105 protein-coding genes, 1 tRNA gene and 1 riboswitch (1 of these 107 only partly in view) are annotated in these 111,490 nt (G+C 68.2%); of the genes, 56 read left to right on the top strand and 50 right to left on the bottom strand.

Annotated features, from left to right (window positions below):
- The 5 genes from VAPA_RS23965 to VAPA_RS23945 form a co-directional block, all read left to right on the top strand.
- Positions 1–637, top strand: the final stretch of a protein-coding gene (locus VAPA_RS23965) for a leucine-rich repeat-containing protein kinase family protein (protein ID WP_021012599.1). 674 nt of this gene lie to the left of the window's left edge; only the last 637 of its 1,311 coding nucleotides appear in the window; the start codon falls outside the window, past its left edge; its stop codon occupies positions 635–637.
- Positions 634–1,545: a pseudouridine synthase gene (locus tag VAPA_RS23960; RefSeq protein ID WP_021012598.1), complete on the top strand. Its 912-nt coding sequence runs from the start codon at positions 634–636 to the stop codon at positions 1,543–1,545. The genes VAPA_RS23965 and VAPA_RS23960 overlap by 4 nt, the downstream gene beginning before the upstream one ends.
- Before the next feature lie 81 nt (positions 1,546–1,626).
- Positions 1,627–2,397, top strand: coding sequence for an SDR family oxidoreductase (locus VAPA_RS23955; protein ID WP_021012597.1), 771 nt, complete (start codon positions 1,627–1,629; stop codon positions 2,395–2,397).
- Positions 2,398–2,496: 99 nt separating this feature from the next.
- Entirely contained in the window at positions 2,497–3,189 is a 693-nt protein-coding gene (locus VAPA_RS23950; RefSeq protein ID WP_021012596.1) for an HAD family hydrolase, read from the top strand.
- Positions 3,190–3,286: 97 nt separating this feature from the next.
- The gene (locus VAPA_RS23945; RefSeq protein ID WP_021012595.1) at positions 3,287–3,613 is read left to right on the top strand and encodes a thioredoxin family protein; all 327 of its coding nucleotides are present in this window, start codon (positions 3,287–3,289) and stop codon (positions 3,611–3,613) included.
- Between the two features lie 31 nt (positions 3,614–3,644).
- Here the strand turns inward: VAPA_RS23945 and VAPA_RS23940 are convergent, their stop codons facing one another.
- A complete protein-coding gene (locus tag VAPA_RS23940) occupies positions 3,645–4,673 on the bottom strand; it encodes an AraC family transcriptional regulator (protein WP_021012594.1) in 1,029 nt (342 codons plus the stop codon).
- A 139-nt stretch (positions 4,674–4,812) separates the two neighbouring features.
- On the opposite strand from VAPA_RS23940, the gene VAPA_RS23935 reads away from it, so the two are divergent.
- The 6 genes from VAPA_RS23935 (at position 4,813) to VAPA_RS23910 (ending at position 13,041) form a co-directional block, all read left to right on the top strand.
- The gene (locus VAPA_RS23935) at positions 4,813–5,985 is read left to right on the top strand and encodes an isovaleryl-CoA dehydrogenase (RefSeq protein ID WP_021012593.1); all 1,173 of its coding nucleotides are present in this window, start codon (positions 4,813–4,815) and stop codon (positions 5,983–5,985) included.
- A gap of 159 nt (positions 5,986–6,144) precedes the next feature.
- Entirely contained in the window at positions 6,145–7,815 is a 1,671-nt protein-coding gene (locus VAPA_RS23930; protein ID WP_021012592.1) for an AMP-binding protein, read from the top strand.
- Positions 7,812–9,443, top strand: coding sequence for a carboxyl transferase domain-containing protein (locus tag VAPA_RS23925; protein WP_021012591.1), 1,632 nt, complete (start codon positions 7,812–7,814; stop codon positions 9,441–9,443). The genes VAPA_RS23930 and VAPA_RS23925 overlap by 4 nt, the downstream gene beginning before the upstream one ends.
- Positions 9,444–9,575: 132 nt before the next feature.
- Positions 9,576–10,364: an enoyl-CoA hydratase/isomerase family protein gene (locus tag VAPA_RS23920; protein WP_021012590.1), complete on the top strand. Its 789-nt coding sequence runs from the start codon at positions 9,576–9,578 to the stop codon at positions 10,362–10,364.
- 9 nt (positions 10,365–10,373) lie between these two features.
- A complete protein-coding gene (locus VAPA_RS23915) occupies positions 10,374–11,045 on the top strand; it encodes a DUF4126 domain-containing protein (protein WP_021012589.1) in 672 nt (223 codons plus the stop codon).
- A complete protein-coding gene (locus VAPA_RS23910; RefSeq protein WP_021012588.1) occupies positions 11,038–13,041 on the top strand; it encodes an acetyl-CoA carboxylase biotin carboxylase subunit in 2,004 nt (667 codons plus the stop codon). The genes VAPA_RS23915 and VAPA_RS23910 overlap by 8 nt, the downstream gene beginning before the upstream one ends.
- Here VAPA_RS23910 and VAPA_RS23905 read toward each other — a convergent pair.
- Positions 13,038–13,352 carry an EthD family reductase gene (locus VAPA_RS23905; protein WP_021012587.1) on the bottom strand — a complete coding sequence of 105 codons (315 nt, stop codon included), beginning with the start codon at positions 13,350–13,352 and terminating at the stop codon, positions 13,038–13,040. The two genes, VAPA_RS23910 and VAPA_RS23905, sit on opposite strands and share 4 nt — an antisense overlap.
- 115 nt (positions 13,353–13,467) lie before the next feature.
- Between VAPA_RS23905 and VAPA_RS23900 the strand changes: the two genes are divergently transcribed.
- From VAPA_RS23900 to VAPA_RS34925, 13 genes are all read left to right on the top strand, one after another.
- Positions 13,468–14,388 carry a 2-hydroxyacid dehydrogenase gene (locus VAPA_RS23900; protein WP_021012586.1) on the top strand — a complete coding sequence of 307 codons (921 nt, stop codon included), beginning with the start codon at positions 13,468–13,470 and terminating at the stop codon, positions 14,386–14,388.
- A 179-nt stretch (positions 14,389–14,567) separates the two neighbouring features.
- Positions 14,568–15,305, top strand: coding sequence for an IclR family transcriptional regulator (locus VAPA_RS23895; RefSeq protein ID WP_021012585.1), 738 nt, complete (start codon positions 14,568–14,570; stop codon positions 15,303–15,305).
- A gap of 5 nt (positions 15,306–15,310) precedes the next feature.
- The gene (locus VAPA_RS23890; protein WP_021012584.1) at positions 15,311–15,694 is read left to right on the top strand and encodes a cupin domain-containing protein; all 384 of its coding nucleotides are present in this window, start codon (positions 15,311–15,313) and stop codon (positions 15,692–15,694) included.
- A 26-nt stretch (positions 15,695–15,720) separates the two neighbouring features.
- The gene (locus VAPA_RS23885) at positions 15,721–16,731 is read left to right on the top strand and encodes a Bug family tripartite tricarboxylate transporter substrate binding protein (protein ID WP_021012583.1); all 1,011 of its coding nucleotides are present in this window, start codon (positions 15,721–15,723) and stop codon (positions 16,729–16,731) included.
- Positions 16,728–17,954, top strand: a complete 1,227-nt coding sequence (locus VAPA_RS23880) for a CaiB/BaiF CoA transferase family protein (RefSeq protein WP_021012582.1) — start codon at positions 16,728–16,730, stop codon at positions 17,952–17,954. The genes VAPA_RS23885 and VAPA_RS23880 overlap by 4 nt, the downstream gene beginning before the upstream one ends.
- On the top strand, positions 17,951–19,120 hold the full coding sequence (locus tag VAPA_RS23875) for an acyl-CoA dehydrogenase family protein (RefSeq protein ID WP_021012581.1): 1,170 nt from the start codon (positions 17,951–17,953) through the stop codon (positions 19,118–19,120). The genes VAPA_RS23880 and VAPA_RS23875 overlap by 4 nt, the downstream gene beginning before the upstream one ends.
- An 11-nt stretch (positions 19,121–19,131) precedes the next feature.
- A complete protein-coding gene (locus tag VAPA_RS23870; RefSeq protein WP_041946227.1) occupies positions 19,132–19,434 on the top strand; it encodes an acylphosphatase in 303 nt (100 codons plus the stop codon).
- A 135-nt stretch (positions 19,435–19,569) separates the two neighbouring features.
- Positions 19,570–20,490 carry a hydroxymethylglutaryl-CoA lyase gene (locus VAPA_RS23865; RefSeq protein WP_021012579.1) on the top strand — a complete coding sequence of 307 codons (921 nt, stop codon included), beginning with the start codon at positions 19,570–19,572 and terminating at the stop codon, positions 20,488–20,490.
- Positions 20,491–20,521: 31 nt separating this feature from the next.
- Positions 20,522–21,010, top strand: coding sequence for a YbaK/EbsC family protein (locus VAPA_RS23860; protein ID WP_021012578.1), 489 nt, complete (start codon positions 20,522–20,524; stop codon positions 21,008–21,010).
- Between the two features lie 4 nt (positions 21,011–21,014).
- Positions 21,015–21,281 carry a DUF1289 domain-containing protein gene (locus VAPA_RS23855; protein ID WP_021012577.1) on the top strand — a complete coding sequence of 89 codons (267 nt, stop codon included), beginning with the start codon at positions 21,015–21,017 and terminating at the stop codon, positions 21,279–21,281.
- Positions 21,278–21,922 (top strand): 2-hydroxychromene-2-carboxylate isomerase, encoded by a 645-nt coding sequence (locus VAPA_RS23850; protein WP_021012576.1) that lies wholly within the window; start codon positions 21,278–21,280, stop codon positions 21,920–21,922. Before VAPA_RS23855 ends, VAPA_RS23850 begins: the two co-directional genes overlap by 4 nt.
- 166 nt (positions 21,923–22,088) lie before the next feature.
- Complete coding sequence (locus VAPA_RS23845) at positions 22,089–23,783, top strand: MFS transporter (RefSeq protein ID WP_021012575.1); 1,695 nt, start codon at positions 22,089–22,091, stop codon at positions 23,781–23,783.
- Between the two features lie 120 nt (positions 23,784–23,903).
- Positions 23,904–24,050 carry a hypothetical protein gene (locus tag VAPA_RS34925; protein ID WP_021012574.1) on the top strand — a complete coding sequence of 49 codons (147 nt, stop codon included), beginning with the start codon at positions 23,904–23,906 and terminating at the stop codon, positions 24,048–24,050.
- Between the two features lie 18 nt (positions 24,051–24,068).
- Here VAPA_RS34925 and VAPA_RS23840 read toward each other — a convergent pair whose 3' ends face one another.
- The gene (locus VAPA_RS23840) at positions 24,069–25,184 is read right to left on the bottom strand and encodes an ABC transporter substrate-binding protein (protein ID WP_021012573.1); all 1,116 of its coding nucleotides are present in this window, start codon (positions 25,182–25,184) and stop codon (positions 24,069–24,071) included.
- 148 nt (positions 25,185–25,332) lie between these two features.
- The gene (locus tag VAPA_RS23835) at positions 25,333–26,439 is read right to left on the bottom strand and encodes an ABC transporter substrate-binding protein (RefSeq protein ID WP_021012572.1); all 1,107 of its coding nucleotides are present in this window, start codon (positions 26,437–26,439) and stop codon (positions 25,333–25,335) included.
- A 171-nt stretch (positions 26,440–26,610) separates the two neighbouring features.
- Between VAPA_RS23835 and uvrA the strand changes: the two genes are divergently transcribed.
- Complete coding sequence (gene uvrA, locus VAPA_RS23830; RefSeq protein ID WP_021012571.1) at positions 26,611–32,364, top strand: excinuclease ABC subunit UvrA; 5,754 nt, start codon at positions 26,611–26,613, stop codon at positions 32,362–32,364.
- Between the two features lie 39 nt (positions 32,365–32,403).
- Here the strand turns inward: uvrA and VAPA_RS23825 are convergent, their stop codons facing one another.
- Genes VAPA_RS23825 through gabT form a run of 7 tightly spaced genes read right to left on the bottom strand, consistent with a single transcriptional unit; the run spans position 32,404 to position 40,497 of the window.
- Positions 32,404–33,882: an NAD-dependent succinate-semialdehyde dehydrogenase gene (locus VAPA_RS23825; protein WP_021012570.1), complete on the bottom strand. Its 1,479-nt coding sequence runs from the start codon at positions 33,880–33,882 to the stop codon at positions 32,404–32,406.
- Positions 33,883–33,920: 38 nt separating this feature from the next.
- On the bottom strand, positions 33,921–34,877 hold the full coding sequence (speB, locus tag VAPA_RS23820) for an agmatinase (protein WP_021012569.1): 957 nt from the start codon (positions 34,875–34,877) through the stop codon (positions 33,921–33,923).
- Positions 34,878–34,888: 11 nt separating this feature from the next.
- The gene (locus VAPA_RS23815; protein ID WP_021012568.1) at positions 34,889–35,707 is read right to left on the bottom strand and encodes an ABC transporter permease; all 819 of its coding nucleotides are present in this window, start codon (positions 35,705–35,707) and stop codon (positions 34,889–34,891) included.
- Positions 35,708–35,729: 22 nt separating this feature from the next.
- Positions 35,730–36,986 (bottom strand): ABC transporter permease, encoded by a 1,257-nt coding sequence (locus VAPA_RS23810; protein WP_041946226.1) that lies wholly within the window; start codon positions 36,984–36,986, stop codon positions 35,730–35,732.
- Positions 36,987–37,005: 19 nt separating this feature from the next.
- Positions 37,006–38,034 carry an ABC transporter substrate-binding protein gene (locus VAPA_RS23805; protein ID WP_021012566.1) on the bottom strand — a complete coding sequence of 343 codons (1,029 nt, stop codon included), beginning with the start codon at positions 38,032–38,034 and terminating at the stop codon, positions 37,006–37,008.
- Between the two features lie 52 nt (positions 38,035–38,086).
- A complete protein-coding gene (locus VAPA_RS23800) occupies positions 38,087–39,181 on the bottom strand; it encodes an ABC transporter ATP-binding protein (RefSeq protein ID WP_021012565.1) in 1,095 nt (364 codons plus the stop codon).
- A 23-nt stretch (positions 39,182–39,204) separates the two neighbouring features.
- Positions 39,205–40,497 (bottom strand): 4-aminobutyrate--2-oxoglutarate transaminase, encoded by a 1,293-nt coding sequence (gabT, locus tag VAPA_RS23795; protein WP_021012564.1) that lies wholly within the window; start codon positions 40,495–40,497, stop codon positions 39,205–39,207.
- 163 nt (positions 40,498–40,660) lie between these two features.
- On the opposite strand from gabT, the gene VAPA_RS23790 reads away from it, so the two are divergent.
- The 4 genes from VAPA_RS23790 (at position 40,661) to VAPA_RS23775 (ending at position 45,414) form a co-directional block, all read left to right on the top strand.
- Positions 40,661–42,070, top strand: coding sequence for an aminotransferase-like domain-containing protein (locus VAPA_RS23790; protein ID WP_021012563.1), 1,410 nt, complete (start codon positions 40,661–40,663; stop codon positions 42,068–42,070).
- A 160-nt stretch (positions 42,071–42,230) separates the two neighbouring features.
- A complete protein-coding gene (locus VAPA_RS23785) occupies positions 42,231–43,280 on the top strand; it encodes an ornithine cyclodeaminase (RefSeq protein ID WP_021012562.1) in 1,050 nt (349 codons plus the stop codon).
- An 8-nt stretch (positions 43,281–43,288) separates the two neighbouring features.
- A complete protein-coding gene (locus VAPA_RS23780; RefSeq protein ID WP_196232526.1) occupies positions 43,289–44,338 on the top strand; it encodes a histone deacetylase family protein in 1,050 nt (349 codons plus the stop codon).
- Positions 44,339–44,439: 101 nt separating this feature from the next.
- Complete coding sequence (locus VAPA_RS23775) at positions 44,440–45,414, top strand: tripartite tricarboxylate transporter substrate binding protein (RefSeq protein ID WP_021012560.1); 975 nt, start codon at positions 44,440–44,442, stop codon at positions 45,412–45,414.
- A 31-nt stretch (positions 45,415–45,445) separates the two neighbouring features.
- On the opposite strand, the gene VAPA_RS23770 is transcribed toward VAPA_RS23775, so the two are convergent.
- Positions 45,446–46,282 (bottom strand): HAD-IIB family hydrolase, encoded by an 837-nt coding sequence (locus tag VAPA_RS23770; RefSeq protein WP_021012559.1) that lies wholly within the window; start codon positions 46,280–46,282, stop codon positions 45,446–45,448.
- Positions 46,283–46,379: 97 nt separating this feature from the next.
- Here VAPA_RS23770 and VAPA_RS23765 point away from each other — a divergent pair, with 97 nt between their 5' ends.
- The 3 genes from VAPA_RS23765 (at position 46,380) to VAPA_RS23755 (ending at position 49,162) form a co-directional block, all read left to right on the top strand.
- Positions 46,380–47,375, top strand: a complete 996-nt coding sequence (locus VAPA_RS23765) for an ABC transporter ATP-binding protein (protein ID WP_021012558.1) — start codon at positions 46,380–46,382, stop codon at positions 47,373–47,375.
- The gene (locus VAPA_RS23760; RefSeq protein ID WP_021012557.1) at positions 47,372–48,214 is read left to right on the top strand and encodes an ABC transporter permease; all 843 of its coding nucleotides are present in this window, start codon (positions 47,372–47,374) and stop codon (positions 48,212–48,214) included. Before VAPA_RS23765 ends, VAPA_RS23760 begins: the two co-directional genes overlap by 4 nt.
- Before the next feature lie 144 nt (positions 48,215–48,358).
- A complete protein-coding gene (locus VAPA_RS23755; protein WP_021012556.1) occupies positions 48,359–49,162 on the top strand; it encodes an ABC transporter permease in 804 nt (267 codons plus the stop codon).
- A gap of 4 nt (positions 49,163–49,166) precedes the next feature.
- Here the strand turns inward: VAPA_RS23755 and VAPA_RS23750 are convergent, their stop codons facing one another.
- On the bottom strand, positions 49,167–50,804 hold the full coding sequence (locus VAPA_RS23750) for a peptide chain release factor 3 (protein WP_021012555.1): 1,638 nt from the start codon (positions 50,802–50,804) through the stop codon (positions 49,167–49,169).
- 331 nt (positions 50,805–51,135) lie between these two features.
- Here VAPA_RS23750 and VAPA_RS23745 point away from each other — a divergent pair, with 331 nt between their 5' ends.
- Both VAPA_RS23745 and VAPA_RS23740 read left to right on the top strand, forming a co-directional pair.
- The gene (locus VAPA_RS23745) at positions 51,136–51,477 is read left to right on the top strand and encodes a helix-turn-helix domain-containing protein (RefSeq protein ID WP_021012554.1); all 342 of its coding nucleotides are present in this window, start codon (positions 51,136–51,138) and stop codon (positions 51,475–51,477) included.
- Positions 51,467–52,747, top strand: coding sequence for a type II toxin-antitoxin system HipA family toxin (locus VAPA_RS23740; RefSeq protein WP_021012553.1), 1,281 nt, complete (start codon positions 51,467–51,469; stop codon positions 52,745–52,747). The genes VAPA_RS23745 and VAPA_RS23740 overlap by 11 nt, the downstream gene beginning before the upstream one ends.
- A gap of 384 nt (positions 52,748–53,131) precedes the next feature.
- On the opposite strand, the gene VAPA_RS23735 is transcribed toward VAPA_RS23740, so the two are convergent.
- Both VAPA_RS23735 and phaP read right to left on the bottom strand, forming a co-directional pair.
- Positions 53,132–54,061, bottom strand: coding sequence for an Arm DNA-binding domain-containing protein (locus tag VAPA_RS23735; protein ID WP_021012552.1), 930 nt, complete (start codon positions 54,059–54,061; stop codon positions 53,132–53,134).
- A 337-nt stretch (positions 54,062–54,398) separates the two neighbouring features.
- A complete protein-coding gene (phaP, locus tag VAPA_RS23730) occupies positions 54,399–54,887 on the bottom strand; it encodes a TIGR01841 family phasin (protein WP_021012551.1) in 489 nt (162 codons plus the stop codon).
- Positions 54,888–55,181: 294 nt separating this feature from the next.
- A riboswitch (S-adenosyl-L-homocysteine riboswitch) is annotated at positions 55,182–55,250 on the top strand.
- A 67-nt stretch (positions 55,251–55,317) separates the two neighbouring features.
- Here phaP and ahcY point away from each other — a divergent pair.
- The 4 genes from ahcY (at position 55,318) to VAPA_RS23710 (ending at position 59,076) form a co-directional block, all read left to right on the top strand.
- Entirely contained in the window at positions 55,318–56,757 is a 1,440-nt protein-coding gene (ahcY, locus tag VAPA_RS23725) for an adenosylhomocysteinase (protein ID WP_021012550.1), read from the top strand.
- The gene (locus VAPA_RS23720; protein ID WP_021012549.1) at positions 56,758–57,549 is read left to right on the top strand and encodes a TlyA family RNA methyltransferase; all 792 of its coding nucleotides are present in this window, start codon (positions 56,758–56,760) and stop codon (positions 57,547–57,549) included. It abuts the gene before it with no gap.
- A 10-nt stretch (positions 57,550–57,559) separates the two neighbouring features.
- Positions 57,560–58,384 carry a methylenetetrahydrofolate reductase [NAD(P)H] gene (gene metF, locus VAPA_RS23715; protein WP_021012548.1) on the top strand — a complete coding sequence of 275 codons (825 nt, stop codon included), beginning with the start codon at positions 57,560–57,562 and terminating at the stop codon, positions 58,382–58,384.
- An 89-nt stretch (positions 58,385–58,473) separates the two neighbouring features.
- On the top strand, positions 58,474–59,076 hold the full coding sequence (locus VAPA_RS23710; protein ID WP_041946593.1) for a septal ring lytic transglycosylase RlpA family protein: 603 nt from the start codon (positions 58,474–58,476) through the stop codon (positions 59,074–59,076).
- 24 nt (positions 59,077–59,100) lie between these two features.
- Here VAPA_RS23710 and VAPA_RS23705 read toward each other — a convergent pair whose 3' ends face one another.
- The gene (locus VAPA_RS23705; protein ID WP_021012546.1) at positions 59,101–60,051 is read right to left on the bottom strand and encodes a 23S rRNA (adenine(2030)-N(6))-methyltransferase RlmJ; all 951 of its coding nucleotides are present in this window, start codon (positions 60,049–60,051) and stop codon (positions 59,101–59,103) included.
- Between the two features lie 219 nt (positions 60,052–60,270).
- On the opposite strand from VAPA_RS23705, the gene rplM reads away from it, so the two are divergent.
- From rplM to mdtD, 4 genes are all read left to right on the top strand, one after another.
- Positions 60,271–60,702 carry a 50S ribosomal protein L13 gene (gene rplM, locus VAPA_RS23700; protein WP_015867439.1) on the top strand — a complete coding sequence of 144 codons (432 nt, stop codon included), beginning with the start codon at positions 60,271–60,273 and terminating at the stop codon, positions 60,700–60,702.
- Positions 60,703–60,714: 12 nt separating this feature from the next.
- A complete protein-coding gene (gene rpsI, locus VAPA_RS23695) occupies positions 60,715–61,107 on the top strand; it encodes a 30S ribosomal protein S9 (RefSeq protein WP_021012545.1) in 393 nt (130 codons plus the stop codon).
- Positions 61,108–61,286: 179 nt separating this feature from the next.
- Positions 61,287–61,652, top strand: coding sequence for an iron-sulfur cluster insertion protein ErpA (gene erpA / locus VAPA_RS23690; RefSeq protein WP_007827949.1), 366 nt, complete (start codon positions 61,287–61,289; stop codon positions 61,650–61,652).
- Positions 61,653–61,747: 95 nt separating this feature from the next.
- The gene (gene mdtD, locus VAPA_RS23685) at positions 61,748–63,178 is read left to right on the top strand and encodes a multidrug transporter subunit MdtD (protein WP_021012544.1); all 1,431 of its coding nucleotides are present in this window, start codon (positions 61,748–61,750) and stop codon (positions 63,176–63,178) included.
- A 12-nt stretch (positions 63,179–63,190) separates the two neighbouring features.
- Here mdtD and VAPA_RS23680 read toward each other — a convergent pair whose 3' ends face one another.
- Both VAPA_RS23680 and VAPA_RS23675 read right to left on the bottom strand, forming a co-directional pair.
- Positions 63,191–64,318 carry an anhydro-N-acetylmuramic acid kinase gene (locus tag VAPA_RS23680; RefSeq protein ID WP_041946225.1) on the bottom strand — a complete coding sequence of 376 codons (1,128 nt, stop codon included), beginning with the start codon at positions 64,316–64,318 and terminating at the stop codon, positions 63,191–63,193.
- A gap of 31 nt (positions 64,319–64,349) precedes the next feature.
- Positions 64,350–65,690, bottom strand: a complete 1,341-nt coding sequence (locus VAPA_RS23675) for a M23 family metallopeptidase (RefSeq protein ID WP_021012542.1) — start codon at positions 65,688–65,690, stop codon at positions 64,350–64,352.
- Between the two features lie 158 nt (positions 65,691–65,848).
- On the opposite strand from VAPA_RS23675, the gene tyrS reads away from it, so the two are divergent.
- A complete protein-coding gene (tyrS, locus tag VAPA_RS23670; RefSeq protein ID WP_021012541.1) occupies positions 65,849–67,081 on the top strand; it encodes a tyrosine--tRNA ligase in 1,233 nt (410 codons plus the stop codon).
- Positions 67,082–67,102: 21 nt separating this feature from the next.
- On the opposite strand, the gene VAPA_RS23665 is transcribed toward tyrS, so the two are convergent.
- Both VAPA_RS23665 and VAPA_RS23660 read right to left on the bottom strand, forming a co-directional pair.
- The gene (locus VAPA_RS23665) at positions 67,103–67,720 is read right to left on the bottom strand and encodes an OmpA family protein (RefSeq protein WP_021012540.1); all 618 of its coding nucleotides are present in this window, start codon (positions 67,718–67,720) and stop codon (positions 67,103–67,105) included.
- Positions 67,717–68,211, bottom strand: coding sequence for a FecR family protein (locus tag VAPA_RS23660; protein ID WP_041946592.1), 495 nt, complete (start codon positions 68,209–68,211; stop codon positions 67,717–67,719). The genes VAPA_RS23665 and VAPA_RS23660 overlap by 4 nt, the downstream gene beginning before the upstream one ends.
- A 139-nt stretch (positions 68,212–68,350) precedes the next feature.
- Between VAPA_RS23660 and VAPA_RS23655 the strand changes: the two genes are divergently transcribed.
- Both VAPA_RS23655 and dtd read left to right on the top strand, forming a co-directional pair.
- The gene (locus VAPA_RS23655; RefSeq protein ID WP_021012538.1) at positions 68,351–69,265 is read left to right on the top strand and encodes a cation diffusion facilitator family transporter; all 915 of its coding nucleotides are present in this window, start codon (positions 68,351–68,353) and stop codon (positions 69,263–69,265) included.
- Positions 69,262–69,702: a D-aminoacyl-tRNA deacylase gene (gene dtd, locus VAPA_RS23650; protein ID WP_021012537.1), complete on the top strand. Its 441-nt coding sequence runs from the start codon at positions 69,262–69,264 to the stop codon at positions 69,700–69,702. The genes VAPA_RS23655 and dtd overlap by 4 nt, the downstream gene beginning before the upstream one ends.
- Positions 69,703–69,732: 30 nt before the next feature.
- Here dtd and ybeY read toward each other — a convergent pair whose 3' ends face one another.
- Both ybeY and VAPA_RS23640 read right to left on the bottom strand, forming a co-directional pair.
- On the bottom strand, positions 69,733–70,191 hold the full coding sequence (ybeY, locus tag VAPA_RS23645) for an rRNA maturation RNase YbeY (protein WP_021012536.1): 459 nt from the start codon (positions 70,189–70,191) through the stop codon (positions 69,733–69,735).
- 1 nt (position 70,192) lies between these two features.
- The gene (locus VAPA_RS23640) at positions 70,193–71,143 is read right to left on the bottom strand and encodes a PhoH family protein (protein WP_196232525.1); all 951 of its coding nucleotides are present in this window, start codon (positions 71,141–71,143) and stop codon (positions 70,193–70,195) included.
- 20 nt (positions 71,144–71,163) lie between these two features.
- Here VAPA_RS23640 and ruvA point away from each other — a divergent pair, with 20 nt between their 5' ends.
- Positions 71,164–71,736 (top strand): Holliday junction branch migration protein RuvA, encoded by a 573-nt coding sequence (ruvA, locus tag VAPA_RS23635; protein ID WP_018906193.1) that lies wholly within the window; start codon positions 71,164–71,166, stop codon positions 71,734–71,736.
- 22 nt (positions 71,737–71,758) lie between these two features.
- Here the strand turns inward: ruvA and VAPA_RS23630 are convergent, their stop codons facing one another.
- The 7 genes from VAPA_RS23630 to VAPA_RS23600 all read right to left on the bottom strand — a co-directional run bounded on the left by VAPA_RS23630 (position 71,759) and on the right by VAPA_RS23600 (position 81,047).
- A complete protein-coding gene (locus VAPA_RS23630) occupies positions 71,759–72,751 on the bottom strand; it encodes a Bug family tripartite tricarboxylate transporter substrate binding protein (protein ID WP_021012534.1) in 993 nt (330 codons plus the stop codon).
- A gap of 25 nt (positions 72,752–72,776) precedes the next feature.
- Entirely contained in the window at positions 72,777–74,048 is a 1,272-nt protein-coding gene (locus VAPA_RS23625; protein ID WP_021012533.1) for an alkyl sulfatase dimerization domain-containing protein, read from the bottom strand.
- Entirely contained in the window at positions 74,045–75,385 is a 1,341-nt protein-coding gene (locus VAPA_RS23620) for a DUF1254 domain-containing protein (RefSeq protein ID WP_021012532.1), read from the bottom strand. The genes VAPA_RS23625 and VAPA_RS23620 overlap by 4 nt, the downstream gene beginning before the upstream one ends.
- A 5-nt stretch (positions 75,386–75,390) precedes the next feature.
- Positions 75,391–76,779, bottom strand: a complete 1,389-nt coding sequence (locus VAPA_RS23615; protein WP_021012531.1) for a DUF1254 domain-containing protein — start codon at positions 76,777–76,779, stop codon at positions 75,391–75,393.
- 49 nt (positions 76,780–76,828) lie between these two features.
- Positions 76,829–77,788 carry a Bug family tripartite tricarboxylate transporter substrate binding protein gene (locus VAPA_RS23610; RefSeq protein WP_230559042.1) on the bottom strand — a complete coding sequence of 320 codons (960 nt, stop codon included), beginning with the start codon at positions 77,786–77,788 and terminating at the stop codon, positions 76,829–76,831.
- Between the two features lie 71 nt (positions 77,789–77,859).
- Positions 77,860–79,977 carry an acetate--CoA ligase family protein gene (locus VAPA_RS23605; protein ID WP_021012529.1) on the bottom strand — a complete coding sequence of 706 codons (2,118 nt, stop codon included), beginning with the start codon at positions 79,975–79,977 and terminating at the stop codon, positions 77,860–77,862.
- An 8-nt stretch (positions 79,978–79,985) separates the two neighbouring features.
- Complete coding sequence (locus tag VAPA_RS23600; protein WP_021012528.1) at positions 79,986–81,047, bottom strand: porin; 1,062 nt, start codon at positions 81,045–81,047, stop codon at positions 79,986–79,988.
- A gap of 283 nt (positions 81,048–81,330) precedes the next feature.
- On the opposite strand from VAPA_RS23600, the gene VAPA_RS23595 reads away from it, so the two are divergent.
- A complete protein-coding gene (locus VAPA_RS23595; protein WP_021012527.1) occupies positions 81,331–81,954 on the top strand; it encodes a Crp/Fnr family transcriptional regulator in 624 nt (207 codons plus the stop codon).
- A gap of 15 nt (positions 81,955–81,969) precedes the next feature.
- Here VAPA_RS23595 and VAPA_RS23590 read toward each other — a convergent pair whose 3' ends face one another.
- Genes VAPA_RS23590 through VAPA_RS23560 form a run of 7 tightly spaced genes read right to left on the bottom strand, consistent with a single transcriptional unit; the run spans position 81,970 to position 88,463 of the window.
- Positions 81,970–82,599: a YdeI/OmpD-associated family protein gene (locus VAPA_RS23590; protein ID WP_041946222.1), complete on the bottom strand. Its 630-nt coding sequence runs from the start codon at positions 82,597–82,599 to the stop codon at positions 81,970–81,972.
- Positions 82,587–83,540, bottom strand: a complete 954-nt coding sequence (locus VAPA_RS23585) for a phosphatidate cytidylyltransferase (protein ID WP_021012525.1) — start codon at positions 83,538–83,540, stop codon at positions 82,587–82,589. Before VAPA_RS23585 ends, VAPA_RS23590 begins: the two co-directional genes overlap by 13 nt.
- Positions 83,537–84,250, bottom strand: a complete 714-nt coding sequence (locus VAPA_RS23580) for a lysophospholipid acyltransferase family protein (RefSeq protein ID WP_230558924.1) — start codon at positions 84,248–84,250, stop codon at positions 83,537–83,539. The genes VAPA_RS23585 and VAPA_RS23580 overlap by 4 nt, the downstream gene beginning before the upstream one ends.
- Positions 84,247–84,687, bottom strand: a complete 441-nt coding sequence (locus tag VAPA_RS23575) for a hypothetical protein (RefSeq protein ID WP_021012523.1) — start codon at positions 84,685–84,687, stop codon at positions 84,247–84,249. The genes VAPA_RS23580 and VAPA_RS23575 overlap by 4 nt, the downstream gene beginning before the upstream one ends.
- Positions 84,680–86,029, bottom strand: a complete 1,350-nt coding sequence (locus tag VAPA_RS23570; protein ID WP_021012522.1) for a phosphatase PAP2/dual specificity phosphatase family protein — start codon at positions 86,027–86,029, stop codon at positions 84,680–84,682. Before VAPA_RS23570 ends, VAPA_RS23575 begins: the two co-directional genes overlap by 8 nt.
- A 19-nt stretch (positions 86,030–86,048) precedes the next feature.
- Positions 86,049–87,818, bottom strand: coding sequence for a bifunctional alpha/beta hydrolase/class I SAM-dependent methyltransferase (locus VAPA_RS23565; protein WP_021012521.1), 1,770 nt, complete (start codon positions 87,816–87,818; stop codon positions 86,049–86,051).
- A 42-nt stretch (positions 87,819–87,860) separates the two neighbouring features.
- Positions 87,861–88,463, bottom strand: coding sequence for a CDP-alcohol phosphatidyltransferase family protein (locus tag VAPA_RS23560; RefSeq protein WP_021012520.1), 603 nt, complete (start codon positions 88,461–88,463; stop codon positions 87,861–87,863).
- Positions 88,464–88,548: 85 nt separating this feature from the next.
- Between VAPA_RS23560 and ruvB the strand changes: the two genes are divergently transcribed.
- The 3 genes from ruvB to VAPA_RS23545 all read left to right on the top strand — a co-directional run bounded on the left by ruvB (position 88,549) and on the right by VAPA_RS23545 (position 91,533).
- Positions 88,549–89,613, top strand: coding sequence for a Holliday junction branch migration DNA helicase RuvB (gene ruvB / locus VAPA_RS23555; protein WP_021012519.1), 1,065 nt, complete (start codon positions 88,549–88,551; stop codon positions 89,611–89,613).
- Positions 89,614–89,619: 6 nt separating this feature from the next.
- The gene (gene dmeF, locus VAPA_RS23550; RefSeq protein ID WP_021012518.1) at positions 89,620–90,573 is read left to right on the top strand and encodes a CDF family Co(II)/Ni(II) efflux transporter DmeF; all 954 of its coding nucleotides are present in this window, start codon (positions 89,620–89,622) and stop codon (positions 90,571–90,573) included.
- A gap of 90 nt (positions 90,574–90,663) precedes the next feature.
- A complete protein-coding gene (locus VAPA_RS23545; RefSeq protein WP_021012517.1) occupies positions 90,664–91,533 on the top strand; it encodes a UDP-2,3-diacylglucosamine diphosphatase in 870 nt (289 codons plus the stop codon).
- A gap of 25 nt (positions 91,534–91,558) precedes the next feature.
- Here VAPA_RS23545 and VAPA_RS23540 read toward each other — a convergent pair whose 3' ends face one another.
- From VAPA_RS23540 to VAPA_RS23530, 3 genes are read right to left on the bottom strand one after another with little or no spacing between them, the layout of a single operon-like run.
- Entirely contained in the window at positions 91,559–92,848 is a 1,290-nt protein-coding gene (locus tag VAPA_RS23540) for a c-type cytochrome (protein ID WP_021012516.1), read from the bottom strand.
- Positions 92,849–92,855: 7 nt separating this feature from the next.
- Entirely contained in the window at positions 92,856–93,587 is a 732-nt protein-coding gene (locus VAPA_RS23535; RefSeq protein ID WP_021012515.1) for a c-type cytochrome, read from the bottom strand.
- Positions 93,584–93,772: a DUF2970 domain-containing protein gene (locus VAPA_RS23530; RefSeq protein ID WP_021012514.1), complete on the bottom strand. Its 189-nt coding sequence runs from the start codon at positions 93,770–93,772 to the stop codon at positions 93,584–93,586. Before VAPA_RS23530 ends, VAPA_RS23535 begins: the two co-directional genes overlap by 4 nt.
- A 98-nt stretch (positions 93,773–93,870) precedes the next feature.
- Between VAPA_RS23530 and VAPA_RS23525 the strand changes: the two genes are divergently transcribed.
- Entirely contained in the window at positions 93,871–95,325 is a 1,455-nt protein-coding gene (locus VAPA_RS23525) for an aminotransferase-like domain-containing protein (RefSeq protein ID WP_021012513.1), read from the top strand.
- The gene (gene alkB, locus VAPA_RS23520) at positions 95,322–95,984 is read left to right on the top strand and encodes a DNA oxidative demethylase AlkB (protein ID WP_021012512.1); all 663 of its coding nucleotides are present in this window, start codon (positions 95,322–95,324) and stop codon (positions 95,982–95,984) included. The genes VAPA_RS23525 and alkB overlap by 4 nt, the downstream gene beginning before the upstream one ends.
- Positions 95,985–96,220: 236 nt before the next feature.
- On the opposite strand, the gene VAPA_RS23515 is transcribed toward alkB, so the two are convergent.
- Positions 96,221–96,297, bottom strand: a tRNA-Met gene (locus VAPA_RS23515).
- Positions 96,298–96,444: 147 nt separating this feature from the next.
- Here VAPA_RS23515 and VAPA_RS23510 point away from each other — a divergent pair.
- Entirely contained in the window at positions 96,445–97,116 is a 672-nt protein-coding gene (locus VAPA_RS23510; protein WP_021012511.1) for a sigma-70 family RNA polymerase sigma factor, read from the top strand.
- A complete protein-coding gene (locus tag VAPA_RS35260; protein ID WP_021012510.1) occupies positions 97,113–98,381 on the top strand; it encodes a hypothetical protein in 1,269 nt (422 codons plus the stop codon). The genes VAPA_RS23510 and VAPA_RS35260 overlap by 4 nt, the downstream gene beginning before the upstream one ends.
- 49 nt (positions 98,382–98,430) lie before the next feature.
- Here VAPA_RS35260 and VAPA_RS23500 read toward each other — a convergent pair whose 3' ends face one another.
- Genes VAPA_RS23500 through VAPA_RS23485 form a run of 4 tightly spaced genes read right to left on the bottom strand, consistent with a single transcriptional unit; the run spans position 98,431 to position 102,993 of the window.
- On the bottom strand, positions 98,431–99,210 hold the full coding sequence (locus VAPA_RS23500) for an enoyl-CoA hydratase (RefSeq protein WP_021012509.1): 780 nt from the start codon (positions 99,208–99,210) through the stop codon (positions 98,431–98,433).
- A 47-nt stretch (positions 99,211–99,257) separates the two neighbouring features.
- Positions 99,258–101,114 (bottom strand): M61 family metallopeptidase, encoded by a 1,857-nt coding sequence (locus VAPA_RS23495; protein WP_021012508.1) that lies wholly within the window; start codon positions 101,112–101,114, stop codon positions 99,258–99,260.
- Positions 101,114–101,836 carry a DsbC family protein gene (locus VAPA_RS23490; RefSeq protein ID WP_021012507.1) on the bottom strand — a complete coding sequence of 241 codons (723 nt, stop codon included), beginning with the start codon at positions 101,834–101,836 and terminating at the stop codon, positions 101,114–101,116. Before VAPA_RS23490 ends, VAPA_RS23495 begins: the two co-directional genes overlap by 1 nt.
- A 20-nt stretch (positions 101,837–101,856) precedes the next feature.
- Positions 101,857–102,993, bottom strand: coding sequence for an FAD-dependent monooxygenase (locus VAPA_RS23485; protein WP_021012506.1), 1,137 nt, complete (start codon positions 102,991–102,993; stop codon positions 101,857–101,859).
- A 90-nt stretch (positions 102,994–103,083) separates the two neighbouring features.
- Between VAPA_RS23485 and VAPA_RS23480 the strand changes: the two genes are divergently transcribed.
- Positions 103,084–103,965 carry an MOSC domain-containing protein gene (locus VAPA_RS23480; protein WP_021012505.1) on the top strand — a complete coding sequence of 294 codons (882 nt, stop codon included), beginning with the start codon at positions 103,084–103,086 and terminating at the stop codon, positions 103,963–103,965.
- A gap of 10 nt (positions 103,966–103,975) precedes the next feature.
- Here the strand turns inward: VAPA_RS23480 and rbsD are convergent, their stop codons facing one another.
- The 6 genes from rbsD to VAPA_RS23450 are packed head-to-tail and all read right to left on the bottom strand — an operon-like array spanning position 103,976 to position 110,056.
- Positions 103,976–104,374, bottom strand: coding sequence for a D-ribose pyranase (gene rbsD / locus VAPA_RS23475; protein WP_021012504.1), 399 nt, complete (start codon positions 104,372–104,374; stop codon positions 103,976–103,978).
- The gene (gene rbsK, locus VAPA_RS23470; RefSeq protein WP_041946221.1) at positions 104,371–105,339 is read right to left on the bottom strand and encodes a ribokinase; all 969 of its coding nucleotides are present in this window, start codon (positions 105,337–105,339) and stop codon (positions 104,371–104,373) included. Before rbsK ends, rbsD begins: the two co-directional genes overlap by 4 nt.
- Positions 105,336–106,439 carry a LacI family DNA-binding transcriptional regulator gene (locus VAPA_RS23465; RefSeq protein ID WP_021012502.1) on the bottom strand — a complete coding sequence of 368 codons (1,104 nt, stop codon included), beginning with the start codon at positions 106,437–106,439 and terminating at the stop codon, positions 105,336–105,338. The genes rbsK and VAPA_RS23465 overlap by 4 nt, the downstream gene beginning before the upstream one ends.
- A gap of 22 nt (positions 106,440–106,461) precedes the next feature.
- Positions 106,462–107,445, bottom strand: a complete 984-nt coding sequence (locus VAPA_RS23460; RefSeq protein ID WP_021012501.1) for an ABC transporter permease — start codon at positions 107,443–107,445, stop codon at positions 106,462–106,464.
- Positions 107,442–109,061, bottom strand: a complete 1,620-nt coding sequence (locus VAPA_RS23455; RefSeq protein ID WP_021012500.1) for a sugar ABC transporter ATP-binding protein — start codon at positions 109,059–109,061, stop codon at positions 107,442–107,444. Before VAPA_RS23455 ends, VAPA_RS23460 begins: the two co-directional genes overlap by 4 nt.
- 38 nt (positions 109,062–109,099) lie before the next feature.
- Positions 109,100–110,056 carry a sugar ABC transporter substrate-binding protein gene (locus VAPA_RS23450; RefSeq protein WP_021012499.1) on the bottom strand — a complete coding sequence of 319 codons (957 nt, stop codon included), beginning with the start codon at positions 110,054–110,056 and terminating at the stop codon, positions 109,100–109,102.
- Between the two features lie 233 nt (positions 110,057–110,289).
- On the opposite strand from VAPA_RS23450, the gene ychF reads away from it, so the two are divergent.
- The gene (ychF, locus tag VAPA_RS23445; RefSeq protein WP_021012498.1) at positions 110,290–111,381 is read left to right on the top strand and encodes a redox-regulated ATPase YchF; all 1,092 of its coding nucleotides are present in this window, start codon (positions 110,290–110,292) and stop codon (positions 111,379–111,381) included.
- Positions 111,382–111,490 lie beyond the last annotated feature (109 nt).

Raw genomic sequence — 111,490 nt, 5'->3', positions numbered from 1 at the left:
GGCGCTGGGTCCCGCGTCGCAGCCGGTGGCCGTCAAGCTGTTCAAGGGCGCGGTCACCAGCGACGGCTGGCCGCACAGTGAAATGGCCGCCAGCATCGCGGCCGGCGCGCATCCGACATTGATTGCCGCGCAAAGCCGGATCGACGGACATCCGGACGGCACCCAGGGCCTGGTCATGGCGCTGGTGGATCCGTCTTTCCGCACGCTCGCCGGGCCGCCGAGCCTCGCGTCCTGCACGCGCGACGTCTATCCGGCCGATGCGCAGTGGACTTCCGCCGTGGCATTGCGCATCGCCCGCGACATCGCTGCCGCCATGCAGCACCTGCATGCGCGCGGCATCCTCCACGGCGACCTCTACGCACACAACATCCTCTGGAACGCACAAGGCGGCGGTTTGCTCGGCGACTTCGGCGCGGCCTGGATGACCGGCGCGCTCGGCCCGGTGCAGGCCCGGGCGCTGCAGCGGCTGGAGATGCGCGCCTTCGGCTGCCTGCTGGAAGAGCTGCTCGAGCGTTGCGGCGATGCGCCGCCGCAAGCCATGGCCGCATTGAAAGACCGCTGCATGCAGGCCGACGTGTCCGCGCGGCCCTCGTTCGCCGAAGCCTTGGCGCTGCTCCAGGGCGAGCTCTCGCAATGACGAGCCAACGGCTGCCCCTGCCCACGCGCGACGGCGTCGGCCCGAGTTGCGTCGGCCTTCCGCAAGGCCCCTGGCCCACCATCGCCGAGTTCCTGGTCGAACGCTTTCCCGCGATCACGCGCGAGGCATGGATGGCCCGCATGGAAGCCAGCGACGTGGTCGACGAGCACGGCGTGCCCGTGACCGCGCAGCGCCGCTACCAGGCGCCATTGCGCGTGTACTACTACCGCACGCTCGATGCCGAGGTGCACATTCCCTTCGACGAGCAGGTGCTGTTCCAGGACGACCAGCTGGTGGTGGCGGACAAGCCCCCGTTCCTGCCCGTGACCCCCACCGGCAAGTACCTGCAGGAAAGCCTGCTGGTGCGGCTCAAGCGCAAGCTGAAGCTCGACGACCTGGTGCCGCTGCACCGCATCGACCGCAGCACGGCGGGGCTGGTGCTGTTCTCGGTGCGCCCCGAAACGCGCGGCGCCTACCAGGCCATGTTCCCGGAGCGCCGCATCGCCAAGCACTACGAGGCCGTGGTGCCATGGCGGCCGGGCGTGTCGTCGGTGCCCGGCACCTACCGCAGCCGGCTGGTCGACGACGACCACTTCATGCGCGTGAAGGAAGAGGCCGGCGAGCCCAACTCCGAAACGCGCATCGCCGTGGAACAGATGGCGGGCGGCCACGCCTTGCTCAGGCTCTCGCCGGTCACCGGCCGCAAGCACCAGCTGCGGGTGCACTGCATGGCGCTGGGCATGCCGATCGTGAACGATCCGTTCTACCCCGTGCTGCTGCCGCCCGACAGCGACGACTTCGACAAGCCCCTGCAGCTGCTGGCCAAGTCGGTGGCGTTCCAGGACCCGGTGAGCGGCGAGCTGCGCAGCTTCACGAGCCCCCGGAGCCTGGCGCTGCCGCCAAGGTGACGCCTCGCGGGCACGCCGCGCACTAAGCTCGTTTCCTGGAGAAATCCCCCAGCATCATTTCATTCAGGAGACACCCGCACCATGGACACCACCCAACTCTTCTCGCTGAAGGGCCGCAGCGCCCTGATCACCGGCGGCTCGCGCGGCATCGGCCGCATGATCGCCGAGGGCTTCCTGGCCCAGGGCGCGCGCGTGTACATCTCGGCCCGCAAGGCCGCAGCCTGCGACCAGGCCGCCAAGGAGCTTTCGGCCTTCGGCCATTGCGTGTCTCTGCCGGCCGACGTGTCCACGCTGGAAGGCGCGCAGGCGCTGGTCGATGCCTATGCGAAGCATGAAGACGCGCTCGACATCCTGGTCAACAACGCCGGCGCGGCCTGGGGCGCGCCGTACGACGAGTTTCCCGAGAGCGGCTGGGACAAGGTGGTGGACCTGAACCTCAAGACGCCTTTCTTCCTGACCAAGGCGCTGACGCCGATGCTCAAGAAGGCCGCGACCGATCATCTGGCGAAGGTGATCAACATTGCTTCCATCGACGGCATCTCGGTGAATCCGCAGGAGACGTATTCCTACGCGGCGAGCAAGGCCGGCCTGATCCAGCTCACGCGGCGCATGGCGCTGCGGCTCGCGCAAGACCGGATCGTGGTGAGCGCGATTGCGCCGGGGGCGTTTGCTTCGGACATGAACAAGCTCGCGCGCGATCATGGCGACGAGGTGAAGGAGCGGATCCCTGCGGGGCGCATCGGGGTGCCCGAGGACATGGCGGGGGCGGCGATCTATCTCGCCTCTCGGGCGGGGGACTATGTGATGGGGTCTACGTTGGTGGTGGATGGGGGGGTGACACACGCGCGCTGAGTTTCTTGAGTTCCGGGGCCGGGTCTCGCCCCGGCCCCGGAACTAAAAAGCCCCCAATTGCTACCATCCCCCAACCCCCAGATACAGCACCCCCCATAAATGCCTCCATTCCCCTTCGCCGCAGTCCTCTTCGACTGCGACGGCGTCCTCGTCGACTCCGAACCCATCACCAACCGCGTCCTCGCCGAAATGCTCGGCGAACTCGGCTGGCATCTCACCACCGAAGAGTCGATGAACACCTTCACCGGCAAGGCGGTGAAGGACGAAGCCGCGCTCATCGAATCCAAGACCGGCGTCAGGATCACCGAGGAGTGGCTCAAGGCATTCAGGGCCCGCCGCAACGAAGCCCTCGAGCGCGACCTCGCGGCCATTCCGCACGCCCCCGCGGCCATCCGCGAAATTCATGCGCGGCTCAGGGGCCGCATCGCGTGCGCCTCGGGCGCCGATCGCCACAAGGTCGAACTGCAACTGGCGAAGGTCGACCTGCTCGATTGCTTCGAAGGCCGCATCTTCAGCGGCCACGAGATGCCGCGCTCCAAGCCGCACCCCGATGTGTACCTTGCCGCCGCCGAGGCGCTGGGTGTCGATCCAAAGCGCTGCGCGGTGGTCGAGGACACCGTCACCGGCGCGATGGCCGGCGTGGCCGCGGGGGCCATGGTGTTCGGCTACAGCACCGGTGAATCGGGCCACAGCGGGCCCGAGGCGCTGCGCAGCGTCGGCGCACTGCAGGTGTTCAGCGACATGAGGGAACTGCCCGCGCTGCTCGCTTCGCACGGCCTGCAGCCGGCCTGAAGAGAGGGCCTGAAGACCAAGCCCCTGCCGGGAGCAAGCCTGCAGGGTTTCTGCTGGAATGGCATCCGGCAAGCAAGTCCACAAGGAGCCCGATCCCATGACTTCCGAATACAAGACCGAGCAGCCCGACCGCGCCGAGATCGATGCCCTGAAGGGCCCGGCCGTGGTCGAGTTCGGCACCAACTGGTGCGGCATCTGCAAGGCCGCGCAGCCGAACATCGCCGAGGCCTTTGCCAAGTACCCGGACATCCCGCGCATCAAGGTCGAGGACGGCAGCGGACGACCGCTGGGCCGCTCGTTCAACGTGCGGCTGTGGCCCACGCTGGTGTTCATGCGCGACGGCACGCAGGTCGCGAAGCTCGTGCGTCCGGAAGACAGCCAGTCCATCGCCGATGCGCTGGCCCTGATCGCGCAGCCGGGCTGACGGCGCGCCGGATCCATCAGCCGATTCGCTGCTACAGCCCCTGCTGCCGGAAGTCGCGCGGCGCATGCCCCGTCCATTGCAGGAACGCACGCGAAAAGCTCTTCTCGTTGCGAAAGCCCACCGCCAGCGCCACCTGCTTGATGGGCCGGTTGGTGCGGCGCAACTGCTCCACCGCCATCTCGTGGCGCACTTCGTTCTTCAGCGTCTGCAGTGACGTGCCCTCTTCATGCAGCTGCCGGTGCAGCGTGCGGCTCGATACATTGAGCAGCGTGGCCAGCGCCTCCGCCGTGGTGGCCTCGGCGGCGCGCGAGCGCAGCAGCTCGCGCACGCGCTGCCCCAGCAGGCGGTCGCGCCGGTACTGCAGCACCGTGAGCGGCAGTGCCCGCTTGAGCATGGTGCGCAGCGCACGCTCGTCGCGCTGCAGCGGCAGGGCGAGGTAGCGCTCGTCGAAGCTGATGCTGGCCCCGGAGGCATCGAAGCGCACGTCGGGCGTGAACATCAGCGGATAGGCGTCGCCGTGCGGCGGCGCTGCAAAGGGAAAGGTCGCGTCGCGCAGCGAAATGCGCGAGTCGATGGCCCAGCAGACATACCCGTGCAGGAAGCGCAGGCTGGTCACCAGGCAGAACTCGCGGAACGCCTCGTCCAGCGGGCGGTGCTCGGCGATGCGCAGCGTGGCCACGCCGCCCGACACCTCCAGCGCCAGCGTGATGTCCTCGGTCAGCAGGCGGTGATGGCGGCACCAGCGCTTGATGGCCACGCCCAGGTCGGGCGAGCTCAGCGAGGCGCGGCACAGCATGCCGTAGCTGCCCCAGGGCAGGCGCCGCGAGAACCAGCCGAGCGCCTCGTCGTCGAGCTCCTGCATCGCGTGGTCCGACAGCGCCTCGAACTGCGCGGCCGTCACCCGCGCGCCGGGCCGGGCCAGCTCGCGCGGCGTGATCTGTGCCGCTTGCAGCGCCCCCGAGGGATCGATGCCGTAGCGCTCGTAGCCCTGCACGATGGCTCTCACAAAGGCCATTGGCGTGACGGCGCGGGCGGGTCGGAGGAAGGACGGGGACGACATGGTCGGTTGGATCTGGCGTGGCGCAATTTGCAACCATTGTGGCGCCAATTGCGGCGCGGCGAGGCGTAAGCTGCATTCTTCCAAGCGCCAATACGCGTGGGACAACCTGCGCGCCGACCCCTCAGAGGAGACAAGACACATGCACGATCCCGGCCTGAACTTCGACCTGGGCGACACCATCGACTCGCTGCGCAGCGCGATCCAGGACTTCGCCGCGAACGAAATCGCCCCGCGCGCTGCAGACATCGACCGCGACAACCTGTTCCCGCACGACCTGTGGCAGAAGCTCGGCGAGCTCGGCCTGCACGGCATGACGGTGAAGGAAGAGTTCGGCGGCACCGAGCTGGGCTACCTCGCCCACATCGTGGCGATGGAAGAGGTGTCGCGCGCCTCGGCCTCGGTGGGGCTCTCCTACGGCGCGCACTCCAACCTGTGCGTGAATCAGATCCACCGCAACGGCAGCGACGCGCAGAAGAAGAAATACCTGCCCAGGCTCGTGAGCGGCGAGCACGTGGGCGCGCTGGCCATGAGCGAGCCCAACGCCGGCTCCGACGTGGTGAGCATGAAGCTCAAGGCCGAGAAGAAGAACGGCTACTACGTGCTCAACGGCGGCAAGATGTGGATCACCAACGGCGGCGACGCCGACACGCTGGTGATCTACGCCAAGACCGAACCCGAGATGGGCGCGCGCGGCATGACGGCCTTCATTGTCGAGAAGGGCTTCAGGGGCTTTTCGGCCGGCACCAAGCTCGACAAGCTCGGCATGCGCGGCTCCAACACCTACCCGCTTTTTTTCGACAACTGCGAAGTGCCCGAAGAGAACGTGCTCGGCGGCGAAGGGCAGGGCGCGAAGGTGCTGATGAGCGGCCTCGACTACGAACGCGCGGTGCTCTCGGGCGGCCCGCTGGGCATCATGGCCGCGTGCATGGACGCGGTGCTGCCCTTCATCCACGAGCGCAAGCAGTTCGGCCAGAGCATCGGCGAGTTCCAGCTGATGCAGGGCAAGCTGGCGGACATGTACTCGACGTGGCAGGCCACGCGCGCCTACGTGTATGCCGTGGGCAAGGCCTGCGACCGCAACGACCACGCGCGCACTTTCCGCAAGGATGCGGCCGGCGCCATTCTCTACTCGGCCGAGAAGGCGACGTGGATGGCCGGCGAGGCGATCCAGGCGCTGGGCGGCGTGGGGTACACGAAGGACTTTCCGGTCGAGCGGCTGTGGCGCGATGCCAAGCTGTACGAGATCGGTGCGGGCACGAGCGAGATCCGCCGCATGCTGATCGGGCGCGAGCTGTTTTCGGAAACTGCATAGGATGAAGCGCGCCGTCCCCTCTTCCTCCCTCTCCCTCCGGGAGAGGGCTGGGGTGAGGGAAACGGCGATCGAGCCGAGCGCGGCGCTTCATCCAGGGCCGAGCGCCCTCACCCCAACCCTCTCCCAAAGGGAGAGGGAGCAAGACAAGGAGACAAGACGATGCCACTGACGCAGAGCCTGGCCCAAGGTGCCACCGACGTCCCCCTCATCGAGCAAACCATCGGCGACTTCTTCGACGACATGGCCGCGAAGCAGCCCGACCGCGAGGCGCTCGTCAGCCGCCACGAAGGCAAGCGCTTCACCTACCGCGAACTGCAGGCCGAGTCCGGCAAGCTCGCCAGCGCATTGCTGAAGCTGGGGCTCGCACCCGGCGACCGCGTGGGCATCTGGTCGCACAACAACGCGCCCTGGGTGCTGATGCAGATCGCGACCGCCAAGGCCGGCCTGATCCTCGTCAACATCAACCCGGCTTACCGCACCTCCGAGCTCGAATACGCGCTCAACAAGGTCGGCTGCAAGGCGCTGGTGACGATGGCGCAGTTCAAGACCAGCGACTACCTCGGCATGCTGCGCGAACTCGGGCCGAAGCGCCTGCCGCTGTTGCGGCACACCTTCTGGATCGATGGCAAGGCCGCAGCCGATGTGGAAGAGCCGGGCATGCGGCGCTTCAGCCAGCTGCTCGCGAGCGGCGATGCAAGCGACCCGCGCGTGGCGCAGGTGCAGAAGACGCTCAAGGCCACCGACCCGATCAACATCCAGTTCACGAGCGGCACCACGGGCTTTCCCAAGGGCGCGACGCTCACGCACCGCAACATCCTCAACAACGGCTTCTTCATCGGCGAATGCATGAAGCTCACGCCCGCCGACCGGCTCTGCATCCCGGTGCCGCTTTACCACTGCTTCGGCATGGTGCTCGGCAACCTCGCCTGCCTCACGCATGGCTCGGCCATCGTGTATCCGAACGACGGCTTCGATCCGCTCACCGTGCTCGAGACCGTGCAGGCCGAGAAATGCACCGGCCTGCATGGCGTGCCCACGATGTTCATCGCAGAGCTCGACCATCCGCGCTTCAAGGAGTTCGATCTTTCCACGCTGCGCACCGGCATCATGGCCGGCTCGCCGTGCCCCATCGAGGTGATGAAGCGCGTGGTGAACGAGATGCACCTGGGCGAGATCACCATCGCCTACGGCATGACCGAGACCAGCCCGGTGAGCTGCCAGAGCAGCACCGACACGCCGCTGGACAAGCGCGTCTCCACGGTAGGCACCGTGCAGCCGCACATCGAAGTGAAGATCATCGACCCGGAGACCGGTGCGGTCATGCCGCCCGGCCAGTCGGGCGAGCTCTGCACGCGCGGCTACTCGGTGATGCACGGCTACTGGGAAGACGAGCCCCGGACGCGCGAGGCGATCGACGCCGAGCACTGGATGCACACCGGCGACCTTGCGACCATGGACGCCGAGGGCTACGTCAACATCGTCGGCCGCATCAAGGACCTCGTGATCCGCGGCGGCGAGAACATCTACCCGCGCGAGATCGAGGAATTCCTCTACCGCCACCCGAAGGTGCAGGACGTGCAGGTGGTCGGCCTGCCCGACAGGAGGTACGGCGAGGAGCTCTGCGCCTGGATCATCGTCAAGCCCGGCCAGGCCGCGACCGAAGACGAGATCCGCGATTTCTGCAAAGGGCAGATTGCGCACTACAAGGTGCCGAAATACATCCGCTTCGTCGCCGAGTTTCCGATGACCGTGACCGGCAAGATCCAGAAATTCAAGATCCGTGATGCGATGGCCGAGCAACTCGGCTTGACACAAGAAAAGACCGCATGAGCAAACTCGAAACCAAACTCAACGCCCGCTCGGCCGACTTCCAGGCCAATGCCGCCGCGATGCGTGCGCTGGTCGACGACCTGCACAAGCAGTTCGCCAAAGTGGAGCAGGGCGGGGGCGAGGCCGCACGCGCCAAGCACACGGCGCGCGGCAAGCTGCTGCCGCGCGACCGCGTGGCCGAGCTGCTCGACCCCGGCACGCCGTTCCTCGAGATCGCGCCGCTGGCCGCGCATGCGATGTACCTCGATGCCAAGGGTGCGGAGTCCGCGCCCGGTGCGGGCCTCATTGCGGGCATCGGCCGCGTGAACGGCGTCGACTGCATGATCGTCTGCAACGACGCGACGGTGAAGGGCGGCACCTACTACCCGATGACGGTCAAGAAGCACCTGCGCGCGCAGGAGATCGCCGAGCAGAACCGCCTGCCCTGCATCTACCTCGTCGACTCGGGCGGCGCCAACCTGCCAAACCAGGACGAGGTGTTCCCCGACCGCGACCACTTCGGCCGCATCTTCTACAACCAGGCCAACATGAGCGCCCAGGGCATTGCGCAGATCGCAGTGGTCATGGGCTCGTGCACGGCGGGCGGTGCCTATGTGCCGGCGATGAGCGACGAGTCGATCATCGTGAAGAACCAGGGCACCATCTTCCTGGGCGGCCCGCCGCTCGTGAAGGCAGCCACCGGCGAGGTCGTGACGGCCGAGGACCTGGGCGGCGGCGACGTGCACACACGGCTCTCGGGCGTGGTGGACCATCTGGCGCAGAACGACCTGCATGCGCTGGCGCTCGCACGTTCGGCCGTGGCCAACCTCAATGCGAAGGCCGCGGCGCAGCCGGCGGCCGAGGCCGCTGCGGCGGTGCGCCCACCCGAGTTCCCGCGAGAAGAGCTCTACGGCGTGATCCCGACCGACACGCGCAAGCCCTTCGACGTGCGCGAGATCATCGCCCGCATCGTCGATGGCAGCGAGTTCCACGAGTTCAAGGCCCGCTTCGGCGCCACGCTGGTCTGCGGCTTCGCCGAGATCGAGGGCATGCCGGTGGGCATCATCGCCAACAACGGCATCCTGTTCAGCGAATCGGCGCAGAAGGGCGCGCACTTCATCGAGCTGTGCTGCCATCGCAAGATCCCGCTGGTGTTCCTGCAGAACATCACCGGCTTCATGGTGGGGCGCAAGTACGAGAACGAGGGCATCGCGCGCCACGGCGCCAAGATGGTGACGGCCGTGGCCACGGCCAACGTGCCCAAGTTCACCATCATCATCGGCGGCAGCTTCGGCGCCGGCAACTACGGCATGTGCGGCCGCGCTTACAGCCCGCGCTTTCTCTGGATGTGGCCCAACGCGCGCATCAGCGTGATGGGCGGCGAGCAGGCCGCGAGCGTGCTGGCCACGGTGAAGCGCGACGGCATCGAACTCAAGGGCGGCAGCTGGAGCAAGGAAGAGGAAGAAGCCTTCAAGGCACCGATCCGCCAGCAGTACGAAGACCAGGGCCACCCGTACTACGCGACGGCGCGGCTGTGGGACGACGGCATCATCGATCCGGCGGATACGCGGCGGGTGCTGGCGCTCGGTTTGGCCGCTTCGCGCAACGCGCCGATTCCCGAGCCGAAGTTCGGCATCTTCCGGATGTAGCAAATGGCGAAGTTTTCTTGCGCATCGAGTCGAGACGGGCATCGCATTCCAGGGCGTGCTCCCGCCGACGGAGTACCCGGTGGCCTGTGCACACGCCCCGAACAAACGCGCACCGCGTCACGGATGACTGACATGACCTTCACCAAACTGAAACTCGAAATCCAGGACACCATCGCACGCATCTGGCTCGACCAGCCCGATGCGCGCAATGCCTTCGACGATGTGGTCATCGCCGAGCTGACGCAGGCCTTTGCCGAAGCCGGCGCTGCGCCGCACATCAAGGCCATCGTGCTCGGCGCCAACGGCCCCGCCTTCTGCGCGGGCGCGAATCTCAACTGGATGCGCCGCATGGCCGACTACACGCGCGGCGAGAACATCGCCGACGCGGGCAAGCTGGCCGCCATGCTGCGCACCATTGCCGAATGCCTCAAGCCCACCATCGCGCGCGTGCAGGGCGATGTGTATGCGGGCGGCATGGGCCTGGTCGCGGCCTGCGACATGGCGGTGAGCGTGGACACCGCGTGGTACTGCCTGAGCGAAGTCAAGATCGGCCTCGTGCCCGCGACCATCAGCCCGTATGTGCTGCGCGCCATGGGCACGCGCGCATCGCAGCGCTACTTTCTCACGGCCGAACGCTTCACGGCCGCCGAGGCGCACCGCATCGGCTTCGTGCATGAGGTCGTCGCGGCCGATGCGCTCGATGCCAAGGTCGACGAACTCGTGAAGGCGCTCACCGCTGCCAGTCCCGCCGCGGTGCGTGCCTGCAAGCAACTGATCGCCGACGTGGATGGCCGCGAGATCGACGACGCGCTGATCGCCAAGACCGTCGAAGGCATTGCCGACATTCGCGCCAGCGACGAAGGCCGCGAAGGCGTGCAGGCCTTCCTGCAGAAGCGCAAGCCGTCCTGGCTGGGCCGCTGAGCGCACGTCATGAACGCGCTCGACATGCCCCAGCTGCTTGCACTGGCCGCGGCCATCGGCTGGGCCAGCGGCGTTCGGCTGTACCTGGTCGTGCTGCTGACCGGGCTGGCCGGCTACTTCGGCTGGGTGCCGCTGCCCAGCGGGCTGCAGCTGCTGGCGCATCCGGTGGTCATCGCGGCCAGTGGCTTCATGGTGTTCATCGAATTCTTCGCCGACAAGATCCCGGGCCTCGATTCGCTGTGGGACGTGGTGCACACGGCCATCCGCATTCCCGCCGGCGCGGCGCTCGCGGCCAGCGTGTTCGGCGCCGATCATGGCGCGATGGCCATCGTCGCCGCGCTGCTCGGCGGCAGCTTTGCCGCGACCGCACACGCGGCCAAGGCCACGACGCGCGCGGCCATCAACACTTCGCCCGAACCGTTTTCCAACGTGGGCGCCTCGCTGGTCGAAGACTCGATGGTGCCGGCCGGGCTGTGGCTCTCGGTGGCGCACCCGCTGGTCTTCCTGGTGCTGTTCGTCTTCGTGCTGGTGCTCAGCGTGTGGCTCATCCGCAAGAGCTGGCGCTTTCTCAAGGCGCTGTTCACTCGCGTGGCCCGCATCTTCAGCGGGCGGCCCGATCCGGGCGTCACGCCTGCATTCCAACTGAAAAAGAATCCTCCGGGAGACACTCCGAATGTTTAAGAAGATCCTCATTGCCAACCGAGGCGAGATCGCTTGCCGTGTGGCCGCTACGGCGCGCCGCATGGCGATCCGCACCGTGGCCGTGTACTCCGATGCCGACGCGCACGCCAACCACGTGCGTGCCTGCGACGAGTCGGTGCACCTCGGCGGCAGCGCGCCCAAGGACAGCTACCTGCGCTGGGAAAAGATCCTCGAGGCCGCCAAGGCCACGGGCGCCGAAGCCGTGCACCCCGGCTACGGCTTCCTGAGCGAGAACGAAGAGTTCGCGCAGGCCTGCGCCGACGCGGGCCTGGTCTTCATCGGCCCGCCGCCCTCGGCCATCAAGGCGATGGGCCTGAAGGCCGAGTCGAAGCAGCTGATGGAAAAGGCCGGCGTGCCGCTGGTGCCGGGCTATCACGGCCACGACCAGAACCCGCAGCTGCTGCAGCGCGAGGCCGACCGCATCGGCTACCCGGTGCTCATCAAGGCCAGCGCGGGCGGCGGCGGCAAGGGCATGCGCGCGGTCGACAAGGCGGAAGATTTTGCCGCTGCGCTGGCGTCGTGCCAGCGCGAAGCCATCAACAGCTTCGGCGACGACGCGGTGCTGATCGAGAAGTACGTGCAGCGCCCGCGCCACATCGAGATCCAGGTGTTCGGCGACACGCACGGCAACTGCGTGTACCTGTTCGAGCGCGACTGTTCGGTGCAGCGCCGCCACCAGAAGGTGCTCGAGGAAGCGCCCGCGCCCGGCATGACCGAGGCGATGCGCAAGCAGATGGGCGAGGCCGCCGTGGCCGCGGCGCGCGCCGTGAACTACGTCGGCGCCGGCACGGTGGAGTTCATCGTCGAGCAGCGCGAAGGCGGCGAGATGAACTTCTTCTTCATGGAGATGAACACGCGCTTGCAGGTGGAGCACCCGGTGACCGAAGCCATCACCGGGCTCGACCTCGTCGAATGGCAATTGCGCGTGGCCTCGGGCGAGACGCTGCCCGCGAAGCAGCAGGAACTGCAGATCCACGGCCACGCGATCGAGGCGCGCATCTGCGCCGAGAACCCCGACAACAACTTCCTGCCGGCCACCGGCACGCTGCGCGTATACCGCAAGCCCCAGGCCACCGCGTTCCAGCGCAGCCGCGTGCGCATCGACGACGGTGTGCGCGAGGGCGGCGAGATCTCGCCCTTCTACGACTCGATGATCGCCAAGCTGATCGTGCACGGCAGCACGCGCGCCGAGGCGCTGGCGCGGCTCGACGCAGCGCTGGCGCAGGTGCAGATCGTGGGTGTGTCGACCAACGTGCAGTTCCTGCGCGGCATCCTCGCGACCGAATCGTTCTCCAAGGCCAACCTCGACACCGCGCTGATCGAGCGCGAGCGCGCCGTGCTGTTCGACCGCGAGGCGCTGGGCCTGCCGCTGGCCGCGGCCGCCGCCATCACGCGCACGCTGATCACCGAACGGCCGACCGGCTTGCCCGATCCGTTCGAGCGGCGCGACGGCTGGCGCTCGCATGGCGAGTACCGGCGCCACTTCGACTTCGAGTTCCGCGGCGCCGAGCAGACGGCCCTGCTGACTTACAGGCGCGACGGCAGCCTGTGGCTCGAAGCCGGTGGTGTCGAGGGTCCGCTGGTCGTGGGTCAGTTCCCGTCGGGTGAGTTCGAGGTCGAATTCGCCGGCACGCGGCAGACGCTGGACGTGCATCTGGACGGCGCCACGGCCCATGTGTTCGCGTCGAAGGGCGCCACGAAGATCACGGCCATCGACCGCCTGGCCCACGCGGGCGATACCCACGCCGAAGCCGGCCGCCTCACGGCGCCGATGCCCGGCAAGGTCGTGTCCTTCGCTGTCAGGGCGGGCGACAAGGTCAGCCGCGGCCAGCCGCTCGCGGTGATGGAGGCCATGAAGATGGAGCACACCATCGCGGCGCCGGCCGACGGCACGGTGGAAGAACTGATGTTCGTGCCAGGCGAGCAGGTGGCCGAGGGCGACGAACTGTTGCGAATGGCTGCGGCGGCGGCTTAACCAATCACCACTTCGCTGATCTGCATGACGGGCGCGATGTCGGTGTAGTTCCTGATGTCGCCCAGGATCTCCTTGGCATGCGGGCCGAACGCCGCCTGGAACGCCTCGGCCGAGTCGCAGAACACGTGGCACATGCCGACGTAGGTCGGCGGGGTGCCGGGCGCGCCGCCCGCCAGCCCCTTGTCGATGGTGTACGACTTGCAGGCATCGCCCATGCGCGCCTTCAACAGCGGCATGTGCTTGTCGCGGTAGTAGGCGTGGTCGAACCGTGCGCCTTCGGTGTAGGGGTACATCACGCTGACTTTGATCATGCTTCGTCTCCGGGTGTGTCGAGGTCTTTGGGGGGCGCACGAGCATAGAAGAAAGGCACCCGGAGGCACAAGCCGTCGACCCTGTCCATGGGCCGGGGCCCCTAAGATCCGGTGCATGAAAATCATCGTTTCCCTGACCGACAACCGCCCCGAACCCTGGATCGAAGGCCTCCGTGCCGAGCTGCCCGATGCGCAGATCGAGGCCTGGAAGCCGGGCGCCGCCCAGGCCGACCATGCGGTGGTGTGGGCGCCGCCCCAGCAGCTGCTCGACGAGCAGCCCGGGCTGCGCGGCCTGTTCAACATCGGCGCGGGCGTCGATGCCCTGCTCAAGCTGAAAGTCCCGGCGCACACGCGCATCGTGCGGCTCGACGACGCCGGCATGTCGGTGCAGATGGCCGAGTACGTGTGCCACACGCTGATCCGGCACTTCCGCGAGTTCGACGTCTACGAGGCCGATGCGCGCGAAGGCCGCTGGAGCTATCGCAAGCCGAAGCTGCGGCGCGATTTTCCGGTCGGGATCATGGGCCTGGGCGTGCTCGGCGAGCGGGTCGCTCAAGCCGTCGCGCAGTTCGAGTTTCCGGTGCTGGGCTGGAGCCGTTCGCCCAAGGCCATCGACGGCGTGAAGGTGTTCAGCGGCGAAGTGCAGTTCGACGAGTTCCTGTCGTCCACGCGCGTGCTGGTCAACCTGCTGCCGCTGACCGAGGCCACGCGCGGCATCCTCAACCGCAACACGCTCGGCAAGCTGCGGCCGGGCGGCTATCTCATCAGCATTGCGCGCGGCGCTCACCTGGTGGAAGACGACCTGATCCCAATGCTCGATGCCGGCCAGCTCGCCGGCGCCACGCTCGACGTGTTCCAGGTCGAGCCGCTGCCCGCCGACCACGCCTTCTGGCGGCATCCGAAGATCACCGTGACCCCGCACGGCTCGGCGCGCACGCTGCGCGAGGAATCCATCGCCCAGATCGCCGGAAAGATCCGCGCGATGGAACAGGGCCTGCCGGTCAGCGGCGTGGTCGATCCGGTCCGGGGGTACTAAGAAACTCATGCCATCGACCGCCGAATTTGACTGTGACCCCAGTTTCATGCCCCGGGGTCGGGCCTGCCCGATGGCGAACTACTGACAACGGCATGCGTTACCGGCGATTACGCTGAAAGGAGGCGCAGCCAGGGGCAAACCCTGACGCTTTTGTTTTTCACATACGCGAAAATTTCTTCATGGTTGTGAAAACAGCGTTTCGCGTGATCGAGATCGTCGAGCTCTTTGCCCGGGAGAAGCAGCCGCTGGCGCTGTCAGAGATGGCGCGCCTGCTCGAGATGCCGGTGTCCAGCTGCCTCGGGCTGATCCGCACGCTCGAGGAGCAGGGCTACATGTACGAGACCGGCCGCCGCCAGGGCTACTACCCCACCGGCCGGCTGCTGGCGATGGCGCAGATCATCGCGGCGCACGACCCGGTGCTCGACCGCGTGCGGCCCGCGCTCGAAGAGCTGCGCGACGGGGCGCGGGAAACCGTGCTGTTCGGCAAGTTCCGCGACCCGAACACTGTCGTCTACCTGGAAGTGCTGAGTGCGCCGCAGAGCATTCGCTATTCCGCCGAGTCGGGCGAGACGCGTCCGGCCTATGCCAATTCGATGGGCCGCGCGCTGCTCTCCACGCTCGCGCCCGAGGCGCGCCGCAAGCTGCTGGCAGCCACTCCGCTGGCACCGCTGACCGACGCCACGCTGACCACGCCCGACGCCATCGAGCAGGAGCTCGAACGCTCGCCCGCGCGCGGCTGGTACGGCAACCTGGGCGAGAGCATTCCCGATCTCGTGGGCCTGGCGTGGCCGTTGCGCATCGGGAGCGAGGCCTACGCCATTTCGGTGGCGGGCCCGCGCTACCGGCTGGAGCCGCGCATCGACGAGGTGGCGGCCATGCTGCGCTCCGCCTGCCTGGCCATCGAACACAAAGGTTGAAAACAATGACTTCCCCACGCTACTTCGTCCGCGAAAACGACATCGCCGGCTACCACCCGGCGAACCACACCGGCACGCTCAACAAGCGCCTGATCGGTCCCGAGACCGTGGGCGCGAAGCAGCTGGAGGTGCTGGTCGGCCACATCCAGAAGGGCAAGGGCGCGCTGCCGCATGCGCACCCGGGCATCGAGCAGGTCTGCTACATGCTCGAAGGCCGCGCGGTCGTCGAGGTGGGCGGCCAGCGGCAGGAGCTGCACCCGGGCGACAGCTGCTTTTTCCCGGCCGACGCGATGCACACCTTCACGGTGGTGAGCGACGAGCCGGTGCGCGTGCTGGTCATCTACAGCCCGCCGTACGAGGAATCGCCGGAGCGCGTGATCCGGCCCTGAACGACAACCACCCGGAGACAAACGACATGCAGACGAAGAACGCGACAACAACGGTCGCGGTGGCAAGCCGCCGCCGTTTCATTTCCATCGGCGCCGCCGCAGGCCTGGCCGGCGCGGCGCCCTGGGCCTTCGCACAGGAGGGCTACCCGAAGCAGCCGGTCAAGCTGATCGTGCCCTTCGCGGCCGGCAGCGGCACCGACGCGGTGGCGCGCATCACGGCGCAGATGCTGGGCGAGGCGCTCAAGGCCCCGGTCATCGTGGACAACCGCGCGGGCGCCAACGGCGTGATCGCTGCCGAGTTCGTGGCCAAGGCGCCGCCCGACGGCTACACGCTCTTCATGACCACCAACACCACGCATTCGGCCAATCCGAGCCTGATGAAGTCGCTGCCCTACGACCCGGTGAAGGACTTCGCGCCCGTGAGCCGCATGGGCAACCTGCCGTTCATGCTGGTGGTCAACAACGACCTGCCGGTGAAGAGCGTGGCCGAGCTGCTGGCCTGGGGCCGGGCCCATCCGGGCAAGCTGACCTATGCGAGCGGCAACAGCACCGGCATCGTGAGCGGTGCCACGCTCTCGCGCATGAGCGGCGTGCCGATGCTGCACGTGCCCTACAAGAGCACGCCGCCCGCGATTGCCGACCTGATCGGCGGGCAGGTGTCGATGATGGTGGTCGACCTCGCCGCGGGGCTCGCCACGGTGAAGGCCGGCAAGATGCGCGCGATTGCCGTCACCACGCAGGAGCGCACCAAGCTGTTTCCGGAACTGCCGCCGCTGGCCGATACGCCGGAACTCAAGGGCTTCGACATCACCTCGTGGAACGGCGTGTTCGCGCCGGCCGGCACGCCGCGCGACATCGTGCTGAAGCTCAACAAGGTGCTGTCGGAGATGGCGAACGGCACGGCCTTCCGCGAGCGCGTGGCGAAGCTGGGCTTCGATGCCTTCGGCAGCACGCCGGAAGAACTCGGGGCGTTCACCGTGTCGGAACTGGCCAAGTGGAAGAAGCTGATCCAGGCCGCGGGCATCCAACCCGAATGAGCGCGACCGGTCCTCTGGAAGGCATCCGCATCCTCGACCTCACGGCCGTGGTGATGGGCCCCTATGCCACGCAGACGCTCGGCGACCTCGGCGCCGACATCGTCAAGGTCGAGCCGCCCTCCGGCGACAACCTGCGCGCCGTCGGCCCGATGCGTCACGCCGGCATGGGCGCGATGGCGCTGCACCTCAACCGCAACAAGCGCTCGATCGTGCTCGACCTCAAGCAGCCCGAGGGCCGCGAGGCCTGCCTGCGGCTCGCGGCGGGCTGCGATGCCCTGATCTACAACACGCGCCCCCAGGCGATGGCACGGCTCGGGCTCGGCTACGAGGCCGTGGCCGCGGTCAACCCGAAGATCGTCTACCTCGGCGCCTTCGGCTACGGCGAAGAGGGCCCCTATGCCGGGAAGCCCGCCTACGACGACCTGATCCAGGGCGCGGCCGGCGTGGCCTCGCTGTTCGCGCAGCAAAGCGGCGACGCGCCGCGCTACGCGCCCGTCACGCTGGCCGACCGCGCCGTGGGGCTGCAGGCGGCCATCGCGCTGCTCGCCGCCGTGCTCAGCGCGCAGCGCACGGGCAAGGGCCAGGCGGTCGAGGTGCCGATGTTCGAAGCGCTCTCGCAGTTCGTGATGGGCGACCACCTCGGCGGCCACAGCTTCGAGCCGCCGCTCGGCCCCACCGGCTATGCGCGCCTGCTCGCGCCGCACCGCAAGCCCTACGCCACGGCCGACGGCTACCTGAGCGTGCTGATCTACAACGACAAGCACTGGCAGGCCTTCTTCGACGTGATCGGCCGGCCCGCGCTGCGCAGCTCGCCGATGTTCGGCACCCACACGGCGCGCGCGGCGAACATCGGCGCGGTCTATGCCTTCGTGGCCGAGGTGATGGCCACGCGCAGCAGCGATGCGTGGATGGCTGCGCTGGAGGCGGCCGACATTCCCGTCGCTCGCCTGCACAGCACCGAGAGCCTGATCGACGACCCGCACCTGCGCGCCGTCGATTTCTTTCCCGAGTTCGACCATCCGAGCGAAGGCCGCATCCGCACCCTCGCGCCGGTCGGCCGCTACAGCGCCACGCCCGCGGCCATTCGCCGCATGGCGCCGCGCATCGGCGAGCAGAGCGTCGAGCTGCTGCGCGAAGCCGGCTACCGCGATGCAGAGATCGACCGCCTGCTCGCACGCGGCGTCACGCTGCAGCCGGCTCCACCCAAGGACAACGACGAATGAACTTCTCCCTCAACGAAGACCAGCGCTCGCTGGTGGCCGCCATCGAACGGCTGTGCGAAGACTTCCCCGCCGACTACTGGCGCGACCACGACGACCGCGCCGCGTTCCCGCACGAGTTCCACCGCGCCGTGGCCGACAGCGGCTGGCTCGGCATCGCGATGCCCGAGGCGCAGGGCGGGGCGGGCCTCGGCATCACCGAGGCCGCGCTGATGATGCGCGCCATCAGCGCCTCGGGCGCGGGCATGTCGGGCGCGTCGTCGGTGCACATGAACATCTTCGGGCTCAACCCGGTGGTGGTGTTCGGCAGCGAGGCACAGCGCCAGCGCTTCCTGCCGCCGCTGATCGCCGGCACCGAGAAGGCCTGCTTCGCCGTGACCGAACCCGATGCGGGGCTCGACACCACCAGCCTCAAGACGCAGGCGGTGCGCCAGCCGCACGGCGGCTACCTGCTGCATGGCCGCAAGATCTGGATCTCGACCGCGCAGGTGGCCGACCGCATGCTGATCCTCACGCGCACCACGCCGATCGACCAGGTGAAGAAGCCCACGCAGGGGCTCACGCTGTTCTACACGCCGCTGGACCGCGACAAGGTCGAGGTGCGCGAGATCCACAAGCTCGGCCGTGCGGCGGTGGACTCGAACATGCTCTTCATCGACGGCCTCGAAGTGCCGGAAGAAGACCGCATCGGCGAGGAGGGGCGCGGCTTCGAATACATCCTGCACGGGCTCAACCCCGAGCGCATATTGATCGCGGCCGAGGCCATCGGCATCGGCCGTGCGGCCCTGCGCATCGCTTCGCAGTACGCGCAGGAGCGCGTCGTGTTCGGCCGGCCCATCGGCCAGAACCAGGGCGTGGCGCACCCTCTGGCGCGCGCCTGGGCCAACCTGGAGGCGGCCGACCTGATGGTGTTCAAGGCCGCCACGCTGTACGACGCGGGCGAGCCCTGCGGCATCGAGGCCAACGCCGCCAAGTACCTGGCGGCCGAGGCGGCGCACGACGCCTGCCAGAACGCCGTGCTCACGCTGGGCGGCATGGGCTATGCGAAGGAATACCATGTCGAGCGGCTGCTGCGCGAGAGCTACATTCCGCGCATTGCGCCGGTCAGCCCGCAGATGATCCTGAACTTCATCGCCGAGAAGGCGCTCGGGCTGCCCAGGTCGTACTGATCCGCGCCACAATGAACAACGACGCCACCGTCACCCGCCACCTCGTCATCCGCGGCCGCGTGCAGGGCGTGGGCTACCGCTGGTCGATGGTGCAGGCAGCAAAGCGACTCGGCGTGCGCGGCTGGGTGCGCAACCGCCGCGACGGCAGCGTGGAGGCACTTGCGGCCGGCGGGGCGGTCGCGGTGGAAGAGTTGATCCGTTGGGCGCGCCAGGGGCCGGCCGGCGCGCGCGTGGATGCGGTCGATCTGGTCGATGCAGGCGATGCGGGCACTGACGGCGTGCCCGGCGACTTCGAGCAGCGCGAAACCGCCTAGCGCCCGGCTGGCACCATTTGCAACCTCACAGGCGCGCATTGCTACCTTCCGCTGCTTGTGTACCAAGCAGGGCATTTCCATGTGTCGGACAATCGGAGACGGTTTTTCATCCTCCCGCGACACAAGAGACATCTCATGAAACTCCCCACCAAAGTCAAGATCGTCGACGTCGGTCCGCGCGACGGACTGCAGAACGAGAAGCAGCCGGTCTCCGCCGAAGTCAAGATCGGCCTCGTGCACCGCCTGCAGGACGCGGGCCTGAAGGAGATCGAGGTCACCAGCTTCGTGAGCCCCAAGTGGGTGCCGCAGATGGCCGACAACGCCGAGGTGATGCACGGCATCCAACGCAAGCCCGGCGTGCGCTACTCGGTGCTCACGCCCAACATGAAGGGCTTCGAGGCCGCCATTGCCGCGCCACGCGAGGAGTGGCCCGACGAGATCGTGGTGTTCGGCGCCGCGAGCGAAGCCTTCAGCCAGAAGAACATCAACTGCTCGATCGCCGAGAGCATCGAGCGCTTCGCACCCGTGGTGGCCGCGGCGCTCGACAAAGGCATCGATGTGCGCGGCGCCATGTCGTGCACCGTCGGCTGCCCCTACGAAGGCGAGATCGCACCCGAACGTGTGGGCATGCTGGCGAAGCTGATGAAGGACATCGGCGTGCAGCGCGTGGACGTGGCCGACACCATCGGCGTGGGCACGCCGCGCAAGGTGAAGGCCGCCATCGAGGCCGCGCTGGCGCATTTCGGCGTGGACCACATCTCGGGCCACTTCCACGACACCTACGGCCAGGCGCTGGTCAACACGCTGGCCTCGCTGGAGCTGGGGGTCTGGAACTTCCAGTCGTCCTCCGCCGGGCTGGGCGGCTGTCCCTACGCCAAGGGCGCGACCGGCAACGTGGCGACCGAGGACGTGGTCTACATGCTGCACGGCATGGGCATCGAGACCGGCATCGACCTCGACAAGCTGATCGACGCGGGCGTGTACATCAGCGAGGCGCTGGGGCGCGAGCCGAATTCGCGGGCGTCGAAGGCGATCCGCACGAAGCGGGCTGGTTGATGAGCTTCACCCCAAAGCAAGGACGCATGTGATGTGCGGCGCTGAACTTCACTCTCTTCCAGAGGGCGTGCAGCGCGTCTCGCGCGTGCTGCAGGACGCGGGCCATCCACATTCGCCGCGCATGCTCGACGACGCCTGCCGCACCGCGCAGCAGGCGGCCGACGCGCTCGGCATCGGGGTCGGGCAGATCGCCAAGAGCATCATCTTCCGGCGCAAGAGCGACGACGCGGCGGTGCTGGTCATCACCTCGGGCGACAAGCGCGTGGACGAGAAGAAGGTCGATGCGCTGGTCGGCAAGACCGGCCGCGCCGATGCGGAGTTCGTGAAGGCGCGCACCGGCTTCACGATCGGCGGCGTCTCGCCCGTGGCGCATGCCACGCCGCCGGTGGTGCTGATCGACCGCGAGCTGTTCCGCTTCGAGGAGATCTGGGCCGCGGCGGGCCATCCGCATGCGGTGTTCCAGCTGCACCCGCAAGACCTCGAGAAGCTCACCGGCGCGCCGGTGGCGGACGTGGTGTGACGACGTGAATTTCGACACCGCGCAAGCGCTGGCCGAACGCGCCGTGGTCGTGCAGCACTCGGCCGACGATGCGCCATCGCCCTGCACCTCGGTCTGCCGCATGGACCGCCTGAGCGGCTTTTGCGAAGGATGCCTGCGCACCATCCCCGAGATCGCGGGCTGGAGCAGGATGGAAGACGAGGCGCGGCGCGGCGTGTGGCGCGCGATAGAGTTGCGGGCACGGGCCGGCATCTGGCGCGTCCCGGAGCCATCAGGAGACCAGCACGCATGAAGCACATCGACTTCTACCTCGACTTCATCTCGCCCTACGCGCACCTTGCGTTCGAGCACCTGCCCCAGGCATTCGAAGGCCTGAGCTACAGCGTGGCCTACAAGCCGGTGCTGCTCGGCGCGATCCTCAAGCACCACGGGCAGCTCGGACCGGCCGAGATTCCTGCCAAGCGCAGCTGGACCTACCGCCACGTGCTCTGGCTCGGCCATGCGAACGGCATTCCCATCGAGATGCCGGCCTCGCATCCGTACAACCCGCTTGCGCATCTGCGGCTCGCGCTGTCGACCTCGGACGACGGCAGCATCAGCCGCCTCGTGGCCGAGACCATCTTCCGCAACGTGTGGCGCGGCGGCGAGGAAGCCGGCGATGCCACGCGCCTGGCTGCGCTGGCGGCGCAGCTGAAGCCGAAGCGCGACATGAACGGCGACGAGAACAAGGCGCTGCTCAAGCGCAACACCGACGAAGCCCTGCAGCTCGGCGTGTTCGGCACCCCGGCGTATGTGGTCGACGCCCGCCTGTTCTGGGGCTTCGACGGCCTTGCGATGCTGCGCGCCTACCTGGCCGGCGATGCGTGGTTCGAAGGCCCGCAATGGGCCGCGGCCGACCAGCGGCCTTCCTTGCTGCGAAGCAGCAAAAGCTGAGCAATCGGCCGATTTCTTACAGGCTGAAACGAGCCCCGCGGGTTTCACCTTAATTCGTAAGCGTCGGTTCAGTTTCGCGAAAGGCTCGGGTCAGTCGCGCCTCCAAGAATGCTTCACGGTCCCGAATGCCGGGGCCGACCGAACGCACACACAGGAGACGACGCAAATGGCAGCAACACTGGATTCGAGGGGGATGCCGCACCCGGCCCCCCGGCCCATGTCCGCGGAGGAAAAGAAGGTCATCTTCGCTTCCTCCCTTGGCACGGTGTTCGAGTGGTACGACTTCTACCTCTACGGTTCGCTGGCCGCGATCATCGCGAAGCAGTTCTTCAGCGGCCTGGATGCCGGCGCGGCCTTCATCTTCGCGCTGCTGGCGTTTGCCGCGGGCTTCCTGGTGCGGCCGTTCGGCGCCATCGTGTTCGGCCGGCTCGGCGACATGATCGGGCGCAAGTACACCTTCCTGGTCACGATCCTGATCATGGGCCTGTCGACCTTCATCGTCGGCTTGCTGCCCAGCTACGCGACCATCGGCGTCGCGGCGCCGGTGATCCTGATCGCGCTGCGCATGCTGCAGGGCCTCGCGCTCGGCGGCGAGTACGGCGGTGCCGCCACGTACGTGGCCGAGCACTCGCCGCACGGCAAGCGCGGCGCCTACACCTCGTGGATCCAGACCACCGCCACGCTCGGGCTGTTCCTGAGCCTGCTGGTGATCCTGGGCGTGCGCACCTGGCTCGGCGAGCAGGCCTTCGGCGACTGGGGCTGGCGCGTTCCGTTCCTGGTGTCGATCGCATTGCTCGGCATCTCGGTGTGGATCCGGCTCTCGTTGAGCGAATCGCCCGCCTTCCAGAAGATGAAGGCCGAGGGCAAGACCTCGAAGGCGCCGCTGTCCGAATCCTTCGGCCAGTGGAAGAACCTCAAGATCGTGATCCTGGCCCTGGTCGGCCTCACGGCAGGCCAGGCCGTGGTCTGGTACACGGGACAGTTCTACGCGCTGTTCTTCCTGACGCAGCAGCTCAAGGTCGACGGCACCACCGCCAACCTGATGATCGCCGCCTCGCTGCTGATCGGCACGCCGTTCTTCGTGGTGTTCGGCACGCTCTCGGACAAGATCGGCCGCAAGCCGATCATCATGGCCGGCTGCCTGCTGGCCGTGGTCACCTACTTCCCGGTCTTCAAGATGATGACCGAAGCCGCCAACCCCGACCTGGCCCGCGCGCAGGCCACGGCCGGCGTCACGGTGACGGCGGATCCCAAGTCGTGTTCCTTCCAGGGCAACCCGGTGGCGCGTGAAATCGACTTCAGAAGCTCGTGCGACATCGCCAAGCGCTACCTGGTGCAGAACTCGGTGAGCTACGACAACGTCGAAGGCGCGCCCGGCTCCAAGGCCATCGTCAAGATCGGCGACAAGTCCATCGAGGCGCCGGTCGGCAACGTGGTCAACCTGAAGTTCGACGAAGCCTCCGCCAAGGAGATTGCCGCCTTCAAGAAGGGCGTGGCCGAGGACCTGAAGGTGGCGGGCTATCCCGCCAAGGCCGACCCCGCAAAGATGAACAAGGTGATGGTCGTCGCGCTGCTGTTCTGGCTGGTGCTGCTGGTCACGATGGTCTACGGCCCAATCGCCGCCATGCTGGTCGAGCTGTTCCCCACGCGCATCCGCTATACCTCGATGAGCCTGCCGTACCACATCGGCAACGGCTGGTTCGGCGGACTGCTGCCGACCACCGCGTTCGCGATCGTGGCGACCACCGGCAACATGTACAACGGCCTCTGGTACCCGATCATCATCGCGGCCATGACCCTGGTCGTCGGCACGCTGTTCATCCGCGAGACCAAGAACGTCGACATCTACGCGAACGACTGACGCGCGTTCAGGAGGAGGGCGCGAGCGCCGGCCCTCCGTTCAACAAAGGGGCTTCATGCCGTCGGCATGAGGCCTTTTTCTTGAACCCTCGCATATCCCCACCATCAGGAGACAGAACCCATGTGGAAACTCGTTGTCGGCTTCGTCGTCTTTGCCGCCATTGCCCTGTACGTCATCTCGCAAGCCGGCGACAAGATCGACATGTCGGGCGAGAAGCACGGCGGCGACACGACGCACGAGCCTGCGCCCGCTGCCGCACCCAAGTAAACGCCCGCGCGGCGGTGATCAGCGCTTGAAGCGGCCTTCGCTGACGATCGACAGGTCGACGTAGTCGATGCCCGTGTGGTCGGTCGGCGAGTAGCTCACGTCGATGTTGCCGCCCAGGTCGTACTGGAGGCTGTTGAGCGTGGCAATCAGCCTGGCGCGCGTGGGCTTGGGGCCCGTGCGGCGCAGCGCCTCCACCATCACCTTGGTGGCGACGAAGCCTTCGAGCAGCGCCGGCGACAGCTCGGTCTGGCCCTTGGCCTTGGCGAGCGCCATCGCTTCCTTGATCAGCGGATGGCCGAACGAGCGCTCGTAGGGCAGCACCTGCGTGACGATCACGCCGGCGCTGGCCGAGCCGAGCTCCTTGATGAACCCTGACGCGGCATTGTTCGAGAGCGTGATGATCTGCGCCGCCGAGCCCGCGGCGCGCAGCGCCTTCACGCCTTCGGTCACCGCGGTGCCCGAGCCGATCCACAGCACGGCCTGCGCATTGGCCTTGACCAGCTGCGGCACGATGGCCGAATAGTCGGGCTTGCTGCGGTCGGCCAGCGCCAGCACGGCCGGTGTGAGCCCCGCCTTCTCGAAGCCCTTGCTCGCGCCTTCCATTGCGTCCTTGCCGAACGAGTCGTCGGCCTGGACCACCGCGATGCGCTGGATGCCCGTGGTGTGCAGGTGCTGCACCGCCTTTTCAGCCTCGCGCTGGTAGGTCGAGCGCACATTGAAGATGTTCTTCTGCAGCGGCTTGTGCAGCGCCATCGCGCCGGTGGAGGGCCCCACCAGCGCCACGCCGTGCTTGTCGAGCAGCGGAATGACGGCCAGGGTGTTGGGCGTGCCGCGGTTGAGCAGCAGCGCCAGCACCTTCTTGTCCTCGATCAGGATGCGCGTGTTCTCGAGCGAGCGCTTGGCGTCCAGGCCGTCGTCCAGCCGGATCACCTCGATCTGCTCGCCGTTGATGCCGCCCTGGGCGTTGACCTGGTCGATGACCAGCTGCGAGCCCATGATGGTCTCCTTCACGCTGGCGGCCACCGGCCCCGACAGGTCGGCCGACTGGCCGATCACGATCTGTGCCGACGCGCCGAGGGCGGACAGGGCGAAGAGCAGCGCAACAGCACGGGACGTGGACAACATCTTCATCATCGAACAGGCCTTTGGGCGAAGCGGATGCTTCTGTCAGAAGATGTGTAATGTGTTGCCGCAAGTGACATTCACTCGCTCGTGGAAACCCTGTCAAACCATAGTTCCCAGTGCTTTGGCGCCGCCGCGGCGGTGCCGCCAGCGCCCGCGCTCAGCGCTTGAAACGGCCGTCGCTGATGATCGCCAGGTCGGCGAAATCGATGCCCGAATGGTCCTGCGGCGAATAGCTCACCTCGAGCCCGCCGAGGTCGTAGGCGCGCAGGCTCTCGAGCGCGGCGAGCACCTTGGCCCGCGTTGGCTTCGGTCCGGCGCGGCGCAATGCCTCGACCAGCACCTTGGCCGAGGCAAAGCCTTCGAGCGCGGCCGGCGAAAGCTCGGCCTGGCCCTTGGCGCGTGCCAGGGCCAGCGCTTCCTTGACCATGGGGTAGCTGATGGAGCGCTCGTTCGGGAACACCTGGGTCACGATCACGCCCTTGCTCGCATCGCCCAGCTGCTTGATGAAGCCCGAGGAAGCGTTGTTCGACAAGGTGACCACCTGCGCGGCCGACCCGGACGCGCGCAGCGCCTTGATGCCCTCGACCACGGCAGTGCCCGAGCCGATCCACAGCACCGCCTGTGCATTGGCGTCCCTGATGGCCGGCACGATGGTCTTGTAGTCGGGCTTTTCGCGGTCGGCCGGCACGGTCACCGTGGGCTTGGCCTGCGCCTTGGCAAAGCCGGTCATGGCGCCCTCGAGCGCATCCTGCCCGAAGGAATCGGTCACGTAGACCACGGCGATGCGCGCGATGCCGGTGGTGAGCAGGTGCTGGATCGCCTTCTCGGCTTCGCGCTGGTAGGTGGCGCGCACGTTGAACACGTACCTTTGCACCGGCTTGTGCAGCACCATGGCGCCGGTCGAAGGGCCGACCAGGGCCACGTCGTGCTTGTCGAGCCACGGGATGATGGCCTGCGAATGCGGCGTGCCGCGGCTCATGAAGAGCGCCGCCACCTTCTTCTCCTCGATCAGCACGCGGGCGTTCTCGCTGGCGCGCTTGACGTCGAAGCCGTCGTCCATGCGCAGCACCTCGATCGTTTCGCCATGGACGCCACCTTGGGCGTTCACGGCGTCGATCACCAGCTGGGCGCCGCCGATGGTTTCATTCACGCTGGCGGCCACGGAGCCGGTCATGCCCGCTGTCTGGCCGATCAGGATCTGGGCCGGCGCGGATGTCGCGGCCACTGCCAGCAGGGCGGCGCAAAGAACGTGCAGCTTGTTCATGGGGCAACTTTCGAGTGCAGATAGGAACGTAAACGAAGGTGCTATTTGTTACATGAAGTGACAATCGCTGAATCGGTACAAACCCCTGCGCGGGCGCGGACCATGTGACGGAGTGCACGAATACGTCATCGGCCACTCCCTAGAATGTTTGCCCCACCCCCCAAGGCATTCATGACACAGGGCTCCATCCGGATTCGCGGCGCGCGCCAGCACAACCTCCAGAACCTCGACCTCGACATCCGCACCGGCGAGATGACGGTGGTCACCGGGCCCAGCGGCTCGGGCAAGTCGAGCCTCGTGTTCGACACCCTCTATGCCGAGGGCCAGCGGCGCTACGTGGAGACTTTTTCCGCCTACGCGCGCCAGTTCCTGGACCGCATGGACAAGCCGGCCGTCGACAAGGTGGAGGGCGTGCCGCCCGCCATTGCCATCGACCAGACCAACCCGGTGCGCTCCTCGCGCTCCACGGTCGGCACGATGACCGAGCTCAACGACCACCTGAAGCTGCTCTATGCGCGCGCGGCCCAGCTGTTCGACCGCGAAACCGCGCTGCCGGTGCGCCACGATTCGCCCGACAGCATCTATGCGCAGATCGCCGAGCGGGCGGCTGCGGCGGGCGACCCGCGGCTGGTGGTCACCTTCCCGGTCGAGTTGCCCGCGGGCACCTCTGCGGATGAAGTGACGCAGTGGCTGTCGGCCAGCGGCTTCACGCGCGTTCAGTCGGAGCGCGAGGTGGCCGCGCCCACCGGTCCGCGCAAGGTGCTCGACGTGGTGGCCGACCGCTTCCGCATCTCGAGCGCCGAGCGTTCGCGCGTGGTCGAGGCCATCGAGGTGGCGCTCAAGCGCGGCAGCGGGCGGGTCACGGTGCATGCGACCGGCGCCGACGAAAATGCACCGACCGACGTGTGGAAGTTCTCGACGGGCCTGCACTGCCCCGAGAGCGACATCCGCTACACCGACCCGATCCCGTCGATGTTCTCGTTCAACTCGGCGGTGGGCGCCTGCGACACCTGCCGCGGCTTCGGCCGCGTGATCGGCGTCGACCTGGGCCTCGTGATTCCCAACGACAAGCTCACGCTGCGCGCCGGCGCCATCAAGACCATCCAGACCCCGGCGTGGAAGGAAGCGCAGGACGACCTCATGCGCCACGCCGAGGCGGCCGGCATTCCGCGCGACACGCCCTGGAACAAGCTCACCGACGCGCAGAAGCACTGGGTGATCGAGGGCACGCCCAACTACAAGGAAGGCAACTGGAACAAGCAGTGGTATGGCGTGCGCCGCTTCTTCGGTTACCTGGAGAGCAAGGCCTACAAGATGCACATCCGCGTGCTCTTGTCCAAGTACCGCAGCTACACGCCGTGCCCCGTCTGCAGCGGCGCGCGCCTGAAGCTCGACAGCCTGCTGTGGCGCATCGGCAGCAAGGCAGACGCCGATGCGGTGCTCGAACCCGCCAAGCGCTTCATGCCGACCGGCGCCAGGTGGACGCGCGCGCAGCTCGAGGCGCTGCCCGGCCTGTGCCTGCACGACCTGATGCTCTTGCCCATCGAGCGGCTGCGCCGCTTCTTCGACCGCGTCGAGCGCCATGGCAACGGCAACACCGCGAGCGAAGGCGAAGCGCAGGCGCTGAAGCTGCTGTTCGAGGAAATCACCACGCGCCTGCGCTACCTGCACGACGTCGGCATCGGCTACCTCACGCTCGACCGGCAGAGCCGCACGCTGTCGGGCGGCGAGGTGCAGCGCATCAACCTCACCACGGCGCTGGGCACCTCGCTGGTCAACACGCTGTTCGTGCTCGACGAGCCCAGCATCGGCCTGCATCCGCGCGACATGAACCGCATCACCGAGGCCATGCTGCGGCTGCGCGATGCCGGCAACACGCTGGTGGTGGTCGAGCACGACCCCGCCGTGATGCTCGCGGCCGACCGCGTGATCGACATGGGCCCGGGCCCCGGCATCCGCGGCGGGCAGATCGTGTTCGACGGCAGCACCGACCAGCTGCGCGATGCCGACACGCTCACCGGCCAGTACCTGGGCGGGCGCAAGAAGATCGGCATGGGCTTCAAGCGGCTCGTGAGCGAGAACACGCACCGGCTCATTCTCGAAGGCGTGCGCGAGCACAACCTCAAGAACATCACGGTCGAGTTTCCGCTCGCGCGGCTGGTCTGCGTGACCGGCGTCAGCGGCTCGGGCAAGTCGACGCTGATCCAGGACGTGCTGGCACCCGCGCTCATGCGCCACTTCGGCAAGGCCACGGAAACGCCGGGCGCGCACGACCGCCTGCTGGGCGCCGATCACCTGGGCGACGTGGTCTTCGTCGACCAGTCGCCGATCGGCAAGACGGCGCGCTCCAACCCCGCGAGCTACGTGGGCGCGTGGGACGCGATCCGCGAGATCTTCGCCACCGCCGCGCTCTCGCGCCAGCGCGGCTACACCGCGAGCAAGTTCAGCTTCAACTCGGGCGACGGCCGCTGCCCGACCTGCGGCGGCTCGGGCTTCGAGCACGTCGAGATGCAATTCCTGTCGGACGTGTACCTGCGCTGCCCCGATTGCGACGGCAAGCGCTACCGGCCCGAGATCCTCGAAGTGAAGGTCGAGCGCAAGGGCAAGAGCTACAACGTGGCCGACGTGCTCGACCTCACCGTGGCCGAAGCCGCAGCGGTGTTCGAGGCCGACCGCGACGTGCTGCGCGTGCTGCAGCCGATTTCCGACGTGGGGCTCGACTACGTCAAGCTCGGCCAGCCCGTGCCCACGCTGAGCGGCGGCGAGGCGCAGCGCCTCAAGCTCGCGGGCTTTCTGGCCGAGGCGGCCAAGAGCGCGACCGCAAGCAAGCAATCGGTCGCGCGCAGGGGCACGCTGTTCCTGTTCGACGAGCCGACCACCGGCCTGCACTTCGACGACATCGCGCGCCTGATGCGCGCGCTGCGCAAGCTGCTCGATGCCGGCCATTCGCTGATCGTCATCGAGCACAACCTCGACGTGATCCGCGCCAGCGACTGGTGCATCGACCTCGGTCCCGAAGGCGGCGAGGGCGGCGGCCAGGTGGTGGCCGAGGGCACGCCCGAGCAGCTGCGCGAGAACCGCGCCTCGCTCACCGGCGCGGCGCTGGCCGACTACGACCTGGCCATCGGCCCCGAGGCCTACAAGGTGGCCGAGCGCGCCGCGCGGCGCTACATCGCCAATGCCAAGACGGCACCCGGCAGCCACGCCATCGAGATCGTCAACGCGCGCGAGCACAACCTGAAGAACCTCAGCGTGAACATTCCACGCGGCAAGTTCAGCGTGGTGACGGGCGTGAGCGGCTCGGGCAAGTCGACGCTGGCCTTCGACATCCTGTTCAACGAAGGGCAGCGCCGCTACCTCGAATCGCTCAACGCCTATGCGCGCAGCATCGTGCAGCCCGCGGGCCGGCCCGAGGTCGATGCGGTCTACGGCATTCCGCCCACGGTGGCCATCGAGCAGCGCCTGTCGCGCGGCGGCCGCAAGAGCACGGTGGGCACCACCACCGAGGTCTGGCACTTCCTGCGCCTCTTGTACGTGAAGCTCGGCATCCAGCACTGCATCCACGACGGCGCGGCCGTGCAGCCGCAGACGCCCGACAGCATCGCGGCGCAGCTGATGCGCAACTTCAAGGGCCAGCACATCGGCCTGCTCGCGCCGCTGGTGAGCAACCGCAAGGGCGTGTACACCGAACTCGCCGACTGGGCACGGCCGCGGGGCTTCACCCACCTGCGCGTCGACGGCGACTTCCTGCCGACCACAGGCTTCCCGCGCATCGACCGCTTCAAGGAGCACAGCATCGAGCTGCCGGTGGCCAGCCTCGACGTGCTGCCCTCGAAGGAGACCGAGCTGCGCGAGGCGCTCACCAAGGCGCTCGAACACGGCAAGGGCGTGGTGCATGTGCTGAGCCAGCTCGACGGCCTCAAGGCCGCGATGATGGCCGGCGTGTCCGCCTCCGGCATCGGCCGCGTCAACGTGTTCTCCACGCTGCGCGCCTGCCCGGTCTGCAGCACCAGCTATGCCGAGCTCGATCCGCGCCTGTTCAGCTACAACAGCAAGCACGGCTGGTGCCCCGACTGCGTGGGCACCGGCGTCAAGCTCAGCAAGGACCAGCGCAAGGTCTTCGACGACTCGATCCGCGACGACGACAACAAGGGCCGCGAGCAGACCTTTGCCGAGCCCGAGATCGAAGACCTGGCCGACACCGCCTGCCCGACCTGCGAAGGCACGCGGCTCAATGCCACGGCGCGCGCGGTGGGCTTCGGCGCGTCCGTCGCCGACGGCATGGGCGGCATCGGCATCACCGAGCTTGCGCGCATGAGCGTGACCGAGGTGCGGCAGTGGTTCGAAGGGCTGGCGCCCACCGGCCGCGAAGCCGAGATCGCACGCGACCTGGTGCCCGAGATCAAGAGCCGCCTCGAATTCCTCGAGGAGGTGGGCCTGGGCTACCTCACGCTCGACCGCGGCGCGCCCACGCTGAGCGGCGGCGAAGCCCAGCGCATCCGACTCGCGGCGCAGCTCGGCAGCAACCTGCAGGGCGTGTGCTACGTGCTCGACGAGCCGACCATCGGCCTGCATGCACGCGACAACCAGATCCTGCTCGACGCGCTGCACAAGCTCGGCGACAAGGGCAACACGCTGGTGGTGGTGGAGCACGACGAAGACACCATTCGCCGCGCCGACCACATCATCGACATCGGCCCGAGTGCCGGCAAGCGCGGCGGCCGCCTCGTGGCCGAGGGCTCGGTGGCCGACATCCAGGCGGCGGGCGAATCGCAGACCGGCCGCTACCTGCGCGATGCCATCAAGCATCCGCTGCAGGCGCGGCGGTTGATTCCCTCGCCCGACCCGAAGGCCGAAGACAGCGGCCAATGGCTCACCGTGCACGGCGCCGGCCTGCACAACCTGCAGGACGTGACCGCCACGCTGCCGCTGCACCGCCTGGTGGTGGTCACCGGCGTGAGCGGCTCGGGCAAGTCCACGCTCGCGCGCGACGTGCTGCTGGCCAGCGTGCACGCCATCGTGGTCCAGCGCATGACCAAGGCCGGCCGCGACGCCGATGCCGCAGGCAAGCGCCCGGCCTGGTCCGGCTGCGACCGCGTCGAAGGCTACGAGACCATCGACCGCGTGCTCGAGGTCGACCAGACCCCCATCGGCAAGACGCCGCGCAGCTGCCCGGCCACCTACATCGGCTTCTGGGACACCATCCGCAAGCTGTTTGCCGACACGCTCGAGGCCAAGGCGCGCGGCTACGGCCCGGCGCGCTTCAGCTTCAACACCGGCGAAGGCCGCTGCCCGGGCTGCGACGGCGCGGGCGTGCGCACCATCGAGATGAGCTTTCTGCCCGACGTGAAGGTGCCTTGCGAGGTCTGCCACGGTGCGCGCTTCAACCCCGAGACGCTGGCCGTGAGCTGGCGCGGCAAGAGCATCGGCGAGGTGCTGCAGATGGAAGTGGACGAGGCGGTCGAGTTCTTCGCGGCCATGCCCAACATCAGCCATCCGCTGCAGCTGCTGAAGGATGTGGGGCTGGGCTACCTCACGCTGGGGCAGCCCTCGCCCACGCTGTCTGGCGGCGAGGCGCAGCGCATCAAGCTGGTGACCGAACTCAGCAAGGTGCGCGACGACATCACGCGCCGCGGCCAGAAGGCGCCGCACACGCTCTACGTGCTCGACGAGCCGACCGTGGGCCTGCACATGGCCGACGTCGAGAAGCTGATCCACGTGCTGCACCGGCTGGTGAACGGCGGCCACAGCGTGGTGGTGATCGAGCACGACCTCGACCTGATCGCCGAGGCCGACTGGATCATCGACCTGGGTCCCGAGGGCGGCAACGCCGGCGGGCGCATCGTGGCGGCGGCGCCGCCGGAGGAAGTGGTGCGGCTCGGCACTCACACCGGCGTGGCACTGAAGCCGGTGCTGGCGAGATAGCGGGCGGGGCGGGGTCCCGACCCCGCCCTTCCTTGCTTCTTATTTCTGGATATCGCCCAGGCAGAGGTACTTGATCTCGACGTAGTCGTCCATGCCGTGGTGCGAGCCTTCGCGCCCCAGGCCCGACTGCTTCACGCCGCCGAACGGCACATGCTCGGTGGCGATCACGCCGGCGTTGATGCCCACCATGCCGTATTCCAGCGCTTCCGCCACACGGAAGATGCGGCCCACATCGCGGGTGTAGAAGTAGCTCGCCAGGCCGAACTCGGTGTTGTTCGCCGCGTCGATCCCATCCTGTTCGGTCTTGAAGCGGAACACCGGCGCGAAGGGGCCGAAGGTTTCTTCCCGCGCGCACAGCATGTCGGCGGTGGCATCGGCAATGACGGTCGGCTCGAAGAACTGGCCCTGCATCCTGTGGCCGCCCGCCAGCACCTTGCCGCCCTTGGCGACGGCGTCGGCTACGTGGCGCTGCACCTTGTCGATGGCCGCATCCTCGATCAGCGGGCCCTGCGTCACGCCGTCCTCGAAGCCGTTGCCGACCTTGAGCGCCTTGACCTTGGCCGCGAACTTCTCGACGAAGGCGTCATAGATGCCTTCCTGCACATACAGCCGGTTCGCGCACACGCAGGTCTGGCCGGCGTTGCGGTACTTGCTCGCGATGGCGCCTTCGACAGCCGAATCCACATCCGCATCGTCGAACACCAGGAAGGGCGCGTTGCCGCCCAGCTCCAGCGACAGCTTCTTGACCGTCGGCGCGCACTGGCTCATCAGGATGCGGCCCACTTCGGTGGAGCCCGTGAAGCTCAGGTGGCGCACGACGTCGCTCTCGCACAGCTCCTTGCCGATCGCGATGCTGTTGCCGCTGTCGGCGGTGAGCACGTTGAGCACGCCCGCCGGAATGCCGGCCCGCACGGCCAGTTCCGCGGCCGCAAGCGCGGTCAGCGGCGTGAGTTCGGCCGGCTTGATGACCACCGTGCAGCCCGCAGCCAGCGCCGGCGCCACCTTGCGGGTGATCATGGCCAGCGGAAAATTCCACGGCGTGATCGCCGCGCACACGCCGATGGGCTGCTTCAACACCAGCAGGCGGCGGTTGTTGTCGAACTGCGGCAGCACCTCGCCATTCACGCGCTTGGCTTCCTCGGCAAACCACTCGACGAAGCTCGCGCCGTAGACGACCTCGCCCTTGGCCTCGGCAAAGGGCTTGCCCTGCTCGGCGGTCATCAGGCGGCCGAGGTCTTCGGTGTTGGCGATCAGCAGCTCGAACCACTTGCGCAGCACGATGCTGCGCTCCTTGCCGGTCTTGCTGCGCCAGGCCGCAAGCGCCTTGTCGGCGGCGGCAATGGCGTGCGCGGCGTCCGCGCGCGTGAGGTTGGCCACGTCGACCAGCTTCCGGCCGGTGGCCGGGTCGTTCACGTCGAAACGGCTGGCGCCCGTTGTCCATTCGCCGGCGATCAGCGCGTCGGTCTTGAGCAGGGTCGGGTCGTTCAGCAGTGCGAGGGGGGAAGTCTTGGTGTCCATGGTGTCGTGTTGTCTCGGGAAAAGATGAATAGCCGGTGTCAGCGGAAAGGTACACCGGGGAGTACGCAGAGCATTTCGTAGAGCAGATTGGCCCCGAGCAGCGCAGTGTTTCCACTCGTGTCGTAGGGCGGGCTGACTTCCACCAGATCGGCGCCCACCACGTTCAGCCCGCGGCAGCCGCGCACGATCTCCAGCGCCTGCGGCACGGTGAGCCCGCCGATCTCGGGCGTGCCGGTGCCGCCGGCGAACGACGGGTCGATGCCGTCGATGTCGAAGGTGATGTAGACCGGATGCGTCGGCCCGATGCGCTCGCGCACCTGCGCCATCAGCGGCGCCAGCGACTGGAACCAGACCTCGTGCGCCTGCACCACGGTGAAGCCCCGTTCGCGCGGCCAGTCGAAATCGTCTGCCGCGTAGCCGGTGCCGCGCAGGCCGATCTGCCAGACCTTGTCGCAGGCCAGGAGGCCCTCCTCGACCGCGCGCCGGAACGGTGTGCCGTGGGCAATGCGCTCGCCGAACATGTCGTCGTTCACGTCCGCATGCGCGTCCACGTGCACCAGCGCGACCGGGCCATGCCTGCGCGCCACCGCGCGCAGGATCGGCAGCGCGATGGTGTGGTCGCCGCCGAGCGTCAGCGGCGCGCAGCCGGTGGCCAGCACCGTGTCGTAGAAGGCCGAGATGATGGCCAGCGATTTTTCGAGCGAATAGGTGTTGATCGGCACGTCGCCCAGGTCGGCCACGTTCAACTTGTCGAAAGGCGCCGCGCCGGTGGCCATGTTGTAGGGCCGCAGCAGCGCCGATTCGGCGCGGATCTGGCGCGGCCCGAAGCGCGCGCCCGGCCGGTTGGAGGTGCCGATGTCCAACGGCACGCCGATGAATGCCGCATCCAGCCCCTGCGGGGACGTTGCAGCCGGCAGCCGCATCATCGTGCCGGGGCCGGCGAAGCGCGGCATCGTGTTGCCGCCCAGCGGCTGGTTCGGTGTCGTGGTAGGCATCGTGTGCGTGTTCAGCGCCGACGGCCGCGCAGCCATTCGAGCGCGAGCAGCAGCGTGGTGGTGAAGACGATCAGCAGCGTCGCCACGGCGGCGATGGTGGGCGAGATGTTCTCGCGGATGCCGGTGAACATCTGGCGCGGCAGCGTGACCTGGTCCGGCCCCGCGAGGAACAGCGTGACCACCACCTCGTCGAACGAGGTGGCGAAGGCGAACAGCGCGCCCGAGATCACGCCCGGTGCAATCACCGGCAGCGTGATGCGCATGAAGGTCCTGAACGGCGTCTCGCCCAGGCTCAGCGATGCGCGCACCAGGTTCTGGTTGAAGCCGGCCAGCGTGGCAAGCACGGTGGTCAGCACGAAGGGCGCGCCCAGCGCCGCATGCACCACGATCAGCCCGAAGTAGGTGTCGGCCAGCCCGATGGGCGCGAAGTAGAGGTACGTGGCGACGCCCACCACCACGATCGGCACCACCATCGGCGAGATCAGCACGCTCATCAGAAGGCCCTTGAAGGCGAAGCTCGTGCGCGACAGCCCCACCGCGGCCAGCGTGCCCAGCACGGTGGCCAGCACCGTGGCGGCCGGCGCGACGATGAAGCTGTTGCGCGCCGCGCGCGCCCACTCGGGCGATTCGAACAGGTGGCGGTACCACTGCAGCGACCAGCCCCGGATCGGGTAGGCCAGGAACGAGCTGTCGGAGAACGACAGCGGAATCACCACCAGGATCGGCGCCAGCAGGAAGGCCAGCACCGCGACGCAGCCGGCGCGCACCAGCCACCAGCCGAGCTTGTCGGCGAAGGTGGCGTAGGCCGGGAATTGAGGGAGCTTGAACATGCGTGTCTGTCTTTCGTGCCGTTCAGCCGAGGCTCAGCTCGGCCTTGCCGATGCGGCGGTACACGGCGTACAGCACCAGCGTGGCGACCAGCAGCACGGCGCCCAGCGCGCAGGCCATGCCCCAGTTGATTTCGACGTTGGTGTAGCGCGCGATGTAGTAGCTCAGCATCTGGTCGTCCGCGCCGCCGAGCAGCGCCGGTGTCACGTAGTAGCCGATCGCCAGGATGAAGACCAGCAGCGCGCCGGCACCGATGCCCGGGTAGGTCTGCGGCACGTACACGCGGAAGAAAGCCGCCAGCGGCGAGCTGCCCAGCGAGACGGCGGCGCGCAGGTAGGTGGGCGGCACGCTCTTCATCACGCTGTAGAGCGGCAGGATCATGAAGGGCAGCAGGATGTGCACCATCGCGATGATCACGCCGGTGCGGTTGAACAGCAGCGCCAGCGGATGGTCGATCAGGCCGATGCCCATCAGGCCGCGGTTGACCAGCCCCTCGGACTGCAGCAGCACGATCCAGGCCGCCACGCGCACCAGGATGGAAGTCCAGAACGGCACCAGCACCAGGATCATCAGCACGTTGGCCTTGCGCGCCGGCAGCGTCGACAGCCACCAGGCCAGCGGATAGGCCAGCAGCAGGCAGAAGAAGGTGACCACGGCGCTGATGTTGAAAGTGCGCAGCAGGATGCCGGCAAAGGCGCGCTGGTCGGCGGGCATGCGCTCGACCTCGCCGGCCACGTCGCGCCGCAGGTCGACCGAGGCGAGCAGGTAGTCGGGCGTCCAGCGCGAACCGTTCTTGGCAATCGCCTGCCAGTACGGCGCCTCGCCCCAGCGCGGATCGAGCTCCAGCATGCGCGCCTTGACCTCTTCCGGCGTGCCGGCGATCGGCAGCGCCCGGAAGGTGCCCATCACCAGCGAGCGGGCGCCCGCGATCTCGGTGTTGAGGCGGCGCGCCAGGGCGCCCGCGTCGGAGCTGTCGGGCAGCTGGCCGAGGTCGGCCGCGATGGCGGCATAGGCCGCGGCCGCGGGCGCCTCCTTGCGGTTCCATCCGTCGAGCGCGCGCACGGTGCGCGGCAGCGCGTTGGCCACCTCAGGGTTCTCGACCGCGCGCTGCAGCAGCGCGACGATCGGCACCAGCAGTGTCAGCAGAAGAAACACCAGCAGCGGCGCCGTGAGCGCAAAGGCGCGCCACTTGCGGCGCGACTCGGCGCGCGCCAGCGCACGCCGGAGTTCGCCGGGTCGCGCCTCTGCCGGGAGCTGGGGAACAGACATTGCCGCTTGCATGGCCTCTTGCCTTGCCCGCTTACTGCGTGGCCCATGACGCGAAGCGCTTCTCGAGCGCCTCGCCCTGGTCGGCCCAGAAGCCGACGTTGAACTGCAGCGCATCCTTGGCGTTGGTCGACGAGGTCGGCAGGTCGGCCAGCACCTTGGGGCTGAGCGAAGCCAGCGCCTTGGTGTTGGTGGGGCCGTAGGCGATGTTCTGGGCATAGACCGCCTGGTTGGCCGGCTGCATCGCGAACTGGATGTACTTCAGCGAGGCTTCCTTGTTCGGTGCGCCCTTCGGAATCACCAGGTAGTCGAGGTCATAGATGCCGCCCGGCCAATAGATCTTGAGGTCGCGGCCTTCGCGGTTGGCCGCGTCGATACGGCCGTTGTACACGGTGGTCAGCACCACGTCTCCCGCCACCAGGAACTGCGGCGGCTGTGCGCCGGCCTCCCACCACTGGATGTTCGGCTTGAGCTCGGTGAGCTTCCTAAACGCGCGCTCGGCGCCATCCTTGGTGGCGAGCACCTTGTAGACATCGGCCGGTTTCACGCCGTCGGCCATGAGCGCGAACTCGAGGTTGTAGCGCGCGCCCTTGCGCATGCCGCGCTTGCCCGGAATCTTCTTCACGTCCCAGAAATCGGCCCAGCTGGTGGGCGCGGTCTTGAGCTTCTCGCCGTTGTAGGCCATCACGGTCGACCACACGAACAGGCCCACGCCGCAGTCGGTGACGGCGGCCGGCAGGAAGTCGGCCTTGCTGCCGATCTTGGAATAGTCGAGCTTCTCGAACAGGCCCTCGTCGCAGCCGCGCGCCGCATCGGGCGACTCGACCTCGACCACGTCCCAGGTGACCTTCTTCGTCTCGACCATGGCCTTGATCTTGGCCTGCTCGCCGTTGTATTCGACCGGGATGATCTTGGTGCCGGTCTTCTCGTAGGGCTCGTAGTAGGCCTTCTTCTGGGCGTTGGCGTTGGCGCCACCGAAGTTGACCACGGTGAGCTGCTGCTGGGCGAAGGCCGGCAGCGCGAAGCTGGCGGCGACGGTGCAGGCGAGGAGTGTCTTTTTCATGGTGGAAGTCTTCCTGGGTGATGAAGGGAAACGAGGGAACAACGGACCGGATTCAGGGGGCATAGATGCGCGCATGCGCCGTCGGAAATTCGAGCACCACCGCTTCGCCGGCCTGTGGCGCGGCGGCACCGTCGAGGCCGTTCAGCGGCAGCTTCACGGTGGCCTCGGCCTGGCCGCCGCCCACGCTGCACAGCAGCCGCAGGTGGTCGCCGAAGTAGATGACGCGCGCCACCTCGGCGTCGAGCATGTTGGCGCGCTGGGCGTCCGGCCGGCGATGCAGCACCACCCGCTCGGGGCGGATGCAGGCCTCGACGGCCGCGCCCGCGGCCGCGCCGCTGACGTTGAGCCCCTGCAGCACGCGGCCGTCGGGCAGCGTCATCTCGGCGTGCTCGCCGCCGCGGCCCAGCTGACCCTTGAGCACGGTGTTGTCGCCGACGAAGCCGGCCACGAAGCGGTTGGACGGCGTCTCGTACAGGCGGTCGACCGTGTCCAGCTGCTGGATCACGCCTTCGTTGAACACCGCCACGCGGTCGCTCATGGTGAGCGCCTCGCCCTGGTCGTGCGTGACGTAGACAAAGGTCACGCCCAGCTGGCGATGCAGGTCCTTGAGCTCGAGCTGCATGTGCTCGCGCAGCTGCTTGTCGAGCGCGCCGAGCGGCTCGTCCATCAGCACCAGCTGGGGCTCGAACACCAGCGCGCGCGCCAGCGCCACGCGCTGCTGCTGGCCGCCCGAGAGCTGGCCGGGCAGGCGGTCGGTCATGCCGCGCAGCTGCACCATGTCGAGTGCGCGCTGCACGCGGCGCTGCTGTTCGTCCTTCGGCACCTTGCGCACGGTGAGCGGATAGGCCACGTTCTGGCCCACGCTCAGGTGCGGAAACAGCGCGTAGTTCTGGAAGACCATGCCGAAGTTCCGCTTGTGCGGCGGCGTGCCGGTGATCGGCTTGCCGTCGAGCAGGATCTCGCCCGAGGTCGGCGACTCGAAGCCCGCCAGCATCATCAGCGTGGTGGTCTTGCCCGAGCCCGAAGGCCCGAGCAGGCTCAGGAACTCGCCACGGTGAATGTCCAGATCGAGCTGGCGCACCACCAGGTGCTCGCCGTCGTAGGTTTTCTGGACGCGCTGGAAGCGCACCAAGGGTTCTGCTGTCATGGAGGATTTCAGGAAAGGGTCGATCAGCGCAGTGCGGCGAAGCTGTCCGCGAGAAGCGCCAGGCCTTCGTCCACAAGCAAGTCGGATGCCGTGAGCGGCACCAGCACGCGAATTACATTGCCATAGGTGCCGCATGACAGCAGGATTAACCCGCGCCGCGCCGCCTCCGCAACCACCTGGCGGGTCAGCGCGGCGTCGGGCCGCGCGGTGTCGCCCTGCTCGAACAGCTCGATGGCCACCATGGCGCCGAGCCCGCGCACGTCGCCGATGGCCGGCACGTCGGCCGCGATGCGGCGCAGGCCGGCCGTGAGCCGCTCGCCGAGTGCCCGGCTGCGCGCCAGCAATTGCTCGTCGTCGAACACCTTGAGCACCGCGAGCGCCGCGGCGCAGCCGATGGGGCTGCCGGCGTAGGTGCCGCCCAGGCCGCCGGGCGCGGGCGCGTCCATCACCTCGGCGCGGCCCACCACGCCGGAGATCGGGAAACCGCCCGCCATCGACTTGGCGGTGGTGATCAGGTCCGGCGCCACGGGCCACTGCTCGCTGGCGAACCAGGTGCCGGTGCGGCCGGCGCCGGTCTGCACCTCGTCGGCAATGATCAGGATGCCGTGGCGGTCCGCCAGCGCGCGCAGGCCTTCGACGAAGTCGTTGGGCGCCACGTAGAAGCCGCCCTCCCCCTGCACCGGCTCCAGGATGAAGGCCGCCACGCGTTCGGGCTCGATGTCGTTCTTGAACAGCAGCTCGACCGAATGCAAGGCGTCGTCCACGCTCACGCCGTGCAGGGCGTTCGGGTACAGCGCATGGAACACCTCGCCCGGGAACGGGCCGAAGCCGAGCTTGTAGGGCGCCACCTTGCCGGTCAGGCCGAGCGTCATCATCGTGCGGCCGTGGTAGCCGCCGTTGAAGGCAATGACGCCGGGGCGCCGGGTGTGGGCGCGGGCGATCTTGACCGCGTTCTCGACCGCCTCGGCGCCGGTGCTCAGGAAGATCGACTTCTTCGCGAACTGGCCCGGTGCCAGCGCGTTCAGGCGCTCGGCCAGCTCCACGTAGGGTTCGTAGGCCAGCACCTGGAAGCAGGTGTGCGAATAGAGATCGACCTGCGCCTTCACGGCGGCACTGATCTCCGGATGGCAGTGGCCGGTGTTGAGCACCGCGATGCCGCCGGCGAAGTCGATGTAGCGGCGCCCTTCGACGTCCCACAGCTCGGCGTTGGCGGCGCGGCTGACGAAGATTTCATGGGCCTGGCCAACACCGCGGGCGACGGCCGCGCTGCGGCGGGCCATGAGGGCGGCATTGCTGAGGTGGGGTTCGCGTTGCATGGGTACGGCCTGTGCTTTGAAGAAGGAATGCCGGCACTCTAGGTCGCACGAATCGATCCAGCCATGTACACCGGAAGTGATCGCCCGGGAGACTGTACTGGTCTTGTATCCTGTACATACTTTCCTCAATATGGTGCAGGCCGGTCTGCCGGAGACGCCCCCGATGCTCATTCTTCGCCCCGAACAGCCGACGCCGCTGGTAAGCCAGATCGTGGAAGGGTTGCGCGGACTGATCGGCTCCCAGAAACTGAAGGCCGACAGCAAGCTGCCGTCGATCCGCGCCTTCGCCGCGGCCCACGGCGTCAGTGTTTTCACGGTGGTCGAGGCCTACGACCGGCTGGTGGCCCAGGGCCTGCTGGTCTCGCGCGCCAACGCGGGTTTCTTCGTCAAGCGGCGCATGGAGGACAGTGCCGCCGGTGCGGCCAGCGTGCCCCGCCCGGATCCCCGCTTCGACGCCCGCTGGTACCTGCAGCAGATCTTCGAGAACCGCAACCTGCCGCTCAAGCCCGGCTGCGGCTGGCTGCCGCACGACTGGCTGTTCGAGGACGGCATGCGCCGCAGCCTGCGCCACCTGGCCTCCGAAGGCGCCGACATCGGCGGCTACGGCCTGCCCTTCGGCCACATGGCGCTGCGCATGGCGACGGCCGAGGCACTTTCGGAGCAGCAGATCGTGGTCGAGGCCGCCCAGGTCCTGCTGACCCAGGGTTCCAGCCAGGCGCTGGACCTGGTGGCGCGCCGCCTGCTCAAGCCGGGCGATTCGGTGCTGGTGGACGATCCCGGCTATCCGAACCTGATGTTCATGCTCCGTTTCCTGGGCGTGGAGATCGTCGGCGTGCCGCGCATCCCCACGGGCTACGACATGCCGGCGCTCGAGGCGCTGCTCGCGGCGCATCGGCCCAAGGCCTTCTTCACCCAGCCCCGGCTGCAGAGCCCGACCTGCTCGATGGCCTCGCTGCCGCAGCTGGTGCAACTGCTTCAGCTGGCCCAGACGCACGACTTCACGCTGGTCGAGAACGACATCTATGCCGAGATGGACGCATCGATGCGCCCCTCGCTCGCCAGCCTGGGGCAGCTGCGCCGCGTGGTCTACGTGGGCAGCTACTCGAAGACCATCTCGCCCAACATCCGCGTCGGCTACGTGGTCGCCCAGCCGGAGCTGCTCGAAGAGCTGGCACAGCTCAAGATGATCTCGGGCCTGACCTCGTCCGACATCACCGAGCGCCTGGCCTTCGGCATCGTGACCGACGGCCGCTGGCGCAAGCATCTCAAGGCCCTGCGCGAGCGCCTCGCGCAGGCACAAGGCAGCGTCGCGAGGCGGCTGGACGGGCTCGGCTTCGAGCTGTTCCACGAAGCCGCGGCCGGCATGTACCTGTGGGCCCGGCACCCGGACATTGCCGACAGTGCCGAGCTCTCGCGGCGCGCTGCGGCGGAGGGCATCATGCTCGGCCCGGGCCAGCTGTTCCTGGTCAACCCGCATCCCACCGGCTGGCTGCGCTTCAACGTGGCCTTCAGCGAAGACGAGCGGCTCTGGCGTTTCCTGGAGCGCAGCATCGAAGAGCGCAGGCACGACTGAAGGCGTGGCCAACAGGGCTCGGAAGGGGCTCGCAATGGCCTGCAAGCAGGCGCACAATGGCTCCAACCCCTGGCGCAGGCGCATCCTGGATCAGCCACGGTGGAGCGAATGATCGATGAAGGGATGAAGCGCCGTGCCGGGCTACGCAAGGAGCCGTGCCATGACCCGCTTCATCGATGTTCACAGCCTGGTTCGCCTGGTGGACGAAACCGGCGTTCCTGAATTCCTCAAGGCCCTGGCCGACGCGCTGCGCGACGACTTCATGCGCTGGCGCGAGTTCGACAAGAAGGCGCGCGTGGCCAGCCACTCGCACCTCGGCGTGATCGAGTTGATGCCTGTGGCCGACGACGGCGCCTACGCCTTCAAGTACGTCAACGGCCATCCGCACAACACGGCGCTCGGGCTGCCCACGGTCATGGCCTTTGGCGTGCTGGCCGAGGTCGATACGGGGTACCCCGTGCTGTTGTCCGAGCTCACGCTCACCACCGCGCTGCGCACCGCCGCCACCTCGGCCATGGCGGCACAGGCCCTGGCGCGGCCCGCCTCGCGCAGCATGGCGCTGATCGGCAACGGCTCGCAGAGCGAGTTCCAGGCCCTGGCTTTCCATGCGTTGCTGGGCATCGAGGAAGTGCGCGTGTTCGACATCGATCCGCATGCCACTGACAAGCTGGTGCGCCATCTGTCGGCCTGCACGCCGCTCGAGGTGGTGCGCGCGCCTTCCGTCGCCGCGGCCGTGCGCGGCGCCGACATCGTGACCATGGTCACGGCCCACCAGGGCCACGCGGTCGTGCTCGCGCCCGAGATGATCGAGCCGGGCATGCACATCAACGCGGTCGGCGGCGACTCCCCCGGCAAGACCGAGTTGCATCCCGACGTGCTGCGCCTTGCCCGCGTGTTCGTCGAGTACGAACCCCAGACCCGCATCGAGGGCGAGATCCAGCAGCTGCCGGCCGACTTTCCGGTGCACGAACTCTGGAAGGTGCTGCTCGGCAGCGTGCCCGGGCGCGAGAGCGCCGACCAGGTCACGGTGTTCGACTCGGTCGGCTTCGCGCTGGAGGACTACACGGCGCTGCGCTACATCCACCAGCTATCGCTCGAGCGCGGCATCGGCCAGCAGATCGCGCTGGTGCCCGAGCTCGACGATCCGAAGGACCTGTTCGGACTCACCGCCTCCGGCCGGCGCCGGGCGGTGCTGCGGCGTGCGGCATGATGGGCGGCATGCTCACCATCTACAACGACCAGCACGCACTGCACCAGGGCAAAGTCGAGATGTTCCGCGGGGAACTGGTGCCGTGCTTCGAGGTGCCTGCCCGCGTCGACCATGTGAAACATGAACTGGAGCGCCGCGGCCTGGGCCCGCTGCAGGCGCCCGATGCCTTCGACGGGGCGCTGCTGGCCAGGGTGCACGCACCGCGCTACCTGGACTTCATCGCCCATGCCTGGGACGAATGGGTGGCGCTCGATCCGTCCAACGCGTCGCGCGATGCCCTGCCTTCGTACTGGCCCACGCGCGGCATGCGCACCGACGTATTGCCCCGGAGTTTTCCTGCGCGCATGGGGCTGTTCTCGTTCGACGCGGGCACGCCGCTGATGGCCGGCAGCTGGGCCGCCGCGCGCCACGGCGCCGCCTGCGCCTGGACCGCGGCGCAGCGCGTCGTCGCCGGACAGCGCGCCGCCTTCGCGCTCACGCGGCCGCCCGGCCACCATGCGGGCACCGATTTCTTCGGCGGCTACTGCTTCGTCAACAACGCCGCGGTGGCCGCGCAGGCGCTGCGCGATGCGGGCGTGGAGCGCGTGGCGGTGCTGGACGTGGACTACCACCACGGCAACGGCACGCAGGCCATCTTCTACGAGCGCAGCGACGTGCATTTCGCAAGCCTGCATGGCGATCCGCTCACGGACTATCCCTACTACCTGGGCCATGCCGACGAGCGCGGCGCGGGCGCCGGGCTCGGCTTCAACCATAACCTGCCGCTCGCGCGCGGCACCGACTTCGCCGCCTGGCGCGCGGCGCTGAAGACAGCGCTCGACGGCATTGCCGCGGTGCGCGCAGGCGCGCTGGTGGTGTCGCTCGGCGTCGACACCTTCGAAGGCGACCCGGTCGCGGGTTTCCGGCTCAAGAGCGACGACTACCTGCGCATGGGCGAAGACCTGGCGCGCGCCGGCCTGCCCACGGTGTTCGTTTTCGAGGGCGGCTATGCGGTGGCCGAGGTGGGTGTCAATGCCGCCAACGTGCTGCAGGGATTCGAGCAGCAGGCCGCGGGCTGAGCCGCAGGCGACAGCAGTCGGGTGAGCACCGATTGCCGCCGCGCAAAAGGCAGGGCCCAATGCGCCCTTTTGCTTTTTTCCCGTTTCAGGAACCCGTCACCATGTCCCGCCGATCGCTTTTCCGTGCCGCCACGCTCGCCGCAGCCTGCGGGCTTCTTCTTTCTCCGCTGGCGGCGCTCGCGCAGGCCTTTCCCGCCAAGCCGATCAAGCTGATCATCGCGTTCCCCGCGGGCGGGCCCACCGACATCACGATGCGCCAGCTGGCAGACAACGCGAGCAAGATCCTCGGCCAGCCCGTCATCGTCGACAACAAGCCCGGCGCCGGCGGCACCTTGCCCGCGCAGGCGCTGCAGACCTCGCAGCCCGACGGCTACACCGTCGCGCAGATCCCGCTCGGCGTGTTCCGCCTCGGCTACACCACCAAGATCAACTGGGATCCGCTCAAGGACATCAGCTACGTGCTGAACGTCACGGGCTACGCCTTCGGCATCGTGGTGCCGGCCGACAGCCCGTTCAAGACCTGGGCCGACTTCGTCGCCTACGCCAAGGCCAACCCCGGCAAGCTCACCTATGGTTCCACCGGCAACCTGACGAGTCCGCACCTCACGACCGAGATCGTGGCGCAGAAGGCCGGCATCCAGCTGCAGCACGTGCCCTACAAGGGCAGCGCCGACCTGATGCTCGCCGTGCTCAGCGGCCAGCTGATGGCGGCCGCCGACAGCACCGGTTTTGCACCGCAGGTCGAGGCCGGCAAGCTGCGCGTGCTGAACACCTGGGGCGAGAAGCGCCTGGCCAAGTTCCCCGACGCGCCGACGCTGAAGGAGCTGGGCTACGACATCGTGCAGAACTCGCCCTTCGGCATCGGCGCCCCCAAGGGCACGCCGCCCGAGGTGGTGAAGAAGCTGCACGACGCGTTCAAGCAGGCGATGGAAGAGCCGAGCTATGTGGCGTCGCTCGGCCGCTACGACATGCTGCCGAACTACATGAGCTCGGCGACCTACACCAAGTTCGCGCAGGACACGGTGTTGCGCGAGAAGGCGGTGATCGACAAGCTGGGGCTGGCGAAGGACAAGTGAGCCGGCTTGCGGGAGGGCGCGCGGCGGCCGGTCAGCGGGTAGCGCGAGCCGAGAGAATCGCGCGCGCCGCCTCGGCAAAACCCGCGCCGCGCTCGCCCTCTGCCACATAGCGCGGCAGGTGCTCCAGCTGCGGCACGAAGCGCGCGACGTTCGCCACGCCGATGCTGCTCGCGAAGGTGCGGAACATCAGCTGGTCGTTGGTGGAGTCGCCCACATAGGCCCAGCGGTCGAGTTCGTCGTCGAGCGCGCGGCCCCAGAGTTCGTGCACGATCCAGCTCGCGCCCTCGAGCTTGTCGTTGTCGCCATACCAGCCGTTGATGTGGATGCTGCTCACGGTGGCGTGCATGCCTTCGCTGCGCATCAGCGCGACGACGTGGGCGATGGTCTCTTCGCTCAGCTGCACGAACTCGCTGTGGTCGATGGCAATGTCGGTCTCGCGGCCCGGCGAATCGGTGGCGCGCTGCGCGCCCGGAATCTCGCGTTCGATGCGCACCAGCACGGCCTGCATGCGCTCGAAGTTGGCGGTGCGCGTGGGCGCATCCTGCATGTAGCGCTTCTCGATCGTTCCATCGGCCGTGGGCAGCAGCGCCACCGCGCCGTTCTCCGCCACGATCGCATCGACCGGCCAGGTGTTGACGAAGGGCAGGCTCCAGCCCACGGGCCGGCCCGTGATCGCCACGATGGCGAGGCCTGCGGCCTTGAGGTCGCCGAGCGCCTGCAGCGCGTCGGGCGTGATCGCGCCCTCGGTGGTGAGCGTGTCGTCGATGTCGGTGAACACGCCCACGAGCGCGCTGCGCGTGGGCGCGGCCCAGCGGTCCAGTGGCAGCAGATGGGTGGGCGAGGGAGGCAGGGAAGGCGACGAAGGCATGGCGGGCGGGCAATCTCTGGAGAGCCCGTGATCGTACCGGCGGTTTCGTGTAGCATCCCGCCCCCGCCGCGCATTCCATGCCGGCGCGGCGCTTTCCATGCCCCACATCCTCGTCGACCAACTCCTCAAGACCTACCGCATCTCCGAGCGCGACCCGGGCGTGATGGGGGCGCTGCGCGGGCTGCTGCAGCGTCGCCACCGCACGGTGGAGGCGCTGTCGGGCGTGTCGTTCTCGCTCGAGCGCGGCGAGCTGCTGGGCTTCATCGGGCCGAACGGCGCGGGCAAGTCGACCACCATCAAGATCCTCGCGGGCATCCTGCGGCCCGACGGCGGGCGCGTGGAGATCGACGGGCGCGATCCCTTCGCGGACCGCGAGCGCCACGTGGCGCGCATCGGCGTGGTCTTCGGGCAGCGCACGCAGCTGTGGTGGGACCTGCCGGTGGGCGACGGTTTCGACCTGCTGCGCGACATCTACCGTGTCGATCCGGTGCGCTATCGGCGCACGCGCGACGAACTGGTCGCGCTGCTGCACCTGGAGCGCGTGCTCGGCCAGCCGGTGCGCCAGCTCTCGCTGGGCCAGCGCATGCGTGCCGAGATCGCGGCGGCGCTGCTGCACGAGCCGGACATCCTGTTTCTCGACGAGCCGACCATCGGCCTTGACGCGCCCTCGAAGCTCGCGGTGCGCGACTTCGTGCGGCGCGCCAACCGCGAGCGCGGCACCACCGTGCTGCTGACCACGCACGACATGCACGACATCGAGGCGCTGGCCCAGCGCGTGATCGTCATCGGCCACGGCCGCGTGCTGGCCGACAGCCCGGTCGAGGCGCTGCGCGCGCAGGTGATGGCCGAGCGCCGGCTGGTGGTCGACTTTGCGCAGGACGCCGCATTGCCCGGGCAGGTGCCCGGTGCCACGGTGCACGCGCGGGACGGCCAGACGCTGGTGCTCGATTTCGATCCCGCGCTGACTTCCGCGCCCGCGCTGATCGCGCGCATCGCGGCCGAGCACGCGGTGGAAGACATCCGCCTCGAGGGCATGGCCATCGAGGCCGTGATCGCGCGCTTCTATGCCATGCATGGAGCGGCCGAAGCGTGAGCCCGCGCGATCTGCTGCGCCCCTATGCCGCGGCCTTTGTATCGCGCTTCCTGCAGATGCTGCAGTACCGCACGGCGGCGCTCGCCGGCTTTGCGACGCAGTGCTGGTGGGGCGGCATCAAGGTGATGGTGTTCGCGGCGTTCTATGGCGGCAGCGCCATCGCGGGTGCGGCGTCGTCGATGTCGCTCGCCCAGGCCATCAGCTACACCTGGCTCGCGCAAGGCCTGCTGGTGCTGCTGCCCTGGCTCGGCGACCCGGAGGTGGCGCAGGCCGTGCGCACCGGCGCGGTGGCCTACGACCGGTTGCGGCCGGTGGATGCGTATGCGCTGTGGTTCGCGCGCAGCGCCGGCTGGATCGCGGCCCGGCTGTTGCCGCGCATGGCGCTGATGGCGGCCTTCGCGGCGGTCGTGCTGCCGCTGGCGGGGCTGGGCGAGTGGGCCTGGCAACCGCCCGCGAACGCGGTGGCCGGCGTGGCGTTTTTGCTGTCGGTGGTGCTCGCGCTGCTGCTGTCGACCGCGATGGTGATGCTGCTCAACGTGGCGGCCACGGCGGCGCTCAACGAGCGCGGCATCAGTGCGGTGGCGACACCCGTGGTCATCGTGTTTTCGGGCAACCTGCTGCCGCTGGCGCTGCTGCCCGACGCCTGGCAGGCCGCGTTGCTGGTGCAGCCGCTGGCGGGGCTGTTCGACATTCCGGCACGGCTTTACTTCGGGCAACTGAGCGGCTGGCATGCGCTGCGCGGACTGGGGCTGCAGTGCTTCTGGATCGTCGCGCTGGTCGCGTTCGGGCGCCTGGCGATGGGGCGCACGATGCGCAGCCTTCAAGTGCAGGGTGGCTAAGGTGACTTGCTGTTCCTTCACGGTGCGTTGTCGTTCGGGACGCGCTCCCGCCGACGGGGGACATTCGCGGAGGGGAGTACCCGGTGGCCTGTGCACGCGCCCTGAATAGCAGCGGAAAAAACACAACCAGTGGAAGCCACTGAAATGGGATCGCTCCCCCTTTTCTTCCGCCTCATGGCCGCCTCGATCAGCGGCCAAGCGAGATACCCCGCCTCGGCCCTGCTGCTGACCGTGGGCCAATTCCTGGGCACAGGCATCGAGGTGATTGCCGTCTGGGCGCTGTTCCATCGCTTCGGCGAAGTGCAGGGCTGGGCCATCGGTGAGGTGGCGCTGTTCTACGGGCTGGTCAATTGCATGTTCGCCATCGCCGACGCGCTGGGACGCGGCTTCGATGTGCTGGGCACCGAGTTCCTGCGCACGGGCACCTTCGACCGGCTGCTGCTGCGTCCGCGCCCGCTCGCGTTGCAGCTCATGGGAAACGACGTGCGCGTCAGCCGCCTGGGCCGGCTGTTGCAGGGCGTGATCGTGCTGGTCTTCGCGACCGTTCAGGCCGGCATCGCATGGACCCCGGGCGCCGTGGCGCTCGCCCTGTTCGCGCTGGCCGGCGGCGTCGCGCTCTTCCTCGGCATCCTGGTGCTGCAGGGCACGCTGTCGTTCTGGACCGTCGAAAGCCTGGAGATCGCCAACGTGCTGACCTATGGCGGCGTGCAGGCGGCGCAGTACCCGCTGGCTCTCTATGCGCAGTGGTTTCGCCGCGTGCTGACCTTCATCGTGCCGCTGGCCTGCGTGGCGTACTACCCGGCGCTGGCGATCCTGGGCAAGCCTGACCCGCTGGGCGCGCCGGGGTGGGTGGGCATGGTGTCGCCGCTCGCGGGCTTCGTGTTCCTTGCGGCGGCATTCGGCGCATGGCGCATCGGGCTGCGCCGCTACGCCTCGACCGGCAGCTAGCCGATCAGCCGGCGCTTTGCAGCGCCAGCCCCGCGTGCTCCCGCAGCGGATGGAAATGGATCTTCGGAAAGCGCTCCTGCGCCAGCCGCACGTCGTAGGGCGAAGTGCACAGGAAGGCCAGCGTATCGGCCGCATCCTTTGCCATGCGTTGCGGATAGGCATTGACGAACTCGCGCAACTCCGCAGGGCTGTCGGCCGTGATCCAGCGCGCACCGGTGTACTGGCAGCCTTCGAGCCGCACGTCGGCGTCGTACTCGGCCTTCAGGCGGTGCTGCACCACTTCGAACTGCAGCTGGCCGACCGCGCCCAGCAGCATCGGCCCGCCGATCTCGGGGCGGAACACCTGAATGGCGCCTTCCTCGCCGAGCTGGGCCAGGCCCTGCTGCAGCTGCTTGGTGCGCAGCGGGTTCTTCAGGATCACCGTCATGAACAGCTCGGGCGCGAAGAAGGGCAGGCCGGTGAACTGCAGGCTCGCGCCGTCGGTGATGGTGTCGCCCAGCTGCACGCCGCCATGCGTGGTGAAGCCCACGATGTCGCCCGCGTAGGCTTCCTCGACCGCCTCGCGGCGCTGGCTCATGAAGGTCACGACGCTGGTGGGGCGCAGCTCCTTCGACGTGCGCTGCACCTTGAGCTTCATGCCCGGCGTGTACTTGCCCGAGGCCATGCGCACGAAGGCGATGCGGTCGCGGTGGTTGGCGTCCATGTTGGCCTGCACCTTGAACACCACGCCCGCGAAGTCCTTGTCCTCGGGCTGAATTTCCTTCACCACGGGCTGGCGGTTGACCATCGTGGTGCTGGTGCGCGACTGCGGCGACGGCGCCAGGTCGACCAGCGCGTCGAGCACTTCCATCACGCCGAAGTTGTTCACGCCCGAGCCGAAGAACACCGGCGTCTGCCTGCCGGCCAGGAAGGCCTCGCGGTCCCAGGTGGGCGAGGCGCCGGTGGCCAGTTCCATGCTGTCCATGGCGGACTCGAAGTCGGCGCCGAAGCGCTTCGTGAGCGTGTCGCGCTCCGTGAGCGCAATGGTCTCGAAGTCGTGCGGCAGCCGCTCGCTGCCCGACTCGAACACAGTCATCGTCTGCGTGCGCAGGTTCATGATTCCGCGGAAGCTCTTGCCCTGGCCCACGGGCCATGTCATCGGCACACACGGCATGCCGAGCTCGCGCTCCACTTCGTCGAGGATGTCGAGTGGCTCGCGCACTTCGCGGTCCATCTTGTTGACGAAGGTGATGATGGGCGTGTCGCGCTGGCGGCAGACCTCGATCAGCCGGCGCGTCTGCGCTTCCACGCCGTTGGCCGCGTCGATCACCATCAGGGCCGAGTCGACGGCCGTGAGCACGCGGTAGGTGTCTTCCGAGAAGTCCTTGTGGCCGGGCGTGTCGAGCAGGTTGATCACGTGGTCGCGGTACAGCATCTGCATGACCGACGAGGCCACCGAGATGCCGCGCTGCTTTTCGATTTCCATCCAGTCGGAGGTGGCATGGCGCGAGGCCTTGCGCGCCTTCACCGAGCCGGCGATCTGGATCGCGCCCGAGAACAGCAGCAGCTTCTCGGTCAGCGTGGTCTTGCCGGCGTCGGGGTGGGAGATGATAGCAAATGTGCGTCTACGCCGCGTCTCTGCTAGGAATGTGAGGTTCGACATGTCTGAGTTTTGGCAAGTATGTACACGTTTATGTACACAGAGGGCATGGGTGGCGTCGCGGGGTCGCCGACCGGCCTAACCCTCTATTGTCGCGGCTTCACGCGATGAGCCGGACCTGCCCCGGCTGGTCGGCATTCACAGCTTGGAATGATCCAGATGCAGTTGTTGACCTCCGGGAGCAACAACTGCATATATTTCAATCCTCAAGACTGCAGAGTATCTGCTCTTAAGAGCTTATTAACGTCGTTAATACGCCCTTGAGAGCATATTTTATTGCTTTCAGGCTGGTGGACGTGCTACCTTGAAGACTGAACCTTCAGACGGTGACGCTATGACAGCCCGCAACAAGCTCCTGACAGCGCCTCCCTATGCCGTTGAGCAATCGCTCAAACGGCTGGGCGCAGACCTGCGCACGGCACGGGTCCGGCGCAACCTGACCATCGAAGACATGGCCGGACGGATCGGGACCGGTCCCCGGGCTATCGGCGATGCCGAAAAAGGCAAGCCCTCGACAAGCATGGCCGTCTACGCGGCGATGCTGTGGGCGCTTGACCTCCTGCCCCAGCTCGATGAGGTCGCCCTCCCGGAAAAGGATCAGGAAGGCCAAACCCTTGCCCTTGCCCGTGACCCGGGACGTGCCAGAACCAAGCCGGGGTTGAGCAATGACTTCTGAGACCCCGCGCGAGTGCTTCGTCTACATCACCCTTCCCGGTGAGACTGCGCCCGTGACCGCGGGCCGCTTCCAGCTTCAGCCGAACCGGCGCGGTGTGCCGGAGGGCCGCTTCGTCTACGGTCGTAGCTACCTCGCCCGCAAGGACGCTGTGCCGCTCGACCCTATCGAGCTAAAGCTTACTGACCGAACCTACTCGACCAACGCCCTGAACGGCGTGTTCGGTGCGCTGCGCGATGCAAGTCCCGACTACTGGGGCCGCCGCGTCATTCAAAAGCATTTGGGCGTGACACAGCCGGGCGAACTCGACTATCTGCTGTACTCGCCGGACGACCGGGCGGGCGCGCTTGGCTTTGGCCTCAACCAGGTCCCGCCCGCGCCGAAACGCAGCTTTAACCAGACCCTGGATCTCGCAAAGGTGCAGGCGACTGCCGACGCCATCATTGCCGATGAAGAAGTCCCGCCAGATGCTGTTCATGAACAGGTTGGCAACCTGTTGCTGGTCGGCACATCGATGGGGGGCGCACGCCCCAAGGCCGTCGTCGAAGACGCTGACGGCCTTTGGATTGCGAAGTTCAATGTCGGAACCGACCCATGGAACAGCGCGCGTGTTGAACACGCCATGCTGCTCCTGGCTCGCGCCTGCGGCCTCACGACGGCGGAAAGCCGCGTTGTCGAGGTAGCTGGCCGCGATGTCTTGCTGGTCAAACGCTTCGACCGCGAAAAGACCGACGGCGGATATCTGCGCGCCCGCATGATCAGCGCGCTCACGCTGCTACGCGCCGAAGACAACTATCAATCGCGTGACCGCTGGTCCTATGTGCAGCTTGCAGAAGAAGTCCGCCGTGTTTGTGCCGACCCGGCAGCCAACGCGGCGGAAGTGTTCCGGCGGATGTCCTTCAACGCGCTGATCTCGAACATCGACGATCACCCGCGCAACCATGCCCTGATCGCAAAAGACAAGGACTGGAAAGTCTCGCCAGCCTACGACCTGACCCCTGCTGTACCGGTCAGCATCGAGCGGCGCGATCTGGCGATGGAATGCGGCGACGCTGGTAGGTTTGCGAACGCTTCGAACCTGCTGTCGCAAAGCGCGCGCTTTCTGCTGGAACGCAATCAAGCCACGGCGATCATCGACACGATGGAGGCGCAGGTCCGCGACCTCTGGTTCTCAACCGCGCGCGGTGCCGGTGTGTCGCCAACGGACTGCGACAAGATTGCCGGGGCTTTTGCTTATGACGGCTTCCGGCAGAACGCGCAAAACACCAAGTAGTCGAGAAAACAATGTACGTCTCCCTAGACATCCCTGAAATCACGAGCCACGCGAGGGGTTTCCCCAACTACTGGGCGAAGGTCTCCATGATCGGGTCCGTCTCCGCCAGCTATCAGGTGAACGCGCTCGCGTCGACGTATGTTCGCTTGGTCGAGGCCGCACTGGTTGAATATCGCCTGGCGCATCCCGCCCTTCAAGAGTTTTGGGATACCCACGACCATGTCCGCCTTTCCGCGGTGCACAGAGCTATTTCACATTTCGAGACCTGTTTGACCGACATGCATCGCGCGATTGTGTGTATCGGGCGACTGCGCCGTCACGTCGCTCTTCCTGACAGCCTGAAGCAAACGCTCAATACGCCGAGACCGAAATTCGCAACAAGCATCATTTCAGATCGGTTGCGCGAAATCCGTAACGCCATCCACCACCTTGAAGGTCAGGTGATGAAAGGCGAAATCCGCGATGGTGAACCGTTCGTATTGTCTCCTCAAGGCCCCGAAACGCCACATGAGACCGAACCCGGACAGACAAACAAAAAGTTTGATCGTTGTTGTTTGCCGCCGAAAATTGACCCTCCAGGGTCAGAGATCTGCGGAACTCAACAATCAGGCAGAGCTTCAAGAACAGCTTGTTCTTCATCGCGATGCGCGAGCGATCAATCGCGCGCCAGACACGAACGATCTCGTCATTCGAGAGAGAGCGCGACCCCGCAACCTTCTTGATCTGCAGGTCCTCGCGCGCGTTGATTTCAACGAGCGGGTTCGCAGGGATGAGGCGACGCTTAACGCCCCATTTCAGCATCTGCTTTGCGTTGGTGAGGATGCGGTCTGCGATGCCGGGCCGAGCCTCAGCCTGCTTCTCAAGCAGGTCGAGCCATTCGTGCAGCGTGACCTTGTCGGCAGGCAGGGCACCGATGCGCGGAAAGACGTGAAGCTCGAACGAGCGAAGCACGTCGTGATGGCCCTTCTTGTTCTTCTTGCAGTAGACCTCGTACCACTGCCGAAACAGCGACTCAATGGAATCGGCCTTCAGGATCGCCTGTTTTTCAAGCGCGCGAACCACCCGCGGATCGTGTCCCTGCTCCAGCTGGCCCTTGAGGCGCTGAGCCTCGTCGCGCGCGGCCTTCAGGCCAAGCCCGGGATACGAACCGAGATCCAGCCGCTGCAGCCGGCCGTCATAACGGTAGCGCAGCTGGAACACGACCTTGCCTTTAGGCGAGACCCTGACGCTCAGACTGTCCCGGTCCGAAACCTCTTCGACGGCGCTGCGGGCCTTGCCGCTATTTGCGCGAAGCCATGTGTCCGTAAGAGCCATGCTGCCACCCCGCTGTGTACATATTTTTCAGCGCACGCGAATGGACAGATTATGTACACGGCTATGTACACGTCTGCTGCGTCACCACCTGTCTGCGGGTGACTCAAGGTGTCGCGAGGCTGAAAGACGCTTCCCAATGAAAAGGCCTGAAGCAGCGCTTGAGCTGTCCTGGCCTGACGTGCCCTGACGCGGTGAGTGCGCTAGGGGTGGGAAATGATCGCGAAGGTGCGACGGCGGCGGGTTTCTGCAACAAAAGACAAGGTGGGCAATCTGCGGGGGAATGGCCCGATTTTAGAAGGCGGGCCCCGAGCCGCCTGCCCGACTTGCCGAAAACGCCTTATTTGCGCTGCAGCAGCTTGGTCACTTCATCCACGTTGGCCTGGATCCGCTGGCGCACCAGCTCGAACGCATCGGCCTGCGACTTGGCGGCGAGGTTGGCCAGCTCCTTGATGTCGTCGATGGCGCGCTGGAACGACTGGCGGCCGAGCTCGTCGAGCTTGGCGAGGTTCGCCTTGGCGTCCTTGCCGGGCATTTCCTTGGCGGCCGTCTGCCACTCGGCGATGGCGCTCTTGATCATTTCGGTCTGCCGCTGCACCACGGTCTGCAGGCCCTGATAGGACTTTTCGTTCGCCTGCATCAGCGCCTGGAGGTCCTTTTGCCCGCTTTCGAGCAGCTTGCTCGCGCCGCCGGTCAGGTTGAGTTCCTGCAGGCGGTCGGTCATGGCCTTGAGATTCTTCAGCGGGTTGAGCATGTCGGCGGCATCGGGGGCCGCCTTGGTGCTGCTGGCAGTGGTCTTCTTCGCGGCGGCTTTCTTGGCTGTGGCCATGGTGCGGGATCTCCTGTATCGGGTGAACGGGTGAGTGGCAAGGACCGGCCGGACGGCAAATAGTCCCTCGCCACGATACGCCGCAGCCGCACGCCCGCGGCCCCGCAGCGGCAAAATTTGCCTGCGGGATTTCCCTTGGGTTACATCGGCGGCGCAAAGCCGTTGCGCCCGGCGGTAACGCGCAGCGCCGTGGGTTCGGGACAAATCAATGTACGCCCCGGATGTGAAATCCGCTTTCCGCCATGTGGGATATCCCGGCAATTGGCTCGCCTCGCCGCCCCGTTTACAATCCGCCGTTCCGAGGAGCGTTGCAGCGCCACCAGGCGTGAGGCTCGGACCACATCGCAACCACGCTCACCCGCTGTTCTCGCGGTGAGTCTTTTCCCCCGAACGCAGTGGCACCTTTCAAACTAGTTTTGTTGGAGTTCTCATGAGCGCTGTTCTCAAGCCCACCCCCGTTTCTTCCGCCGACCAGGCCATTGCCGACCTTTCGCTGGCCGCCTGGGGCCGCAAGGAAATCCGCATCGCGGAAACCGAAATGCCCGGCCTGATGGCCATCCGCGAGGAGTTCTCGAAGGCGCAGCCGCTCAAGGGCGCGCGCATCACGGGCTCGCTGCACATGACGATCCAGACGGCCGTGCTGATCGAGACGCTGCAGGCGCTCGGCGCCACCGTGCGCTGGGCCTCGTGCAACATCTTCTCGACGCAGGACCATGCCGCCGCCGCGATTGCCGCTGCGGGCACGCCGGTGTTCGCGATCAAGGGCGAGTCGCTGAAGGACTACTGGGACTACACCCACGCCATCTTCGACTTCGGCCCCAAGGGCTCGCAGGGCGAAGGCCCGAACATGATCTTGGACGACGGCGGCGACGCCACGCTGCTGATGCACCTGGGCCAGCGCGCCGAGAAGGACCTGGGCGTGCTGGCCAAGCCGACCAGCGAGGAAGAACGCATCCTCTACGCGGCCATCAAGGCCAAGCTGGCGGTCGATCCGACCTGGTACACCCGCAAGTCGGCCGAGATCATCGGCGTGACCGAGGAAACGACCACCGGCGTGCACCGCCTGAACGAGATGAGCGCCAAGGGCACGCTGCTGTTCCGCGCCATCAACGTGAACGATTCGGTCACCAAGAGCAAGTTCGACAACCTGTACGGCTGCCGCGAATCGCTGGTGGACGGCATCAAGCGCGCGACCGACGTGATGATCGCCGGCAAGGTGGCCTGCGTGGCCGGCTACGGCGACGTGGGCAAGGGCTCGGCCCAGGCGCTGCGCGCACTGAGCGCGCAGGTGTGGGTGACCGAGATCGACCCCATCAACGCGCTGCAGGCCGCCATGGAAGGCTACAAGGTCGTCACCATGGAATACGCCGCCGACAAGGCCGACATCTTCGTGACCACCACCGGCAACAAGGACGTGATCCGCCACGAGCACATGGCCGCGATGAAGGACCAGGCCATCGTCTGCAACATCGGCCACTTCGACAACGAGATCGACGTGGCGTCGATCGAGAAGTACGAGTGGGAAGAGATCAAGCCGCAGGTCGACCACATCACCTTCCCCGACGGCAAGAAGATCATCCTGCTGGCCAAGGGCCGCCTCGTGAACCTGGGCTGCGGCACGGGCCATCCGAGCTTCGTGATGTCGTCGTCGTTCGCCAACCAGACCATCGCCCAGATCGAGCTCTTCACCAAGCCCGACGCCTACCAGGCCGGCAAGGTCTATGTGCTGCCCAAGCACCTCGACGAGAAGGTTGCGCGCCTGCACCTGAAGAAGGTCGGCGCGATGCTGACCGAACTGACGGACGAACAGGCGGCCTACATCGGCGTCGACAAGGCGGGTCCGTACAAGGCGGACACGTACCGGTACTGAATGCGCGCTGATCAATTGCTGGTCGAACGCGGCCTCGCCGCTTCGCGCTCGCAGGCCGTGCGGCTGATCGCCGGCGGCATGCGCTGGCGCGATGCGGGCAGCGCGGACGCGTGGCGTTCGGTGGTGAAGAACCGCGACGAGGTGCCCGAGTCCGCCGAGGTCGAGCTCGACGATGCGGCCGAGGCGCGCTACGTCTCGCGCGGCGGGCTCAAGCTCGAAGGCGCACTGGCGGCGAGTGGCGTCAGTGCCGACGGCAAGCTGTGCCTCGACGTGGGCCAGTCGACCGGCGGCTTCACCGACTGCCTGCTGCAAGGCGGCGCGGCAAAGGTGGTGGGCGTCGATGTCGGCCACGGGCAGCTGCATGCGCGGCTGCGCGAGGACGCGCGTGTGGTGGCCATCGAAGGCGTCAATGCGCGTGCGTTGTCGCCGGACGACCTGCAGGAAGAAGAAGGCGAAGAGCCTTCCGAACTGCGCTTCGACCTGATCGTCGGCGACCTGTCGTTCATCTCGCTCACGCTGGTGCTGCCGGCCGTGGTGCCGTTCCTGGCCGACGACGGCCAGCTGCTGATGCTCGTCAAGCCGCAGTTCGAGCTGCAGCCGGGACAGGTCGGCAAGGGCGGCATCGTGCGCGACGCGTCGATGTATGCGGTGGTCGAAAAGCGCCTGCGCGATGCCTGCGAGGCGCTCGGGCTGCGCGTGCTGCGGTGGTTCGACAGCCCCATTGCCGGCGGCGACGGCAACCGCGAGTTTTTCATTCACGCCGTGCGCGCTGTTCGCGCGGACGGCTCCTGAGGAGACGCAAGTGCGCCTTCCGCTGAGTTTCGAATTCTTTCCGACCAAGACGCCCGAAGGCGCGGTCAAGCTGCGCGCGGTGCGCCAGCAGCTGTATGCGCGCAAGCCCGAGTTCTGCTCGGTGACCTACGGCGCAGGCGGCTCCACGCACCAGGGCACTTTCGGTGCGGTGCAGGAGATCCTGTCCGAGGGCGTCGATGCCGCCAGCCACTTCTCGTGCATCGGCGCCACGCGCGCCACCGTGCGCGAGCAGCTGGCCGAGCTCAAGGCCATGGGTGTGAAGCGCCTGGTGGCCCTGCGCGGCGACCTGCCGAGCGGCTACGGCATCGGCGGCGAGTTCCTGTATGCGAGCGACCTCGTGGCCTTCATCCGCGAGGAGACCGGGCGCGACTTCCACATCGAGGTGGCCTGCTACCCCGAGGTGCATCCGCAGGCACGCTCGCCCGAGGCCGACCTGCAGGCCTTCGCCACCAAGGTGAAGGCCGGCGCCGATTCCGCGATCACGCAGTATTTCTTCAGTCCCGAGGCGTATTTCCGCTTTGTCGACGACGTGCGCAAGCTGGGGCTCGACACGCCGATCGTGCCGGGCATCATGCCGATCACCAGCTCGACGCAGCTCATGCGCTTCTCGGATGCCTGCGGCGCCGAGATCCCGCGCTGGATCCGCCTGCGGCTGCAGGGCTTCGGCGACGACACGGCCTCCATCAAGGCCTTTGGCCTGGACGTGGTGACCGACCTCTGCGCACGCCTGCGCGACGGCGGCGCACCGGCGCTGCACTTCTACACGATGAACCAGTCGGCGGCCACGCTGGCTGTACTGGAGCGCCTCGGTTGAAGGGGTGGCGTCCTGGAGCAGGCCATCGGCTGCTCACTTCGCTTCGTGTCGCGCTGGTCGCGGCAACCTGCGTGCTGGCCGGATGCGCCATGCCGCCGGCCACCGAGGGTGGGCAGACCGACAAGGACGCCAAGCTCCTGCCCCTGCCGCGCAAATTGGCAGTACCTCCAGGGGCGCCGGCTCGATCGAACGTGCCGTCGGTTCGCTATGACCTTGCCGTGTCCGGCACCGGCGAGCTGGGGCCCGACGACGGCGTGCCCGGCGATGGCAGCTCCCGCGAGATCTTCGAGCGCGGCGGGGCCTCCTGGTACGGCATTCAGTTCCACCAGCGCAAGACCGCCAGCGGCGAGCGCTTCGACATGACGGCCATGACGGCGGCCCACAAGACCTTGCCGTTCAATACCCGCGTTTGCGTGCGCAGCCTGGTCAACGGCAGCGAGGTGCTGGTGCGCATCACCGACCGGGGACCTTATGCGCAGGGCCGCATCATCGACCTGAGCCGTGCCGCGGCCGAGCGCATCGGGCTGATCGGGCTCGGCATCAAGCAGGTGGCGCTGACGATCATCGACCGCGAGGGCATGCGTTGCGGTGGCTCCGAGGTGGAAGAGGGCGAGGCGCAGGCGCAAACACCGGCGGCTGCCCCGGCACCTGCACGCCGCCAGGTGAAAGTGCCGCCGCGCCGCCGCCGATAAGTCCGGCAGAAGACCCGCCGGGGCCTAGCCGCCCGAGTCGAGCGAGAAGGTGGCGTGCCGGTCTTGCGCCAGCCGTTCCACCAGCTGGGGCAGGGCGGCAGCCAGCAGCGGCTTCAGGGTGTAGGGCGGATTGATCAGGAACATGCCGCTGGCCGGCAGGCCCGGACGCTGGGTTTCGCCCGTCGGCGTGGTGGTCAGCTTGCTCGACTTGACCGTCAGCGTGGCGTGCAGCCAGGGCTTGCCGGCCTTGGTGGCCAGGGTCTTGAGCCGCCGTGGCAGGTCGTGCGCCTCGGGACGCGGAATGATCGGGTACCAGATGGCGTAGGTGCCGGTGGCAAAGCGCTTGAGCGCCTCGGCCGCAAAGTCGAGCACGCGGCCGTAGTCGCTCTTGATTTCATAGCTCGGATCCATCAGCACCAGCGCGCGGCGCGAGGGCGGCGGCAGGAACTTGGTGGCGCTGCCGAAGCCGTCTTCGCGCAGCACCGCGATCTGCCGGCCCGCCTCGAGCTGCGCGATGTTGGCGTCCAGCGTGCGGGCATCGGTGGGATGCAGTTCGAACAGCTTGAGCTTGTCGTGGTCGCGCAGCAGGTGATGCACGATGAAAGGCGAGCCGGGATAGATGCGGGCGCCGCCCTTGGGGTTGAAGTCGTGGATCACGCTCAGGTAGCGTGCAATCGCGTCGGCCAGGGGTGCTTCGGCTTCGGGCGCTACCTTTTTGGTAGCTGACTTTGCAGCGGGGGCCGACGAAGCAGCTGTTTTCTTGTCGGCCAGCAGGCGCAGCACGCCTTCGGCGGCCTCCCCGCTGGTGCCGGCGTAGTCGCCGTCGAGGCGGTACAGGCCGGCGCCGGCGTGGGTGTCGACCACGGTCAGCGCGGCTTCTTTTTCGAGCAGGTGGTCGAGCGTGGCAATCAGCACCGTGTGCTTGAGCACGTCGGCGTGGTTGCCGGCGTGGAAGGCGTGGCGGTAACTGAACATGGGGTCGATGGTAACGGCTTGGGCGGCCTGCTGGTCCAAATTTGCCCCGATTGGCCGATTCTTCGTATAATCGCGGGCTTCGCAGCGTTTTTGTAGCCCCGCGGCGGAGACACACTACCGCCCTGCGGGCATGTGCAAACCCACCTAAGAGATTCCCGTCAGAGGAACGCCGACCGTGGAAAAGGGCTCGCCAAACCCTCTTTTTTTAGAGAAAAACTCATGACCAAAACGTTCAGCGCCAAGCCCGCTGACGTGACGCACGAGTGGTTTGTGATTGACGCGACCGACAAGGTCCTCGGACGAGTAGCCAGCGAAGTTGCTCTCCGTTTGCGCGGCAAACACAAGGCCATTTACACGCCTCACGTCGATACCGGTGACTTCATCGTCATCATCAACGCAGCCCAGCTGCGCGTCACCGGCGCCAAGCCGATCGACAAGGTCTACTACCGTCACTCGGGCTACCCGGGCGGTATCACGGCCACGAACTTCCGCGACATGCAAGCCAAGCATCCGGGCCGCGCCCTGGAAAAGGCCGTCAAGGGCATGCTGCCCAAGGGCCCGCTCGGCTACGCGATGATCAAGAAACTCAAGGTGTACGGTGGTGCTGAGCACCCGCACACCGCCCAACAGCCCAAAGTGCTGGAACTGTAAGGAGCCTTGAGAATGATTGGTGAATGGAACAATGGCACCGGCCGTCGCAAATCGAGCGTCGCCCGTGTGTTTCTGAAAAAGGGCACCGGCAAGATCACGGTCAACGGCAAGGACATCCAGGAGTTCTTCGGCCGCGAAACCTCGATCATGATTGCCAAGCAGCCCCTGGTGCTGACCAACAACACCGAAGCGTTCGACGTCATGGTCAACGTGGCAGGTGGCGGCGAATCGGGCCAGGCCGGCGCAACGCGCCACGGCATCACCCGTGCGCTGATCGACTACGACGCAAGCCTCAAGCCGGTGCTGAGCCAGGCCGGCTACGTCACGCGCGATGCACGTGAAGTCGAGCGCAAGAAGGTCGGTCTGCACTCTGCACGCCGCCGCAAGCAGTTCAGCAAGCGCTGATACTGTTCACTGCGAACAAAAGCCGCCTCCGGGCGGCTTTTTCTTTGCCGCAGCCTTGGCGGACGTGTGTTCGACCCCACTTGCATTGGGTGCTCGCTGCCGTCTGCCAGCCAAGAATGCGGCATTGCAGTAGCATTGGTCGTTGGCCGCATGTTCGGCCCCCAAGGAGTTACCCCCCCATGAGCGCTGTTGCCGAAAACATCCAGACCCAGATGCCCGAACCGATCGTCTTCACCGACAGCGCGGCTGCCAAGGTGGCCGACCTGATCGCCGAAGAGGGCAATCCCGACCTCAAGCTGCGCGTGTTCGTGCAGGGCGGTGGGTGCTCGGGCTTCCAATATGGTTTCACCTTCGATGAAATCACGAACGAAGACGACACCACCATGACCAAGAACGGCGTGTCGCTGCTGATCGATGCCATGAGCTACCAGTACCTGGTCGGCGCCGAGATCGACTACAAGGAAGACCTGCAAGGCGCCCAGTTCGTGATCAAGAACCCGAACGCCACCAGCACCTGCGGCTGCGGATCGAGCTTCTCGGCCTGATGCCCTGTTGATGCTGTCACCAGCATTCGTTCTTTAAAAAAGCCGCCTTCGGGCGGCTTTTTGCTGCCCGTCGCTTTCTTCTTTCCCGCCATCTCATGACATCCGCTGCAACGGCCATCGATCCTGCCCGCAAGAGCCTGCTCTGGCTCGTGGCGATCGGCTTCTTCATGCAGACCCTCGACGCGACCATCATCAACACCGCGCTGCCGGCCATGGCCGCCAGCCTGGGCGAAAGCCCCCTGCGCATGCAGTCGGTGGTGGTGGCCTACGCGCTCACCATGGCGATGCTGATCCCGGCCTCCGGCTGGATCGCCGACCGGTTCGGCACCCGGCGCGTGTTCTTCTCGGCCATTGTGCTGTTCGTCATCGGTTCCGTCCTGTGCGCCCTGTCGGTGGGCGTGGGGCAGCTGGTCGCTGCACGGGTGGTGCAGGGCCTGGGCGGCGCCTTGCTGCTGCCCGTGGGGCGCCTGGCGCTGCTGCGCACCGTGCCGCGCGGCGAGTTCCTGCAGGCGATGAGCTTCGTCGCCATTCCAGGGCTGATCGGGCCGTTGCTCGGGCCCACGCTGGGTGGCTGGCTGGTGCAGTACGCCTCCTGGCACTGGATCTTCCTGATCAACGTGCCTGTGGGATTGGCGGGCTGCCTGGCGACGCTGCGCTTCATGCCCGACCTGCGCGGGGCCGTCGAGCGGCGCTTCGACGGCGCGGGGTACGCGATGCTGGCCTTCGGCATGGTCGCGATTTCTCTGGCGCTCGACGGCGTTTCCGGGATGGGGTTGCGGCAGGTCAGCGTGCTGCTGTTGCTGGTGTTCGGCTTTGCGAGCGTGGTGGCCTACTGGCTGCATGCCGCGCGCCGGCCCGAGCCGCTGTTCTCGCCCTCGCTCTTCGGCGTGCCCACGCTCAGCATCGGCTTGCTCGGCAACCTGTTCTCGCGGCTCGGCAGCAGTTGCATGCCGTTTCTCGTGCCCTTGCTGCTGCAGGTCTCGCTGGGCTATTCGCCGCTTCGGGCGGGACTCATGATGCTGCCGATCGCGCTGGCCGGCATGGCCATGAAGCGTTTCGCGACCCCGCTGATCACCCGCCATGGCTACCGGAGGGTGCTGGTGGCCAACACCGTCCTGGTGGGGCTCGCGATGGCCAGTTTCGGCCTGACCGGGCCGGACCAGCCGGTCGCGCTGCACATCCTGCAATTGCTGGTCTTCGGTGCCGTCAACTCGCTTCAGTTCACCGCCATGAACACGATCACGCTGAAGGACCTGGACGGAGGCATGGCCAGCAGCGGCAACAGCCTGTTGTCGATGGTCCAGATGCTCGCAATGAGCCTCGGCGTGGCCGCCGCGAGCGCGGTGCTGGCCGGCTATACCGGCGTTTTTGGCCTGGAGACGGCGAAGCAGACGCTCGATGCCTTCCAGGCCACTTTTGCGAGCATGGGGCTCGTCACGATCGCCTCTGCACTGATTTTCTGGCATTTGCCGGCAGAGGTGCGCGCGGCGCATCCTGCACAGCCGGAGGTTTCAGGCCAGGGGTGATGACCCGCCCCGTCAGGCGGGGTAGGCCGCTCCGAGCACGCGGGCGCCCCTTGCGCCGGTCACGCTGGCCAGGTTGCCTGCTTCACGCCGCACCGTGCTTCGGGCCAGCCAGGCAAAAGCCGCGGCCTCGACCTGCAGCGGGGGCAGGCCGTGCGCCGTGGAGGCGGCCACTTCCACGCCGGGCAAGCGTGCGCGCAGGCGCTCGAGCAGATGATCATTCAGCGCCCCGCCGCCACAAACGACCAGCAGTTTGCTATTGTTTCCATAGCGAACAACGTCGGCTGCACAGACGCTGGCGGTGAACTCGGTCAAGGTGGCCTGCACGTCGGCCGGCGCCGCGCCCGTGGCCGGGCCCAGGCCGGCGGACAGCCATGCGGGATTGAACAGGTCACGCCCGGTGCTCTTGGGAGGTGCCTTCGCAAAATACGGATCAGCCTGCAGCCGGGCGAGCAGGTCGGGCAGCACCTGCCCGCTCGCTGCCCATTGCCCGCCGCGGTCGAAGGGCTGGCCGGTATGGAGCTGGCACCAGTGGTCCATCAAGGCATTGCCGGGGCCGCAGTCGAAGCCAAGCACCGCCGGGTCTCCCGGCGCGTTGGCCGCGGGCAGCAGGCTCAGGTTGGAGATGCCGCCGACATTCAGCACCGCAACGGGTTCGTCGGCGCGTGCGAACAGCGCGCGATGGAAGGCCGGCACCAGCGGTGCGCCCTGTCCGCCTGCCGCCAGGTCGCGGCTGCGGAAGTCCGCGACCACGTCGATGCCGGTCAGCTCGGCCAGCAGCGAGGGGTTGTTGACCTGCAGGGTGTAGCCGACGCCGTCGAACTCGGTGGGCCGGTGGCGGACCGTTTGCCCGTGCGCGCCGAGGGCGGTCACCTGGCTGGCGGGAATGCCGCCGTCCGCCAGGAGCTGATTGGCCACGCCGGCATAGATCCGGGCCAGGCCGTTGCCGGCGAGCGCGGCGCGGTGAAGTTCGTTGTCGCCGGGGGTGTTGAGCGCCATCAGCTCGGTGCGCAGCGCCGCTGGAAAGGGCGCCGTGGCATAGGCCCGCACGGCGATGCGGCCGTCCGCGAAATCGGCCAGCACGCCGTCGACCCCGTCGAGCGAGGTGCCGGACATCAGGCCGATGAACAGTTCGGCGGCCATCGCAATATGGAAGGCGAGCCGCGCGCCGGGCTCAGTCCGCGCTGGCCTGGATGACCGAGAACGCGGCGGCCAGTTCGGTGCGCGCACCGACCGCCATGCGCTCGAAGGCCGGGCGCATGGACGCAGTGATGGGGGCGCCGCCCTCTTGCGCGATGGAGGTGGGGTCCTGGTATTCGCCGTTCACGCGGAACTCGAAGTGCAGGTGAGGGCCCGTGGCCCAGCCGGTGGAGCCCACGGCGCCGATCGTCTGGCCCTGGCTGATGCTCTCGCCAGCCTTGACGTTGATGCGGCTCAGGTGGGCGTAGGCCGTCTGCTGGTTGTTGCGGTGCTTGATGATGACGATGTTGCCGTAGCCGTTTTGCGTGCCGGCAAAATCGACCGTGCCGTCGCCGACGCTGCGCACCGCGGTGCCCGTGGGGGCTGCGAAGTCGATGCCGTTGTGCTGGCGCCAGCTGTTGAGGATCGGGTGCATGCGCATCGCGAAGCCGCTCGACACGCGCGAAAACTCGACCGGCGAGCTCAGGTAGGCCTTGCGCAGGCTGTCGCCGTTCGGGCGGTAATAACTGCCCTTCTGGCCCGGGGGCTGGAACCACACGGCCTGGTGCACCTTGCCGCCGCTCTCGAACTCGGCCGAAAGCACGCGGCCGCTGCGCAGCGCCTGGCCGTCGGCCTCGAAGGTTTCGTACACCACGGCGAAGCGGTCGCCCTTGCGCAGCGCGCGCACGTCGACGTCGCCCGCGAAGATGTCGGCCAGCTGGCTGGCCACCGCGTCGGGAATGCTCGAGTCGTCGGTGGCGGCGAAGAGCGATGTGCGGATGGTGCCGCTGGCCAGGCGCGTGCCCGGCGTCAGCGTGTCGCGCTCGGTGAGCGCCACGAAGCCGACCGGGGTGCGTTCGATGATGAAGCGCTTGAAGCCGCCATCGCCATCGGGAATCCAGCGGGCGCTCAGCTTCTTGAGCTGGTTCTCGTGCGTGGCTTCGGCCGTGATGGTGCGCCCGGCGCGGGCGAACAGCGCATTGCGGGCCTCGCTGCTGCCGCGCACGAAAGCGGTGGCGGCAGGGTCGGAAATGCCCAGGCGCTTCAGCAGGGCCTCGGCCGTGTCGCTGGAGCGCGTGATGTCGGTGCGAAACAGGGTGAAGCTGAAGTTTTCCAGCGATTCGCTCTGTTGGGCGAAAGACAGTGGAGCAGTTGCTTCGAGGACCTGCTTGACGGGGAGGTCGGCGGCGTCGGGGCCCAGGGAGGCCACCGCCAGGGTTCCGGCGCTCAGCAAGGCCGCCGCGATGACCGCGGTGATCTGCTTGGGATAGGTCCGGAATGTATAGGCCACGCGAGAAGCGAGTAGCTCCTCGGCGGCGAGAATGCCGTTGATCAAACTGTGAATTCCAGCTCAGGTTCTGCAAATCCGCGCTGCAAAGCCCAGAACGGACAGGGCGGCAGGACGGTGCGGAAAAAAGCGCCGCTTAGAATCCGGCGCTTGAAAAGTCGGGCTGAGTATAGCTTCGGCAACCTGAAAATCAGCTAAAAAAGCCTATGAATGCCGAATCTGTTACATCCGCCAGCCTCTCGGATGGTGTAAGACGAGCGCTCGAAATATCCCTCCGGGGCACCCACGAGCTGCTCCCCCAGGACGAATGGGTGCGCAAGCTTCAGCGCGCGGAAGCCACCGGAACGCCGCTGCGCATCAAATTGGGGCTCGATCCGACCGCCCCGGATATCCACATCGGCCATACGGTGGTGCTCAACAAGATGCGGCAGCTGCAGGATCTGGGGCACCGGGTCATCTTCCTGATCGGCGACTTCACGACCACCATCGGCGACCCCTCGGGTCGCAACAGCACCCGCCCGCCGCTGACCCGGGAGCAGATCGAAGCCAACGCCCAGACCTACTACCGGCAGGCCAGCCTGGTGCTGGACCCCGAAAAGACCGAAATCCGCTACAACTCCGAGTGGAGCGACCCGCTGGGCGCCCGCGGCATGATCCAGCTCGCGGCCAAGTACACGGTGGCGCGGATGATGGAGCGCGACGACTTCAACAAGCGCTTCAAGGCCGGCCAGTCGATCTCGGTGCACGAGTTCCTCTATCCGCTGATGCAGGGCTATGACTCGGTGGCGTTGAAGAGCGACCTCGAACTGGGCGGCACCGACCAGAAGTTCAACCTGCTCGTCGGCCGGCATCTCCAGCAGGAATACGGGCAGGAGCCGCAGTGCATACTCACTATGCCACTGCTGGAAGGGCTCGATGGCATCGAGAAGATGTCCAAGAGCAAGAACAACTACATCGGCATCAGCGAAGACGCCAACACCATGTTCGCCAAGGTGCTGTCGATCTCCGACGAGCTGATGTGGCGCTGGTACACGCTGCTGAGCTTCCAGTCGCTGGCGCAGATCGAGGCGCTCAAGGCGGAAATCGCGGCCGGCCGCAATCCCAAGGACGCGAAGGTGGCGCTGGCCAAGGAAATCACCGCGCGCTTCCACAGCGCGGCGGCGGCCGAGGCGGCGGAACAGGATTTCATCAACCGCAGCAAGGGCGGCGTGCCCGACGACATTCCCGAGCTGTCGCTCGGCGGTGCCCCGCTGGGCATCGCCCAGCTGCTCAAGCAGGCGGGCCTCGCGCCCTCGACCTCCGAGGGCAACCGGCTGATCGACGGTGGCGGCGTGCGCGTCGACTCCGTGGTGATCGGCGACAAGGCGCTCAAGCTGCCCGCGGGCAGCTACGTGGTGCAGGTCGGCAAGCGCAAGTTTGCGCGCGTGACCATCACCTGACGGCGCTGGCCCCGGGCCCTTTCACCGGACTTCGATGGTGACGCGCCGGTTGCGCGGTTCGTCCACCTCGTCGGCCGTGGGAACGGCGAGTTCGCGCTCGCCGCGGCCCACAGCCTCGATCCGCGCGGAAGGAAACTGCCGTTCCACGAAGAGCTGCATCACTTCCTGCGCCCGCCGCTGCGAGAGCGTGTCGTTCTGCTCGAGGGCGCCCTTGGTGTCGGTGTGCCCGGTCACCACGATGTCGCTGCCGCTGCGCGTTTGCGCGGCAATCAGCGCTTCGTTCATGACCTGTTGCGACGCAGGCGTGAGCGTGGTGCCGCCAACCTCGAAATACACCGTGTAGCGCTGCGGCGCAGGCGGCCGCATGTCGAACAGGATCTTGTGGTCCGCCTGCACCTTGGCGGGGTCGGCCTGGTCGACCACCGGCGCGCCGGAAGCGCCGACCGCGGCCGTTGCACGCTGGTAGGGCCGGGAAAGAACTTCTTCGCCGTCCTTCGCGCGCACGATCACGGCAGAGGGCTTGTCGTCCGCCTGGGGCAGCAGCACCACGCGGGTGCCCGGCGTCGAACATGCGGCAAGCAGCGCAGTGACCAGCACGGCAACGAAAAGGGAGGCCCGGTCCGTCGTCATCTTCCTCATGGCTGGCCGTCGGTCTGCACGATGAAGTCGGTTCCGCGAATGCCGATGGTGGCGGTTTGCGTCTCCACCCGTATCGCGTCGGGATTGGTCTTGCCGATCAGGCCGGTGATCATGCGCATGGAGCCGCGCAGCAGCGAAACGAGCACGCCGCCCTCGTGCGTGGTGGCGTTGAAATGGAATTCCTTCAGGTCCAGCCGCGACGAAGGCCCGACCACCAGCGTCGTGTCGTCGCGCAAGACCACGGAAGCGGAAGAGTCGGGACCGGTCACGATGCGGTCCACGGCAGCCAACGCGTCGCCGGCGTTGGCCGCGCGGGGCGCGCCGGCGGTGCTGAGCAGCTGTACGTTGCCCCGCACCGATTTCACGAACCCCGCCTGGGGTTCTGCGGTGGGGATGGCGCCTGCAGGACGCGGAGGCGCCTGCACTTGAGCCAACGCCGCTGCGCCCCAGAAGGCGAAGCCTCCCACGGCGATCAGGAATTTTTTCATCATCATTCTTCTGCGAATGTCTCGCGGTGCCACAAATATTAAATACATCGAGTCGGCGGATGGAGGCCGCGCTCGATAATTCGATCGCGGATGCGGACCTTTGCCGCATTCTTGCCGACTTTTATCGCCTACGCTTCCCCGCATGACTTTCACGCCCAAGACGCTGCTTCGTGTTTCCGTTGCGGTTGCGCTCGTCACGATCCTGCTCAAGGGATTGGCGGGCTACGTGACGAACTCGATGGGGTTGATCTCCGATGCGATGGAGTCGTTCGTCAACCTTGCCAGCGCAATGTTCGCACTGGGAATGGTGACCATCGCCGCACGGCCGGCCGACGAGGACCATCCCTACGGCCACCACAAGGCCGAATACTTCTCGTCGGGCTTCGAGGGCATCCTGATCGTCGGTGCTGCAGCCGCCATTCTCTGGGTGTCGGTGCAGCGGCTGCTTGCGCCGCAGCCGCTGGAGCAGCTGGGCTGGGGGCTCGGGCTCTCGGTGGTCAGCTCGGGCTTGAACGCGGCCCTGGCCCTTGCGCTGTTCCGCGCCGCGCGAACGCACCGCTCGATTGCGCTGGAAGCCGATGCGCGGCACCTGATGACCGACGTGTGGACCTCGGCCGGGGTGGTGGTCGGCATCGTGGCGGTGCACTTCAGCGGTTGGCTCTGGCTCGATCCCGTGCTGGCCATTGGCGTTGCGCTCAACATCGTGCGCGAAGGCGTCAGGCTGGTGTGGCGCTCGTCGCAGGGGCTGATGGACGAGGCCCTCGACCCCGAAACCATTGCCACGCTGCGCACCACGCTGGACCAGTTTGCCGCACGCATGCCGGAAGGCACGCGCATGCGCTTCGACGACATGGTGACGCGGCGCGCGGGCCAGCGCCGCTTCGCCGACCTGCACATGCATGTGCCCGGCGAATGGACGCTGCAGCATGCCGCCGCGATGCGCGACGAGCTGGAACAGGCGCTGATGGATGCCGTGCCGGGCCTGCGCGTGACCATACAGCTGCTGCCCCTGGGCATGGAAGCCCGCGGCCCGCGGATCGAGGAAGAAACAGCATGAAGGCCATCGTCCAGCGCGTGGCCAGCGCGCGTGTCGACATCGCCGGGCAGACCGTCGGAGCGATCGACGCCGGCCTGCTCGTCCTGCTGTGCGCCGAGCGCGGCGATGCGGACGCGATGGCCGACCGCATGCTTGCCAAGCTGTTGAAGCTGCGCATCTTTTCCGACGAGGCGGGCAAGATGAACCGCAGCGTGCAGGACATCGGCGGCGGCCTGCTCGTGGTGAGCCAGTTCACGCTGGCCGCCGACGTGAGCGGCGGCAACCGGCCCAGCTTCACGCAGGCGGCGGCGCCCGACGAGGGGCGGCGGCTCTACGACTATTTCGTGGACCAGGCCCGCGCCGCGCATCCGGTGGTGGCAACGGGCGAGTTCGGCGCCGACATGCAGGTGCACCTGGTCAACGACGGGCCGGTCACCATTCCGCTGCAGATGGCGTAGCGCCGCTGTCGGCGCGGCGTTCGGGCAGCCTCACCGCCCGTACGGATTGCGGATGCCGAGGCCCGCCAGGATCTCGATTTCGCGCGCCTCCATGGCCTCGGCGTCGGCTTCGCCGGTCTCGTGATCCCAGCCCTGCGCGTGCAGCGTGCCGTGAACGAGCAGGTGCGCGTAGTGGGCGGCCAGAGTCTTGCGGTGCTCCTTCGCCTCGCTGGCGACCACCGGCGCGCACAGCACCAGGTCGGCCATCACCATCGGGCTCTGGGCATAGTCGAAGGTCAGCACGTTGGTCGCGTAGTCCTTGCCGCGGAACTCGCGGTTCAGGCGCAGGCCTTCTTCGGCATCGACGATGCGCACCGTGATCTCCGCGTCGATCTCGAGCGCATGGCGGATCCAGCGCGTGACGCTGTGGCGCGGCAGCGCGGCGCGGTGCCGTTCGACGCCCTTGAAGCGCGCGAACTGCAGCGAAAGGGAAAGTGCGGGCAGCGCCATCTCAATGCGCGCCGCTGCGTTTGCGTTGCCCGTCGTAGGCATCGACGATCTTGGCCACCAGCGGATGCCGCACCACGTCGGCGCTGGTGAAGTGCGTGATCGAAATGCCGTTCACGCGCCTGAGCACGCGCTCGGCATCGATCAGCCCGCTCAGCTGCTGCTTGGGCAGGTCGATCTGGCTCACATCGCCCGTCACCACCGCCTTGGCACCGAAGCCGATGCGCGTGAGGAACATCTTCATCTGCTCGACCGTGGTGTTCTGCGCCTCGTCCAGGATGACGAACGCATTGTTCAGCGTGCGCCCGCGCATGAAGGCCAGCGGCGCAATTTCGAGCGCGTTGCGCTCGAAGGCCTTCTGCACCTTCTCGTAGCCCATCAGGTCGTAGAGCGCGTCGTACAGCGGACGCAGGTACGGGTCGACCTTCTGCGTCAGGTCGCCCGGGAGAAAGCCGAGGCGCTCGCCGGCCTCCACCGCCGGGCGCGTGAGCACGATGCGCTGCACCGCGGCGCGCTCCAGCGCGTCGACCGCGCAGGCCACCGCGAGGTACGTCTTGCCGGTGCCGGCCGGGCCGATGCCGAAGGTGATGTCGTGCCTGGCGATGTTGTCGAGGTACAGCGCCTGCGTGGGCGTGCGCGCGCGCAGGTCGGCGCGGCGGGTGACGAGCATGGCCGAGTCCTCGTCGCTCATCGAGCCGTCGCCCGCGAGCGTGAGCTGCACCACCGCCGCATCGATCGGGCGCTGCGCGATCTCGTACAGCGCCTGCAGCACGTCCATCGCTCGCTGTGCGGAGGCCTTGGGGCCGTCGACCTTGAACTGCTCGTGGCGGTGCGCGATCTTCACGCCCAGGGCCTCCTCGATGCGGCGCAGGTGCGCGTCCAGCGGGCCGCACAGGTGGCCGAGGCGCGAGTTGTTGGGAGGAGCAAAGGTGTGTCGCAGAATCACGCCGGACATTTCAAGGAAAAAGGGCACCCATGATAGGCAAACTCACCGGCATCCTGGCCGAGCGCAACCCACCGCAGGTGGTGGTGGACTGCAACGGCGTCGGCTACGAGGTCGATGTGCCGATGAGCACGTTCTACAACCTGCCCGGCACCGGAGAGCGCGTTTCGCTGCTCACGCACTTCGTGGTGCGCGAGGACGCGCAGATTCTCTACGGTTTCGGCACTGCCGAGGAGCGTGCGGCCTTTCGGCAACTCATCAAGATCAGCGGCGTGGGCCCGCGCACCGCGCTCGGCCTGCTGTCGGGCATGAGCGTGGGCGAGCTGGCGCAGGCGATCACGACGCAGGAACTGGGCCGGCTCGTGAAGATCCCGGGCATCGGCAAGAAGACCGCCGAGCGGCTGCTGCTCGAACTCAAGGGCAAGCTGGGCGCCGACATCGGCCTGCCCGCCCATGCGGCCACCGACGCGCAGGCCGACATCCTGCAGGCGCTGGTCGCGCTGGGCTACAGCGACAAGGAAGCTGCGCTGGCGCTCAAGGCGCTGCCCAAGGACGCGACGGTGAGCGAGGGGATCAAGCTGGCGCTGAAGGCATTGGCGAAATAACCGGGCGCGTGCGCGGCGCCGGTCACTCGGGCGTCAGCCCGATGTCCTTCACCAGCGCGCCCCAGTCGCGCATGTCCTTCTGGATCGTCGCCGCGAACTGCTCGGGCGTGTTCTGCGGCAGGTCGGTGAAGTTGAGTTCGCGCAGGCGCTGCACCACGACGGGATCCTTCAGCGCCTGGTTCACTGCCTCGTTGAGCCTTCTCACGACGGCCGGCGGCGTTTTCGCGGGAGCGAGCAATCCATACCACGCATAGGTCGTGAAGGGGTAGCCGACCTCGGTCATCGTGGGCACGTCGGGCAGCATCGGGATGCGCGAGGGGCCGCTGTTGGCCAGCGCCTTGAGGCGGCCGGCGCGCACGATCTCGACCGTGGACGACATGTCGGCAAAGGCGGCGTCGACCTGGCCGCCGAGCAGGTCCTGCACGCACGGCCCGCTGCCCTTGTAGGGCACATGCGTCATCACCAGACCGGCCTGCTTCTTCAGGCTTTCCATGGCCAGGTGACCGCCGGAGCCGTTGCCCCAGGAGCAGTAGCTCAGCTTGTCGGGCCGCGCCTTGGCATAGGCGACGAACTCCTTGAGCGTGCCGACCGGCAGGTCCTTGCGCACCAGCAGCAGGTTGCCGCCGCGCCCGATCTGCGCCACCGGCGCAAAGTCCCTCACCGGGTCGTAGGGCAGCTTCCTGTACAGGCTGGGGTTCACCACCATGGCCGCGGCATAGGTGAACAGCAGCCGGTAGCCGTCGGGCGTTGCCCGCGCTGCGAGGTCGGTGCCGAGGATGCCGTTGGCGCCGGGGCGGTTGTCGACGATGAAGGGCTGCTTCAGTGTCTTGCCGAGCGCGTCGGCGATCAGGCGCGCGATGGTGTCGGTGCCGCCGGCCGGCGCGGTAGGCACCACCAGCGTCACGGGCTTGTCGGGGTAGCTGTCGGCCTGCGCATGGCTGGCGGCGGCCAGTGCGGCCAGGCAGCAGGCGGCGAGCGTGCGCAGGCCGAGGCGCAAGGATGTCGTGGTTGTCATGGTCCGTGTCTCCGATGGAAAGGCTTCAGCGGATGCCGAAGCGCGTCTGCGTGCCTTGTTCGATCATGTCCGCGCCGACCCGGTACAGGTTGCGCGAGACGTAACTGGGCACTTCGCGCGCACGCTCGCGCAGCCATTCGGCCTTGAGCGAGCGCGCCTCGGCGATCTCGGGGGCATCGCCCTCGGCAGTGGCGAGCAGGTCGATCACGTGCAGCGCGAGCTGCCACTGCTTGCTCGCGGCCAGATGGCGCGCCTGGTCGACCACGCCGCGCTTGTCGGTGATGGCGTCGGCCACCGCGCGGCCGATGGCCTCGGGCGCGGCCGGGTGCAGCGAGGTCGGGTTGCGGTCCCACCAGCCGTTCTCCGAGCGGTAGATGTCGCGCACGATGTAGCCGGGGTCGCCGTAGGTGGGCTTCATCCAGTCGACTGCGAACAGTTCGTCGGGAAAGCGGATGCGCGCCAGGATGTCGCGCTCGTAGAGCCCTTCGTTCATGAGCCGCACCACCTCGGCGCGCAGCCAGCGCAGCGCGCGGGCCGTGTGCGTGAGCACGTGCCGCACCTGCTCCTCGCCCTCGAGCGTGGCGCCGAATTCGCGCACGGCCTTGCGTGCGTTGAGCGCCGCCAGCGCCTCCAGCGTGTCGGCCCACCGCACCGTGTCGCGCATCGTGCGAAAGGGCGTGCCGATGTTGGGAATCGAATCGATCAGCGCCGCGCCGCCGTACAGCACGTGCTGCGCCGGGCTCCACAGCGCGATCGCGTCGTCGGTTTCCGAAGGCGCCCAGCGCAGCACGATGCGGCGCTCCCCTTGGCCGATCTGCAGCAGGTCGTCGAAGGTCTCGGTGGGCGCGTGCATCACGAGCCGATGGTCGAAGAAGCCTGCGGGGCGGTTGAACTGGATCTCGGCCATGCGGTGCTGCAGGGCCAGCGTCTCGCGGTAGCGCGCGAGGCGGCGCGGCAGGTTGCGGTGCGCAATGATCCGCGGCGGCGCGTCGCCGCGCGCGGCGGCATGGGCCAGCCACATTGGCACGCCGGCGTTGTAGCCGATGTGGCCGTGGCTGAAGCACAGCGCATGCACCGGCGCGTCGCTGAGTTGGCGCAGCGAATCGATCATGCCCTCGGTCACCGAGCTGCCCGGGCCGGCGTCGACCACGACCAGGCCCACGTCGGTCTCGGCCACGAAGGACTGCCCCTGCCCGCGCAGGATGTGCAGGCCCGGCGCCACGGTCTCGGCGCCGGTGCCGACGATGAGGAACGGCCTTTCTTCTCCTGCTTGCGGTTTTTCAACGGTGGAGGTCATGCGGTTTCCTTGGAGGTGAGGGGCGTCAGGGGCGGCAGCAGGTAGCGGCCGTCGAGCAGTTCGGCGCGCGGCACATAGGCGCGCAGACAGAGGTAGAAAGGGCCTTCGGGCGCCGGCAGCCAGTTGGCCTGCGCAGCCTCGCGCTCCGGCCGGGCGTGCTGGATGTGCAGCGTGAGCCCGCCGTCCGCATCGCGCTGCAGCCCCGGCGTGCGGTCGCCGATGGCGTAGCGGTCGATCGGGTTGTCCACCAGCATGTAGTCGCGCGTGTCGTACATCGTGAGCGACCAGAAGGCCTCGACCGGCGGCGGCGCGCCGGGCGCGAAGCGCAGCGTGTAGCGGCGCTGGCCGGTGAGCGCTTCGCCTGCGGCGTCATGCCAGGCCATCGGGTAGGTGGCCTCGCGGCTTTCGAGCATGCCGATGTACTTGAGCGCGACCAGCGCGCGCGCCAGGTGGTCGTCGCCGAAGGAACCTTCCACCAGCGGCATCTGCACCCAGCCCGTGGCCGTGGTGCGGCCCGACTGCGCCTCGCGCAGCCGCGGCAGCACGGTGTCGAGCGCGGCCTGCAGTGCGGCGCGCTGGCCGTCGTCGAGCGCGGCCGCGCCGGGCCCGACTCCGAGCGCCGCGTAGCGTGCGAGCCGCGCCGCATCAACGGCGGGCGGGGCGTTGTCGCGCAGCGCCGCGTTCACCTGCGCGGCAAAGTGCTCGGCCGTGAGCGGTGCCTTCGGGTCGCAGGCCGGGTCGAAGGCGCGCGGCGCCGAGGCGCGGCCGGCCTGCCAGTCGGCCAGCGTGCGCACGAGAAAGCCGTCTTGCAGCGCGTTGACGGCGGGCACGTCCTGCGGGCCGTCGACCAGCAGGCGCCCGATGATCCACAGCCAGCGCGTGGGCGCCTCGATGCGCGCGCCTGGCGCGTCGAAGGCCGCGGGCAGCGTGCCGCGCCATCTCGGCGGCGTGACCACGAAGGAGCGTGCCGCCGTGCCCGTGAGGCGCTGCCCGAGGTGGGCAAAGGGGTTGGTGAAGAAGTCGAGCAGGCCCAGCACGTAGTAGCGCCCGGCCGTGTCGGGCACGTCGATCACGAGCGGGCCCTCGCCCAGGTCGAGCCAGGCGTTGGTGTAGAGCGTGTCGTTGTTCGGGGTGACGACGCGGCTCTTGCCCGCGCGCAGCAGCTGGCGCGCGTGCGTGAACACGTTGCACCAGCGCTGCGGCCGCGGCGCCTCGCCGGCGGCGTCGGTGCGCTGCGGCGACGTGGCCGCGCGCATGCGGCACATCTCGTAGAGCGGGTAGGTGTAGACCACGGCCTCTTCGGCCAGGGCTTGAAGGGTGTCGGTGCGCGATGGCATGGGGCTCAGTTCTCTTGGGCCTGCAGCGCCGGGATGCGCCAGCTCTGCACGCCCTCGCGCGGGCAGTACATGCGCAGGATCAGGTAGAAGCGTCCGGCCGGTGCCGGCAGCCAGTTGGCGGCGTCGGCGGGGCGCGCGTGGCTCACCACGAGTTCGAGGCTGCCGTCGGCGCCGCGCTTCAGGCCGGGCGTGCGGTCGCCGATCGCGTGGCGGCGGATCTCGTTGGGGTAGAGGAACCGGTCGGTGTCGTACAGCGTGACCGACCAGAAGGCGTCCGCGGGCGGCAGGTCGCCGGCTTCGAAACGCATCGCATAGCGGTGCTGGCCGTCCAGCGGCTCCTGGTTCGCGTCGTGGTGCGCGGCGGCGTACACAGCCTCGCTGGTGGCCAGCGCGCCCAGGCCCAGGTAGGCGGTGCGCGCGCGGCCGAGGAACTCGTTGCCGTAGCGGCCGGTGGCCGGCGTCATCGACCAGGGCTTGGGCCGGCGGTTGCGGCCCGCCGCGCCGACCAGCTGCACGCCCTCGGCGAAGCCTTCGATGAGGCCTTCGCGCAGCGGTTCTTCGAGTGCGTCCCACGAGAACGCGGCGTTCGCCAGCAGCCCGCCCTGGCCGAACCACGCCACGAGGCCGCGGTCTTCCATGCGGCCCGGCGCTTCGGCCAGCGCGTGGCACACGTTGGTGAAGAAGCGCGGCGCCACTTCTGCGGCGGGCTCGCCGTGCTCGAAGGAGGCGGCCATGGCGTCTTCGTGCGGACCGGCCCACTGCTCGATGGCGGCCGGGCGGCCCTGCAGCACGGTGCCGGGGGCGGGCGAAAGCTGGATCTCCGACTGCAGGGCGCGCGCGGCCGGCCAGTCGCTTTCATCACCCACCAGGATGCGACCGATGAGCCAGACCAGATGGGTCGGGCAGCGCACCACGCGGTGGGCGGCGAGTGATTCCGGCACGGTGCCGCCGGGGCCCGCGAGCACCACCGTCTCGCCGTCGGGGTTGCAGTTGCGCGGGCCCAGGTTCTCGAAGTTCTCGGTGTAGGCGTCGTACAGCGGCAGCACGAAGTAGCGCCCCGGGTGGCGCGATGACGCGGGCACCGTGAGCAGCATCGGCCCGTCGGCCAGGTGCAGCCAGGCCATGGTGTAGAGCAGGTCGTTGGCGGGCGTGACCACGTCGCGGTCCTGGTCGGTGGAGGGGCGCGGCGCGTGGTGCAGCGTGTTCATCGGCGCACGCACGTCCGAGCCGGCCGAGGCGCCGCTGCGGCGTTCGGCGCGAGGCGCGGTCTGCATGGCGCAGGTGCGGTAGGTCTCGGTGAGCGGATAGCCGTAGACGAAGGCGGCCAGGCCGATGGAGCGGGCGAGCGCCTTGCGGGCGACGGCGATGTCGGGAACGGAGACGGGAGCGTTCATGGGAAAGACCTCGGAGCTGGGGTTCGAAAGGGAGATGTGGGGAGACGGTTCAATCGAGCTTCACGCCCGTGGCCTGCGTGAGCTTCAGCGTCACGGGCAGGAAGGCCTTGTAGGCCGCGGTGGCTTCGGGCGGCAGGTTGCCCACGGGCTCGGCGCCGAGTTCCTCGATGCGCCGGCTCACCTCGGGCTGGCGCACCACCGCGCTGACCTCGCGGCCCAGGCGCTCGATGACGGCGTCGGGCGTCTTGGCCGGCGCCATCAGGGAGGTCGGGCCGGTCATGGCGTAGACCTCGTCGGGGTAGCCCTGCTCGGCGAAGGTCGGCACGTCGGGCAGCGCACGGGCGCGCCGGGTGCCGGCCACGGCCAGCGGGCGCAGCTTGCCGGCCTTGATGTACGGCTGCAGCGTGGTGATGGAGCCCACGGTCATCTGGATCACGCCGCCGATCAGGTCGATCGCCATCGGGCTCTCGCCCTTGTAGGGCACGTGCATCGTCTGCAGGCCGTAGGCCTTGTCCATGTAGACCTGCACCTGTTGCGGCTGCGTGCCGGGGCCCCACGAGCCCATCGAATACTTGCCGGGCGTGGCCTTCACGGTGGCGATCAGGCTCTTGAAGTCGGTGGCCTGAACCGAAGGGTGCACCGCCAGCACGGTGCGCGTGGTGGCGATGTCCGACACCATGCGCAGGTCGGTGCGCGGGTCGTAGGGCAGCTTGCTGTAGAGCACCAGGTTCGCGGTGACGGGCCCCGGCACCGTGAGCAGCAGCGTGTAGCCGTCGGGCGGGCTCTTGGCGACGTAGTCGGTGCCGATGATCCCGCCCGCGCCGCTGCGGTTCTCGACCACCACCGGCTGGCCCAGCCGCTTCGACAGTCCTTCCGCCAGGAGCCGCGCGAGGATGTCGGTCGAGCCGCCCGCTTGGTACTGCACGATGATGCGCACGGGCTTGGAGGGGAAGGGCGCCTCCGTGGCTGCCGCTGCCGCGCCTGCCGCGAGGGCCAGCGCCGCGCCCATGCCGAGTGCGCGCGAAAGGTCGTTCTTCGATGTCGTCGTCATGCGATGTCTCCGGTGGTTGTTGTGGTTCGTCAGGGCGCGCGGCCGACGACGAGCGCGTCGACCGCCACGCAGCCGCCCTCGGCCTGCGGGCGTGCGATCAGCGGGTTGATCTCGGCGCTGTCGAGCGAGTCGCCCGCGCGCTGCGCAAGGTCGGCGAGCGCGCACAGCGCATCGGCGATCGAATCGAGGTCGACCGGCGGCCTGCCGCGTGCGCCGTTCAGGATCGCGAAGGCGCGCAGTTCGCGCACCATCGCCAGCGCGTCGTCGCGCGTGATCGGCAATGCGCGCAGCGACACGTCGCGCAGCGTCTCGACGTGGATGCCGCCCAGGCCGAACATCAGCACCGGTCCGAACACCGGGTCGCGGTGCACGCCCGCGATGCACTCGACGCCGCCTGTCAGCATGCGCGCCACCAGCGCGCCGTCGAGCCGCGCGTCGGGCCGGGCCGTGAGTGCGTGGTCGCGTGTGCGTTCGAAGGCCGCGCGCGCCTGCGCCGCACCGCGCAGCCCGAGCGCCACGCCGCCGACGTCCGACTTGTGCGGAATGTCGGCGCTGACGATCTTCACCACCACCGCATCGCCGAGCGCCTCGGCTGCGGCTGCGGCCTCGTCGGCGCTGCGCACCACGCGGTGCGCGACCACGGGCACGCCGGCGTCGGCGAGCAGTACGAGCGCGTCGGGCTCGGACATCGTGCCGGGCGCGAGCGTCAACGACGGGGCCATCGATGCGGGGGCCGCAGCCACCGCCGCTGCAGGCTTCAGCCCCGCCAGCGCGGCGATCGTGCGGATGCCGTCCGACGGATCGGCGAACACCAGGCAGCGCATCGCCTCGAGCTCGGCACGGTGCTCCGGCGACAGCAGCGTGCTCACCGCCAGCAGCGTGTCGGGGTAGGCCTCGCGCAGCGAAGTCACGAGCGAGCGCAGCACGGGCCAGAACGCGTCCGACGCGCCCGCTGCCGCGAGGAAGCCCATCCACGATGCGAAGCCGCGGTCGTCCAGCATCACGCGCGCCGTGCGCTCGATCAGCGTCATGTCGTTGGTGACCTGCCCGGTGATGTCGACCGGGTTGCGCGGCGCTGCGAAGGGCACCCAACTGCGCAGCGTGTCCTGCGCGGCCTCGCCCAACGGCCGCACGTCCAGGCCCTGCGCCGAAGCCTCGTCGGCCATCAGCGCGCCGACGCCGCCCGAGAGCGTGAACAGGCCGATCGAGCGGTCGCGCGGGCGGCCCGCCACGGCCGCGCTGTGGGCCAGGTCGAAGAACTCCGTGAGGTTGCGCGCGCGCAGCACGCCGTACTGGCGGAACACCGCGTCGTACACCGCGTCGTCGCCTGCCAGCGCGGCGGTGTGCGAGGCGGCGGCCTCGGCGCCGAGCGCGGTGCGCCCGACCTTGACCATCACCACCGGCTTGCCGTTGGCCTGCGCGAGGGCCAGCGCCGCGCGCAGCCGGGGGCCGTCGCGGCAGCCCTCCATGTAGGCCATGATCACGTCGGTGCCAGGGTCCTGCGCGAGCCAGGCCAGGCAGTCGGCGACCTGCACGTCGGCCTCGTTGCCGGTGGTGGCCCACAGCGACAGGCCGACGCCGCGCGCCCGCGCCATCGCGTACGCATAGGCGCCGAACGCGCCCGACTGGCTCACCAGCCCGATGTGCCCCGGCATCACGCGGCCCACGCCGGGCGCCGGGGAGAAGGTCGCATACACATGGCGTGCGACGTTCATGAAGCCCAGGCAGTTGGGGCCGACCAGCCGCACGCCCGCGGCACGCGCCTTGTCGCCGAGCCGCACCTGCGCTGCGGCGCCTTCTGCGTCCACTTCCGCGAAGCCCGAGGAAAACAGCACCACGCCCTTCACGCCCGCCGCGATGGCATCGTCGAGCGCGCCGTCGACCAGCGCCGACGGCACCGCGAGGATGGCCAGGTCCACCGGCTGGCCGATGGCGCGCAGGCTGGGAAAAGCCGGCAGCTCCTGGATGCGCTCGGCGTTCGGGTTGACGGGGTAGAGCGCTCCTTCGAAGCCGAAGCGGCGCTGGTAGTCGACCGGGATGCCGCCGATCTTCTGCGCGTTGGACGAGGCGCCGACCACCGCGATGGCGCGCGGCGCGAACAGGGCCGACAGGGATTCGGCTTGCGAGGAGAAGAAGTCCGTGGGCATGGCAGGTGTCAGAAGTTGTGGCGGATGCCGGTGGCGAGCACGCGCACGTCCTTGCCGCTGTTGGGTGTGACGGCGATGGTCGCGAGCGAGGCCGAGGCGCCGTGCCGGTTCAGCAGGCGCAGCCAGCGCGCGTAGACCACGGTGCGCTTGCTCAGGTAGTAGTCGTAGCCCAGCGTCCAGGCCAGCTGCGAACGGTCGCTCTCGGCCACCTTGCGCTGCGTGGCGCCGAAGATCAGGTTCGAGGCTGGCGTCACGTTGTAGGTGAGGCCCAGGTTGGTGAGCTTCGCGGTCGGCACGCCCGGCAGGCTCGATGCGTTGCGCACGTGGCTGGCGTACAGCTGCAGGCCGATCGACGGCAGCTCGTAGGCGCCGGTCAGGGCCTGGTGGGTCGTGGTGGCCGGCGAGGCCACGGGCGCCGCGGCCGAGCCCGAGCGTGCGCGCTGGAAGGCATAGGCGATGTAGTAGGGCTTGCGCGACCAGCCGAAGTTGCCGCCATAGACGTTGCCGCTCTGGTGGCTCGGCGCGCTCGATTCGCCCGGCGCATAGGCGATGTCGGCGAAGAATTCCATGCTGGCCGGCGTGCGGTAGCGCACCATGTTGCTGGCGCGCGCCGCGAAGGGCGTGAGGCCGGGCTGCGCGTCGGTCGCGGCCACCAGGTTGATGGGCGAGAACACCGAGTTCAGGCCGTAGGGGTCGGCCTTGAACAGCGCGTAGAACATCGGTGTGTACATGCGGCCCGCGTCGATCTGCCCCCACGGCGCCGAGAACCCGACGAACGACTGCCGGCTGAACGACATCGCGGGGCCGGGCAGCGTGCCGTTGCCGGTGTCGGGCGCGAAGCCGCTCTCGAGCGTGAAGTGCGCGCCCAGGCCGCCGCCCAGGTCTTCGGTGCCGCGAAAGCCGATGCGCGAGGCCGTCTGGCCGCCGTCCTCTAGCCGCGTCGAAGACGCGGCGCCCGACTTGGCGTGCGCCACGTACAGGTCGACCGTGCCGTAGACGGTCACGGTGCTTTGCGCGAGCGCAAGGGCGCAGGCCGTCAGCGCGAGGCCGGCGGTGGTTGTCTTCTTCATGTGGTGTTGTCTCCGGGTGTGGCGTGCCGCCTGCGGATGCAGGGCGGTGCCGCATGTGTGCTTGTCGATGTCCGGGGCTTACGATAGAAATGAAGGCCCCCTGAATCTGTCAACGCTTTGACAGATTCGTGAACATCAAGGCAGGGAGAACCCGCTGGCCCGATCGTCCGTTTCCATCGCCAAAGACGCCCTAGACGCCGAACAGAGCGCCGAGCTGCTCGATCGCGCGCTGCGCTGGAACGAGCTGTTCTCGCGCTGGCCCGACGCGCGCCGCGCCGAGCTCATGAAGTCGGCGAGGCTGGTGCGCTACCGCCGCCGCACGCAGGTGCTGGCGCGCGACCGCCACAAGCGCGAGCTGCTGGCGGTGGTGTCAGGCTGCCTGGAAATCAGCAGCATGAGTTCGCAAGGGCGCAAGTACGTCAACGCGCTGCTGGGTCCCGGGCAGGTGGCGCCGCTGGTGCGCCTGCTCGCGGACGTGCCTCTGCCCTACGACTACCACGCGCACGAAGACTCGGTGATCGTCCACCTGCCCTGCGATGCCGTGATCGCGGTGCTCGACACCGAGCCCGTGCTGTGGCGCGACGTAGCAAAGCTGGCACTGCAGCGCCAGCGGCTGAGCGTCGTGCTGCTGCAGAACCAGATGCTGAACTCGGTGCGCGGGCGCGTGGCCGCCACGCTGATGAGCGTGATCCACTTCTATGGCAAGCAGGTGGAGGCCGCCGCGAGCCTGCCCGTGCGCCTGTCGCAGAACGACCTTGCGGCAATGCTCGGGCTGTCGCGCCAGACGATCAACAAGGAGCTGGGGCGGTTGGTCGCAGAAGGGGTGATCGACATGAGCTACAAGTGCATCCGCATCGTGGATCCGGACAGGCTCGCGCACGTCGCGGCCGGCACCGGGCCGCAATGAACTGCGCCGACCCGCTCAGGGATGGATCTTCTCGCTCTTCGCGAGCATTTCCACGAACTGCGCAATGCGCTTCGCCCGTGTCTCGGGCCTCTTCGCCCCCTGCGTGCGGAACAGCACCGAATAGCGGTTGCGCGAATCGAGCTTGGCGAAGAAGGCCGCGGCCTCGCGGTTCGCATCGAGCGCGGCCTGCAGGTCGGGCGGCACGGTGGCGATGCTCTGGGCATCGTAGGCCGCGTCCCAGCGGCCGTCGGCGCGGGCGCGTGCCACTTCGGCCAGGCCGGCGGGCTGCATGCGGCCCTCGTCGATCAGCTTCAGGGCCTTGTCGCGGTTGATCCTCGACCAGATGCTGCGCGCCGTGCGCGGCGTGAAGCGCTGCAGGAAATACTGCGCGTCCTCGCTCTTGCGCTGGCCGTCGATCCAGCCGTAGCACAGGGCGACTTCGAGCACCTCGGCGTAACTCACGGTGGGAAAGCCGCTGTCCTTCTTCGCCATCCGCAGCCACACGCCCGACGCGGTGGGGTGATGGCGCTTGAGCCAGCGCGCCCAGCCGGCGACGGTGGGGCAGTCGACCGGCGTGTCGTGCGCGACACGCCCGGCGGCCGCGGGTTTCTTCGCGCTTGAGCGGGCCGTGCTCACGGCACCCACCAGTAACGCAACGCGTGGAAGAAGATCGGCGCCGCGAAGATCACCGAGTCGAGCCGGTCGAGCATGCCGCCGTGGCCCTCGATCATCGAGCCCCAGTCCTTCACACCGCGGTCGCGCTTGATGGCGGACATCACCAGCCCGCCGAAGAAGCCCATGAGGCAGATGGTGAGCGCCATCAGCGCGGCCTGCCAGGGGTTGAATGGCGTCGCCCAGTAGAGTGCCGCGCCCAGCGCCGTGGCACTGGCCACGCCGCCGATCAGGCCCTCCCAGGTTTTCGAGGGCGAGAGTTCGGGCGCGACCTTGCGCTTGCCGAAGAGCTTGCCCCACACGTACTGCAGCACGTCGCTGCCCTGCACCACGATCACGAGGAAGGCGATCAGCAGCAGGTTGCGGCCTTCGAAGCCGGGGATCTGCAGCGTGAGCAGCGCGGGCACGTGGCTGATGCAGAACACGCACACCATCAGCCCCCACTGGATCTTCGAGGTGCGCTCCAGGAAGCGCTGCGTGTCGCCGCCCACGGCCGCGAGAATCGGCAGCACGAGAAAGGCGTAGACAGGAATGAAGATCGAATAGAGCCCGTACCAATCGATCCAGATCAGGAAGTACTGCCCGGGCAGCGCGATGAAGAAGGCCAGCGCAATCGCCGCGTGGTCGCCGCGCCGGGTGTAGGCCAGGCTGATGAACTCGCGCAGCGCGTAGAACGAGATCAGGTAGAACAGCACGATCACGCCGCCCTTGCCGAACGCGAAGGCCAGGCCGATCACCGCAACCATCACCCACCATGCATTGACGCGCGCGTTCAGGTTGTCGATCACCGAGTTCGGCTGCCCTTGCGCCACGCGCCACTTGAGCAACGCGCCGATGGCCGAGGCAAGGATCAGCACGCCGGCCACGCCGCCGAACAACTGCAGCGTGGTCTGGGTGGAAGGGGAGATGTTCATGGCGTCGTTGTTTTTTCTTGTTCCGGCAGGCGGTCATATTCGGGCCGCAGGTCGAGCATGGCGGCGCGTGCGCGGGCAAGGAACACCGCTTTCTCTTCGCCCTCGGCCAGCTGGATCGGCGCGCCGAACCGCACCGTGCACGCCAGCGGAATCGGCACCAGCGTGCCCTTGGGAAGCACGCGTTTCAGGTTCTCGATCCACACCGGCACCAGCCGCACGGTGGGACAGGCGCGCGCCAGGTGGAAGAGGCCGCTCTTGAGCGGCAGCAGGATCTCGTCGCCGGTGTTGCGCGTGCCCTCGGGGAACATGATGAGCGAGTCGCCGCCGTCCAGCGCCTCCTTCATCTGCTCGACCGGGTTCTCGCCCTGGCCCGAGCCGTCGCGCCGGATCATCAGCGCGTTGAACACGTCGGCGCCGATGAAGTGGCGCAGCTTCGAGGCATTCCAGTAGTCCTGCCCGGCCACGGGCCGCGTGAGCGCGCGCAGGTCGGGCGGCAGCGTGGCCCACAGCAGCACGAAGTCGCCGTGGCTCGTGTGGTTGGCGAAGTAGAGCGTCTGCTCGGCCTTGGGCGTGGTGCCGCTCCAGATGGCGCGCACACCGGTCAGGAGGCCGGCTGCGCCGATGATCAGCTTGCCCGCGACCACGGCCAGCGCGCGGCGCAGCACCGTGCTCTCGGGGCTGTGGTCTTTGTTGTCGTCTTCTTCGGTCAAGAGAGGTCCTGTGTCATCAAGGCAAGGAGAAACATCGCGCTCTGGCAGGCGACCACGATCGCATGCCGCTGCATGAGCTGGCGGGTGCCCTGCACGCGGTCGTCGAGCGGGCGAACGGCCTTCGGCGCCTCTGCACTGCGCAGGCCGAGCCGGTCGAGCGCGGTGTCGAGCGCGTCCAGCGATGCGATGGCGCCGCGCGCCAGATCGGCGAACAGCGCCTGGTCGAAGCGCAACCTGAACGCGAAATAGCGCTCGAGCGCGCCCAGCACCAGCACCGCGCCGAACCCCATGGCGGCCGTGCTCGACAGCGAGCGCAGCGTGAGCGCGAGCACCAGCGCCGCAATGCATGTGAGCGCGAAGCCCCACACCGCCAGCACCGCTGCGGCGCGCAGCAGTGCGGCCAGTGATGCGCAGGTGGCGCGTTCGCTGTCAGTCATGAGGTGGTGCTCCCGAAGCGGCGGTGCCCAATGGCTCGAGCGACATCCGCCACGCATGCCGCAGCACGATCTGCGGACGCGCAAGGCGCACGGCGTCCTCGGCCTGCGCCAGTCCGCCCACCGCACCGTAGCGGCCCAGCCAGGCGATCACGGCGGCGGCGCTGCGCGAAAAGCCCAGCGCGCAGCAGACCCACACGGGCGCGCCTTCTGCATTGCGGCGCTGCCCTTCGATGACCGCGGCCGCGCGTTGCAGCCGCACGGTCGGCGGCACGGTCAGGTCGAGGATCGGCACGCAGCGCGCATGCGGCACGCCCGCCGGTGCCTGCAGTTCGGCGCACAGGCTCACGAGCCGGGGCCGGCCGGCGGCGATCCATTCGGCGCGCGTGGGCCGCCGCCCGAGCAGCAGGCCCGGCACCACCTCGACGAAAGCCGGCAGCCTGCGCGTCCAGAGCCATGCGTTGACGGCCGCGCCGAGGCGATAGGGCGCAAGCAGCCAGCGCGCTGCCCAGCCCATGCGGCCCCGGCCGTTCATCTGGAAGCCGCGGGCGCCGAAGCCGACGTAGTTGAGCGCCACCAGCGCCAGCGAGGCCGAAGGCCACGCGAGCCACAGCGCCATACCGCCCAGCTGCATGGCCGCCGCGAGGAACAGCACCGCGCCCATGGCGTAGAAGCCTGCGAGCTTCCAGCGCTGTGCGTCGTGCGTGCATTGCCAGGCGCGCGGCATCGAAACCGTGCGCTCCAGCGGCCACAGCCAGACGCAGAAGAGCCCGAGCAGCGCGCCGGTCGGAATGTCGATGAAATGGTGCTGCCAGGTCGTGAGCACCGAGGCGCAGATCGCGAACGCCCACACATGCAGCACCAGCCTTGCCCACGGGGCGCGCAGGAACTGCCGGTACCAGTCCCACAGGATCACCGCCAGCGCGATGTGCAGCGAAGGCGCCTGGTTGTAGGGCTGGTCGAAGCCGCGCAGCGCGTTGAACAAGAAGGCCGGCGCGCCCTCGACCGCCGGCTGCCCGAAGCTGAAATGCAGCGGCCAGATGACGAAGCAGGTGCAGGCGATGAGCGTCGCGCTCACGAGCCGCAGGGCGTGTCGGTCGAGCGTGTGCCTGCTGCGCGCGAGGAAGAGCGAGAGCGCGTAGAAGACGTTGATCGTCCAGTACGGAAAGATCGTCCAGGCCCAGAAGGGCAGCTGCCGCTCCCACTCGAAGGCCATCGAGGGCACCTGCGCGCGCGTGGTGGCCCACCAGTTGGCAAGGCCGTAGGTCGCATAGAACAGCGGCCCCAGGAACACGAGCCAGGCGGCTGCGCGCTTCCATGGCCGTTGTGCCAGCCGGTGTTTCATCTGGCGCGAAGCCCGGAGTTCACCCGACCCTCACCGCGAGCGAGACGGTGAAGATGCCCCACTCGTCGATGCGCTGGTCGATCTTGCGGAAGCCCGCTTCCTCCACCAGCTGGTCCATCTCGGCCTGCGTGCGGCGGCGCATCACCCAGGCTTCGCCCTGGCGATGGCTGGTGAGCGCGCGCGCGATCATTTCGAGCTGTGGATGCCAGGGCTGGCCGGTGTAGACCAGATAGCCGCGGTCTTCCACCGCATCGCCCACGCCCGCCAGCGAACGCCGCACCATCTCGTTGTCGGGGAACAGCTCGTAGAGGCCCGACACCACCGCGAGCGTGGGGCGCGGCGTCACGGTGGCCAGGCTGATGCGGTCGAAGGCGTCGGCCTGCACGAACTGCGCCACGTCTTCCAGGCCCTTCTCGGCAATGAGCGCGCGGCCGTCGCGCACGTTGATGTCGCTGTAGTCGCGCAGCAGGATCGAGCTGGCCTTGACCGGGCTCGCAAGCACCGCGTCGAGCACGTAGCGGCCATGGCCGGCCGCGATGTCCATCACGCGCACGTCGCGGTGCATCTCGGCCAGGCGCTCCATCGCGATGCGGATCAGCTCCTCGACGTGGATCTTGCGCTGCCGGATGCCGCGCCAGCCGATCGAGTCCAGGTAGGTCCGGTCGATGGAGCGGCCCAGCGCGCCCTTGCCCTGCGGCTCGTTGCGGTAGACGTAGTCGAGCGTGCTGCCCGAATCGAAGCCGGTGTCATGCCCGAGCTTCACGCCGCGCGAGAGCATGCCGCCCAGGCGCAGGCTGGCCCGCGTCAGCCCCCAGTAGGCGCCGCGCAGCGAGAGCGGTGCCAGCGGCTCGGCCAGCGCACGCGATTCGTCGGCGGTGTTGCCGCTCAGGTGCGCGGCGCGCAGGTCGACCGGCACCGGCGGCTGGTCGAACAGCTGCAGGATGAACTCGCGGATGGCCTGCACCGCCGGCGCGCGGTCCTTCTCGCCCAGCGTGTCGTGGAAGAAGCCCGGCAGCTCCAGCTTGGTTTTCACCGCGCTGCCCAGCCGCTCGAAGAACTGGTGCTGGGGCTTGTGGTGCACCACCCAGTCCGCGCCCGAGATCAGCAGCTGCACCGGCAGCGTGATGGCATTGGCATCGGCCACCACGCGGTCGGCCGCTTCGTAGAGGCCGAGCAGGATGTTCACCGCGATGGGCCGCGAGATCAGCGGATCGCTTTCGTAGCTCGCGATGCGCTCGGGGTCGTGCGTGAGGAACTTCGCCTTCACATAGCTGTTGACGAAGAACAGGCCGCGCAGCTTGTGCATCAGCGCGAGCCCGGCGCGCGCAAAGGGCACGTAGAGCTTCACCTTGAAGGCCGGCGAGGCCAGCGTGAGCCCGCGCACCTTGGGCGCGTAGTCGTGCGCCCAGGTGGAGACCAGCACGGCCCCCACGCTCTGCGCAATCACGTGGATGTCGTGCTCCGCCACGCCGTGCGCGCTGCCGATGTGCTGGACGAAGGTCTGCACGTCGCGCACCGACGTGGCAAAGCTCGGGCTGTAGCCGCGCTGGCCCGGCGAGCGGCCGTGGCCGCGCGCGTCCCATGCGAAGAAGTCGAAGTCGGGCAGGTCGAGCTCGTCGACCAGGTGCGCCATGCGCGCGCCGTGCTCGTGGCCGCGGTGAAACAGCACGATCGCGCCGCGGCGCGTGGCGCCGGTGGCCGGCCAGTGCCGGTAGAAGAGCGATTCGCCGTCGTGCGTGCGGAACTGGCGCTCTTGCGGCGTGCGTTGCTGGGTGTTGTTGTCGGTCATCGGATCCCTGTAGCTATTTCTCTTTGTTCGTCGTGTGCGGGTTTACGCCGCTTCGGCCAGCGCGCGGCGGACGCGGTTGACCACCGTCCAGGTCACGAGCACCGCGGCAAGGGGCATCAGCCATGCCGTCCAGCCCGGCAGCGGCCAGCCCAGCGCCACATAGAGGCCGAGCGCGCCGAACACGAAGGCGCGGTCGCTCTTGCCGAGCGGCCCGTCGTAGCGGCGCGAGGCACCCACCGTGGGGCCCAGCGCACCCGCGAATTCGCTCAGCCCCGCCAGCACGATCACCGTGCCGACCCAGAACGGGCTGAACGGCTGCACCAGCGCAAACGGCAGGTACAGCGCGGCGTCGGACACCACGTCGGTCAGTTCGTTGAGGAAGGCGCCGAGCTTGCTTTGCTGGCCGTGCTCGCGCGCGAGCATGCCGTCGATGGCGTTGAACGCCATGCGCACGAACATCCAAGCCGGAATGAGCCCGAAGGCGGCCAGCGACGGCGCCGCAAAGAAAAGCCAGAGCCCGATCGCGACCGAAACCGCGCACGCGGCCAGCGTGACCTGGTTCGCGGTGACGCCCAAGGCATGCAGGCGGCCGACGAGCGGCCGCAACAGTCCCTGGAACCGGGGTTTCAGTTCGTAGATCGACACCCTTGGCTTCCCCTCGTTTGTTATATGGCCGAAGCATTCTGCCAGTGTGGCAGGCACTAAACTTGCCCTTGCAGCCTCTCATTCCATGACCATCCAGACCGACGATTTCGCCCCTGCCCCGCCCCGCGTGGTATCCGCCGCCCCCGCTTCGCCCCAGGAAGAGGCCATCGAGCGGGCGTTGCGCCCGAAGCTGCTCGACGAATACGTCGGCCAGGTCAAGGTGCGCGAGCAGCTCGAGATCTTCATCGGCGCGGCGCGCAAGCGAAAGGAAGCGCTCGACCACGTGCTGCTGTTCGGCCCGCCGGGCCTGGGCAAGACCACGCTGTCGCACATCATCGCGGCCGAGCTGGGCGTGAACCTGCGCCAGACCTCCGGGCCGGTGCTCGAGAAGCCCAAGGACCTGGCAGCGCTGTTGACCAACCTGGAGCCCAACGATGTGCTCTTCATCGACGAGATCCATCGCCTGAGCCCGGTGGTCGAGGAAATCCTCTACCCCGCGCTGGAGGACTACCAGATCGACATCATGATCGGCGAGGGCCCCGCGGCGCGCAGCATCAAGCTCGACCTGCAGCCCTTCACGCTGGTGGGCGCCACCACCCGCGCCGGCATGCTCACCAATCCGCTGCGCGACCGCTTCGGCATCGTGGCGCGGCTGGAGTTCTACACACCGGAAGAGCTGGCGCTCATCGTGCGGCGCAGCGCCGGCTTGCTCAAGGTGGAAACCGACACGGCCGGCGGCTTCGAGATCGCGCGCCGCTCGCGCGGCACGCCCCGCATCGCCAACCGCCTGCTGCGCCGCGTGCGCGACTATGCCGAGGTGAAGGGCAACGGCCGCATCACCGAGGACATCGCGCACAAGGCGCTCGCCATGCTGGACGTCGACCCGCAGGGCTTCGACCTGATGGACCGCAAGCTGCTCGAAGCGGTCATCCATCGCTTCGACGGCGGCCCGGTGGGCCTGGACAACGTGGCGGCGAGCATCGGCGAGGAGCGCGACACCATCGAGGACGTGATCGAGCCCTACCTCATCCAGCAGGGCTACCTGCAGCGCACGCCGCGCGGGCGCATTGCCACGCTGGCGGCGTACCGCCACCTCGGCGTGACGCCGCCTTCGAGTCGATCCGACGGACAAGACCTTTTCGGAGTCTGACGACCCATGCATACCCATGACCTGAGTGCCTGGCAGCACGACCATCATTTCGGCGCAGGCAACGAATCGGCCGAGCGCAGCACCCGCCTCGTGATGTGGATCACCGCCGCGATGATGGTGGTCGAGATCGGCGCCGGCTGGTGGTTCAACTCCATGGCGCTGCTGGCCGACGGCTGGCACATGAGTTCGCATGCGCTGGCCATCGGCCTGAGCGCCTTTGCCTATGCGGCGGCGCGGCGCTATGCGCGCGATCCGCGCTTTGCCTTCGGCACCTGGAAGATCGAGGTGCTGGGCGGCTTCGCGAGCGCGCTGATGCTGCTCGGCGTTGCGGCGCTGATGGTGGTGGGCTCGATCGAGCGGCTTCTCTCGCCCTCGGTCATCCACTACCGGGAAGCCGTGGCGGTGGCCGTGCTCGGGCTGGTGGTCAACCTCGTCTGCGCGCGGCTGCTGGGCTCGGCGCACCATCACGGGCATGGGCACGACCACGGCCATGCGCATTCTCACCATGACCACGGCCACGCGCATGGTCACGACCTGAACCTGCGCTCCGCCTACCTGCACGTGGTGGCCGATGCCGCGACCTCGGTGCTGGCCATTGCCGCGCTGCTCGGCGGCTGGTTCTTCGGCTGGTCCTGGCTCGACCCGGTGATGGGCATCGTCGGCGCGGTGCTGGTGGCCGTGTGGGCCAGGGGCCTGCTCAAGGAAACAAGTAAGGTGCTGCTCGACCGCGAGATGGACCATCCCGTGACGGCCGAGATCCGCGAAGGCGTGGAAACGATGCTGGCCGATTCGGAAACCCGCGTGGCCGACCTGCACGTGTGGCGCGTGGGCCGCGAGGCCTATGCCTGCGCGCTCACGGTGGTGACGCATTCGTCCGTGCTCACGGCCGACGAGGTGCGGGCCTGCTTCTCGATGCACGAGGAAATCCGCCACTCGACCGTGGAAATCCAGCGCTGTTAGGGACGCCCCCCGAAGCGCGGGCTTCGGCGTCACCGATATGTCACGGGATCGCCATCGCCCGGTCACGCGTTGGTGGGAGCCTACCCGTCCATGCAACGCGACGACGCTTTCCTGCGCGCATGGCGCGACACCGCGACCCGGGCCCCCGAGCCGGAGGACGACGATCTCGCGCGCCCGCCGCTGCGCTGCCGCACCCTCTGGATCTCCGACCTGCACCTGGGTACGCCGGGCTGCCAGGCCCGCGCGCTGCTCGATTTCCTCAAGCACACCGAGTGCGAGACCCTGTTCCTGGTCGGTGACATCATCGACGGCTGGCAGCTCAAGCGGAACTGGTACTGGCCGCAGGCGCACAACGACGTGATCCAGAAGCTGCTGCGCAAGGCGCGCAAGGGCACCCGCGTGATCTTCATCCCGGGCAACCACGACGAGTTCGCGCGCAAGTACCTGAACCACAACTTCGGCGGCATCGACGTGGCCGAGGAATGGATCCACGAGACCGCCGACGGCCGCAAGCTCTGGATCATCCACGGCGACCTGTTCGACGGCGTGATCCAGTGCGCCAAGTGGCTCGCGCACGTGGGCGATTCGCTCTACGAATTCACGCTCAAGCTCAACCGCTACCTCAACTCGCTGCGCGCGCGCATGGGGTTGCCGTACTGGTCGCTCTCCAAGTACCTCAAGGGCAAGGTCAAGCGCGCCGTGAGCTACGTGGGCGACTTCGAGAACGCCGTGGCGCGGGAGGCCCGCAAGCGCGGCGTGCAGGGCGTGGTCTGCGGCCACATCCACCATGCCGAGATGCGCGACATCGACGGCATCCTCTACTGCAACGACGGCGACTGGGTCGAGAGCCTCACGGCGCTGGCCGAGCATGCCGACGGCACGCTGGAGATCATCGACTGGGCGCAGCACATGCCGGTGCCGGCGAAAGCGGGCGCGCAGAGCCAGCCCGTGGCGGCCTGAGCAGGCACTGCGATCGAGCAGCCCCTCAGCGCCGCATCGTGTCGAGCTGCGTCACGGGCGGGCTGTCATTGCCCCACGACCCGCGAACGAAGGTGAGCACTGCGGCCACGTCGCCCGCATCGAGCGTCTGCCCGAAGGGCGGCATGCCATAGGGCCGCGGATTGCCTGCGGTGGAGGGCAGGTAGCCGCCGTGTGCGATCACCTGGATCAGGTTGGTCGTCTCGGCCATGTTCACGGCGCGGTTGCCTGCCAGCGGCGGAAAGGCGCCGGGCGCGCCCTGGCCCTGGTCGCCGTGGCAATAGGCGCATTGCTGGTCGTAGATCCTGGCGCCGCGCGCCATGGTGCCGGCATCGCGGCGCGTGGATGTAGCGGCGGCGCGTGCGGGTGCCGCGGCTTGCGCCGGCACGCCGGGCAGGTCCTTCAGGTAGCTGGCCATCGCGGTCAGGTCGGCCTCGCTCAAGTACTGCGTGCTGCGAAACACGACGTCGGCCATCGGCCCCATGACCGAGCCGCGCGGCGCAACGCCGTTCTTGAGCAGCGCCACCACGTCGGCCGCCGGCCAATCGGCCACGCCGGCCTGGTGCGGGTCGGCAAGCGATGGCGCATACCAGTTCTCCACCGCGATCAGCCCGCCCGAAAGCCCCAGCTTCGCCTGCGTTGCGCCGAGCGAGTCGCGGCTGCCGTGGCAGGCGATGCAATGGCCCAGCCCGCCGACCAGGTAGGCGCCCCGGTTCCATTCGGCTGGCTTGCCCGCGTTGGCCACGAAAGCCTCGGGCTTGAAGGAGAGGGCCCGCCAGACAGCCAGCGCGGCCTGTGTGTCGTAGGGAAACCGCAGCCGGTGCGCCAGGTTGGGCACTGTCGCGGGCGGCACGCTGCGCAGGTAGGCGTAGATGGCGTCCGAGTCTTCGCGCGTCACCTGCGTGAAGTTCGGATACGGGAACGCGGGGTACAGCAGGCGGCCGTCCTTGCTGCGGCCGTTGTGCATCGCGCGCCAGAAGTGCGCGCTGCTCCAGCTGCCGATGCCGTTCTGCGCGTCGGGCGTGAGATTGCTCGAATACACGGTGCCGAACGGCGTCTCGATCGGCAGCCCGCCGGCGTAGGGCTGGCCGCCGCGCGTGGTGTGGCAGCCGGCGCAGTTGCCGGCCAGCGCAAGGTAGCGCCCGCGCTCGATCAGCTGGGGCGTGGCATTGAAGGCTTCGGCCTGCTGCGGCAGCGGGTCTTCGCCGCGCAGGTTCAGCGCCACGATGCCGCCGGCCGCGGCGCCCAGCAGCAGCACCAGAATCAGCAGCGTCCAGCCGAGGTGTCGCATCTTCATCGGCGCCTCACTTCGGCATGCCGCCGCAGTGCATCGGCAGCGCGGCGGGCAGCGAGGCCGCGGGCTTCGGATCGGCCGGCATCGGCTGCACCGCGAGCCAGCTGGCCACGGCGTTGATGTCGGCCGTCGTCATGCGGCGGCCGATGTCGGCCATGCAGTCGGGCGCCAGCGCATGCCGCTCGCTGGTCAGCCAGGCGCCGAGCTGCGACGACACATAGAGACGGGGCAGGCCGAGCAGCCCCGGGATCGCCGGCTGCACGCCGGTGAGCGCGGCGCCGTGGCATTGCACGCAGGCCGGAATGCGCCTCGCCGCATCGCCTTCGAGCGCGAGCTGGCGGCCGCGTGCCAACTGCGCGGCCGGCGCGTCGCTCGCGGGCGAGACGGGCGGGTAGGGCAGGTCCAGGTCCGCGAAGTATTCGGCCATTTCCATCAGGTAGGCGTCGGAGAGGTGCTGCACCATGTAGCTCATGTCGGCGTTGAAGCGCCGGCCATCGCGAAAGCTCCGCAGCTGGTTGAACAGGTAGCCCGCGGGCTTGCCCGAGAGGCGCGGAAAATAACCGGCATTGGTGGTGGCGCCTTCGCGCCCGTGGCAGGCGATGCAGGCGGCCACGCGCTGCTCGATTCCGTTGGCGGAAAGGGCGGCGGGTGTGGCCGGCGCGGCCGCCATGGCGAAGATGCCGTGGCCGAGCAGCAGCAATGCAATTGCGGCGAACCGGCGGGCGGCCTTGTTCTTCTTCATGTGCCGGCCGCGAAGTGCGCAAGCGCCAGCAGCCCCCCGATGAGCAGCAGCACCGTGACCAGCGCGACGCCGATCAGCGGCAGCAGCCCCACCCGTGCGGTGCGCCGGTCGGCATCCGCGCGGCGGCCGCCCAGCCCGATGAAACTCCAGAGAACGGCGCGTACCGCGCGCATGAGATTGGACATGCACCGACTGTGCCGCAAGCGCAGCCAAAAAAACAGATGCAGATCCGAACCAAATCACCGGAGCAGATAAAGTCCCCTCGAATGAAGACCGCCCCGCAATGAAGCGCTACGAAGCCCTTGCCGCCGACATCGAGGCGTCGATCCGCCACGGCACGCTCAAGACCGGCGACCGGCTGCCCTCGGTGCGGCACACCGGCGAGAGCCGGGGCGTGAGCGCGTCCACCGTGTTCCAGGCGTACTACCTGCTGGAGGCGCGCGGGCTGGTGCGCGCGCGGGACCGTTCGGGCTACTACGTCACGGGCGGCGGGCTGCGCGATGCACCGCCCGAGGCCAACCTCACGTCGCGCCCGGCGGACGGGCCGAAGTCGCTCGACGTGAGCGACCACGTGTTCGACATCCTGGAGGCCAGCATGTCGCGCAAGGTGGTTCCCTTCGGCTCGGCCTTTCCGAGCCCGCTGCTGTTTCCGCTCGCGCGGCTGGGCCAGTTCATGGCCGCGAGCGCCAAGTCGCTCGACCCGTGGAGCACCGTGGACGACCTCACGCCCGGCAGCGCGGCCCTGCGCCGGCAGATTGCGCTGCGCTACCTGGGCGACGGCATGCAGGTGCCGGCCGACGAAATCGTCGTCACCAACGGTGCGCTGGAGGCGCTCAACCTGTGCCTCGCGGCGGTCACGCGCCCCGGCGATTCGGTGATCGTCGAATCGCCCACCTTCTATGCGGCCCTGCAGGCGCTGGAGCGCATGGGCCTGCGCGCCATCGAGGTGCCGACGCATCCCGGCGAAGGCATCGACCTGGCTGCGCTGGAGCTTGCCATTGCGGCCCACAAGCCCAAGGCCTGCTGGCTGATGACCACCTTCCAGAACCCGCTCGGCAGCCTGATGCCCGACGCGAAGAAGAAGGCGCTGGTCGAACTGCTCGCGCGGCACGCGCTGCCGCTGATCGAGGACGACGTGTATGCCGAGCTCTACTTCGGCGACCGGCGCCCGCCACCGGCCAAGGCTTTCGACACGCAGGGGCTCGTGCTGCATTGCTCGTCGTTCTCGAAATGCCTCGCGCCGGGCTACCGCATCGGATGGGCATCGGCCGGGCGCTTTGCACGTAACGTGGCGCGGCTGAAGCTGACGACCACGCTCAGCACCTCGGTGCCAGCGCAGCTCGCACTGGCGAGCTACCTGGAAAAAGGCGGCCTCGACAAGCACCTGCGCAAGCTGCGCCAGGTTCTGGCCGTGCAGCAGGCGAGCTTCGCGCAGGCAGTGGGCCACTACTTTCCTGAGGGCACGCGCGCCACGCGGCCGCTGGGCGGCTATTTCTTTTGGGTCGAACTGCCGGCGCAGGTCGATGCGCTCGAAATCCATCGCAAGGCCCTGGAACTGGGCATCAGCGTGGCGCCGGGGCCGATCTTCTCGGCCACGCGCGGCTTCGCGCACTGCCTGCGCCTGAACTACGGGCACGCCTGGGATGCGCAGAGCGAAAAGGCGATGCAGACCCTGGGGCGATTGGTGGCAGCGGCGGCGGCAGGCAGCCCACCGCGCGAGAAAATCGTGGTGTCGTGACCTTCGATCTTTTCTCCGATGCCCTCGAAGACGCCGCATCGCCGCGCGGCAAGGAGGCGATCGGGCCCGGCGCGTTCGTCTTGCGCGGATTCGCACTGCCTTATGTCGACGAACTGCTGTCCGCGCTGCACGAGGTCGAGCAGCGCGCTGCCTTCCGCCACCTGGTGACCCCCGGCGGCTTCACGATGTCGGTTGCGATGACCAACTGCGGCCGGCTCGGCTGGATCTCGGACCGGCGCGGCTATCGCTATGGCGAACACGATCCCGAAACGGGCCAGCCCTGGCCCGCCATGCCGGCGGCCTTTGCGCGCCTGGCCCAGGCGTCGGCCGCCGAGGCCGGATTCGCGGGCTTCGAGCCCGACGCCTGCCTGGTGAATCGCTACGAACCCGGCACGCGGCTGTCGCTGCACCAGGACAAGGACGAGCGCGACTACGGCGCGCCCATCGTCTCGGTATCGCTCGGCATGCCGGCCACCTTTCTCTTCGGCGGGCTCGCGCGCAGCGACAGGGCCGCGCGCATTCCGCTGGTGCACGGCGATGTGGTGGTGTGGGGCGGGCCCGACCGGCTGCGCTATCACGGCGTGCTGCCGCTGGAGGACCGGCCACACGCGCTGCTGGGCAGCCGGCGCATCAACCTGACTTTCCGCAAAGCGGGGTGAAGCGGCCGTTCAAGTCAAATTGATGACTTGTTCCTTTTTTCTGTGCACAACTCTGTGGGTTGTCTGAGGACCGGGGACGCCAGAGCCAGCATTGACGGGGGTTGGCACTAGGTTGCCTGCGGAATGGGCACCGGGCCTGGTGGCAAAAAAACCAGACGCAACGAGGAATTGGAACGGCCGTCTCGAAAAACAAAAAAGCCTTGCAAGTCGTTGACTTGCAAGGCTTTCAATAATGTTGGTGGCTCTTCACGGACTCGAACCGCGGACCTGTGGATTATGATTCCATCGCTCTAACCGACTGAGCTAAAGAGCCGTTCGGCACAGTTTTGCACCGAGCCCAAGATTATAGCGCAGGCTGTGGGCCCTGAATCAAGCCCGGCGCGCAGCACTCGGTGCTTTTTTGCGACGGCCAACCCCGAAGCCGGCCGCCGCCCGTACAACCCCGGGTGAAAATCCGCCGATGTCTGCGCTGCCCCGCGCCCCTTCCGCCAAAGCCTCCACCGAGCGCGACGCCATGCCCGACGACCAGTTGATGTTGGCCTATGCGCGTGGCGACGGCGCGGCGTTCGACGTGCTCTACGCGCGCCACGAGGGCGGGCTGTTCCGTTTCGTCAAGCGGCTGCTGGGCACCCGGCTGGCCGCGCAGGCGGACGAGGTGTTCCAGGACACCTGGGTGCGCATCATCTCGGCGCGCGACAGTTTCTCGCCGCAGGGCGCCGCCTGGCGCACCTGGGCCTTCACGATTGCGCACAACCTGGCGATGGACCGGTTGCGCGTGAGCGGGCGCGAGGTGGCGCTCGATGCGCATCCGGATGATGGCGACGACGCTACCGCCTTTCCCACGCTCGACCGCGGCGTGCGCGGCGCGATGGATGCCGCGGCGCATCCATCGGCCGAAGAACTCGCGTTCTGGCGCGCCGCCGGGCGGCGCCTGCTGGCCTGCCTCGACGAACTGCCGGCCGAGCAGCGCGCCGCGTTCCTGCTGCACCATGAAGACGGGTTGACCGTCGAGGCGCTGGCGGCCAGCCTGGAGATCGGCTTCGAGACCGTGCGCAGCCGCCTGCGCTATGGGCTGCAAAAACTGCGCGGCTGCATGGAACGCTACCTGTCGGTGCTGGAGCAGCGCGCATGAACACCGGCAGCGGCAACGGCACCCCTGGCTTCGACGATGGCGGCGAGGACGCGGCGCTGCGCGATCCCGCACTGCGCCGCGCGCTCGACCATGCGCCCGACAGAGACGCGCTGCCCGATCCGCGCACCCGCGACGCCATCCGGAAGATGGCGCACAACCTCGCACCCGTTCCCGCAGCGGCGCCGGCGGCCGAAGACAAGAGTGCCGCGCCGTGGTGGCGCCGGCTGCTCGGCGGCGGCGGGGGATCGCGTGCGCGCATGCCGTGGAACGCGGCCTTTGCGACCGTGCTGCTGGCCACCTTCGTGACCGTGCTCTGGCATCGCGAACCGGTGCCCGATGCGCGGCTGGATGGAGAGGCGGGAGTTGCCTCGGCGCCTGCGACCGCTCCGGAGGGGGTGCCGTCTGCGGCCATGGTTCCGGCCCCAACTGCGACTCAGGCGCCAGCACCTGCCCAAGCACCGGCACCAGCTGCGACACCGGCGCCCGCTCCGGCTCGGGCGCCCGCTCCGGCTCCGGCTCCGGCTCGGGCGCAGCCGCAGCCGCAGGCCGATGCGGCACGAGACGCGGTGAGCGAAGAGTCCCTGCGAAGCAGGGATATCGCGATGCGCCGATCGGCGCCGCCGACCTCCGGCAAGCAGGCTGCTGCACCAGCGCCCGAGCCCCAGATCAGCGAGGCCGCGCCAGAGTCCTTGCCACTCCCCGCACCAGCGCCACCAGCAGCAGCGATCGCACCGGCGCCGCCTCCTCCCGCCATGGCTCCCGCCGCGCCGCCTGTCGCCCGCGAGGCCGCCGGCGGCGGCGTTTCTGCGTCTTCTCCAGCCCTGTCGGCGCCGCAGCGCAGCCCCAGCGCCGAGGCCGCCTCCGGCATGTTGCGCTCGGCCCCCGCGCCGCGCGCGGCTGTGGTGGCTGGCAAGGCCGCGGCAAGCCCGGCCGAGGGTGCGCCGGCGTTCTCGGCGCTCGACCAATGGACGTCGCTGAACGCAACAGGCGCCGGGCAGGGCGTGCGCCATGCCCGCGGCGACACCCAAGGGCTGGCCGCGCTGGTCAACACGCTGGCCCGTTCGGCCACCACGCCGGGCGCCGAACTGGCCGCGCCCGTCGAGGCGCGGCTGGAGCTCTACCGTGGCGCCACCTTGCTCGCGGTGCTCGAGATTGCGGGCGACCAGGTGCGCTGGACGCCGCAGGGCACGGCGGCCGGCGCGTCGGTCGGCACGCCGCCGGCGCAGGCGCTGGCCGAGTTGAAGGCGCTGCTCGCGCGCCGGTAGCGCAGCAAGCAGCCGCCGGCGCGGTGCGCAACGAGGCGCAGGCTGTCGCTCAGGCGTTCTTGAAGTCCGGCTGACGCTTGGCGAGGAAGGCGTCCATGCCTTCCTTCTGGTCGGCCGTGGCAAACAGCGCATGGAACAGCCGGCGCTCGAACATCACGCCGTCGGAGAGGCCGCTCTCGAAGGCGCGGTTGACCGACTCCTTGGCCGCCATCACCGCGATCTGCGAGTAGCCCGCGATGACCAGCGCGGCGCCCAGTGCCTCGTCGGCCAGCTTTTCGTACGGCACCACGCGGCTCACGAGGCCCGCGCGCTCGGCTTCGGCCGCGTCCATCATGCGGGCGGTGAGCGCCATGTCCATCGCCTTGCTCTTGCCCACCGCGCGCGGCAGGCGCTGCGTGCCGCCGGCGCCGGGGATCACGCCGATCTTGATTTCGGGCTGGCCGAACTTGGCGTTGTCGGCCGCAATGATGAAGTCGCACATCATCGCCAGCTCGCAGCCGCCGCCCAGCGCAAAGCCGCTCACGGCCGCGATCACCGGCTTGCGGATCGAGCGGATGGTTTCCCAGTTGCGCGTGATGTAGTCGCCCTTGTAGGTGTCGATGAAGCTGTACTTGGCCATCGCCGCGATGTCGGCGCCGGCCGCGAAGGCGCGTTCGCTGCCCGTCAGGATGATGCAGCCGATGGCGTCGTCGGCGTCGAAGGCCTTGAGCGCGGTGCCCAGCTCGGTCATCAGTGCGTCGTTGAGCGCGTTGAGCGCCTTGGGGCGGTTGAGGGTGACGATGCCGACCTTGCCTGCTTCGGTCCGCACTTCGATGTTTTCGTAGCTCATGGGTGTCTCCAGGGGAAGGGAAAAACGCGGTTCACTATATGCGCTGATCAGCGCCGCGCGCCCGGCGCGAGCCAGGCCGCGACCTTCGTCGCGTCGTGCGAGAACAGGCGCCAGGTGGTCGCACCCTCCGGCAGCACCAGCGGCAGCCTCAGGAGCTTGCGGTCGCGCGCCACCAGCGCGGTGCAGCGGGTGGCGTCGCCGAGGTACAGCGCCAGGTCGTCGAGCTTGGCGATGCGCCAGGCCTGCGCGGGGCGCTGCTGGCCCCTGCGGCCGACGGCGGGCAACTCGATGCCGATCCATTCGTCGTGGGCCGAGAAACCGGCCTTTTCGGCCGCGCCGCCGCGCAGCACCACCTTGACCTGAACGCTTCCGTTGGCCTCGGCCACGCGCAGGCCCAGTGCCTGCGCCTGCTGCGACGGATCCTCGAGCGCGGCCACGCCGTGCGCGCGCAGCAGCTCTGCCAGTGGCAGCTCGTCGGTAGCATGCACCCACTGCGCGATTTCGGCCGCATAGGAGCGGCCGCCCACGGCTTGGAGCGCCGCGGCCACGTCGGCTTCGCTGATCGGGCCGCCATCGCCTTGCGTCCACAGGTGGCGCATCACGTCGTCGAGCGTGCCCTTGCCTTCGCGGCGCAGCGTGAGGTCGAAGCACAGTGCCACCAGCGCGCCCTTGGTGTAGTAGCTGACGGTGCCGTTGGGCGTTTGCTCGTCCTGCCGGTAGTACTTGACCCAGGCGTCGAAGCTCGCCTCGGCCACCGACTGCACGAGCCGGCCCGGCGTCTGCAGCACCTGGTTCACGGTCTTGTTGAGCAGGCGCAGGTAGCCCGCGTCGTCGATGCGGCCGGCGCGGCGCAGCAGCAGGTCGTCGTAGTAGCTGGTGAAGCCCTCGAAGAACCACAGCATCTGCGTGTAGTTCTCGCGGCCGTAGTCGTAGTGCGCGAACTCGGCCGGGCGCATGCGCTTGACGTTCCAGGTGTGGAAGTACTCGTGGCTGATGAGGCCCATCAGCGTGGTGTAGCCCTCGGGCTGCTTCTTCGCGCCGCGCTGCGGCAGGTCGCGCCGGTTGCAGATCAGGGCGGTGGAGTGCCGGTGCTCGAGCCCGCCGTAGCCATCGTCCACCGCATTGAGCATGAACACGTAGCGGTCGATCGGCAGCTTGGGGCCGCCCCGCTTGCCGGCCTTGTCGCCGTGCCAGAAGCGGATCTCGGCTTCGCAGATGGCTTGGGTGTCGGCGATCAGGCGCTCGCCGTCGAACGAGGCGGCGGCACCTGCGATGACGAAGCGGTGCGGCACGCCGCAGGCTTCGAACTCGGCGCTCCAGAAGGGGCCCATCTCGACCGGGCTGTCGGCCAGCTCGTCGTAGCCGGCGGCGAGGTAGCGGCCGAAGCCATGCTTGTCGATCTTCGAAGGAACGAGCGCGGTGGCGCACGACCAGCGCGCATCATCGCCGGGCGGCAAGGCGGGGGCGCCGATTTCCAGCGCATGCGGCGCATCGGTCTGGCCCTCGACGCGCAGGCAGAGGCTGGTGCCGTTGAAGAAGCCGCGGTCGGCATCGAGCCACGCCGTGCGCACCGAGTTGTCATAGGCGCAGACCTGGTAGTGCAGCACCAGCGGCTGGCCCGGCACGCAATCGACCTGCCAGCTGCACTTGTCGAGCTGCGTCAGTGCGGGCTTGCGGCGTCCTTGCGTGGCGCGCAGGCCCTGCAGGTTTTTTGCGAACTCGCGCACCAGGTAGCTGCCCGGGATCCACACCGGCAGCGTCACGCGCTGCTGCGCGGAGGGGGCTTCGATGGTCAGGGTGACGGCGAAGAGGTGCGCATGCAGGTCGGCGCATTCGATGCGGTAGCGCACCGCGGCGGCCGGCGCAGCCGCTCGCGCGCGCCGGGAAACGGTCGGCGTGGCCATCAGTTGATGGATGCGGCGAGTTGCTTCTCGACCTGCTCCGCGGGAATGGCGCCCGGCGCGCGGGTGCCGTCGCTGAAGATCAGCGTGGGCGTGCCGGTGATGTTGTACTTGCGGCCGAATTCGACGTTGCGCTGCAGGGCCGTGACGTCGCAGCTGGTTGCCGCGGTGGCGGGCTTGACGCTGGTTTCCATCCAGTCGCCCCATGCCTTGCCCTTGTCCTTGCTGCACCAGATGTCGCGCGACTTGACGGCCGAGTCGGGGCCGAGCACGGGGTAGAGGAACAGGTAGACGGTGACGTTGTCGACCGTCTTCATGTCTTTCTCGAAGCGCTTGCAGTAGCCGCAGTTCGGGTCTTCGAACACCGCGAGCTTGCGCTTGCCGCTGCCGCGCACGATCTTGATGGCGTCTTTCACGGGCAGCTTGTCGAACGAGACCTGGCTGAGCTTCTCGATGCGCTCCTCTGTCAGGTTCTTGCGCGCATTCACGTCGATGAGGTTGCCCTGCAGCAGGTAGTTGCCCTGCTCGTCGGTGTAGTAGATCTGGAAGCCGTTCACGCGCACTTCGTAGAGGCCCGGCAGCGGCGACTTGGTGACTTCGTCGATGGTGGGGAACTGCGGAATGCGCGCCGGAAGATTCTTGCGGATCTCGGCCTCACCGGCCAGGGCCGTGGCGGCCGCAGCCAGCGTGCAGGCGGCGAGAAGAAGGTTGCGTGCGAGTTTCATTGGAAGTCCGGTCGATGGATTCATGCCTTCAAGCCCATCGCCTGGTTGGCGATCCAGTGCTTGAGGAGGCGCGTGCGGTCGAAACCGCGCATGCCCCAGTTGCGCAGCGCGGGCAGGGGCCCCACGCTGTGCGAGAACAGCTGCTGCAGGCCGTCGGTGGCCAGGCTCATCTGCAGCACGTCGGCGCGGCGCGCGCGCTCGTAGCGGCGCAGCAGGCGCGGGTCGCCCACGCTGCGCCAATATTCGCGCTGCCGGATCACCTCGGCCAGCATGGCCGCATCGGCGAGGCCGAGGTTGAGGCCCTGGCCCGCGAGCGGATGCACCGTGTGGGCCGCGTCGCCGGCCAGTGCCCACGACTGTGCGGCCGCGCCCTGCGCCTGCGGCATGGTGCCGGTCCAGCGGTCGGCAATGGCGCGCGCGAGCGGCCAGGCGGCGCGCTCGCTCGTGAGCCGAAGCGCGCCGAGCGCGCCATGGCTGGCTTCGCTCACCGCGGCGCTGAATTCCTCGTCGCCTTGCGCCAGCAGGGCGGGCGCGCGGAGCTGGTCGACCGACCACACCAGCGCCAGCGAACGGCCCTGCACGCCGCCCATCGGCAGCAGCGCCAGCACCTCGCCCGTGTCGTTGAACCACTGGCGCGCCACGCCGTCGTGCGGCTGCGCCGCTTCGAGCCGCGCCGCAATCGCATGCTGCGGGTAGCGGGTGACCGCGTAGCTCACGCCGAGCGCGTCGCGCGTGGCGCTGGCCTTGCCTTCGCACACCACCGTGAGCGGCGCGGGCACGGGCTCGGACACGATCTCGACCAGGGGCTGGAAGCGCACCGCATCGGCCAGCTGCTGCTCGAGCGCGGGCACGTCGACGATCCAGGCCAGCGCATCGACCTTCTGCCGCACGGCGCTGAACTGCACCCGCCCGCCTTCGTCGCCGTTCACGAGCATCTCGCGCACGGGCGTTGCATGCGCCGCGTCGGGCCATGCGCGCAGGGATTCGAGCAAGGTGCGGGAGGCGGTGTTGAGCGCGTAGGCCCGGATGTCTTCCTTGCCCGCCGCGGAGGGCGGAACCACCAGCGCGACGCGCACGCGCTCGCGCGCGAGCAGCAGGGCCAATGTGCGGCCCACGATGCCGGCGCCGCGAATGCAAACTTCAGGAGGGAGGGCCATTCGGCCATTGTAAGAACAAGCCCATCCCCCGGGCTGCGCCGCTGGCGGGCCGATGCGGGACAATCGCTGCCGAATTCCAAGGAACCCCACGTGCCACAGCCCGCTTTCGATCTTGAAGCCACCATTGCGCGCCTGTTCGTCTACCCCGTCAAATCGTGCGCGGGGGTCGAGCTTCCCGAGGCGTTGCTGACAGAGACCGGCCTGGAGTTCGACCGCGCCTGGATGGTGGTCGACGCGCAGGGCGAGTTCGTGACCCAGCGGCAGCTGCCGCGCATGGCGCTGATCCGCCCGCAGATGAAGCACATGGAAGTGGTGCTGCGCGCGCCGGGCATGCTGGCCCTGCACCTGGCGTTCGACCGGGTCGAGAAACCGGTGCGCGTGCGCGTCTGGAAGGACGAGGTGGCGGCCTACGACATGGGCGACATCGCGGCCCAGTGGTTCAGCGACTTTCTCTCCGAGCCGGGCAAGCCGCAGGCGCTGCGGCTGGTGCGCTTCGACCCCGAGCACAAGCGCCTGTCGAGCCTGCAGTGGACCGATGGCGTCGAGGCGACAAACCAGTTCGCCGACGGCTTTCCGCTGTTGGTGGCCAGCGAGGGCTCGCTGGCCGAACTCAACGAGCGGCTGGCCGCTGCTGGCCACGATGCGGTCGGCATCGAGCGCTTCCGGCCGAACATCGTGCTGGCCGGCATCGAGTCGCACGACGAGGACCGGGTCGACGCGCTGCACGTCGCAACCGGCGAAGGCGAGGCCGAGCTCAAGCCCGTCAAGCCCTGCACCCGCTGCCCGATTCCCGACATCGACCCGGCCACGGCCACGAGCAGCCCCGAGGTCGGCGACATGCTGCGCACCTACCGTGCCGATCCGCGCGTCGATGGACGCATCACCTTCGGCATGAACTGCATCGTGCTGCAGGGCGTGGAGCACATGCTCAAGGTGGGGCAGGCGGTGGGTGCGAACTACCGCTTCGAATAGCGGGCTCTATCTAGAAAGTTACGCCGGCGCACAGGACGATGTTGGCGTAGGGCGTGCATTCGCCCGTGCGGATCACCGCCTTGGCGCGCGCGCTCAGGCGCTTGAGTTCCTCGTGCGACACCGTCTCCGGCAGGGCGGCCAGCTGGCCTTCGCACCACGCCGGCAGCTGTCCCGCCGGCAGTTGCCCGATGGCTTCGCGCGCGATCAGCGCGCGCTCCACCTGCATCTCCGACAGCACGGCCTTGAGCACGTCCGCGACCCGCGGAATCCCCGGCGTGAGCGCCAGGTCGATGCGCCGGGGGCCGTCCGGGATCGGCAGGCCCGCATCGCCGATGACCACCATGTCGCCGTGCCCCAGCGCGGCAATCACTTGCGAGAGTTCGGCATGCAGCAGGGGAGAGCGTTTCACAGCGGGGTCCAGTCGGGGGGCATGGGGCTGCGAAGCACGGCATCGCGCTGCGGAATGGAAGGTTGGGCGCCGGGCTGCTGGATGCACAGCGCGGCGGCACGGATACCCAGGCGCACGGCTTCGTCGAAGGACTGGCCTTCGCCCAGTGCCACGGCCAGTGCGCCCAGGAAGGTGTCGCCTGCGGCTGTGGTGTCGACCGCCTGCACTTTCGGCGCGGGGTGGTGGCGCGCGCCGTCGGCATCGATGGCCACGGCTCCGCGCGCGCCGAGCGTGACGACCACGCGCGCAATGCCCTTGGCGCGCAGGGCCTGGCCGGCCAGCGCGGCTTCCTGCGGGCTGTCGGCCGGCTGGCCGCACAAGGCTTGGGCCTCGATCTCGTTGACGACCAGCGTGTCGATCTGCGGCCAAAGCGGCTCGGCGATGGGCTGCACCGGCGACGGGTTGAGCAGCACCTTGCAGCCCGCGCCGTGCGCCACGGCGATCGCGCGCGCCACCTGGTCCATCGGTATCTCGAACTGCGTCACCAGGAAGGCCGTGCCCTGCAGCTGCTGGCGCAGCACCGCCTCGTCGATTTCGACCTGCGCGTTGGCGCCGGGGATCATCACGATGCGGTTCTGGCCGCTGTCTTCCACCAGGATCAGCGCCGTGCCCGTGGGCTCGCTGCTGCTGGTGTGCAGCGCGGCGGTGTCGATGCCATCGCGCACGAGGGCTTCGCGCAGCGCCTGGCCGTGCGCGTCGGCGCCCACGCAGCCGATCATGGCCACGCGGCCGCCTTCGCGCGCGCAGCTCACGGCCTGGTTGGCACCCTTGCCGCCGGGAATGTGGGCGATCGAATGGCCCAGCAGGGTTTCGCCCGCGGCCGGCGCATGCGGCACGCGCAGCACGATGTCCATGTTCAGGCTGCCGAGCACCACGATGCGCGGCGGCGGGGCGGCGCTGGAAGGGGAGGAAGGCTTCGAACTCACGGGGCGCGGGACTTTCGGTTTTGCGTGGATGTCGCTTCGGACGAAGGCGCGGAAGAGGAAGAAGAAGACGGCGCGGCGGCCTCGCGGAAGCTCGCGTGCCGCGCGGTCGAGGCGCGCACGCGCAGCTCGGGCTGCAGCACCACCTTGCGCGCATCGCGCCGCTTGCCGCCCACGCGCTCCAGCAGCATGTCGACGGCCAGCGCGCCGATGCGCTCCTTGGGCTGCGCCACGGTGGTGAGCGGCGGGCTGGTGTAGGCCGAGAGTTCGATGTCGTCGAAGCCGACGATCGAGAGCTCGTCGGGCACGTGCACGCCGCTTTCGTGCGCGGCGCGCAAGGCGCCGATGGCCATCAGGTCGTTGCAGACGAAGACGGCCGAGGGCGCCTGCTCGGTCCGCAGGATGGCGTGCATCGCCTCGTAGCCGCCCTGGCTCGTGAAGCCGCCGCGCCACAGCAGCGCGTCCGCGTTCGGCGTGGCGCCGGCCTCGGCCAGCGCCATGCGCCAGCCTTCGATGCGCTGCTCGCTCGGCATCACGCCCACCGGCCCGCCGATGCAGGCGATGCGCCTGTGGCCGAGCGACAGCAGGTGCCGCACCGCGAGCAGGCCGCCCTGCATGTGGGCGGTTTCCACCAGGTCGCAGGCCGGGTCGGCAATCTCGCGGTCGACCAGCACCGTGGGAATGCGCAGCCCGTGCAGTTGCGTGACGAGCGAATCGTCGTCGCCGGCGCCGGTCGAGACCACGATCAGGCCGTCGATGCGGCGCTCGGCCAGCACCTGCAGGTAGACGCTCTGGCGGCGCGGCTCGTCGTCGGTGTTGCACAGCACCAGCGTGTAGCCGGCGCCGAAGCAGCGGTCTTCCACGATGCGCACGATCTCGGCAAAGTAGGGATTCGAGCTGTTCGGAATCAGCATGCCGAGCGTCGACGTGGTGTTGCTCTTGAGGCTGCGCGCCATGGCGTTGGGCACGTAGCCCAGTTCGCGGATGGCCTCTTCCACGCGCTCGCGCCCCTTGGCGCTCACGTGGCGCGTGTCGTTGACCACGTGCGAGACGGTGGTGACCGAAACTCCCGCGCGCAGCGCGACGTCCTTGATGGTGGCCATGGTGCTTCCCTTTTTTTCCGCCTCAGGCCAGGCGGCGATCGGCCCGGCGCTGGCGCAAGGTGTCGATGATCACCGCAACAACGATGACCGCGCCGGTGATGATGCGTTTGCTCGGCTCGCTGGCGCCCACCTGTGCAAGCCCGGCCTCGAGCACCGCGATGATCAGCACGCCGAAGAAGGTGTTGACCACCGAGCCGCGCCCGCCCATGAGGCTGGTGCCGCCGATCACCACGGCCGCAATCACCTGCAGCTCGATGCCGACGCCGGCGTTGGGGTCGGCCGCTTCGAGCCGGGCCGACTGCATCAGGCCCGCGAGCCCGGCCAGCAGGCCGGTGGCGGCAAACACGATGATGCGGATCGGCCGCGGATCGATGCCCGCGAGCCGCATCGCTTCTTCGTTGGTGCCGATGCCCACCACGTGGCGGCCGAACACCGTGCGCGTGAGCACCAGCTGGCCGACGGCCACCAGCACCACCGCGACCACGAAGGCCGCGGAGATGCCGCCGATCCATGGCGCGGCCAGGCCCGAGATGGCGTCGCCCACGTACTGCGTGCGCGAATCGGTGACCAGGTAGGCGCCGCCGCGAACGGCCTCCAGCATGCCCAGCGAGACGATGAAGCTCGGCAGCCGCCATGCGACCGACACCGCGCCCGTCACGCTGCCGCACACCAGTCCGGTGGCAAGGCCCAGTGCCGCGGCCACCGGCACCGAGAGCTTCCACTGGAGGATGGCGGCGGCCGTGACGGCCGCGCTGAGGGCGAGCACCGAGCCCACCGAGAGATCGATGCCCGCGATGATCAGCACGAAGGTCATGCCGACCGCCATCACCGCCAGCGCGGGAATTTCATTGGCAATGGAGATGAAGGTTTCGCGCGAGAGGAAATATTCGCTCAGCGTGCCGAAGAGCGCGACCATGCCCACGAGCACGACGGTCAGGCCCACGTAGGTGCCCAGCTGGCCCTTCAGGGCGGAGGGCGGGGCGGAGGTGGCAGCGGCTGCGGTCATGGTGTGTCGGCGGTGGCCGGTTGGCCCGGATTCGAATCGGAAATGGCGGAGCCCGCCGTCGGGGGCGTCAGGGTAGAGGCGCGTCCTGCCGCGTCGCTGAAGGCAGCGGCCAGCAGCGATTGCTCGCTCCAGTGGCCGCGCTCGAACACCGCGACCAGCCGGCCGGCGCTCATCACGCCGATGCGGTCGCACATGGCCATGAGCTCGCGCAGGTCGCTCGACACCATCAAGAGCGCCTTGCCGGCGTCGGTCATGCGGTCGAGCTCGGCATACAGATCGGCGCGCGCGCCGACGTCCACGCCGCGCGTGGGCTCGTCCAGCAGCAGCACCTTGCATTCGCGGTGCAGCCAGCGCGCGAACACCACCTTCTGCTGGTTGCCGCCGCTCAGGGTGGCCACCGGCTGCTCGATGCTGCGCGAGCGGATGCGCAGCAGCTCCACCAGGCGCCGGGCAATGCCGCGCTCCTTGGCGCGCTGCAGCCAGCCCGCCTGCGAAATCGCGCCCAGGTCGCTCAGCGTGGCGTTGACGCGGATCGACTGCGTGAGCAGCAGCCCCTGCGACTTGCGGTCTTCGGTCACCAGGCCGATACCGGCGCGGATGGCCTGCATCGGCGAGCGCCAGCCCTTGCGGGCGCGCAGCACCGGCTGCGTGGTGGCGATGCCGTCGTAGAGAAGGATTTCGCCACGGTCGGCCCGGTCGGCGCCGAACAGCAGCCGCACCAGTTCGGTCCGGCCCGAGCCGACGAGTCCCGCCAGCCCCATGACTTCGCCCGCGTGCAGGTCGATGTCGACGTCCTTCACGGCCTCGGCCCGGCCAATGCCGCGCGCGCTCAGCAGCACCGGCCCGGCCACGCGGCGGTCGCGGCCTTCGTGCTCGTGCACCGCGCGGCCCACCATGCGCTGCACCAGCTCGGCTTCGCGCACGCCGGCCATGGCGCGCACGTCCACCAGCCGGCCGTCGCGCAGCACCGCCACCCGGTCGGCAATGCGCTGCAGTTCCTCGAGCCGGTGCGACACGTAGACGATGACCACCCCGCGCGCCTTCAGCAGTTCGATCTGTTCGAAGAGATGCGAGGTTTCGCGCGGCGTGAGCATGGCGGTGGGCTCGTCGAGCACCAGCACGCGCGTGTCGTCCTGCAGGTTGCGCGCAATCTCGACCATCTGCTGCTGGCCGATGCCCAGCCGCGCCACGGGCGTGGCCGGGTCGATGTTCTGCATGCCGATCTTCGCGAGCTGGCGCGCGGCCAGTTCGTGCAGCTTGCCGCGGCGAATCCAGCCGGTCCGGTTGGGCAGCCGGTCGAGCAGCAGGTTCTCGGCCACCGACAGCGTGGTGACCAGCCCCAGCTCCTGCATGACCATGCGCACGCCCAGCCGTTCGGCGTCGCGGCGCGATGCGGGCTGGAACGCGGCGCCATCGAGCAGCATTTGCCCGCGCGTGGGCTGCACCAGGCCGCAGACGATCTTCGACAGCGTGCTCTTGCCGGCGCCGTTCTCGCCCGTGAGCGCGAGCACTTCGCCGGCATTCAGCACCAGAGAGACGTCGTCGAGCACCGGCGCCGCATAGTCCTTGCCGAGCGCGCTCAGCGAGAGCACGGGGACGGCAAGGCCGGCATTCATGGCAGCGGCGGCAGGTGCGTTCAACGTCGGCCCTTTTTTTACTTCGCCGACGATTTGGTGACCAGCACCACGTCGGTCTTCACTTCGGCCGGCATGGCCGACTGCGGCTTCTTCTCGGCCAGCGCCTTGAGCGCGGTCTCGATGCCGAACACCGCCTGCTTGGCCGCGAACTGGTCGGCGGTGGCGAGCACGCGGCCGTCGGCCAGCATCGGCTTGATGGCGCCGATGTTGTCGTAGCCCACCACCAGCACCTTGCCGGTCTTGCCCGCGGCCTTGACGGCAGCGACCGCGCCGAGCGCCATGCTGTCGTTGCCTGCGAGCAGCGCCTTCAGGTCGGGGTGCTCGCGCATCATGCCGGCGGCCACCGTGTTGCCCTTGTCGATTTCCCACTGGCCCGACTGCACGCCCACCACCGTGGCGCCGGCGGCCTTCATGGCGTCCTGGTAGCCGAGGGTGCGCTGCTGCGCATTGAAGGTGGTCGACACGCCTTCGATGATGCCGACCTTGTCGCCGGCCTTCAGGCTCTTGGCCAACTCGTCGCCGACCAGCTTGGCGCCGGCGCGGTTGTCGGGGCCGACGAAGGGCACCTGGATGCCCTTTTCCTTCAGCGCGGCGGCGTCGAACTGGTTGTCGATGTTGACGACGAGGATGCCGCGGTCGATGGCCGCCTTGACCACTGGCACCAGCGCCTTCGAATCGGCCGGCGCGATGACCAGCGCGTTGATCTTCTGCGCCATCATCTGCTCGACCATCTTGATCTGGGCGGCCGTGTCGGTCTCGTCCTTGATGCCGTTGGCCATCAGCGTGTACTGTGCGGCATGCGCCTTCTGGTGCGCCTTGGCGCCGTCCTCCATGGTGCGGAAGAATTCGTTGGCCAGCGACTTCATGACCAGCGCGACCTTGGGCTTGTCCTGGGCGAGCGCGGGCGAGGCGGCGAGGGCGCCCAGCAGCGCCAGGGCGGCTGTGCTTTGCAGCGTACGGCGGGTGAACTTCATGGCTGTTGTCTCCTGAGGTGGTTGAGCGGTGCGCCGGTCTCTGGCCGGGGGCACCGATATTAACCAACGAAAACGTTTGCGCAAACGTTTGCTGGTACGGTTTAACCCTGATTTGTTTGGCCTCTTCGAGGGGCGTCGCGCCCCGAAGAGGGTGGTGAAGCGGCACAAAGTGCGCGAAGCGCGGGGGAAGAACCGCGTCCCCTAAAATCGCCGGTTACCCAAGAGGACCCCCCATGAGTTTGCAATGCGGCATCGTCGGCCTGCCCAACGTCGGTAAATCCACCCTTTTCAATGCGTTGACCAAGGCCGGCATCGCAGCGGAGAACTATCCGTTCTGCACCATCGAGCCCAACGTGGGCGTGGTGGAAGTGCCCGATCCGCGGATCGCCCAACTCAGCGAGATCGTCAAGCCCGAGCGCGTGGTGCCCGCCATCGTCGAGTTCGTCGACATTGCCGGCCTGGTGGCCGGCGCCAGCACGGGCGAAGGCCTGGGCAACAAGTTTCTCGCGCACATCCGCGAAACCGATGCCACCGTGAACGTGGTGCGCTGCTTCGACGACGAGAACGTGATCCACGTGGCCGGCAAGGTCGACCCGATCTCCGACATCGAGGTGATCCAGACCGAACTCTGCCTGGCCGACCTGGCCACCGTCGAGAAGGCGCTGCACCGCCACACCAAGGTGGCGCGCTCCGGCGACAAGGACGCGCAGAAGCTGGTCGGCCTGCTCGAGCGCTGCCAGGCCGCGCTGAACGAGAACACGCCGGTGCGCGCGCTCGAGTTCACGAAGGAAGAGCAGCCGCTGGTCAAGTCGTTCACGCTGATCACCGCCAAGCCCGCGATGTTCGTCGGCAACGTGGCGGAAGACGGCTTCGAGAACAACCCGTACCTCGACCGCCTGCGCGAATACGCGGCGAAGCAGGGCGCGCCCGTGGTCGCCATCTGCGCCAAGATCGAAGCCGAACTCGCCGAGATGGACGACGAGGACAAGAAGATGTTCCTCGCCGAAATCGGCCAGGACGAACCGGGCCTGAATCGCCTGATCCGCGCGGCCTACAAGCTGCTGGGCCTGCAGACGTATTTCACCGCCGGCGTGAAGGAAGTGCGCGCCTGGACCATCCACATCGGCGACACCGGCCCCCAGGCCGCCGGCGTGATCCACGGCGACTTCGAAAAGGGCTACATCCGCGCCCAGACCATTTCGTTCGAGGACTACATCGCCTACAAGGGCGAACAGGGCGCGAAGGACGCGGGCAAGATGCGTTCGGAAGGCAAGGAATACGTCGTCAAGGATGGCGACGTGATGAATTTCCTCTTCAGCTCCTGAAGCTCGATCGGCGCGTCCGATGGGGTTCCGTCGCTATCTGCGGCGATGTTTCGGCCGTCTTCTGGCATGCTCCCTGCAAAGAGGGGGAGATGGGATGCTGCCAATCAGG

The sequence above is a fragment of the Variovorax paradoxus B4 genome (assembly GCF_000463015.1).
GTDB classification, from domain to species: Bacteria; Pseudomonadota; Gammaproteobacteria; order Burkholderiales; family Burkholderiaceae_C; genus Variovorax; species Variovorax paradoxus_E.
This window is presented reverse-complemented; position numbering and strand designations above follow the sequence as displayed.

Bases quoted from the DNA above. Each gene is read 5' to 3' on its own strand.
- mdtD (WP_021012544.1), top strand. From the start codon at position 61,748: ATGACATCCGCTGCAACGGCCATCGATCCTGCCCGCAAGAGCCTGCTC.
- VAPA_RS23710 (WP_041946593.1), top strand. From the start codon at position 58,474: ATGCCGCCGGCCACCGAGGGTGGGCAGACCGACAAGGACGCCAAGCTC.
- VAPA_RS23465 (WP_021012502.1), bottom strand. From the start codon at position 106,439: ATGGCCACCATCAAGGACGTCGCGCTGCGCGCGGGAGTTTCGGTCACC.
- VAPA_RS23920 (WP_021012590.1), top strand. From the start codon at position 9,576: ATGACCTTCACCAAACTGAAACTCGAAATCCAGGACACCATCGCACGC.
- VAPA_RS23530 (WP_021012514.1), bottom strand. From the start codon at position 93,772: ATGTCCAATCTCATGCGCGCGGTACGCGCCGTTCTCTGGAGTTTCATC.
- VAPA_RS23940 (WP_021012594.1), bottom strand. From the start codon at position 4,673: ATGTCGTCCCCGTCCTTCCTCCGACCCGCCCGCGCCGTCACGCCAATG.
- VAPA_RS23565 (WP_021012521.1), bottom strand. From the start codon at position 87,818: ATGACCGACAACAACACCCAGCAACGCACGCCGCAAGAGCGCCAGTTC.
- VAPA_RS23485 (WP_021012506.1), bottom strand. From the start codon at position 102,993: ATGGCCCTCCCTCCTGAAGTTTGCATTCGCGGCGCCGGCATCGTGGGC.
- rpsI (WP_021012545.1), top strand. From the start codon at position 60,715: ATGATTGGTGAATGGAACAATGGCACCGGCCGTCGCAAATCGAGCGTC.
- VAPA_RS34925 (WP_021012574.1), top strand. From the start codon at position 23,904: ATGTGGAAACTCGTTGTCGGCTTCGTCGTCTTTGCCGCCATTGCCCTG.
- VAPA_RS23720 (WP_021012549.1), top strand. From the start codon at position 56,758: ATGCGCGCTGATCAATTGCTGGTCGAACGCGGCCTCGCCGCTTCGCGC.
- VAPA_RS23570 (WP_021012522.1), bottom strand. From the start codon at position 86,029: ATGAAACACCGGCTGGCACAACGGCCATGGAAGCGCGCAGCCGCCTGG.
- VAPA_RS23815 (WP_021012568.1), bottom strand. From the start codon at position 35,707: ATGTTCAAGCTCCCTCAATTCCCGGCCTACGCCACCTTCGCCGACAAG.
- VAPA_RS23460 (WP_021012501.1), bottom strand. From the start codon at position 107,445: ATGACCGCAGCCGCTGCCACCTCCGCCCCGCCCTCCGCCCTGAAGGGC.
- VAPA_RS23880 (WP_021012582.1), top strand. From the start codon at position 16,728: ATGAGCGCGACCGGTCCTCTGGAAGGCATCCGCATCCTCGACCTCACG.
- VAPA_RS23915 (WP_021012589.1), top strand. From the start codon at position 10,374: ATGAACGCGCTCGACATGCCCCAGCTGCTTGCACTGGCCGCGGCCATC.
- VAPA_RS23545 (WP_021012517.1), top strand. From the start codon at position 90,664: ATGCAACGCGACGACGCTTTCCTGCGCGCATGGCGCGACACCGCGACC.
- speB (WP_021012569.1), bottom strand. From the start codon at position 34,877: ATGCCTACCACGACACCGAACCAGCCGCTGGGCGGCAACACGATGCCG.
- VAPA_RS23625 (WP_021012533.1), bottom strand. From the start codon at position 74,048: ATGACCTCCACCGTTGAAAAACCGCAAGCAGGAGAAGAAAGGCCGTTC.
- VAPA_RS23630 (WP_021012534.1), bottom strand. From the start codon at position 72,751: ATGACAACCACGACATCCTTGCGCCTCGGCCTGCGCACGCTCGCCGCC.
- VAPA_RS23850 (WP_021012576.1), top strand. From the start codon at position 21,278: ATGAAGCACATCGACTTCTACCTCGACTTCATCTCGCCCTACGCGCAC.
- VAPA_RS23575 (WP_021012523.1), bottom strand. From the start codon at position 84,687: ATGACTGACAGCGAACGCGCCACCTGCGCATCACTGGCCGCACTGCTG.
- dmeF (WP_021012518.1), top strand. From the start codon at position 89,620: ATGCATACCCATGACCTGAGTGCCTGGCAGCACGACCATCATTTCGGC.
- VAPA_RS23490 (WP_021012507.1), bottom strand. From the start codon at position 101,836: ATGAAACTCGCACGCAACCTTCTTCTCGCCGCCTGCACGCTGGCTGCG.
- VAPA_RS23835 (WP_021012572.1), bottom strand. From the start codon at position 26,439: ATGAACAAGCTGCACGTTCTTTGCGCCGCCCTGCTGGCAGTGGCCGCG.
- VAPA_RS23910 (WP_021012588.1), top strand. From the start codon at position 11,038: ATGTTTAAGAAGATCCTCATTGCCAACCGAGGCGAGATCGCTTGCCGT.
- VAPA_RS23605 (WP_021012529.1), bottom strand. From the start codon at position 79,977: ATGCCCACGGACTTCTTCTCCTCGCAAGCCGAATCCCTGTCGGCCCTG.
- VAPA_RS23660 (WP_041946592.1), bottom strand. From the start codon at position 68,211: ATGATGAAAAAATTCCTGATCGCCGTGGGAGGCTTCGCCTTCTGGGGC.
- VAPA_RS23610 (WP_230559042.1), bottom strand. From the start codon at position 77,788: ATGGGCGCGGCGCTGGCCCTCGCGGCAGGCGCGGCAGCGGCAGCCACG.
- VAPA_RS23585 (WP_021012525.1), bottom strand. From the start codon at position 83,540: ATGAACATCTCCCCTTCCACCCAGACCACGCTGCAGTTGTTCGGCGGC.
- VAPA_RS23870 (WP_041946227.1), top strand. From the start codon at position 19,132: ATGAACAACGACGCCACCGTCACCCGCCACCTCGTCATCCGCGGCCGC.
- rplM (WP_015867439.1), top strand. From the start codon at position 60,271: ATGACCAAAACGTTCAGCGCCAAGCCCGCTGACGTGACGCACGAGTGG.
- VAPA_RS23840 (WP_021012573.1), bottom strand. From the start codon at position 25,184: ATGATGAAGATGTTGTCCACGTCCCGTGCTGTTGCGCTGCTCTTCGCC.
- VAPA_RS23510 (WP_021012511.1), top strand. From the start codon at position 96,445: ATGTCTGCGCTGCCCCGCGCCCCTTCCGCCAAAGCCTCCACCGAGCGC.
- VAPA_RS23770 (WP_021012559.1), bottom strand. From the start codon at position 46,282: ATGCCTTCGTCGCCTTCCCTGCCTCCCTCGCCCACCCATCTGCTGCCA.
- VAPA_RS23640 (WP_196232525.1), bottom strand. From the start codon at position 71,143: ATGTCCGGCGTGATTCTGCGACACACCTTTGCTCCTCCCAACAACTCG.
- VAPA_RS23825 (WP_021012570.1), bottom strand. From the start codon at position 33,882: ATGGACACCAAGACTTCCCCCCTCGCACTGCTGAACGACCCGACCCTG.
- VAPA_RS23890 (WP_021012584.1), top strand. From the start codon at position 15,311: ATGACTTCCCCACGCTACTTCGTCCGCGAAAACGACATCGCCGGCTAC.
- VAPA_RS23450 (WP_021012499.1), bottom strand. From the start codon at position 110,056: ATGAAGTTCACCCGCCGTACGCTGCAAAGCACAGCCGCCCTGGCGCTG.
- VAPA_RS23775 (WP_021012560.1), top strand. From the start codon at position 44,440: ATGTCCCGCCGATCGCTTTTCCGTGCCGCCACGCTCGCCGCAGCCTGC.
- VAPA_RS23735 (WP_021012552.1), bottom strand. From the start codon at position 54,061: ATGGCTCTTACGGACACATGGCTTCGCGCAAATAGCGGCAAGGCCCGC.
- VAPA_RS23785 (WP_021012562.1), top strand. From the start codon at position 42,231: ATGACCCGCTTCATCGATGTTCACAGCCTGGTTCGCCTGGTGGACGAA.
- VAPA_RS23655 (WP_021012538.1), top strand. From the start codon at position 68,351: ATGACTTTCACGCCCAAGACGCTGCTTCGTGTTTCCGTTGCGGTTGCG.
- VAPA_RS23905 (WP_021012587.1), bottom strand. From the start codon at position 13,352: ATGATCAAAGTCAGCGTGATGTACCCCTACACCGAAGGCGCACGGTTC.
- VAPA_RS23755 (WP_021012556.1), top strand. From the start codon at position 48,359: ATGGGATCGCTCCCCCTTTTCTTCCGCCTCATGGCCGCCTCGATCAGC.
- VAPA_RS23845 (WP_021012575.1), top strand. From the start codon at position 22,089: ATGGCAGCAACACTGGATTCGAGGGGGATGCCGCACCCGGCCCCCCGG.
- VAPA_RS23620 (WP_021012532.1), bottom strand. From the start codon at position 75,385: ATGCCATCGCGCACCGACACCCTTCAAGCCCTGGCCGAAGAGGCCGTG.
- VAPA_RS23500 (WP_021012509.1), bottom strand. From the start codon at position 99,210: ATGAGCTACGAAAACATCGAAGTGCGGACCGAAGCAGGCAAGGTCGGC.
- gabT (WP_021012564.1), bottom strand. From the start codon at position 40,497: ATGCAACGCGAACCCCACCTCAGCAATGCCGCCCTCATGGCCCGCCGC.
- VAPA_RS23945 (WP_021012595.1), top strand. From the start codon at position 3,287: ATGACTTCCGAATACAAGACCGAGCAGCCCGACCGCGCCGAGATCGAT.
- VAPA_RS23705 (WP_021012546.1), bottom strand. From the start codon at position 60,051: ATGTTCAGTTACCGCCACGCCTTCCACGCCGGCAACCACGCCGACGTG.
- VAPA_RS23865 (WP_021012579.1), top strand. From the start codon at position 19,570: ATGAAACTCCCCACCAAAGTCAAGATCGTCGACGTCGGTCCGCGCGAC.
- VAPA_RS23875 (WP_021012581.1), top strand. From the start codon at position 17,951: ATGAACTTCTCCCTCAACGAAGACCAGCGCTCGCTGGTGGCCGCCATC.
- tyrS (WP_021012541.1), top strand. From the start codon at position 65,849: ATGAATGCCGAATCTGTTACATCCGCCAGCCTCTCGGATGGTGTAAGA.
- VAPA_RS23800 (WP_021012565.1), bottom strand. From the start codon at position 39,181: ATGACAGCAGAACCCTTGGTGCGCTTCCAGCGCGTCCAGAAAACCTAC.
- VAPA_RS23860 (WP_021012578.1), top strand. From the start codon at position 20,522: ATGTGCGGCGCTGAACTTCACTCTCTTCCAGAGGGCGTGCAGCGCGTC.
- VAPA_RS35260 (WP_021012510.1), top strand. From the start codon at position 97,113: ATGAACACCGGCAGCGGCAACGGCACCCCTGGCTTCGACGATGGCGGC.
- uvrA (WP_021012571.1), top strand. From the start codon at position 26,611: ATGACACAGGGCTCCATCCGGATTCGCGGCGCGCGCCAGCACAACCTC.
- VAPA_RS23925 (WP_021012591.1), top strand. From the start codon at position 7,812: ATGAGCAAACTCGAAACCAAACTCAACGCCCGCTCGGCCGACTTCCAG.
- VAPA_RS23930 (WP_021012592.1), top strand. From the start codon at position 6,145: ATGCCACTGACGCAGAGCCTGGCCCAAGGTGCCACCGACGTCCCCCTC.
- VAPA_RS23680 (WP_041946225.1), bottom strand. From the start codon at position 64,318: ATGGCCGCCGAACTGTTCATCGGCCTGATGTCCGGCACCTCGCTCGAC.
- ahcY (WP_021012550.1), top strand. From the start codon at position 55,318: ATGAGCGCTGTTCTCAAGCCCACCCCCGTTTCTTCCGCCGACCAGGCC.
- VAPA_RS23615 (WP_021012531.1), bottom strand. From the start codon at position 76,779: ATGAACGCTCCCGTCTCCGTTCCCGACATCGCCGTCGCCCGCAAGGCG.
- ybeY (WP_021012536.1), bottom strand. From the start codon at position 70,191: ATGGCGCTGCCCGCACTTTCCCTTTCGCTGCAGTTCGCGCGCTTCAAG.
- VAPA_RS23540 (WP_021012516.1), bottom strand. From the start codon at position 92,848: ATGAAGATGCGACACCTCGGCTGGACGCTGCTGATTCTGGTGCTGCTG.
- VAPA_RS23780 (WP_196232526.1), top strand. From the start codon at position 43,289: ATGCTCACCATCTACAACGACCAGCACGCACTGCACCAGGGCAAAGTC.
- VAPA_RS23885 (WP_021012583.1), top strand. From the start codon at position 15,721: ATGCAGACGAAGAACGCGACAACAACGGTCGCGGTGGCAAGCCGCCGC.
- VAPA_RS23935 (WP_021012593.1), top strand. From the start codon at position 4,813: ATGCACGATCCCGGCCTGAACTTCGACCTGGGCGACACCATCGACTCG.
- ruvA (WP_018906193.1), top strand. From the start codon at position 71,164: ATGATAGGCAAACTCACCGGCATCCTGGCCGAGCGCAACCCACCGCAG.
- dtd (WP_021012537.1), top strand. From the start codon at position 69,262: ATGAAGGCCATCGTCCAGCGCGTGGCCAGCGCGCGTGTCGACATCGCC.
- VAPA_RS23600 (WP_021012528.1), bottom strand. From the start codon at position 81,047: ATGAAGAAGACAACCACCGCCGGCCTCGCGCTGACGGCCTGCGCCCTT.
- phaP (WP_021012551.1), bottom strand. From the start codon at position 54,887: ATGGCCACAGCCAAGAAAGCCGCCGCGAAGAAGACCACTGCCAGCAGC.
- VAPA_RS23895 (WP_021012585.1), top strand. From the start codon at position 14,568: ATGGTTGTGAAAACAGCGTTTCGCGTGATCGAGATCGTCGAGCTCTTT.
- VAPA_RS23750 (WP_021012555.1), bottom strand. From the start codon at position 50,804: ATGTCGAACCTCACATTCCTAGCAGAGACGCGGCGTAGACGCACATTT.
- erpA (WP_007827949.1), top strand. From the start codon at position 61,287: ATGAGCGCTGTTGCCGAAAACATCCAGACCCAGATGCCCGAACCGATC.
- VAPA_RS23765 (WP_021012558.1), top strand. From the start codon at position 46,380: ATGCCCCACATCCTCGTCGACCAACTCCTCAAGACCTACCGCATCTCC.
- VAPA_RS23665 (WP_021012540.1), bottom strand. From the start codon at position 67,720: ATGAGGAAGATGACGACGGACCGGGCCTCCCTTTTCGTTGCCGTGCTG.
- VAPA_RS23950 (WP_021012596.1), top strand. From the start codon at position 2,497: ATGCCTCCATTCCCCTTCGCCGCAGTCCTCTTCGACTGCGACGGCGTC.
- VAPA_RS23535 (WP_021012515.1), bottom strand. From the start codon at position 93,587: ATGAAGAAGAACAAGGCCGCCCGCCGGTTCGCCGCAATTGCATTGCTG.
- VAPA_RS23455 (WP_021012500.1), bottom strand. From the start codon at position 109,061: ATGAATGCCGGCCTTGCCGTCCCCGTGCTCTCGCTGAGCGCGCTCGGC.
- VAPA_RS23810 (WP_041946226.1), bottom strand. From the start codon at position 36,986: ATGCAAGCGGCAATGTCTGTTCCCCAGCTCCCGGCAGAGGCGCGACCC.
- VAPA_RS23960 (WP_021012598.1), top strand. From the start codon at position 634: ATGACGAGCCAACGGCTGCCCCTGCCCACGCGCGACGGCGTCGGCCCG.
- VAPA_RS23740 (WP_021012553.1), top strand. From the start codon at position 51,467: ATGACTTCTGAGACCCCGCGCGAGTGCTTCGTCTACATCACCCTTCCC.
- VAPA_RS23595 (WP_021012527.1), top strand. From the start codon at position 81,331: ATGAAGTCGGCGAGGCTGGTGCGCTACCGCCGCCGCACGCAGGTGCTG.
- ychF (WP_021012498.1), top strand. From the start codon at position 110,290: ATGAGTTTGCAATGCGGCATCGTCGGCCTGCCCAACGTCGGTAAATCC.
- ruvB (WP_021012519.1), top strand. From the start codon at position 88,549: ATGACCATCCAGACCGACGATTTCGCCCCTGCCCCGCCCCGCGTGGTA.
- VAPA_RS23790 (WP_021012563.1), top strand. From the start codon at position 40,661: ATGCTCATTCTTCGCCCCGAACAGCCGACGCCGCTGGTAAGCCAGATC.
- VAPA_RS23495 (WP_021012508.1), bottom strand. From the start codon at position 101,114: ATGGCCACGCCGACCGTTTCCCGGCGCGCGCGAGCGGCTGCGCCGGCC.
- VAPA_RS23900 (WP_021012586.1), top strand. From the start codon at position 13,468: ATGAAAATCATCGTTTCCCTGACCGACAACCGCCCCGAACCCTGGATC.
- VAPA_RS23955 (WP_021012597.1), top strand. From the start codon at position 1,627: ATGGACACCACCCAACTCTTCTCGCTGAAGGGCCGCAGCGCCCTGATC.
- VAPA_RS23745 (WP_021012554.1), top strand. From the start codon at position 51,136: ATGACAGCCCGCAACAAGCTCCTGACAGCGCCTCCCTATGCCGTTGAG.
- VAPA_RS23525 (WP_021012513.1), top strand. From the start codon at position 93,871: ATGAAGCGCTACGAAGCCCTTGCCGCCGACATCGAGGCGTCGATCCGC.
- VAPA_RS23805 (WP_021012566.1), bottom strand. From the start codon at position 38,034: ATGAAAAAGACACTCCTCGCCTGCACCGTCGCCGCCAGCTTCGCGCTG.